We start from the raw sequence: 115343 nt of genomic DNA on the forward strand, positions 1-115343 counted from the left end.
TCCCCTGGCGGAGGAAACCGGGCTGATTGTGCCCCTGAGCTACCACTTAATGGAAACAGCCTGTCGGCAACTGCATCGCTGGCAGGAGGGCTATGCCCAGGCTCGCACCCTAACCATCAGCGTCAACCTAGCTGCCGTGCAGCTCCATAGCCCCGGTCTGCTCACTCACATCGATGACATTCTGGCCAGGACAGGACTCTTGCCCCAATCCCTGGTGCTAGAAATCACCGAAAGTATGCTGATCGACGATATCCAGGCTACCCTTACTGTCCTCCATGCCCTGCGCCAGCGCTCCATTGCCCTCAGCATTGACGACTTTGGGACGGGCTACTCTTCCCTCAGCTACCTGTACCAATTTCCCATTAACCATCTCAAAATTGACCGTTCCTTCGTTAGCCAAATGCAGACTAGCCCCCACCACGCCAAGCTGGTGGAAACCATCATCACCCTAGCCCACCAGCTCGGCTTTACCGCCATCGCCGAAGGCATCGAAACCAAAGCCGATGTGCAAACCCTGAAAAACCTCACCTGCGACCTCGGCCAAGGCTACTGGTTTGGCAAGCCCCAGCCCGCCACCGCCATCGACCAATGGCTAGCAGAATCGCTCAGTCAGCCCTGTCTAGGGGTAATCGGGGTAGGCTGAAGACCGAGGCCACAGGCGTTATCAGCGATGAACTTCATGGCCAAGCGTGACCCCCTTAGATCTGAGCATATAGGGGTTTTTGATTCGGATTTAGGATCAGTTAAGTCCCGAAACCGCGAAAGTGACCAGGCAGCAAATTAATCCCCAGAGCCGACTTCATTAGGTAGGCAAAGAGTAAAACAGCGGCACTAATAGCTAGGTTGAGGCCCAGCAGCAGCACTACCGCTGCCGCCCAGTTGGCCCAGCGCGTCATCCCTGAAACCTGGTGGGGCCGGGAGGATCGGCGTCGATCCTTACCCACCATGAGGACAATGTAGTAACGACTGATCAAGAGGTCTAGGTTGACGCGGAGGTCAATTAACTTGGGGGAAGGCTTGGGTACCGCCAACGCCACCACTCGGCCCACCTCCGCCCATTGCTCTGGCGTCAAACTATCCCGCACCGCTGGCTGAATTTGGCTCAGATAATGGTCAGGGTTGAGAAAAGCGGGCTTAGGCACTGGGTGTTGGCGGGATCGATACCCCTGAAACGTCGGCTGATGCTGGTCTGTCATTGCTACTACCTCTCACTCATGCTTCCACCGGATCATGTCCTTCCCGGGTGGTGCGTTGTCTTCATCCATGGCCCTCCTCTGGCTCCTCACCTCCAGCCCATTCCTAACTGGTAAAGCCCAACCCCAACCCCCATCGCCGCCAACCATCCCACCAAAAGCCCCCCTTGCCCCCATCGCCGCCGATGGGCAGGCCATTGCTGAAGATCATGGCCCTGCTTAGCAACGAGGTAGCAATAGCCCAGACCTGCCGCCCACAAAAACATCAGCGTAAAGGCCCAGTATTTGTAGTGCAAATCCTGGGGCCAAAAGCTAGGGAAAGCATCCACCGCCACCGATACAGCCACCCACAGCGACAGATAAGCACTGGCTGGGATTATGCCCCCTGTACCCACAGCCAATAGATAGATGATTAACGCGACAATGCTAAGAGCCATCCATCCAGAAACTGCCAAAGCCGCTAGCCACCATCCCCAAAACACCGTGCCCCCAAACAAAATGAGCAGCCCCCAAAAACGACTCAGGAACCGACGTATTGCCGTGGACATAGGCATAGCAGACCGCCCTAGCGCCAGAGAAGATTGTTCTTCTCACGTTCCTAGTTTAGCGCAGCCCAATCCGTGGCCCAGAAATTTCAATGTAAACATTAATACCCAAAAAATCAGTACACGTAGACCGTCTTGACGGCTGTTTATGCCCTGTCCAGTGCTGATTCATCATTTCTAGGGGTTAGCCACGATAGGTTTTACCAGTCGTTTAGGGGTTAGCACCATAGGGTATGCCCTCCTGGGCAGATTTCTACCAGGATTTCACCTCCTAGCAAGACAATGCAGCCCAGCAATCTGGAAAAAGCTGAAGGCCGTGTTTTCTAGCCCTACTTCCACATCACCATTCCCCCAGCGCCCTAGATTCGTCACATCTCGGCACAGCTCTTTTGGGTCATAGATCTCAGGAAAACGCATATTCTCCGAACTAGGGCTTAGCCTCTGCCCACAACCTGCGCTGGGCCTGAGCGTGGTTTAGGGCTATTGCAAACTCTCCACTAGCTGGACTTTAGCCGTATTCAAGGCTTCCACCAACTTGCCGGGATCGCGCCCGCCTGCCTGGGCCAGGTTAGGTCTTCCACCGCCGCCGCCGCCTGCAATTTTGGCGATGCCACCAATAAACTTACCCGCTTGCAGCTTTTTGTCGATCACTTCGGGACTGAAGGCCGCTACTAGACTCACTTTTTCTGCTTCGGGGACGGAACCCAGGACAACAGCTCCAGCTCCGAGTTTTTGGAGCAGGCGTTCGGCGGCGGTTTTTAGGGCTTCGGCGCTGACCCCTTCCAGTTCGGCGACGATCAGCTTCAGGTTGCCGATAGTTTCAGCCGTGGCGATCAACTGATCGGACTTCAGAATGGCCAGTTCTCCCTTGAGGGATTCCAGTTCTTTTTGAGCCGCTTTCAGGTCGGATTGCAAGGTGGTGATGCGGTCGGGCAGTTCTTCGGGCTTGGCCTTAAAGCGGTCGGACAAATCTCGCACCACGACATCGCGGACGTTGAGGTATTCCAGCACGGCGGGGCCAGCCACGGCCTCAATGCGGCGAATGCCGGAGGCGACCCCGGTTTCGGAAATCACTTTGAATAGGCCAATTTCGGCGGTATTGCTAACGTGGGTGCCGCCGCACAGTTCCATGGATACACCCGGAAAGTCGATGACGCGCACCTCAGCCCCGTACTTTTCGCCAAACATGGCGGTGGCTCCTTTGGCCTTGGCTGCGTCGATGGGCATCACGGCGACATCGGCAGCGTGACCTTCGGCGATCCAGGTGTTGACCTGCTCTTCCACCTGCTGCACTTCGTCGGGGGTGAGGGCGCGGGGGCAGTTGAAGTCGAACCGCAGACGGTCGAAAGCCACCAGGGAACCCGCCTGGGAAATGTCGGGATCCACCAGCTTTTTCAGGGCCGCTTGCAGCAGGTGGGTGGCGGTGTGGTTGGCCTGGGCACGGCGGCGGCAGGCGCGATCAATCTGGGCGGTGACGGCATCCCCCGTCTGCAAGGTGCCCCGCTCCACCCGACCGACATGGACAAAGAAATCGCTGTCTTTTTTCACGTCCACAATGCGGACGACGACGGTTTCGCCGGAGAGATAGCCCCGGTCGCCAATCTGCCCACCGGATTCCGCATAGAAGGGCGTTTGGTCGAGGATGAGTTGCACCTCTTGACCCGCTTCGGCCTGATCCACGGCGTTGCCCTGCACCAAAATGGCTTCTACGCGGCTGGTGCTGCTGGCTTCGGTGTAGCCCAAAAAGGTGGTGGAATGGATGTGTTCCGCCAGGGCATCTAGGCTACCCTGCACCGTCAGGTCAATGGTTTCGTGGGCATCCTTAGAGCGCTGGCGCTGTTCCTCCATCGCCGTTTCAAACCCAGCGGCATCCACGGTCAACCCCTGTTCTTCGGCAATTTCCTGGGTGAGTTCCAGGGGGAAGCCGTAGGTGTCGTAGAGGACAAAGGCATCCAGCCCAGAGATTTGCTTGGCCTGGGTGGCCGCCTCGCTCTTGAGGATTTCCGCCAGCAGCTTTTCGCCCCGTTCTAGGGTTTCCAGGAAGCGGGCTTCTTCTCGGTTCAGTTCGGCTTTGATGGTGGCTTCCCGTTCGCGGGTGTTGGGGAAGGGTTCCTCAGCCAGTTGGATCGCGCTTTCGGCCACCTGACTAATGAACGCCCCTTCGATACCAATCAACCGTCCGTGGCGCACTACCCGCCGAATCAGCCGTCGCAGCACGTAGCCCCGACCCACGTTAGAGGCGGTGATGCCGTCGGCAATCATGTGAACCACTGCCCGAACGTGGTCGCCGATGACCTTGAGGGACACCTTGGTTTTATCGTCCGCCTGGGTGTAGTCGATCTTGGCCAGCTTCGCCGCCGTTTCGATGATGGGCAGGATCAGGTCGGTTTCGTAGTTGTTGGGCACCTGCTGGAGAATCTGCGCCATCCGCTCTAGGCCCAGCCCGGTGTCGATGTTTTGGTTTTGCAGCGGCGTCAGGTTGCCCTCGGCATCCCGGTTGTACTGCATAAACACCAGGTTGTAGAACTCGATGAAGCGGCTGTCGTCTTCGAGATCGATATGGTCGTCCCCTAGCTCAGGATGGAAATCGTAGTAAATTTCTGAGCAGGGGCCGCAGGGGCCCGTGGGGCCGGAAGCCCAGAAGTTATCAGCCTCATCCATGCGCTGGATGCGGTGGGCGGGGATGCCGACTTGGTCGCGCCAGATGGCAAAGGCATCGTCGTCTTCGCGGAACACGCTCACCACCAGGCGATCCGCAGGGAGTTTGAAGACTTCCGTAGACAGTTCCCAAGCCCAGGCGATGGCCTGCTCTTTGAAATAATCCCCAAAGCTGAAGTTGCCCAGCATCTCAAAAAACGTGTGGTGCCGTGCGGTGCGGCCCACGTTTTCGATGTCGTTGGTGCGAATACACTTTTGGGAGGTCGTCGCCCGATCCACATCCGCCGCCCGCTGGCCCAGAAAAATCGGCTTGAAGGGCAGCATCCCGGCAATGGTGAGCAGTACCGTAGGATCCTCTGGTACCAGGGAAGCGCTGGGTTTGATGGCATGACCCCGCGCCGCATAGAAGTCCAAAAAGGTTTGGCGGATCTGTGCGCCAGTCATCACAGTTGCAGCGGAAGATTTGGACTTGGCCATGGGACGTCAGAGGGGTGGGGTGAGGAAATGTAAAGGGTTTTTATTCTAGATCCATCGTACCCTGTTCGTTTGATCCCTCGTAACATGGATTCCTGTCCTGAAGCTGTGACGCCTCCTTTTCCCGGCTCAAATTCCAGTTCAAACACCGCACAGTTATCGCTAAGGAGCATAGACCGCTTGGTAAACCGTTTCTAGATCGCCGCGACGGTAGAGGTAGCGGTTGCTGCGGCGAGAAGATCGGTATTCGCAGCCACGCTGTTCTAGGTGGTGCTGAATATCACGGGGAGGATGGCCAAACCCCTTTGCCGCTTCACTGAGGGGAATCCACTGCTGTTCAAGGATGTGGCGCAACTGCCGATCTGACATCCCTTGGAGCTGGGTCAGCAAGTGCCTAGCCAACAGCCAGCAGGCTTTAGCATCGGCTAGGGCGCGGTGGGATTGGCCCACCTTAAAGCCAAAGTGCTGCACCAACTGGGGTAGGCTGCGGGAAGGCAGATCCGCCAGCAGCAATCGCGATAAAATCACCGTGCAAAATTGCTGTGCATCGGGGCGGATGAAGGGCTGGTTCATGCGGTGATATTCCGACTGAAGAAAGCCGTAGTCAAACGCTAGGTTGTGCCCGGTCAAAACCCCGGCGCTGAGGGGTGAGATCAGGTTAGGCCAGAGGTCGCAGGAAAGAACACCTGTTTCTACCATGGCGGTGGTAATGCCCGTCAACTGCGTAATCTGGGCCGGAACTCGCACCTGCGGATTGACCAAAAAACTGTCTTCATAGGTGACGCCCCCAGTCAGGGAACCCTGAAGGATACCAATCTCAATTACCCGTGAGGTGGATGGCTTAGGGCCAGTGGTTTCTACGTCGATCACCGTTAGGGTGGCCTGGTCAAGCTGGCGATAGTAGGCAATTAGGCGATTCGTCCACAGCGATGACTGGGCCGATCCTCTAACGGAGACTGGAATCATGACCTTTGTTGCGTAGCGCTTTCTTCCAAAGTGCCACAAAAACTTAGGTTCATAACCCTACTGACCCGAGTTTTCTTGGGTCTGGTTTCGCCGAGCCAATCGCTCTTTAACGATTAGCCAGAGGAACGGAAGGTCATCCACCAAGTAGCGCTTCCACAACCGCTTTGGCTCCGATGCTAGTCGATAGAGCCACTCAAGCCCAAGTTTGCTGACCAGTTCTGGCGCGCGGGGTTTATTGCCCGCCTCAAAGTCGATGGATGCACCCACCGCCAAGAAAATATCAATGGAGGGTAGCTGGTCTTTATACTTAGCAATCCATTTTTCTTGCTTAGGTGCCCCCACACCCACAACCAAAACATTGGCCGGAGACTGGCGAATCATTTCTAGGATACGCTGACATTCGGCCTCGTTTTTCTCAAAGCCAAAGGAGGGAGAATGGGCCTGAACCACAATTTCTCGGCCAATTCGATCATTAATTCGCCGTTGGGCCTCGGCGGCCACCCCTTCGGCCCCACCCAGGATAAAAATTTTGATATTTTCGTTGTTGCGGTGATGTTCGCAAAACATTGGGAACAAATCTGACCCAGAGATTTTGGCCTTGATAGGACGTCCCAAAAACTTGGAGGCCATCAGCAACACCTGGCTATCACATACCCGGAAATCGGCCTGATTATAGGCTTCTACAAAGTCAGGATCCTTTTGCAGTTTCATCAGATGATCGACGTTGGGAGTGAACACCACGCCCCGCTGAAGCTGCTGCAAAAAGTCGCTGGCGGAAATATTGTCGATAGCTACATTGAGAATCTCGACCCGCTGACGCAGATAGCTGCTCTCCCGCTTTTGAATTTCGCGCGCGGTAGACTCTAGGGCAGCTCGGCGAAACTTGCGGTACAGTACCTGCACCTCCTCCGCAGAAACCTGCTGGGGTGCGGCTCCCTCCCCCTGGGAGAGGGGCTCAGGGGGCATCAAAATTTCTACGGGCTCCGCTGGGAGGTTGTCCAGCTCAACCTCAGACTCTGACAAGGGCTGAATCGGCGTTGGCTCCATGGCGAATCCCTGAATCTCAGTAACAGCGTGGACGGCTGAAAAGGCCATTCCGATGGGCCTAGTCAGCAGGAACCCAGGGGCCAGCCGAGGTTGGTAAACATCGTTGACTTACCGACCGTAGCTAGACTGGATGGCTATCATACTAACCTGACCATCTCGACCAGTCTACGTAACCCTGCTGGCTTATCCTAGGGGCAACCCCCAGCACGCCCCTAGAAAGTACGCAGACTTTATCAAAGCTGAATCGTCCTGTAAAGCTAATTTGAGATGTCTTCATTCCTTCATGAATGGCCCATGGCAGTGTTGTCTAAGCTATCGTCTATCCCCAGAAAACGCCTGGGGCCAAGGGCGTGCTGTTCTAAGGGAGGGTGCTAGGATGAGGGCGCTCACCTATGGCCCACTGCGTTCGTTTGGTATTCACTTTAATTAACATAGCCTGCCATGCTAATCCCTATTCTCACGGTTGTTCTAGGGCTAGGGGCTCTGGTTTTGCTGATTCCCTGCGCCACCCTAGGGTTAGAAGTGCTGGCGGCTTTCTCCGCCCGATCTAAGGATTTCATGCCCCAGGGTGGAGCGATTGGAGATCGAGAGGCGATTGGCCCGGTGGCGGTGCTGATTCCGGCCCACAACGAGTCGGTCGGCATTGAGCGCACCTTGGCCGGGTTGCAGCCTCAGTTGCGGCCTCAAGATCGCCTGGTGGTGATTGCAGATAATTGCAGCGACGACACGGCCCAGGTGGCCACCGCTGCGGGGGCTGAGGTGGTAGAACGTTTTAACACCAGCCTGCGGGGCAAGGGCTATGCCCTCGATTTTGGCCTGAATTACCTCAAAAGTGCGCCGCCCAGCGTAGTGATTTTGATGGATGCCGACTGCGACACGCCCCCCGGTAGCCTTGCCCAACTAGCCCACCACGCCCTCACCCAAGGACGGCCCGTGCAGGCCAACTACCTGATCGAGCAGCCCCCCAGCCAAAGCCTGAAGGGATTAATTTCGGCCTTTGCCATCAAGGTCAAAAACCTGGTGCGGCCCTTGGGGTTGCGGCGGTTGGGGGCTCCTTGTCTGCTCACCGGAACCGGAATTGCCCTGCCTTGGGAAGTGGCCATCGCGGTCAACGTGGCCAGCGGTCACATTGCTGAGGATATGAAGTGGGGGCTGGATCTGGCCTTAGCGGGCCACCCGCCGACCTTTTTGGCCTCGGCGAAAGTCACCAGTCGGCTACCCAGCGACGACCAAGCCGCCAAAACCCAGCGCACCCGTTGGGAACACGGCCACCTGCAAATTATGAAGGAGTACCTGCCCAAATTGTTTAGCCAAGGGCTGCGGCGGGGGCGGCTGGATCTGATGGCCCTGGGCCTAGAGTTGTCGATTTTGCCCCTCTCGCTGCTGGTGATGGTGTGGGCGGCGGGGACGGCCCTCACGCTGGTGTTTGCCCTCATCACCCAGGCTTGGCTGCCGCTGGCGGTGGCGAGCTTGGCGGGTTTGCTGCTGTTTTCAGCGGTTTTTCTGGCCTGGGCGCGGTTTGGCCGAGACGATATCAGCCTGCGTCAACTGGTGATGATTCCCCTCTACATCCTCTGGAAAATCCCCCTCTACATTGCCTTCCTGATTCGGCCCGAAAAACAGTGGATCCGCACCCAGCGGGATAAGTAAGCGGAACAAACAAAGCCTAGCCATAGCGTTTTTTCAATCGTTGCTGCGCCACGGTGAAGAATCGGGGAGCCCAGGGCACCTGTTAATCTAGAGTCAGCCCGCTGAGGATCGGTGGGGTTGTCTCCTCTGTACCCTGATCTCCTATGAATGCCCTAGCTCGCGATGTCCAAATCTATCCCATTGCAGCGGGGACTACGGTGCTGCGCTGCCGCAGTTGGAACCGTCTGCGCTTCGAGATTGAGTATGCCCTAGAGCGGGGCACCACGGCCAACAGCTACCTGATTCAGGGAGATCGCACGGCGCTGATTGACCCGCCGGGGGAATCCTTTAATGAGATGTTCCTCACGGCCCTAGAGCAGCACATCAACCTGTACCAGGTGAACTTCATTGTGCTGGGGCACATCAACCCCAACCGGGCCGAGACCCTGAAAATTCTGCTCCAGCGGCTGCCTGATGTCACCCTGGTGTGCTCCAACCCCGCCGCCCTCGCCCTCAAGGACTTGCTGCCCGAAGCCTCGCCCCGGGTGCGGGTGATCCGCAGCGGTGAGGATCAGTTGGATTTGGGCCAGGGGCACTGTCTTCAGTTTGTGCCCATCCCTACCCCCCGCTACCCCGGCGGCATGGCCACCTTCGATCCCTATTCCAACATTCTCTATACCGACAAATTTTTTGGGGCGCACCGCTGCGGCGAAAACGTCTTCGACCTCGGCTGGAGCGATCTGCTCGAAGATCGGCGCTACTACTTCGACTGTTTGTTTGCCTCCAGCGTGCGCCAGGTAACGGCAGCCCTAGACCGCATGGAGGCGTTTCCCTTTGGCGTTATGGCCCCAGGCCACGGCCCGGTGGTGCAGTACAGCGCCAAGGAACTGTTCCACAGCTACCGCCAATGGAGTCAGGCCCAGACCTCTCAGGATCTCTCGGTGGCGCTGATCTATGCCTCCGCCTACGGCAACACCGCCACCCTGGCCCAGGCCTTGGCGCGGGGCATCACCAAATCCGGTGTGGCCGTAGAAGCCATCAACGCCGAGCAGACCGATCCCGCCGACATCAAAGCCGCCGTGGAAAAATCAGCGGGCTTTTTGATGGGGTCGCCCACCTTGGGGGGCCACATGCCGACTCCCATGCAAACGGCCCTAGGCATTGTGCTGGCGTCGGCCTCTAAGACGCAGATCGCCGGGGTCTTTGGCTCCTTTGGCTGGAGCGGCGAGGCCATCGACATGCTGGAAGGCAAGCTGAAGGACGGCGGCTATTCCCTGGGGTTTGAGTCGATTCGGGTGAAGTTCAAGCCCACCGATGTCACCCTCAAGTTTTGCGAAGAGGTGGGCACCGACTTTGCCCAAGCCCTGAAAAAGGCCAAACGGGCCAAACAGCCCCGCACTCCGGCCTCTTCGGTGGAGCAAGCGGTGGGGCGGCTGGTGGGTTCTCTCTCCATCGTCACCGCCCGCCAAGGGGAGGTTTCCAGCGCCATGCTGGCTTCCTGGGTGTCCCAAGCTTCCTTCACGCCCCCCGGCTTCACGGTGGCGGTGGCCAAGGATCGGGCCATCGAAACCCTGATGTACCCCGGCAATCCCTTCGTGCTCAACATTCTGGCTGAAGGCAAACACCTGGGGCCGATGAAGCATTTCCTCAAGCCCTTTGCCCCCGGCGAAGACCGCTTTGCGGGCATTGACACCGATACCGCCGAAAACGGCGCTCCCATTCTAAAAGACGCCATCGCCTATTTGGAATGCACCGTGGCGGAACGGATGGAGTGCGGCGATCACTGGCTGGTCTATGCCACCGTGCAAGCCGGACAGGTGCTAGACGGCGAAGCCAAAACCGCCGTCCACTATCGCCAAACGGGGACTCATTACTAGCTATCTGTAACCCAAGGCTCTCTCTGTTTCAGGGAGCCATTGGGAATGGCGAAGTTAGGACGTTCTATTCCGAACTAACCCGTATGGCTCTGATTCCCCAGGGATGCATTGCGGCTCATCTGAATCAATAGGGATTTCAGACAAACCGTTTTGGAGCCGCGAATGCACCCTATATCCTGGGCAAGCAACAGCAAAAGTCACCCACTGTTAGGGGGACTCCCATTCATCCCAGAGACATTTTATATTCTGTACCGTGGCGAGTTAAGGCTATACCGTAGCCAGTTCAGGCACAGCGGCGGCGGTAGTGCTGGTCGGCTCAACGGCGCAGTAGACCTCGGCGGAGTTGTTGGGGCTTTCGATCAGCTTCACCTTGTGCAGGCTGGCCCCTAGGGCGGCGATGGGCGCTTGCAGCAGATCCCGGATGTGAACCGCAATGTTTTCGGCGGTGGGCACCACTTCGGCAAAGTAGGGAATGTCTTTATTCAAAAAGGTGTGGTCAAAGGGCTCGACCACGGTGTCATCAATGACGGTTTGCAACTGGGCCAAGTCCACCAGCATTCCGGTGCGAGGGTCAATCTGGCCCTTCACCGTGACTTCTAAATGATAGTTGTGGCCGTGGCCGTGGGGGCGGGCGCATTTGCCGTAGATTTCGCAGTTTTCTTCATAGCTCAGCTTCGGCGAAGCCAGCCGATGGGCGGCACTGAAATGGGTGCTGATGGTGAGGTAGGCGTCCATGGCATTTCCTTGATAATCGGCCCAGAGTTCGGGGTGTTCAAACAGTTGAATATTGACGATGGGCAGGTGCGGCATCAGCCGATCCCAAATCACCTTGGCCAGGTATTCCGTTGTCGGGAGGGTGTGCTGAAATTCGGGCCACACGTCGTTGAGGTAGGCAAAATCGAGCTGGCTGGTTACTTCCCGCTTGATGACATGCTTCACATCCGAGAGGTTGAGCACCATGCCATACTCGTCTAGATCGCCCTCCATGGCCACATAGAGCACGTAGTTATGACCGTGGCCCGGAGCCTTAGCGCAGGGGCCAAACTGCTCGGCATTGGCCACCTCCGAGAGTTCCGGTAGCCAATAGCGATGACTGGCCGAAAACTCCGCCCGACGGTTAATAATACATTTCATAGACTGTAACGCTACTTAAAGAAGCGTAAATTTGAGTAACAAATCCCCCTTCAGCATAGTCTAAAATCCCCACGCTTTGCCCGGTTTTAGAGCAACCCTCGCGCCCTGGGATCACGATATCCCTGGGATTTAGGATGAGACGCCTAGGGTGAGCGCTTTTGGGGTTTTGGCCGGGAAGTTGGGTCAATCCACCCAGGTACATAGTTGGAATCAGCTCACTTCAGATCATCAGCCCTGTCCTAGCGCTGGGCCGTACGGGGCAGGGCCAATTGGCCCGAGGGCGTTAACCCCGTAACGGTGAGGGTGTATTCAATAAAACTACCGCCACCACCGCTCCAGCCTAGGAGTTGGCCATCGGGGCTGAGTTCGGGGTAGTTGCCGTAGGTGGTAACGGCCACATAGTACAGGTCAGTGCCGGGTAAGGGCACATGGTCTAGGCGAGATTGCAGGCCGTTGAAGTCGTCGTTGCTGGCAATCAGGTAGCCCTGGCTGTCGAAGAGGTACAGTTGGGAGTCATCATCGGTGTAGCGCAGTCCGGGCAGGATGCGCGTCACCGTCACGTCTACCGTCACCTGATCCCCTTGTCCCCCCACAAAGGCAAACACCTCCACCCCAGCACTCACGGCTCCAGCGGTGACGGCGGTGCCGTTGGGTGTGCCGATTAACAAGGCTGGAGACAATGCAGGGATGTCGGTCAGGTCAGGTTCCAGCAGTCCGGCCCGTTGGGTAGCGTTGATCTGCCGGGTAAGGGGGTCGGGGGTGAGGTCGGGGATTCCAGCCTGCCGCTGAAGGGCGCGATCTAGCTGAAGGGGCGGGCTGGGGGTGGGCACCACTTCAAGGTACTGGGTGAGGTGTTCTTCGCAGCCGGGAAGACCCTGAATTTGGAGGTTTTCGGTCTGGTAGCGCTGCAACCTGTGGCGAAAGTCCACCAACTCCTGACGGCTTTGGGCCGAAATGTCGGGTAGGGCTATCATGGCGCTGGTATGGTCAATGGCAGTGGCCCAATCGTTGAGACACACCGCCGTTTGAAGCTGCCATGGCAGGGTTGTCCGGGGCAGCATGGCCACCGCCGGAGATACCCCCAGCCCCAGCCCAGCCAGGGCGAGAGTACCTAGGCCAAGCCAAACACGTCGAGTCATAGACTCCCCCTTATGCCAGTAGATTGCCGCCGCCGGGATATTACCCCAACTCGGACCGTGAACTACCTCTAGGGTACCCGCTTTGCCCAATCCCGCTTCACCCCCTTACCCAACCACCAATTCCCGCATGACCTCGGCAACAGGTACCAGTCGATCCCCTTGGCCGACGTGGCTACCAGAAAACACCAGGCCGTTTTCCACATCCCCCCGGCAGGCCCGATCTAGGGCGCGAAGGATACAGTAGGTTTCCCGTTTATCGCGGAATTTGCACACCTGAAGGCAGTTGGCAAAACACTGGCTTTTTTCCCCCGGCAGTTCCCCAGCCATCACCCGATCCACAAAGGGAGTGCGGAGGGCGCGTCCCGGCAGGCCCACGGGGCTAGGCACCAGCACCACGTCCGCCGGATCGGCGTTGAGGTGAAATTCTTTGTAGCGGGGGTCGGCGTCGCATTCCTCGGTGGCGATGAATCGGGTGCCAATTTGCACACCGCTAGCCCCTAGGGCGAGGGCCTTCACCAAGGTTTCGTGGCTATAGATGCCCCCGGCGGCAATCACAGGGATGGGGCTATCGTAGGTGTCGGCCAGATACTTGACCAGGGCGGGGATCACCGCTTCGGAACTAATGGCGGGATCGCCCAGTTCCTCGGCCTTGGCCCCCAGGTGGCCCCCGGCAGATTGGGGATTTTCCACCACAAAGGCATCGGGCAGACGGTTAAAGTTGCGCTGCCACTTTTTGCACACCACCTGAGCAGCCCGCACGCTGGAAATAATCGGCACCAGGGCCACCTCGGGCCGATGGGCGGTGAGACCGGGCAGACCCAGCGGCAATCCAGCCCCGGAGATAATCAGGTTGGCCCCATGATCGGCGGCGGTGGGGGCTAGGGTTTCATAGTCGCGTGCGGCCACCATAATGTTGACGCCGATGATCCCCTTGGGGCTGAGGGCACGGGCCTTTTGCAGCTCGTCGATGAGGGCGAGGCGATTGGCCTCAAAAAACTGTTCTTGGCGCTTCTTCGGGCTTTTCTCGTCAATGTCAAAGTAGGGGGAGTTCATCCCTAGGCCCACTGCCGAAATAATCCCAATTCCGCCAGCATTGGCCACCGCCGCCGCCAAATTAGCGCCGGAGATACGAATCCCCATGCCGCCTTGAATGATGGGATAGGGTACGGTGTGGATACCGAGGGTGAGCGGGGGTAGAGCAGTCATAGACAATGGAAACCTCACAAGACCGACAGGAACGCTGAAACGCCGCAGGGTAGAAAAAAGGGCACCGATGAGTGTGCCCTGCATAACCACGGAATGGGACTGACTGGAGGAGGGGGGTATGCGCATCCCCTATCGCAATCAACCATAGATAACTATTAAGCGATAAATTGATAAAAAGCAACCCCCTGATGGGACTGGGGAGTTACGATTTTAGTAACCGTCCCGAATTTGGGGAAAAATTTGCGTAGGTTAGGGGCATGAAGCAGGGAGACCCCGACCATGACATACCCACTCAGCCTTTGGTTAACCCTCGGAACCGTGACCGCAACGTTGGCCCTGTCGGCAGCGAGTCTGCAAGCCATTGAGCCAGGAGTGCCCCTGCCAGAAATGCCCCCGACGGAAGTCGCGCCTCCTTCCACGATGCCCATTCCACCTACCGATTCCCGCCCGCCCCATCTTCCCAGAGATCCCTACGGCCAAGTGATTGAGCGCACCAAGGCGATGGTGTCCGACCCCGTGGCCCAACGGCTGGCGGCGGCGCTGAATCTCAACATCCTCAACATCACCTGGGAGGATACGGGCCGCTTCTACGGATCGGCGGTTGGCCCCAACATCAGCGACATGACGATTCAGGTGCAGCACCGGGATCCGCGCACGGGGGACTATCAGCTTCACCTCATGCCCGTGATTCGCCACCCCAACTTTGCCGATGTCACCGCCGACATCCCCCTGGAAAATTTCTTTGTGCGGGTGGGCAACGAGGACGGCCAAAGCCTGCGGCGGGTGGCTCTTTCGGAGGTGTTGGGCAACCTGCGCAATTATCTCCATGATCCCGATTCCTGGGAAGGACGGCTGAATTCCCTGCTGGCCCAGCGGGATAGCCATGTGCTGGTCAGTGCCCAGGCGGCGTTTCTGCCCATTCCCCAGGAGGGCAGCGCCACCTTCAACCCGGTGTTGTTTAACTACCAGTCTCGCCCTGGTGATCCGGCGGTGCTGACGATTTTGGCGACGCGGGAAGGCACCAGCATCACCGTCATCGACAACCAGCGCGACACCGTAGAGGCAGGGCCAGTGTGGGGACAACGGCTGTTCTTTAACCGCAACGGCGAACGGGCCAGCTTTACCGGGCAACGGCTCACCGACTTTGCCGCCCAGGCCCAAGCCTCCGGCCAGCGGGATCCTGACCTCGCCGCCGGGGGCGAAGGCATGAACCTGGTGCTGCTCATTCAGGTGCCCCTCAAACAACGGGCACCCGTCAGGCCCATGGGCGGTATCGGTATGATGGACAACCTTTCTATGGCAGCGCCCCTCCCAGCCCCTAGTCTGGAATCCTCCCGTGGCCGCAGTGACGTGGAATCAGCGGTGATTGGCTCTGGCCCAGTGGAAGGCCCCTTCACCGAAATTGACGGCCTGCCCATCGAACGTGACCCGGATTACCCGATTCGGGTCACGGTGCAGTTCTACAAAGCCACCAGTAACGGCGTGGTGTCTGAGGCCGACCTAGCGGAAATTCGCCAGCAGATCGACCGCGTTTACGCCGAAGCCGATTACGTCGGTAGCCTAGTTGTCGATGGCCCCAGCGACCGCCCCACCGAACACGATGGCCCCCACCAAGAACCCGCCGACTGGTGGCAACGCTTCTGGGAACGCCAACGCCGCTGGTTTCCCCAAGGGGAAGAGCCCTAGGGCGTCGATTCTGCATTCACCAATCTGTAGCCACCAACAGGGCCTTCCCCGTGAGCCCTAACCCCTAGAGGCAGACCTGGCGGTTGATGTTGGTGAAGGTGGCAGGGGGGGGCGCGACTAGGTTGAGGTTGACGCTGGCCCCGTCGTTGTTGGCCGAGAGATTGGGCAAGTCGCCCACCTGGAACTCGCCCACCGTGTTGTTATTGAGTTGAATTGTGGGGCTCCCAGTGTTGGTGGCGGCAATAAAGCACACCCGCGCCGTATTGTCCGCCGTCACTTCGATATCGAGCCCGCCGTTGTCGTTGTTCTCGAACTGGTTTTGGGACAGTTCAATCAGCAGGGTTTCGGCGTTGGTGGTGGTAAAGCTGAGGCCGGGGCCACCGTTGCCGGAAATCAGGTTCTCGCCAATGCCCAGAGAACCTAGGTCGGTCTTGAGGACAAACTCCTGGAGCGCCAAATCATTGGCCACGCTGATCAAGCCTGCGCCGTCGTTGTTGGTGATCTGGTTGCGATCCAGGTTGAATTCCTGGGTGGCCGACTCGTTGGCCTGGATGCGGAGGCCGTTGCCTCGGTTGTTAGAAATGACGCCGTCCCGAATGTCCACCTCCTGGAAGCTGATCAGGCTCCCTCCCGGAGTGCCACCCAACACCGTTACACCATCGCCGCCATTGTTGCTGATGGTAGTCCCTTCCACAATCACTTCCTGGCCCCCCAAATCCGCCGCTACGATGCGCAGCCCCCCTTCTCGGTTGTTGCTGAGACTGTTGGTGATCGTGGTGCCGGGGCTGAGGCCGATGCTGGTGTTGTTGGGGTTGCTGGGGCCAACGATGATGATCTGGTTGGGGGCTTCCCTGGGCGTGAGGGATCCAATCGCCGCCAGTTCCATGCCGACCCGGTTGCGATTGGCCTGGAATCCAGCAATGGTGATGTTGGCGGCGTTCAAGGTGGTGGTGTTGCGAATTAGGATGCCCTGGCCCGAATCGGCGGCGGTGCCTCGCGCCCCATTGGCCACGTTGTCGAACAGAATGACGCTGCCGCCCACATCGTTAAGGAAAATCCCCCGCTGGCCGGGGTTGGTGATGGTGTTGTTCCGCAGTTCCACATTGCTGACGCCGTTGCCCACCACGGCATTGCCCGCCACGTCCTCGAACCGGAAGCCCGCCAGCACCGTGCGGTTGCCCAGGGTTGCGCCATCCATGCGGGGGAAGTTGCCGTCCCCAGAGAAGGGCAGTTCCACCACAATGCCATCGACATAGTTTACGGTGGCGGAAAAGGGCAGGCGGGTGGGGGTAATCTCAAAGCCGGAGAAGGGAAGGCCCGCAAGTTGCTGCCGTGGCCCCTGGGAGAGCAACTGCACCTGGTCGGGGATGGTGAGGGCAGGAATCAGCACGTCCGTGGCCCCGTCCACATAGACCACATCGTTGCCGTCGCTCACCGTGGCATCGAGGGCGTCTTGAACGGTGCCAAAGGGATTTTCAAAGGTGCCATCGCCACCGCTGCGGCCCAGCACCACATGCTGGAAACGGTAGTCTTCCTCCCGCTCTGGGTTTTGCAAGGCTTGGGACGCTCGTTCCACCAGTTCCTCGCGCTCGGAGGTGATTTGCACGGCAATTTCCGGCTGTCGGGCGGTGGGCTCTCCTAGGCGGGCGCGTACCTGGTCGGCGTCAGGGATTTCCCCAGCGGGGCGAATGCCGGGAAAGGTGGCCCCCACGGAAAAGACCAGCCGCGTGCCAAACAGGCCATCCCCCTGCAACGCCAGCCCACTGTTGAAGTTGGGGGTGATATCCGCCGCCAGCCGCAGCCGCCAACCCAGGTAACTGCCCAAACTCGGCGCACCCTGAAGGTAAACACCGCCAAACCCTTTCAAATCCCCCGTTTCCCAGCCCGCCAAACGGGTGCCTGCCTCGGCATCAAAGCCACCTAGGGCGCTTTCTTGATCCAATAACCGCAGGCGTTGGCGCTCGGTTTCGAGCAGCAGCAGGTTCCCCTGGAATCGGGTGGAGGCTTGGAAGCCGACATCAATGGTTTCATCGCGCAGGGTGCGCTCCCGGTCGCCCACGGGCAGGTAGCCATTGATCCGAAAATCCCAGTTTCGGCCCAGGCTTTCGTAGCCCGTGCCCAGTTGGGAAAAGGTGCCGCCGGAGGTGCCGCGCAGGTCAAACCCTAGGTAGCCACCCCGGATACGATCCGCCGTTGGGCTATAGCCGCGATAGCCGAGGGCCGCGCCCCCGGCCACGGTGTCGTCACTGTTGACGACAATCCGGCCCTCCAGAAAGCTCACGGCTTCCCCCACGGTTTGCCAGACCGGAACGAACGCCTCAAACCGCCCTAGGGAAGGATAGCCACCGCCGTCGGTGCTGTAGCCCGCCCCCACACGAGGCCGCACCCTTAAATCCACCGAGGACGCCCCTGGATCGCCGAAGGCTTCGGTTTCGCTAGCGGCAGGATTCCCTGGATCTTCAGTCCCGTTCGCGGCAGGGTCAGCCGCTGGATTCTCTGCCTGGGCCACCAGGAAGAAGAAGGTGCTTGGATCCGCAATTTGCGCCGGAACACCCGTGGTTTGAGCCATCGAGGTCGCTGTGAGTAGGAGATCGGGGGGTGGGGGCGTGGGGTTGGCAACCGCTGCCAGGGGCACCGCTACCAAGACAACCGGAAGCGCAGAGATCAGGGGCAACAAAGAGGGGCTAGCCATGGGTAGAGCAGGTACAGGTGAACGGTAGGGAAGGGGATCAAGGGGCTTAGACTTGGCCAGGGAGGATAACGTGCTGCGCCGTTAGGGTGTTGGCGTTGACATTCAGCAGGGTGGCCAAAGGTTGATTTTGTCCACCCATTGTCACCGAGAGCAGGGTATCTGATCCGCGCTGCTGGAAGCCGACATTGCCCCAGCGCAGTCCCGCAATCTGACTGAGATCAATGCGATCCTGCAAAATCTCGAAGTCGGTGATCGTATCTAGGCCCTCGCTGACGGCGTTGAATCGGAAGATGTCGCGTCCTTGGCCCCCGGTCAGCCGATCACTGCCGGGGCCGCCCACGAGGATGTCGTTACCGCTGCCGCCGTTGAGGATGTCATTCCCGGCACCGCCAATCAGGGTATCGTTACCGCTGCCGCCGTTGAGGATGTCATTCCCGGTGCCGCCGTTCAGGTAGTCGTCTCCGGTGCCGCCGTTGAGGATGTCGTCACCCGCTTCGCCATAGACCCGGTCATTGCCGCCGCCGCCGTTGAGAATGTCGTTGCCCGTGCCGCCGTAGATCAGATCGACATTGCTGCCGCCGTTCACGATGTCATCGCCGCCGCCCGCATAGAACACGTTGGTGCTGCTGAGGCCGCTAATGCTGCCGCTGCTGCCGTTGATGATGTCATTGCCATTGGTGCCATAAAATTCGTTCGACCAACGCACCACGGTGGTGGCCAGGTTACTGTTGGCCCTGCCGTCGTTAACCACCACTTGAATCGTGCGGTTTTGACGGCTGGGATAGAGGGCCGTATTTTGGTAAGTGATGGCGGCAATGGCGGCTTGGTAGGCTGCCAAGGTTGCTGATCCGGTGAGCACCAGTTGTCCGGTGGTGGGGTTGTAGGCGCGGGCCGTAATCCCTGGAGGAAGCAGCCCAGCCACCAACCGTTCCGCATTACCATTCAACCGATTGGTCAGGGTGATGGTAGCGGAGACCAGTCGAGGACTGTCGGCATCCGTAATCCGAACCGTGGTGGGCGCAATGGCCACCCGCCCCAGCGCAGCATTGTAGGTGGTGGTGTGTCCTGTCCCCGCTAGGCTGCCGTTGAGGTCAAGTAAGGGGGCATCGTTGGTGCCGTTGACGGCCACCGTGAGGTTAGCCCTCGCCGTGCCGCCATCGCGGTCGCGGATGGTGTAGGCAAAGACATCATTGACGGTTTGCCCCGCCCCCAGCCGCTGCACCGAGGCCAGGGCGTTGTTGAGGGTGTAGGTATAGGTGCCATTGGCTCCCCAAACCAGGGTGCCATAGGTGCCCACGACTCGCCCCGTCGTATTCCCGCGTACATTGATCACGGAAATCGGATCGCCATCGGGGTCGCGGTCATTGGCCATCAGGTTGCCCGTAGCCCGCAGCACCCGGTCTTCTGTCACGCTGGCCCGGTCGTTGACGGCGATGGGGAGGGGGTTGCTCACCTGCCAGGTAAAGGTTTGGCTGGTGGTGCCGCCCTTGCCGTCGTTGGCGGTGATGACGGTTGTATACAGCCCATTGCTTCCCCCCTGGGAGGCGCTGCGGTTAATCGTGCCACTAATGATGCCCGTTGCGGGATCCAGACGGAGGCCCGTGGGTAGCCCCCGCACACTGTAGGTCAGCCTGTCGCCATTGGGGTCACGGAAGAAGCTCCGAATGTCCAGCGGAGCAATCGTCGCACCATCGTTATTAGTCCGATTGGCGATGGTGCCCACGGTGACAGGCGGGACGTTGACCGGACTGCTGTCATTATCCAGATTCGTGGTGTTGGTCACAGGCACGCCGCCGCTGACCGTGCCAGGGTATTTCACCCCAGCCCCGTCATCGCGGATGGTGGCGGTACCCGTGCGGCCTGTGCCCCCGGTGTTGGTGGCGGTGAGCCGGAAGGTTTCGGCCCCTTCAAAGAGGGTGTCGTTGATGATGGTGGTGCGAACCAGCAGGGTGGTGCCGCCAGGGGGAATGGGGACAAAGCTGTTGGCGGTGTAGTTCACCCAACTAGTGCCGTTCCAGTATTGCAGGGCGGTGCCAAAGTCTGCGCCGGGGGTGGCGGTGCCGCCCGCCAAGGCCAGTTTCACCTGTTGCCCCGTGGCCCCAGTAACGGTAAACACCGCATAGGGCGAGGCTTCATTGACCGTAATGTTGTTGACACTCAGCAAGCGGTCGTCGTCCAGGTTAATAGTTGTGCGATTGGGAACACCCCCCGTAACGGTGCCGGGGTATCGGGAGCCTGTACCGTTGTCCACGATGGTGGCGGTAGCGGTACTGGTGGCTCCGGCTCCGGTGGCGATGCGGCCCGTGAGGGTAAAGGTTTCTGGCCCTTCAAAGGTGGTGTCGGCCTCGGAGGTGATATTTACCCGGACGAGAACGGTACCGCTGCTGGGGATGATGGGCGGCTTACTGTAAAGCTGCCAGGTGGCTCCGCCATCGGTGGAGTATTGCATCGTAAAGCCGCCGATGGTGGCGTCTTTGTCAGCGGTGGTGGCGGTGTTGCCCAGGGCCAGAGAAAGAGGTTGGCCTACGGTACCTGTCACGGTAAAGAAGGCATAGGGCGAAGCTTCGTTCACTGGGCCAATCGCCGCCACATTGACCCGCAGGTCGTTGTCAAGGTTGGTGGTATTGGTGACGGGGTTGCCACTGGGGTCGGGAGCCATGTCTGGGAACTTCACTCCCGTGCCGTCATCCACAACGGTGGCCGTCCCTGTTGCTACCGTGCCCACATCATTCGTCGCGGTTAGGCTAAAGGTCTCGGGGCCTTCAAAGATACTGTCGTTGAGGATCGCCGTGCGTACCAACAGCGTGCGGCTCAGGGGAAGGGTGATGACAGCACCCGCGCTGTAGTTTTCCCAACTGGTGCCGTTCCAGTATTCCAGCCCTGGGCCGTAGTCATCCGAGATCTTGGCCGCACCATCGACCAAAGCCAGGGTGATGCCCTTGCCCGCTTCCCCCGTAACGGTAAACACCGCGTAGGGCGATCCTTCATTAACGGTGATATTGTTAACGCCCAATTCCCGGTCGTCGTCGAGGTTGGTGGTGTCGGTGGTGGGAACGCCGCCCGTTACTGTGCCGGGATACTTCACCCCGGTGCCGTTATCCACGATGGTGGCGGTGCCTGTGTTGCCCGTCCCGCCCGTGTTGGTGGCGGTGAGGGTGAAGGTTTCGGGGCCTTCAAAGGTGGCATCATTGATAATCGGGTTCCGCACCAGCAGGGTCGTGCCCCCCGCCGGAATCGCCACAAAGCTGCCAGGGGCATAGCTCACCCAGGCGCTGCCGTTCCAGTATTCCAGGGCGGTGCCAAAGTCAGCGGGGCTGGTGGCCGTGCCATCGCTGAGGGCAAGCTGCACCTGTTGGCCTGCTCCCCCTGTGACGGTAAACACCGCAAAGGGCGAGGCTTCGTTGACGGTGATGCTGTTTACCGCCAATTCCCGGTCGTCGTCCAGATTGGTGGTGTCGGCAGTGGGCAGTCCACCCGTCACCGTGCCGGGATATTTCACCCCCGTGCCGTCATCTACGATGGTGGCGGTGCCTGTCACCACGGCCCCTAGGTCATTGGTGGCGGCGAGGGTAAAGGTTTCGGGGCCTTCAAAGGTGGTGTCGTTGACCAGAGGATTCCGCACCAGCAACGTGCGACTGGCGGAAATGGTGATCAACGTTCCAGCGGTGTAGTTCACCCAGGCCGTGCCGTTCCAGTATTCCAGAGCGGTACCAAAGTCGGCAGGACTGGTGGCGGTGCCATCGCTGAGGGCAAGCGTTACCTGCTTACCCGGTTCCGCCGTAATCGTAAAGACTGCGTAGGGCGAGGCTTCATTAACGACAATGCTGCTGACTCCAAACTCTCGGTCGTCGTCTAGGTTGGTGGTGTCGGTGGTGGGAACGCCGCCCGTGAGGGTGCCGGGATACTTCACCCCGGTGCCGTTATCCACGATGGTGGCGGTGCCTGTGTTGCCCGTCCCGCCCGTGTTGGTGGCGGTGAGGGTGAAGGTTTCGGGGCCTTCAAAGGTGGCGTCATTGATAATCGGGTTACGCACCAGTAGCGTAGTGCCCCCCGCCGGAATTGCCACAAAGCTGCCAGGGGTATAGCTCACCCAGGCGCTGCCGTTCCAGTATTCCAGCGCTGCACCAAAGTCAGCGGGGCTGGTGGCGGTGCCATCGCTGAGGGCAAGCTGCACCTGTTGACCCGCGACCCCCGTGACGGTGAATACCGCAAAGGGTGAGGCTTCGTTGACGGTGATGCTGTTTACCGCCAGGGCACGGTCGTCATCGAGGTTGGTGGTGTCGGTGGTGGGAACGCCGCCCGTCACCGTGCCGGGGAATTTCACCCCAGTGCCGTTATCCACGATGGTGGCGGTGCCGCTATTCCCCGTCCCGCCCGTGTTGGTGGCAGTGAGGGTGAAGGTTTCGGGGCCTTCAAAGGTGGCGTCATTGACAATCGGGTTACGCACCAGTAGCGTAGTGCCCCCCGCCGGAATTGCCACAAAGCTGCCAGGGGTATAGCTCACCCAAGCGCTGCCGTTCCAATATTCCAGGGCGGTGCCAAAGTCAGTGGGGCTGGTGGCGGTGCCGTTGGCCAGGGCAAGCTGCACCTGTTGACCCGCGACCCCCGTGACGGTGAATACCGCAAAGGGTGAGGCTTCGTTGACGGTGATGCTGTTTACCGCCAGGGCACGGTCGTCATCGAGGTTGGTGGTGTCGGTGGTGGGAACGCCGCCCGTCACCGTGCCGGGGAATTTCACCCCAGTGCCGTTATCCACGATGGTGGCGGTGCCGCTATTCCCCGTCCCGCCCGTGTTGGTGGCAGTGAGGGTGAAGGTTTCGGGGCCTTCAAAGGTGGCGTCATTGACAATCGGGTTACGCACCAGCAGGGTCGTGCCCCCCGCCGGAATCGCCACAAAGCTGCCAGGGGTATAGCTCACCCAAGCGCTGCCGTTCCAGTATTCCAGGGCGGTGCCAAAGTCAGCGGGGCTGGTGGCCGTACCGTTGGCCAGGGCAAGCTGCACCTGTTGACCCGCGACCCCCGTGACGGTGAATACCGCAAAGGGTGAGGCTTCGTTGACGGTGATGCTATTTACTGCCAGGGCACGGTCGTCGTCCAGATTGGTGGTGTCGGTGGTGGGAATGCTGCCTGTGAGGGTGCCGGGATATTTCACCCCCGTACCGTTATCGACGATGGTGGTCGTGGCGGTACTGGTGGCTCCGGCCCCGGTGGCGATGCTGCCCGTGAGGGTGAAGGTTTCGGGGCCTTCAAAGACTGTGTCGGATTCGGAGGCGATGTTGACCCGAACTAAAACGCTGCCACTCCCAGGAATTACCGGAACGGAGTAGTCGTCATCCCCGGTGCTGTAGGTGAGCCAGGTGGTGCCGCCGTCGATGGAGTATTCCACCGTGAAGCCGCTGATGGTGGCGTCTTGGTCGGTGGTGATAGCGGTGTTGCCGAGGGTGAGGAACAGGTTTTCGCCAGCGGTACCCGTCACCGTGAAGAAGGCATAGGGCGAGGCTTCGTTGACCGGGCCAGCGGCTACCACATCCACCCGCAGGTCGTTGTCTAGTCCCGTTGTCTCCTTGACCGGATTGCCATTACCATCCACATCGCCTGTAAATTTCTCCCCGGTGCCGTCATCGACGATGGTACCGATGCCCTGGGTAACGCCGCCCCCGGTATTGGTGGCGGTGAGGCCAAAGTTCTCGGCCCCTTCGTAGGTGCCATCATTGGTGATGGTGGTACGCACCAGCAGCGGGCCGCTATTGGGCAGTTGGATCAAGCTATTGGCGGTGTAATTCACCCAGGCGGTGCCGTTCCAGTATTGGAGGGTATCGCCAAAGTCGGTGCCGAGGGTGGCGCTGCCGCCGTTGAGAGCAAGCTGTACCCACTGGTTTGCGGCTCCGCCCACTTCAAAGATGATGAAGGGTGAGGCTTCGTTAACCGTGGGGCTACTGACCGTGAGGGGGCGGTCATCGTCTTTGGTAACGGAACCGTTAGCGCTGCCGTCGCTGACGCCGTTGTTATTGAAAATCAGGCCCGTGCCATCATCGCGGATGGTGCCCGTACCGTTGTACTGAGTGCCAGCGGTATTGGTAGCGGTGAGCCGGAAGGTTTCGGATCCTTCAAAGGCTTCATCATCCAGAATGGCGGTGCGAACAAAGAGTTGTCCACCACTGGCGGATCCCCCCGGATTGGTGCCGGGAATCTCTACAGGCACCCCAGTGTAGGCCGCCCATTTGGTGCCGTCCCAGTATTCCAGGTTGGGGGAGAAGTCTGCACCCAGGGTAGCGGTGAGGCCCGTGAGGGAGAGGCCCACCTTTTGCCCAACCACGCCATCGACGGTAAACACCGCATAGGGTGAGGCTTCATTGACGGTGGGGCTGCTGACGGTGAGGGCGCGATTATCGGGGGTGACGTTGAGGGCAATGGTGCTGGTATCGCTCAGGCCCAGCCCATCAGTAGAGACCACCGTGAGGCTATCGGATCCGCTGAAGTAGGCATCTCCCTGGTAGCTTAGGGTGGCGAGAGCGGCGTTAATTTGCTCCTGGGTGCCGGAGAGAGTGAGGGTGGCGGTACCGTTACCCCCGCTGCTAATGGTAGCCCCGTTCAGGTTGCCGATGGTCAGGGAACCATGGTTAACCGTCAACCGCACGGTTGCGAGTTCGCTGGTCAGGGTTTGGCTGGGGTTGTTGTCGGGGTCGCCCACGCTAATCCCCACAATTGACGTAGCAATGCCCTCGGCGGCAGTAATGGAGGCAGGCGTGGTGTTTATCGGAGCATCGTTGGCCCCATTGACGGTGATGGTGAGGGTGCTGGTGGATAGGGCTCCCGCCGTATCCTGCATCTGGTAGGTAAAGACATCGTTGACGCTTTGCCCAGCGGCGAGGGCATTGACGTTGGCGTCTCCATTTCTCAGGGTGTAGGTGTAGCTGCCATCGGCATTCAGTACCAGGTTGCCGTAGGTACCCGTGAGGGTAATGGTGCCCCCCGACAGGTTGGTGAGTGCGCCTGCCCCCACGCTCGCCGCTGATACCGTTTTGGTATCCCCCGCGTCCACATCGGTGTCGTTGGCCAACACATTGCCACTGGGGTTAAAGCCCGGTACGGTGTTGTCCGTGCCCCCGGCTTCGGTGGCCGTGGCCGTATCGGCGGTGGCAATGGGGGCATCGTTGCTGCCCTGAATCGTAATCGTCAGGGTGGTGACGTCGGTTTGGGTGCCGTTGGTCAACCGATAGAAGAAGGTTTCGGTAAGGGTATCGGTGGCGGTACGCAGCGCCTCAACCGCTGGCAGGGTGTTGTTCAGCGTATAGGTATACTCGCCAGTGCTGCTGATAGTCAGGGTGCCGTATTGGCCATTGATGACGGTGTTCGTGCCAACGTTTGTTTCGGTGGTGGTGGTAGACGCCCAGGCCCGCTGCACAGACAGGGTAGACCCCACATCCACGCCGCCGGGGCCTGTAATTACGTTACCCGACGGATTCGTTCCCGCAATCCCGTTACCAACTTCAATGGCCGTCGCGATATCAGGGTTGGCGGTGGGCGGGGCGGGCTGCACCTGAAGGTTGATGGTGAGGGTGGCCGAACTGGTGGCCCCCAATGCATCCTGCATGGTGTAGTTAAAGGTGTCGGCGTAGGTACCTGCGGCTAGGCCATTGTTGGGGGTATAGACATAGGCCCCGGCAACGCCCCCGTGGTTGAGGCTGAGGGTGCCAAATTGCCCAATGAGGGTGACGGGGCCACTGATGGTATTGGTAAAGCTCAGGGCCGGACTGGTTGTGCTAACGCTGAGGGCTGCTCCGTCGATGGTGATGGAGTTACTCGTTACCGCCGTCACGGTGCGGGTGAAGGCATTGCCCCCGGCATCGATGCCCGTGATGGTCATTCCGGCAACCACCGTGCCATCAATAGCACTTAGGTTAATGGTGTTGCTGGGAGCCGTGGCCGAGACAAAGGAGCTTACCGTGGTTGTAACCGGAGTGGTACCGTTTCCAGTGGGCACCGTGGCAAATAGTAGACTTAAGCCGTTACTGACAGCAGAAGTCGTGCCTCCGCCAGATAGAGTAACGGTATTGCCGTTAATGGCGGTGACAGTAATGTTATTGCCACCAGCATCCTTTAGTGTCGAACCATCGCTGCTGTAGCGGACAAACCGCCCCACCTCAATACCGAGCACGCTGGCCAGGGTAATTGTTGTGGTGACGGTTGCCCCAGGAGAGGTGCCATTGGCGCTGGCGCTTGTACCTGCTAGGGCTTTGGTATCCCCCGCATCCACATCGGTGTCGTTAGTGAGAACGTTGCCGCTAACAACCTCAGTGCCCATCGAGCCTGCGGTTCCGGTCGCAAAGTTGAAGTCGTCGTTGGCAACGGGGGCGTCGTTGGCCCCTTGAATGGTGACAGTGAGGGTGCTGGTGGAGGTGGCCCCAGCGGCATCGCGCACCGTATAGGTAAAGGTTTCGGTGAGGGTGTCGGTCTGCAAGCGCAGGGCTTGCACCGTGGGGTTGGCGTTGTCTACTTCGTAGATGTAGCTGCCGTCGGCCCCAAGGACTAAGTTGCCGTATGCGCCAGTGATGACGATGGCGCTTGAGGTTGAGGTACTGCCTGCGACTGGAGAGCCACCGTTACCCGTCACCGGGTTAAAGATACTAGCGACGGTTTTGGTGTCGCCCGCATCCACATCGGTGTCGTTATCCAGCACATTGCCGCTGGGGTTAATGCCGGGGGTGATGACCGTGCTGGTATTGGTATTGAACCCCTCTTCGCGGGCGATGGCGGTGTCTACATTGGCCACCGGGGCATCGTTCACCGGGGTCACGTCAAAGGTAATGGTGCTGGGGGCAGAGAGATCCGTGCCACCGTTGGCGGTGCCGCCGTTGTCTCGCACCTGGAAGGTAAAGCTGGCGTAGCCGTTGCCGTTTTCATCCTGCCCTGGGGTGTAGACCAGGTTAGCCAGGTTAGCTACGCTAATTTCTTGCCCTGCGATTACTGCAACACCGTTGAGGGTGAGGGTGCCAGCGGTGGGTAGGGTGGTAATGACGACGCTTTGGAAGCCGTTGGCGGGGGTATCGTTGGGGTCGGCAAAGCCAAAGTCATTGGCCGAAAAGGCATAGCCCGTGTCTTCGTTGATGGTGAGGGTACTGCTGGCAGCGGTGGGGGCATCGTTGACGGGGGTGATGCTAATGGCCAGGGTGGCGGTGCTAGACAACGCCCCATCGGACACGGTGTAAGTCACCAGGGGCACTGGCCCCGCATAGTTGGCAATGGGGGTAAAGCTGTAGCTGCCGTCTTGGCCAAGGGTGAAGGTGCCAACGCCTGCCAGGATAACCGTCTGGGAGGGGTTGCCCGCATTGAGGGTGTAGGTGGTGCCGTTGAGGACAAACTGGCTCACCCGCAGGGGGTCGTTGTTGGGGTCGCTGTCGTTGGCCAGCAGGTTGCCTGTGACAGGGCCACCGTCTTCTAATACCGTGGCCGCATCGTTGGCGGCAATGGGGGGCAGGGGCGGCTGATAGCCAAAAATATCCCGCCAAGTGCTGCTGGTGGTATAGGGGCCACCGCCAATATCACCGTTGATGGCGTTCAAACTATTAGAGGCCGTCAGACCCGCCGCATAGATCCGGGTCTGATCCGTCGGCCACTGGGGGATTTCCTTGTAAACCGAGTTGGCTGTGCCGCCGTTATAGGTATTGGCCACCAGGTTACGGAACGTATCCAACTGGGCCAAGCTGAAGCTAAAAACGTAGTAGTTTTCACGGCTACCGTCGCCGTCCACGTCGGAATTTAGGAACCCATCCGCCCCGGTGCCAAAGCCAAACACACGCACATTGTCGGGCTGAGTTTGGCTGCCGTCCTTGAGGTTGAAGTAGGTGCCAGAGTTGGCCGCCGGAATCACCGTGTTATTGGGTCGAGTGTTGGCCTCGGCGGTGATGCCCGTCAGAATGGGGATGAACTGGAGTTGGCCCACGGTATAGCCACCCGTGACGTTGACCACATCCAACTGAATGGTGAAGTCGGGGCTGCCGTCGCCATCCACGTCCACAAAAATCCCCATCAGCGCCTTGAAGTTGCCCGACTGGGGTTCCGCCAGCACCTTGAAGGCAATGTTGCCGTTGCCGTCGGCCTGGATTTGCAGGTAGGGGTTCGCGTCATTCCCCACCAAATCCGAGGCATTGGCCGTCCACACGCCATCGGTAGCCCCCTTATTGGTATCGCCCGTGCGCGGTAGATTTACCCATTCAGAAGAGGTAGGCGCAAACTCAATAGAACTCGTCATAGAAATATCACCAGGGAAATTGATGGAGGTAGAAACAAGCGAGTGTCGGCCAAATTTTGGAGGTGATGCTGGGGATAAATTCCCTTCGCGCCCAGACCACCATCCATCTAGAGAAATCCAAGGCACCCAGGCCCTCGAATATCAGCGGCATGGCAAAATGAGCCCGAAATCCTGGAAGTCAGCCGTAGCTTGGCAGCGAGTCTGCCGTGCAGGGGTGACAGGGTCGCCATAGCCAACGAATTTTGAGCCAATAATGAGCAGGTGAAAGGTGCCTTCCTTCGCAAGGGGAGCGATGCGTAGCGATGAAATTTAAGAGATCAGGTATTAAGACACAGGGACTAAGGCAGCGTCATAGAAGCAATGCTCAAGAGAATGTAGTTATTGATCATAATTTAGAGCTTACCCAAGCGCCTTATCAAATCAACACTCCTGCGCCAAAAAAATTACTCCCGCAATACTTTTTAATGTTGTATCCGTAATTCTACTTTAGCCCTTAATACCCACCCTAGAGAAAATACGGATTTATCGCAATCTCTGTTCTGAAAGGTGATGAGGTTCCCTTTCTTCGTAGTTAGATTGCGTCTAATTAAAGGTTAAAAAAACAAAGGTCAAAAAAGTCGTAAAAGTATCTGATTGAATCCCCAAAAACCAGGTGAAAGGGCGTCTGAATCTGAGGACAAAGCCAGGGTGAAGAAGGGGCAGTTCCGCGTTGCTTCCTTTCCTCCAGAAGGCCATGCGCAGAGCGTCTCCCCGGGCAAAACAGCCCACAAAAAACCCGGCGCTATGCTCCCTAGCTAGGGCCATGACAGGGCGCTAGGGTGAGAGGCCGGGTTCGTTGAGTGGGTTGGATTGAGTGGCTGTTTTAGACCGCTAGGTGGTTGGCCACAACGGTAGAAATGTGCTGCGTCCAGTAATCCACCAGGTCTTGCTGAATCGCTTCCACCATGACGCGGATCACGGGTTCGGTGCCGGAGGGGCGTACAAGGACACGGCCTTCGCTGCCCATGGCGGCTTCGGCTTCGGCAATGGCCCGCTGCACGGGGTCACAACCTTGCCAGTGCATCCGCCGCTCTCGGTCGGTAACACGGACATTTTGCAAGCGCTGGGGGTAGGTCTGGAAGCTTTGGTCAATCAAGGCCGAGAGGGAACCGCCAAGGCGCTGCACGAGGGAGGCCAGATGCAGGGCGGTGAGGATGCCGTCGCCCGTGAGGCTGTAGTGGTGGCAGAGGATGTGGCCAGACTGTTCACCGCCCAGCTTGGCTCCTCGGTTCACCATTTCGGCGTGGACGTACTGATCGCCCACCTTGGTACGTACCAGGGTGCCGCCCAGTTTTTCCCAGGCCCGCTCAAAGCCCAGGTTGGCCATCACCGTGGAAATGATAGTGTTGTCGGGCAGGCGATTTTGGGCTTGCAGGTGCTTGCCCCAGAGGTAGAGGATATAGTCGCCATCCACCACCCGGCCCTCGGCATCCACAGCCATCACCCGGTCGGCGTCGCCATCAAAGGCAAAACCGAGGTCGGCTCCGTGGGCTTTCACGGCGGCTTTGATCGGCTCCAGGTGGGTAGATCCGCAGTGGACGTTAATTTGGTTGCCGTCGGGACTGCCGTGGAGGATCACCACCTCGGCCCCGGTGGCTTGGAAGACCTGCTCGGCCAAGCGGGTAGCGGAACCCCAGGCCAGATCTAGCACCACCTTCATGCCGCGCAGGTCGAGGTTGGGCAGCAGCGGCTCTTGCAAAAAGCTAATGTAGCGGTTCACCAGTTCGGGCCGATAGTAGCACTGGCCCCAGCCGGGAGTAGGCTCTAGGTTCAGCCCTTCGGTGTGACCACGCAGGGCGGCTTCAATGGTGGCCTGGACAGTGCTGCTGAGCTTGGTGCCATCGCCGCCAAAGAACTTGATGCCGTTGTCCTCCGGGGGGTTGTGGCTGGCGGACACCATAATGCCGCCCATGGCGTCGCAGGATTCGGCCAGGTAAGCCACCGTGGGAGTAGGACAAAGCCCTAAATGCCACACATCCAGCCCCGCTGAAGTGAGCCCCGCCGAAAGGGCATTGGCCAGCATATGGCCAGAGTTGCGAGAATCTTGACCGACAATGATGGGGCCGTGGGCTTGGCCTTGGCTACGCAACACCTGCCCCGCCCAATAGCCCACCTCCATGGCGAGGGGAGCAGTCAGCAAATCCCCCGCCTTGCCGCGAATGCCGTCGGTGCCAAATAAAGGGGTGTTGGGCAGATGTAGCCCCGCCAGTGCCCCCGCAAAGTCTTGGGAACGATCCCGCTGCCCAACGGGAGCACTTCCCGTAGGCCGAACCGGAGAACTTACCATACTCGTTTCCTCATCACACACACTCAGAATGGAGAATATCACCTCTGCCTTAGGATGAAACTAGCGCCCTGTGCCAGTTCCCTTGTCTACGCCAGATTTCCCTCGTCACCCATGCCGGATTTCCCTCCTTTGGAAAACACCCCAGATTCCCCTCTAGAAAGTGCCCCTGAGAACGCCCCTGAGAGCGCCCCAGAGAACATCTCCAACACCAACCCTGAGATCTCCCTCACTGCCGGAATTACCCTGTTTAATCAGGGTGAATACTACGCTTGCCACGATGTGCTAGAAGCGCTGTGGATGGAAGCAGAATCCATGGAAAAACCGTTCTATCAGGGCATTTTGCAGATTGCCGTAGGGCTATATCACCTGGGCAACCACAACTGGCGCGGAGCCACCATTTTGATTGGCGAAGGCGTCAACCGTTTGCGTCCCTTTGAACCCAGCTATGGCGGCGTCGCCGTGGCCGATTTGGTGGATCTGGGTTGGGCGTGGCTGGTGGCGCTGCAACACACCGGAGTTGACCAAGTGGAAGCAATGGCCCAAGCCTTGACCCAAGCCCGGACTACCGCCGCCGATCAGGGCATTAGCCTAGGGGATCAGAGGTTCACGTTGCCCGTCCCTAGGATTGGGCTGACGACCTCCGCCACCCCAGAGAGCCGCCCAAGGGCTAGCGGAACCTGCTGATATCGCAGAGATGCCAAAGTATGTCTCCTGTCAGCGAGGATGGTGTGAGGAAGTACGAAAGTTTACATTGACCTACGAGGCCCATCGCGATAGTGACGAAGCCATGGCCTGGGAAGGCGCATCCCAGACTGGGCCGCATCGCGCCGAGAATCGGGCTGGGGAGGCGTGGCCTGCCCTAGCACCCTGCTAGGATAGGCGATGGGGATCATCCCCAAAGGCCAACGCGGGAGAGGATTGGGCGATGCAAATTTATCTGGACTATAGCGCCACCACGCCACCGCGCCCGGAGGTGATCGCCACCGTGCAATCGGTAATGGCGGATCAGTGGGGCAATCCCTCCAGCCTGCACCAGTGGGGCAACCGCGCCGCCACCGTGCTAGAGCAAGCTCGCTTCCAGGTGGCGGGGCTGATCCATGCCCCAGCGGAATCGGTCTTGTTTACCGCTGGCGGCACCGAGGCCGATAATCTCGCCCTGCTGGGCATTGCCCACACCTTCGAGCGGCCCCAGCACGTCATTATCTCGGCGGTGGAGCATTCCGCCATTAACCAACCCGCCCAATTCCTCGAAGCCCAGGGCTGGCAAGTCACCCGTTTGCCCGTGGATAGTCGGGGGCGGGTTCATCCTGAGGTGCTGCGTCGCGCCCTGCAAAGCAACACGGTGCTGGTGTCGATCATCTACGGCCAAAGCGAAGTGGGCACCCTGCAACCCATCGCCCAGTTGGGCCAAATCGCCCGCGACCACGGGGCCATCTTCCACACCGATGCCGTGCAGGTGGCCGGACGCCTGCCCATTGATGTTCAAACCTTGCCCGTTGATTTACTGTCTTTGTCAAGCCACAAAATCTACGGCCCCCAGGGAGTTGGTGCCCTATACGTGCGGCCTGGGGTGTCGTTGCGGCCCCTTTTGGGGGGCGGTGGTCAGGAGATGGGCCTGCGGTCGGGTACCCAAGCCTTGCCCAGCATTGCCGGATTTGGGGTGGCGGCGGCCTTGGCCCAGCAAGAAATGACCCAAGAAACCCAGCGGCTGACGGTCTTGCGGGATCGACTCTTTTCCCAACTGGCGGATGTGCCTGGACTGGTGCCCACCGGAGATTTAGACCACCGACTGCCCCACCACGCCAGTTTCTGCCTCACCAGCGGCGATGGCGAACGGGTGAGCGGCAAAACCCTGGTGCGGCAGATGAACCTAGCAGGCATCGGCATCAGTGCCGGAGCGGCCTGCAACAGCGGCACCCTTACCCCCAGCCCTATCCTCACCGCCATGGGCTATGGCGAACGTGCGGCCAAATGCGGCATTCGGCTGAGCCTGGGGCGGCACACCACCGCTGCGGATATAGACTGGACGGCCCTAGTGCTAAAGCAGGTGATCGACCGCTCCCTCAGCACTCTCCTCGCCCAGGTTTAACGACATGATTGCCCCATTGTCCTTAAAACCCAGGGCAGGGCGCATTCGCGGCTGCAACCCTATTGGCCCCCCTCTGATCGCTTTGGTTAGCCGCAATGCACCATAGGCGCATCCAGGGTAGCCAAGCAGGATTTAACCTTAGCCCCCAAAGGGCTGTTGTACCCGTTGCAGCAGGTCATAGAACGGTTGCCAGTTGTCTTCGACGGTGATCGGTTCCCAAATGGCCTCAATTTCGGGCCGCAGCAGCACGGTTTCGGGGTTCGTGGTTCGCAGGGTGTGCTGAATCTTCTCCAGGGCGGATTCTGGGAGAGATTGCAGCGCCTGATGGTACCACTGCCGCCAAAGCTGGAGTCGTTCCGCCGCTGCGGGGTCGGAGGCTTCTAGGGTGGTGGCCAAAATTGGATCTAGTTCCGCCCGCCACTGAGGGGAAAATTGCTGGGTTAGGCCCAGGAAAAAGTCGTGGTAGCCCACTTCCACAGCGGCCAGAAGTTCTTGGGTTTGGTTCACCAAGGTAGTGGCGAGGTCGTCCGTTAGCAGGGCGATTTGATCGGCCCCAAAGCCGAGTTTTCTCAGCATCAGCTGCTGGTAGTGGTGCTGATAGCGGTCTTTGTATTGGGCGAGGGCGGCATCCATTTCCGCTTCCGGCATCACCAGTTTCAGGGGCTTTTGCAGCGCCTTTAGGTTCATCTGGCAGATGATCGGCTGGTTGCCGTAGCTATAGCGGCCTGAGTAGTCGAAATAGGCGGCGGTGAAGCGACGGTCAAACTTGTCCATGAAGGCGTAGGGGCCGTAGTCAAAGCTTTCCCCGGTGATGGACATGTTGTCGGTGTTCAGCACCCCATGGCAAAAGCCCACGGCCATCCACTGGGCCACCAACTGCGCCACCCGCTCCACCAGTTCATCGTAGAAGCGCACAAACCGCTCCTGGGAATCGGTGAACAGGCGCACCGCTGGATAGTAAACGTCGATAACGTGCTCCAGCAGCTTGGCGATCAGGTCGGGCCGATTGTGGTATTCCAGCCGTTCAAAGGTGCCAAAGCGAAGGTGGGAACGGCTAAACCGCACCATCACCGACGACCGTGTGGGGGAAGGCTCATCGCCACGCCACAGGGCTTCCCCGGTTTCCACTAGGCTAAAGGTACGGGATGTGGTGACGCCCAGGGCATGGAGTGCTTCCGAGGCCAGCACCTCCCGCACGCCGCCCTTCAGGGTCAGCCGTCCATCGCCGCCCCGCGAGTAGGGCGTGGTACCCGATCCCTTGGTGCCAAAGTCGTAGAGTTCGCCATCGACACCCCGCACCTGGCCGTAGAGAAAGCCGCGCCCATCCCCCAAAAAGGGGTTGTATTCGCCAAACTGATAGCCGTGGTAGCGCAGGGCCAGCAGGGGTTCCCGGCCCTCAAACTTGCCAAAGGCTTGGATAACGTGCTCGTCGCTCACCGCCGCCGGATCTAGCCCCAGCCGCCGCACCAGGTCATCATTGCGAAACCGCAGTTGATGGGCCGGAAAATCCGCCGCTTCCACCACATCGTAATACTCATCCCCCAGGGCTTCTAGGGCAGGTATGTAATCTAACGTCAGCAAAGGATTGGTCGCTGTTGCGGAGGCCGAAACGGAAGAGGCAGGGGAAGACATGGGACGCAGGACTTTAGCAACATAAGTATTTCTAAAATCTTAGAGGGAATCCGCAAGTTTGTTCAAACCCTGCCCTGCCTTAAAAACTGAGCCAAGAGCCACCCCTTGACGGCCATCGCCTAACACAGTATCTACGGGTGATCTAGCTGCCGCCAATGCGGGCCACATCGCGGGCATTTTCTTCAAACGCTGCCGTCAGGGCATCGTCCCCCGTGAGGCCATCGGCGAGGGCTTTTTGGATGTGTTGCAGCACCCGTTTGTAGTCGCGGGGCATCACCTTGACGAACTTGGGCAACAGGTCGTCCCAGTTGTCGAGAATGCGCTGACCCAGTTTGCTGTTGGTGTAGCCCACATGGCGCTGGATCAGTTCCTGAAGGTCGCGGATTTCTTCGGGATCTTCGAGGGTTTCCAGGTCTACCATTTCGCGGTTGCAGCGGGTGGGGAAGTCGCCCGATTCATCCAGCACGTAGGCGATGCCGCCGCTCATGCCTGCCGCGAAGTTGCGCCCGGTGCGGCCTAGGACGATGGCTTTGCCCCCGGTCATGTATTCGCAGGCGTGGTCGCCTACCCCTTCCACCACAGCCGTTACGCCGGAATTTCGGACACAGAACCGCTCCCCGGCCAGCCCCCGGATGAAGGCTTCGCCGCTGGTGGCCCCATAGAAGGCGACGTTTCCGGTGATGATATTTTCGGCGGGGACGAAGGTAGACTGCTTCGGCGGGTAGAGGAGGATTTTGCCACCGCTGAGGCCCTTACCCAGGTAGTCGTTGGCCTCGCCCTCCAGTTCGAGGGTAACGCCCTTGGGTACGAAGGCCCCGAAGCTTTGGCCCGCACTGCCCTGGAAGTGGAGGTGAACGGTGTCCTCCGGTAGTCCCTCCCAGTGGCGTTTGGTGATCTCGTTGCCGAGGATGGTACCCACCACGCGGTGGGTATTTTGGATCGGCAGGGTGGCGCTGACCTTCTCGCCCCGTTCAATGGCGGGGGCACAGAGATCCAGCAGTTGGGTCATGTCGAGGGAAGTCTCTAGGCCGTGATCCTGGGCCATTTGGCAATAGCGACCGACTTCAGGGCTAACTTCCGGCTGGTGGAGGATGGGGGAGAGATCTAGCCCTTTGGCTTTCCAGTGGTCGATGGCGGCTTTGGGTTCTAGCACATCGGTGCGGCCCACCATTTCGTCGATGGTGCGGAAGCCGAGGGAGGCCATGATTTCCCGCATTTCCTGGGCGATGAACCGCATGAAGTTGACCACATGGTCGGGGTCGCCCATGAAGTGTTTGCGGAGGGCGGGATCCTGCGTCGCCACGCCCACGGGGCAGGTGTTGAGGTGGCAGACGCGCATCATGATGCAGCCGAGGGAGACTAGGGGGGCGGTGGAGAAGCCAAATTCTTCGGCCCCCAGCAGGGCACCGATCACCACGTCGCGTCCGGTCTTCATTTGGCCATCGGTTTCCACCACCACGCGGCTGCGGAGGTTGTTCAGCACCAGGGTTTGGTGGGTTTCGGCGAGGCCCAGTTCCCAGGGCAATCCGGCGTGTTTGATGGAGGTTTGGGGCGAGGCTCCGGTGCCGCCGTCGAATCCGGCGATCAGGATCACATCGGCGTGGGCCTTGGCCACCCCAGCGGCGATGGTGCCCACCCCGACTTCCGACACCAGCTTGACGTTGACGCGGGCTTCGCGGTTGGCGTTTTTGAGGTCGTGGATCAGTTCCGCCAGGTCTTCGATGGAATAGATATCGTGGTGGGGCGGCGGCGAAATCAGGCCCACACCGGGGGTGGAGTGGCGCACCTTGGCCACCCAGGGGTAGACCTTGCGACCGGGCAGTTGACCCCCTTCACCGGGTTTTGCGCCCTGGGCCATCTTGATTTGAATTTCCTTGGCCTGGGAGAGGTAGAGGCTCGTCACCCCAAACCGTCCCGACGCGACCTGCTTGATGGCGCTGTTTTTCGAGTCGCCCTGGTCGTTCGTCCAGGTGTAGCGTTCCGGGTCTTCGCCGCCCTCGCCCGTGTTGGATTTGCCGCCGATGCGGTTCATGGCAATGGCCAGGGCTTCGTGGGTTTCCTTGGAGATTGACCCGTAGCTCATGGCCCCGGTCTTGAAGCGGCGGGTGATCGCCTCAATGGGTTCCACCTCGTCAATGGAAATTGGCTCCCGCTGTTTGAACTGAAGCAAATCCCGCAGGCGGAAAAGCTGCTTGTCCTGCTGATTCACCAGCTTGGCGTACTGTTTGTAGGCTTCGTAATCCCCGGTGCGTACCGCCCGTTGCAGGGTGTGGATCACCTCCGGGCTGAGCAGGTGAGCCTCGCCCTCCTTGCGCCACTGGTAATCGCCGCCCACATCCAGGGTGACGGTTTCGCTGGGCCGATCCGGGAAGGCATGGCGGTGGCGCTTGAGGGCTTCTTCCGCCAGCACCTCCAGCCCCACGCCCTGAATGCGAGAGGCCGTCCAGGTGAAGTATTGGTCAATCACGCTTTGGTTCAGGCCCAGGGCTTCAAAAATCTGGGCACCGCGATAGCTCTGGATGGTGGAAATGCCAATCTTGGAGGCAATTTTGATCACGCCCTTGGTGACGGCCTTGATGAAGTTCTGACAGGCTTTGTCGAAATCCATCGGCGGCAAAAGCTGGTCGTCCATCATGCCCTGGATGGTATCGAACACCAGGTAGGGGTTGATCGCGCCGCAGCCGTAGCCGATTAGGGTGGCGAAATGGTGGACTTCGCGGGGTTCGCCGGATTCCAGCACCAGACCCACACGGGTACGGCTGCCATTGCGAATCAGGTGGTGGTGCAATCCAGCCACCGCCAGCAGGGCAGGGATGGGGGCATGGTCGGCGTCGATATCCCGGTCGGACAGGATGATCAGGCTCTTGCCTTCCGCGATAGCCGCATCCGCCGCCGCACAAATGGTATCCAGAGCCGCTTTCAGCCCCGCTTCGCCCTCAGATGCTTTGAACACCATCGGCAGCGTCACCGAGGGGAAACCGCTGTCCCCAGCCTTCTTCAGCTTGGCCAGTTCGGCATTGGTGATGATGGGCGTGTTGAGGCTAATCAGCCGACAGCTTTCGGGCTCTGGCTTCAGCAGGTTGCGCTCGCTGCCAATGGTGGTTTGGGCCGAGGTGATAATCGCCTCGCGGATGGAGTCGATGGGCGGGTTCGTCACCTGGGCAAAGAGCTGGTGGAAATAGTCGTACAGCAGGCGGGGCTTGTTCGACAATACGGGCAACGGCGTATCCGTCCCCATCGCACCCACGGCTTCCACGCCGTTTTCCGCCATCGGTTTCAGCAACAGCCGCAGTTCCTCAAAGCTATAGCCAAAGGCCGTTTGCAGAATCGGTAGGGGTGGGCGACTCTCCGCATCTCCCTGTCCCCGCATCTCCGCGTCCTCCGGCAGATCAGCCAGCTTCACCAAATGCTGATCCAGCCATTCCCGGTAGGGTTGCTCGGTGGCGATCTGCTGCTTGATTTCCTCGTCGGCCACAATGCGGCCCTCGTCCATATTCACCAGGAACATCCGCCCCGGCTCTAGGCGACCCTTGTAGGCCACATTCTCCGGCGCGATGGGCAGCACCCCGGCTTCTGAAGCCATGATCACCAGGTCGTCCTTCGTCACCGTGTAGCGGGAGGGACGCAGACCGTTACGATCTAGCACCGCGCCCATCATGGTGCCGTCGGTGAAGGCGATGGCAGCGGGGCCATCCCAGGGTTCCATCAGGCAGGCATGGTACTCGTAGAACGCCTTTTTCTCAGCACTCATGGACTCGTGGGCCGTCCAGGGTTCCGGCACCATCATCATCATGGCGTGGGGCAAGGATCGGCCCGAAAGCGCCATTAGCTCTAGGGTGTTGTCAAAAATGCCGGAGTCGCTGCCGTCCTTATTAATCACGGGCTGGGTGCGCCGCAGGTCGTCGCCAAACAGGTCGGTATCAAACATCGACTGACGGGCATACATCCAGTTGATGTTGCCGCGCAGGGTGTTGATTTCGCCGTTGTGGGCGATGTAGCGGTAGGGGTGGGAGCGCTCCCAACTGGGGAAGGTGTTGGTGCTAAAGCGGGAATGCACCAGGGCCAGGGCGCTTTCCATGTCCGGGTCGGCCAAATCCGGGAAATACAGCCCCACCTGCTCTGGGGTCAGCATCCCTTTGTAAACCAACGTGCGGCAGGACAGGCTGGTGGCATACCAGTAGGGATCGATGCCCGTGGGCCGCAGGGCGGAGTGGGAACGCTTGCGAATCACGTACAGCTTGCGCTCGAAGGCCAACTCATCGGCCACATCGCCAGAGCGCTCAATGAACACCTGCTCCATAAAGGGTTCGCTGGCCTTCGCAGTTTCGCCCAGGGAGGCATTGTCCGTGGGCACATCCCGCCAGCCCAGCACCCGCAGCCCCTCTTCTGCCACAATGCGCTCAAACAGCCGCCGACCCTTGGCCCGATCCGCTGGGTCAGGCGTGGCAAAAAACAGACCCACGCCGTAGTGCCCCGGTTCGGGCAGGGTAATGCCTTCCGCCGCCGCCACCTTGGCCATAAACTTATGGGGCATTTGCAGCAAAATCCCGGCCCCGTCACCCGTGTTGGCCTCGGCCCCCACCGCCCCTCGGTGGGACAGGTTCACCAAAATGGTTAGCCCCTGCTGCACAATACTGTGGGACTGCGCCCCCTTCATGTGGACGATAAAGCCCACACCACAGGCATCATGCTCGTATTGGGGATGGTACAGACCTTGGGCTTGGGGCGGTTGAATTCGGCTCATACGGGTCGGTGCGGAATAACGACGGCGGGAAAACGCTAGGACAGGGGAACCTTTCCCAGGTTTAATCCACCCGTATTCTCTGGGCAGATGATTGATTTGCCCCCATCTCTTAAGAAAATGATCAGTATCAATCTTGAGATTCTTTGCAGAATGTCACAGGATCAGCACAAAGATTCACTCCGAAGGAATTTCTGTTAGACCCAATACTTTTCATTGTTATCCGATGATTCTCTATGGCGGTTCTCTCTCCAGCGAGGTACACCTCATCTATCAGAAGACTTCTGAGAACAAGGGGCTTAAGCCCCTTGCCCATACCGTACTAGTCTGAGAACCGCTGTAGGTGGAACGACTAACGAAGCTGAGTATTCACTAATTCCAGAATCTCAAAGTTCAAGGTGTCGAGATCGCGAATCAGACTATCCACTTCCCACTGCATTTCTTGGGCTAGATTATCCTCATTTTCAACCCGATAATCACCACACCAAGGGATGTATTGAAAAAGAGCAATCTCTACAGATGACAGCAGTTCTATCATGGCCAGTAAAAAGGCGCGTCGGGTGACAAAAGCCTCCTCGTCTAGGTCGATGTTGAGAGTGGTTGACTGGGCTATATACAGCGCAGATGGGGATGATGGCAGGGCGACGGGTGTGACGGTCTGTTGGGGTATTTCTGTTAGCGAAAGGCTGGCATGGGTTTTGGTGGCCTCCAGCGTCGCTAGGGATCGCCGCACCTCCCGCAGCATGGTTAATAGCTCTTGAATTAGCCGATCTGATTCTGCTAAAAAACGCTCATGGCGCTCTAATCCCCCGGTGGGATCTTGCCAGGTCTGATGGAGGATTTCGATATAGCCTAGGAATTCAGATCGAGACAGGGGCGCATCATCCTGGGTTGGATCGAGGTAATCGTCCAGATTCAGGCTGAGAAAATGACTGAACAACGGCCTGTAGGTTTCGTAGAGGTGGGGGTCTTCTCCAGAACGAATTAGCTCTAGAATGGCTTCGGCTTCTGTGTAGTCCTCTGCACCGATGGCATCGGTCAGCCAATCGCTGGATTTAGCGCCTGAATCAACTGAACTTTGGGCGAATCCAGGCGTTAACCCTTTGGTTTGGAAGGGGGCCATTTGGCGATAGGCATCTTCAATTTGGCGGGGTACTCGGCCCCGCAAATACCGCATATCGCTACCCAGGGCGTCACAGGCGATTTGAATGCTGTCAGATCTCAGGGCGCGTTGATCATTGAGATCCCTCCACATCCTGGCCGTGATGCGGTTGTATTCGCCCACCCGTAACGGCTGTTGAAGGTCGCCATCAAGCAGATCGGCCCAGGGGAAGGGGCTGAAAAGATCATCCGGTGACGGTTGCTGAGAATTGGCCTCCAACGCCTCTTCCTCAGGGGCGGCGGGGCTATTGGCTACAACGCCTAGATTAGGAGACTGCCCCGTCAGGTTGGCTAGGGCACTCCCCTGGGACAACAGCCACAGGGCCAATCCACCGCCCGCCATGTAAGTCCAGTTCATGTCCTCTCCTCTCCAACAGATCGTTGTCCGCCTAGCTTGCCGTTAGGCTTTAGAGAGTTGTCTTCACCGGAGGCGAAAAGGTTTCAGGTTTGTTGACACTTTGTAATGTGCCTGCCACAAGGTGCCCCTCAGCAGGTACCCACTGCAAAGGGATTGCCGCTCTATGGGTGGCCTGATCTTGTCGGCGCTTGTGGCGCGGTATCTAGGGCCAGTGGCTTTGATGCCCTACAGTTCAGCGATTAAGCTGCGAACGGGAGGAGCGCTGAAAAACTGCTGGGTGGTGTTCATCAGCCGATTGCCCCATAGATTTTGTCGCAGGAAGGCTTCATCGGCGTAGCGGCTATCCTGTTCGAGGGCGGTCATGCCCATGGAGAGCGCACTTTGGCAAAGACTACTGCCCGCATTGGCCACGGCGCGACAGTTGCCCTGGGCATAGCGGACGACAGCGATGGCAAGTTTGGGTTCGGGCTCTTCTCCGCCTGCCATGGCAAGGGCTTCCTCCCACTTGGCGACGGCTTGGTTGGCATCGCCCTGTTCGTAGAGCACCAGCCCAATATTGTTGACCGAGGGCCAAAAGTCCTCCTGGGCCTGCACGGAAGCGGTAAAGCGGGCAATGGCTTGGTCGTACTGCTGGAGCAGCAGGTAGGCATTGCCGAGGTCAAAGAGGGCGTTGGCGTTGTTGGGTTCGCGGCGCAGCCCTCGTTCTAGGAAGGTGACGGCCTGACGATAGTCTTGCTGCTGCAAATGGGCCGACCCCAGGGCAAACAAGATTCGGGGCTCTTCGGGTGAGAGGGTGTTGGCCTGGGTAAGCAGGGCAAGGGCCTGCTCCGGCTCGCCCGCCTGAAGGTATAGTCCACCCAAGAGCGCTAGCACCTGGGCATCATTGGGAGCGAGTTGGGCCGCCAGTTGGGCGAGGGTGAGGGCGCGGTTAAACTGCCGATATTCCGCTAGTTGCTGGGCTTCGCTAGCCAGATAGCGCCCCTGTTCGTTCATCAACTCATAGTCTAGGGGCAGAATATAGGGGGTAAGGGCCTGGGCTTGGACGGGCTGGGGAGCCGTAGCAAAGCCGCCTAGGGCAAGGGCAGCTAGAAGAAAAATCCGTTTTAGCACAGCAGTTTTAACGCAGCGGTTGGAGTGGACAAGGCAAATCTACCGATTAGGGTAGCCGATCTCAGGGAAAACGGGGGCTAGCCACGGCCACCTGATCGACTGTCCCCCTCTAGCCACCCCCCACAATGGTGACGATTTCTAGACGGTCGTGGGGGCGAATTTGGGTGGTTTCCCAGAGCTGGCGGTGCAAAATTTCACCGTTGTATTCCACAGCTACCAGCCGAGGATTGAGCCCTAGGGAGACCAAAAATGCAGGTAGAGAGGTGTGGGGAGAGCAGGCTTTGGTTTCGCCATTCACCTGCACAGCAAAACTATCAACAGTCGGGTCAAGCATAGATAAAGCTAGAGGAATACAGCTAGAAGAGTCATGGCAATGGGATGGCGCTAGGAACAGCATAGCCCGTGGCTTGTCTCTGTGATACGCCATCATCCGCTCTATCCACAGCTTTCCATTGATTAACACCTGTCACTAGATCGAGACCAGGAGGGAACGCCTCCCCCACGGGGCTAGGTGGCCCAATTGGGGGAGCAGGGGTTTGCCCTGTTCAGGGCTCAGCAAGGGTTCGATTTTTCTGTTAAGCCTGCTATGATTAGAGACTGTGTCATTGTGCCGTTTGAACGTTGCCGGAGAATACCCATGGGCCGTAAGTGTCAGCTAACTGGAAAAAAGGCCAACAACGCCTTTGCCATTTCCCACTCCCACCGTCGTACTAAGCGCCTGCAAGAGGCCAACCTGCAAGAGAAGCGGGTGTGGTGGCCCCAGGGCAACCGCTGGGTGAAGCTGCGTCTTTCTACCAAAGCCATCAAGACTCTGGAAACCAAAGGCATTGACGCCATGGCCAAGGCCGCAGGCTTGAACCTAAACAAGTTCTAACGCCCCGCTTTTTGCTTTTGACCTGGGGTGCAGTCAACCGACCGACTCCACAGCCACCTTAATCTTAGATGACGTCTCATCGCCCTGGCTCCCATCGTGGTAGAGTCAGGGTTTTTCGGGTTTGTCCTTGAATAGTTGCTAGCCGGGGGCAGCAAAGCTATGGCAGCAACGAAGGTTTGCGGGACGGCACTGGAACCGCGTCCACCTGAGCTTGGGATACGCCAAACGTTGCCTCGGCCCACAGGGTAGGGCGGATGTCTTATCTGCCACGGAGGTGGCCCAGGCGGCTATTCTGCCCTGGGGGTTGAGGCTATCGGGGCTAGGCCAACCAGGAGAACCGCATGGGGAAAGCTAGGGGTAGACCCCGGTTGTTGATCCTGCAATTCAGAATAAAACCTGTATAAAACCTGTTGAAATTCTTCCGAGGCCACGGGAACAAGTCACCCTAGAGCAGAGGTCTACAGGAGGAGCGGCGCACTACCTCCAGACCTTCAGGGCAATGGTTGCTGGCCTTTAGCCAAGGTCAAACGTTAGCTCTGAAACTCTAGCCTTCGCGACTTGATCGGGCGATTCAACGAAATTTCCCGACCAAATTTTATTTTTTGTGTCAATTTATGGAGCAACGATTAGCCATGTTCTCAACCCTCACCCAAGCAGCCCAGCCCTTCACGCTAGGAGCCCTCGCTGGGGTCGCCCTCCTAGGTTTTTCAACGCCTGCCCAAGCCCAAACAGCCACCTTTACCGATGTTGGCGATAACTACTGGGCGCGGCCTTTCATCGAAAACTTAGCGGCTCAGGGCATCATTGCCGGATTTCCCGATGGCACCTTCAAGCCCGATCAGGCCGTCACCCGTGCCCAGTTTGCAGCCATTGTTCGCAATGCCTTTGACCAACCCCTCAACCGTTCATCCCCCCGATTTAGCGACGTCCCAGCCAACTATTGGGGAGCCAATGCCATTGCCAATGCCTACGGTCAGGGGTTCATGTCTGGCTATCCCGGCAATGTTTTTCAGCCGGAGCAACAAATTCCTCGGGTTCAAGCCCTAGTGGCCCTAGCCAACGGCCTTACTTTCAGCCCCAATGGCTCGGTGAATGAGGTGCTAGGGGTCTTTCGGGATGCCAACCAAATCCCAGACTATGGCCGTAGCCCCGTGGCCGCTGCCACTGAACGCCGGATGGTGGTGAACTATCCCAACGTGGACAGCCTGCGCCCTGTGGCCACAGCTACCCGCGCCGATATTGCCGCCTTTGTGTACCAAGCCATGGTGGCCCAGGGCCGGATGCCTGCCATCCAAGCGGGGATGAGCGCCAATAACTATATTGTGGGCAACGGCACCAGCAATCCAGGGACTCCGGTGGTGGTATCGGGGGTGGTGCCACGGGGTACCCGGCTGGCGGTGCGCTATCCCGGCAATAACGACATTGATATTGTGGTTGCCCCCGGCCAAACCGTTGCCACCAGTTTCCAGACTACCCAGCCTGTCCTCAATGCCCAGGGACAGACCTTAATTCCCGCTGGCAGCACGGTGCAGGGTCAAATTGTCCCCGTCAACATTGTGGGAGCCCAGGTGACGGCAGCCAAGTTTGTGGCCGATAGCATCATGGTGAACAACCGCAACTATGCCCTCAGCGCTGAATCGAGTGCCGTTGCTGCGACGAACAATGTCAGCAACAACGACCTCCAGGGAGCTGTCATTACCAGTGCCGCCCAGTCCATCCTCACCTCCATCACTGGAAACAATACCCTGGGCTCGATTGTGGGCAGCATCCTCACGGGCACGTCCGGTACCACCACCTCCAACAACACGGTGGTGGTGATCCGCCCCAGCGCCCTGGATATCACCACCCAAGCGGATCTGAGGGTCAACAACTAACGCCATTCCGTCCTCCATGGAGATAGCTCTGGGCTGAGCGATGTCTCCGCCTTACAGGGGCAAGGCCCTGCCTCCCGCGAATGGATGAAGCCCCCCGTCCCCACTAGGCTGCAAGGCTGACCTAGTGGGGATTTTGGTGTTTTGACCCAAGGACGGGTCTATGTAGAATTGTCAAAAAAATAAATCCCAATAAAACCGTAGCCTATGATACAGACATAGACAGAAATCGTTCATCCCTTCTGCCTGATGGTCAACACGCTAGGTCGGCCAGGGGCAGCACCAGAGGGACGGAAGTAGGGACATTCCCGAAGGAACGCGCCTCTAAAAACGCCACTCGCTTCCAGGAGGCGACATCATGAAATTGACCTATCGCGGCGTCAGCTACGACTATACGCCCAACCCAATGCCCAAAATGGGCGACACCTTCGAGACTGGACTGTATCGTGGGGCTCCTGTAGCCTTTCGTTCTGTGGCCGATCTACCAGCCCAACCCGCCGCTGATCTGACTTGGCGGGGCGTCCCCTACCGTACGGGTGTAGCGGCCCCTGTGGCGGCTCCCGTGGCAGCTCCCGTGGCCGTTCCCGTGGCCGTTCCCGTGGCTATGCCTGCGACTGAACCCGGTGTGAGCGGTATTCCCGAACTCGCTCGGAATTTGTTTATTCGCCGCCACCAACGTAGCCGTAAGCGCGAACAGGGCATGATGGTGCGCCTCGCTGCCGAAGTGGGCCTGCCCATAGAAGAAGCCATGCGCTACGAAAGCCATATCCAAGGCAAAGTGCCCCACGATTTTGCCGCCTACGACCGCAGCAGCACAGCCATGAGCTAGTCTGGCCCTGGCCTTGGTCTGCCTTTCCATGGTTTACCTCTGATAAAAACCTCGCGCCCATCGCCTCTCTGGGATGGGCGTTTTCCATTAACCCTTTAGCCCTGGCCCATAGCCGATTGTGCCGCGCAGTTCGTTCTCCGACCTCATAGCCCTAGGAGACTGGGGTTGGGGGTGTAAAGGGCTTTGGGCCACCGCTGACCGTTAAGGCCGGATTTTGACGCGGCCATTTTGAATAGCATCAAACAGGCGGTTGATTTGGCAACGCTCCGACTCATCCACGGTGCCGTCTGCTAGCACCATGGATGAGAGGGTTTGGTACTGGGCCTGGGTGATGTACCGCGATTCCAGAACTTGGTTCACGAGAGCGGCGACGGGGCCATCGGCAGGAGCGGATGGGGAAGACGGGGAAGACGGGAAAGACGGGGAGGAGGAAGAGCGCATAGGACAGTACAGGGGAACGACGGGCTTACCCCTACAGTGCCCAATAGGGGGCTGCTTTGGTACAAAAGGATACAAGCTGTTGCAACATGATACCAACCTGCAACATAGCCATCTTCACTATGGTCTGTGCCCATGGTATTTGGGCCTGCGCTGGCCTGCCACAGTCTGCGCTAGCGTCAGAGAGTCGGCATAACGGGTGCAACATAACCGAAAAAATTCGCTACCCTAGACGGTCGTGGGGATAGTCCAGGACATTATCTAGGGCGTTTGGCAGGAGAGGTAGCCGGATGATAGGGCTCCAGCAATTCCAAGACCGTGGGGCAAAACCCTTCAGACTTACAGATCGGCCTCAACGGCGATGGATATCCCACTGGCGGCAACTCGCCCTGGGCCTAGGCAGCCTGGGCCTGTGTTGGGGTCTGGGCGGTGCGATGGCCATGGCGTGGGCGCAGGCTGAGGGCACCTGGGCCACGGCCTCTGCCAAACTGACTGTTCCGGCTACCCCAGTCCTAGCGCCGTCGGAGGCAACGCCCATGGCGACCCCCGCAACCCAAACGAAACAGGCCGCCAGTACCTCTCCCTCTGCTCCCCAAACCCCAGCTCAACGCTACACAACGGCAATGTTGATTGGCTATGCCGCCGCCGAGCAGGGAGACTATCACACAGCCCTCATCAATTTTCGGCGGGCTCTGGCGGTGCGTCCAGGGGATCGCTATGCCACCGCTGCCATTCGCAACATGGAAACCTACATTGCTCGTCAGCGGGCCGAAGCAGCTAAACGGGCCGAAATCGCTCGTCTAGAAGTCACCGTAGCCGAGGCCGTAGCCGCCAGCGACTGGGCCTGCGCGGCAGCTTCGGTGGAGCGATTGGTAGAACTGGTGCCCCCCAACTCCCCCGACCGCTCTAGGCTAATTGCCTACCGGGGCGAACTAGCGGGGATGATTGCCTCGCGGGCTAACCTAGAAAGCTGGTCTACGGTGTGCCCTGGGGGGCAGGTGTAGGCCATGGCCATTGCTGAAACTCCGGGGGCATCGGCGTCGTTTCCCAATGCCGTTAGTGTAGATTGGCTAGCCAACCATCTCAACGATCCCCAGGTGGTGATCATTGACTGCCGCTTTTCCCTTGCCGATCCGCACCTAGGTCAGCGCCAGTACGCCGCAGGCCACATCCCCGGTGCCCACTACCTCGACCTCAACCGCGATCTCTCCAGTCCGGTGCAGACCCACGGTGGCCGTCATCCCCTACCCGACTGGGACGTCTTTGGCCAACGCCTAGAACAACTGGGGGTGTGCTCCGCAGGCCCCCACGGCCCTACCCAGGTGGTGGTGTACGACGACTCACGCTTTGCCTTTGCCGCCCGTCTGTGGTGGATGCTGAAATACTTGAGTCATGGGACGGTCGCTGTACTGGATGGTGGCTGGGGGGCATGGCAGCGGAGTGGCTACGCCGTGAGTACCGCAGTCCCCGATCCCACAATGGGCCGATTTATTCCCCAGCCCCAGCCCCACTGGGTGGTCAATATTGACGATGTGCGCCGCCGCCAGGACAAGCCCGGTGTACTCCTCATTGATTCCCGCGAACCCGCCCGCTACCGAGGTGAAGTTGAGCCTATCGATCCCGTGGCGGGACATATCCCCGGATCCGAGAACCTGTTCTGGCAGACCGCCTCCACCGATGGGGGCATTCTCAAACCCGCTGCGGCCCAAGCCCAGCGCTGGGACAGTTTCCCTGAAGCTGAGGAAGTCATCCTCTACTGTGGATCGGGAGTAACCGCCTGCGTCAATCTGCTTTCCCAAGCCCTTGCCGGACAACCCCTCGCCAAGCTCTATGTGGGCGGCTGGAGCGACTGGTGTTCCTACAACCATCGATCCTGCCCATAGATCCCGTTGAGACAGCCTGTAAAAGCGACAGACGGCCCTTCAGCCCCCTGCGGCCAGCATCGTTAGGATGATACCGCTGGGCTGAGGCGGCACGTTGAGGAGGCTGTTCTCTCCAGGAAATTACTGACTACTTTTTGAGAAGGCAGTCTTAAACTAACTAGGGATCAAGGAAAAACTGACTTCGATTAAGAATATCAACAACAACGAGACAGTTTCCTAAAACGATAAAGACAATAGAACTATGGTCGCAATTGGAACTTCCCATGGCCTCTCCCCTCCCCTCCCTTGCCTACTGTAACGAAAGTCAAGTCACCATCGTAGGGGCTGGCAATGTGGGCAGCGCCCTAGCCCAGCGCATCGCCGAGCGCGACCTCGCCAACGTGGTGTTGTTCGATATTATTCCCGACCGCCCCCAAGGACTGGCCCTTGATCTCACCCAAGCCCGCAGCCATGGCCGTTACAGCCACCGCATCCTCGGCACCAACGACTATGCCGACACCGCCCAGTCTGACCTGCTGGTGATTACCGCTGGGCTAGCCCGCCGTCCCGGCATGAGCCGTGAAGACTTGATGGCCACCAACGGCAAGATTGTGGCGGAAACGGTGCGTCAGGCGCTGGTTCATTCTCCCCATGCCAGCATCATTGTTGTCACCAACCCCCTCGATGTGATGACCTACCTGGCCTGGAAGGTCAGCGAACTGCCGCCCCAGCGGGTGATGGGCATGGCGGGGATGCTCGATTCTGCTCGGTTCCAAACGTTTTTGGCCCTAGAACTGGGGGTGCCCGCAGGGGATGTGGCGGCGCTGGTGGTGGGTAGCCACGATGACCGCATGGTGCCCCTGCCTCGCTATTCCACCGTCAGCGGTATTCCCGTTACCGAACTGCTCCCCCCCGACCGCATTCAGGCCGCCATCGACCGCACCCGCCAGGGCGGAGCAGAAATTGTTGCCTTGCTCAAGCAGGGTGGAGCTTTCTATGGGCCTGCTGCCGCTGCCTGCGCCATGGTGGAATCAATTGTGCTAGGGCAGTCCCGCATCTTGCCCGCTGCGGCCTACCTAGACGGCCAGTATGGCTTAGCAGATTTGTACCTCGGTACTCCCTGCCAGTTGGGTAAGGGCGGCGTCGAGCGGGTGATTGAACTGGCCCTCACGCCAGCCGAGCAGGCCGAGCTGGGGCGATCAGCGGTGGCGGTGAAGGACAACTTAAACCTAGCTCTGGCTACTCTGATGTCCTAGGGCCACAGTGCTAGGGAGATGCTTGGGGGGTGGCGGTGCTGGGGTAAGACCTGGGGGCAGCAACCCGCCGAGATACCTCTATAGCCAACGGGGAATCACAAGATTGAGGAGGCATAGGGATTCGCTAACCTAGCGTCGGCAATCTAGCGTCGGCTCCATGGCTAGTGGACTCTTTGAAGCCAGGGCAGATAGGGGCGGAATGGAACAAAGAGGGGGCGTTGTTCTGGAATCAGTCGTGGTTGTTCAAGGGAGAATCAGGGCGCTTAGGCTAGCCCCATCGCTGGGAACAGGCTAGGCAAGCAGAATAACAAGGAGTAGGAATCCGAAAACAGAAGCGCCGGATTGCCAGAAAATGTGAAACGTTGTGTTGCTAACCATAGGTATTTACCTCAGTAACTAACGATAGAAGCACCCTATTCCATTAGCATTCCCAAAAGTGAAGCGGAAGTTATTGTGTCGTTATATTTAAAATAACTCAATGTTAAGGGCAGCAAAGTGACTCGCTACGGCTTTTGAAGTGATCCCATCGTGGCAAGGTGTTGATCGCAATCACAGGCTAAAGTGATCGCGATCACTTGCCATCCCCATCGTCTGCTAATGACCAACGAAAACCCTTGCCCTGGGCTGATCATGACCCCAACGCCTGATTTTGCCACCGTCACAGATCGCTACTGGCTGACCCATATCCGTATTCCCCTGGGGTGTCTAGATCCTTCGATCTCGTGGACACTGCCCATACCCGACCTGGCTGCGCCCCCTTGGCGGGAGGAGTTAGTGGCAGCCCATCTGGCCATTGAGAAGGGCATGATTGTCGATCTGATTCCGGCCCATCACTCTCCACCGATGGACGCCCCTACTTGGGATTTACGCCAGGGCCTCGTGTGGCCCTGCTTTGTGGACAGCCATACCCACCTCGACAAAACCCATATCTGGCCCCGGCAGGCGAATCCTGACGGCACGTTTGCCTCGGCCCTGGCGATGGTGCGCCAAGACTATACCCACTGGACAGCGGCGGACTTGCGGCCACGCATGGACTTTGCCCTGCGCTGTAGCTATGCCCACGGCACCCAAGCTCTCCGCACCCACCTAGACAGCCTTGGCCCCCAGGGGCCAACAAGCTGGGCGGTCTGGAATGATCTGCGCCAGCTTTGGTCAGATCGTCTTACCCTTCAGGCGGTAGCCCTTGTCGGCATTGAGGTCTACGGAACTCCGGAAGCGGCAGATTTGGCCGATCTGGTGGCTCACTATGGGGGCATTCTTGGGGGGGCTATCCACAATCAGCCGCGCATGCAAGAGTGGATTGAGGCCGCCTTCCGCCTTGCCCAAGACCGAGGCCTGAATCTCGACTTCCATGTCGATGAAAGCCTCGATCCAGCGGAGGATGGGCTGCGCTGGGTCGCTGAGGCCAAGCTCAAGTACGATTTCCAAGGCCAAGTGACCTGTGGTCATGCCTGTAGTCTCTCTGTGCAGACGGAGGAACAGGTACAGACCACCCTAGATCTGGTGAAGCAGGCCGACATCGCTGTCGTTAGCCTGCCCATGTGCAACGCCTATTTACAGGATCGCCAGACCGGACGAATGCCCCGCTACCGAGGTGTGACCCTGCTGCCAGAACTGGCTCAGGCAGGGATTCCTGTAGCCCTAGCCAGCGATAATTGCCGCGATCCCTTCTTCCCCTACGGCGACCACGACATGCTAGAGGTGTTTAGCCAGGGGGTTCGCTTGGGCCAGTTGGATGCTCCCTTTGGCCAGTGGCCCCAGGCCGTTACCACCACGCCAGCCCGACTGCTGGGTTTGCCCCAGGGCGGGCACCTTGGGGTGGGTCAATCAGCGGACTTGGTTCTCTTCCAAGCCCGCACCCTGAATGAGCTTTTGGCTCGGCCCCAAGGCGACCGCATCGTGCTGCGTCAGGGAGCCGTTATTGATGGCACTTTGCCCGACTATCGCGACCTGGATGGAGTGGTATCCCAGCGTTAGACCGGGCCTTGAACTCCGATGCCGCTGCTCCCATGGGCCTTGAACTCGGAAGCCGTCATTCGGCTGCTGGGCAGCGCAGTTTAGCCGCGCCGCCCTGACACTGCGCCCTTGACCTAGAGAGAGCGCACACTTTCGGCAAGCTCATGGCGGTGGAGTTCCGGGTCTTGAAGGGGGCGCACGGTTAGCCGAGACACGACCACAAAGGCCACCAGGCCCAACACCGGGCTGATCATCGTGGGAAATCCATCAAAGGCGGCGGTGAGTAGGCCGTTGGGGATGTAGAGCAGGGTGTTATCGACTCCGAACATGGTGGGCATGAGGACAAACATCACCAGCCGTGAGAGGGAACCCACCAGAATGCAGGCCGTTGCGCCTTGGTGGGTGGCCTGGGGCCAAAACAACCCGCCCAGCAGGGGTACCACCAGTCCGGCAAAGCTCATGTCGAAGGCCAACAGCAGCAGCACCCCGGTTTGGGGCACCCGCAACCCCAGGACAACGCCGACCAAGGTAATGACCACCGCCATGATGCGGGTAATCAGCAGCAGACGGTCGCCCCCGGCCCCCTGGGCGGAGGCATGGCGAATGCCCAGAACGTTGTGGGCCAGCACCGAAGACGTCCCCAGAATGGCACCGTCCGCCGTGGAGAGGGACGCCGCCAAAATGGCCGCCAGCACCATGAGCCCCAGCAGGCCAGGAACCGCATGTTGCAGCAGGGCAAATAGCACAGGCCCGTCGGGGGTGATGCCAATTTGCTCAAAAATGCTGCCAGCGGTGAGGGCAATGAGGGAGAACGGCAGCCCGATAATCAAGGTGCCTGCCGAGGCGATGAAGCAGGCACGCTGGGCCGTTTGGGGGCTATCTGCTGCAAAAATGCGGGCCATGAAATCAATGGCGACCATGTTGCCAAACCCCAGGGCAATGAGGCTGGCCCAGTTGATCGGTGCCCCAGCGTCAATGCGGGTGAGCTGTTCTAGGGCCAGTGGCCCCATGCCCTCAGGAATGGTGAGGCCGTAGTGTACCAGCACATAGACCAGCAGGGCGGCAGAACCCGCAAAGGCGATAAAAATTTGGATGAAGTCGGTATAGGCTACGGCAAACAGCCCACCCGACACCGTGTAGGTCAACACCAGTGCCGCCAGTAGGGTGATCCCGCCCGCGTAGCTGGTGCCCAAAAAGGTTTGAAACATGAAGCCCCCGGCCACCAAGTTGCCCGCCAGCAAAAAGGAGAAGCTCAGGGTCATAATGCAAGCCGCCATCAGTTCGACCCGCCGCCCGTACTTCACCCGGTAGAAGTCTGGGATGGTGATCAAGCCCATGCGGTTCATGGGTTTGGCCAGCACCAGCCCGGTGAGGAACAGGCAAAGCGCCAGCCCCACGGGCAGAGCCGCCCCCGCCCAAAAACCAAACTCTGAGGAGAGATCGGTATTGCCCAGGGTGGCGTTTGCATCGACGGATTGGGCCATCAGCGTGGCGGCGGCGAGGGGCAGCGCTAATCCTCGTCCGGCCACCAAAAAATTAACGCTGTCTCCCCGCACCTGTTTGGAAGCCCAAACGCCAATGCCGAGGGTACCCAGCAGAAACAGAATGATTCCCCAGAAAAATAAACCGTGCTGAGTAGCTTGCAATTCCATAGCGGTATGACCAATAACAACAGGCACAGACTGTGGATAAGGTGTGACGATCAGGCGTTGTGATCCCAAGGATTGGGAACAAAAGACCGATACAATTCGCGTTGATCCCTTACTAAAAATGCCCAGAAGGGGGCTGTAGCTTGGCAACAACCGCATTCTCCCGGGCTTTTATCCCTCCGTGTGTCCTGCGGCCCTGAAGACATCATTTAAGACGTCGCTCAAGGCACTGCAGGATCGCCTCTCTTGGACCAGACATTCACAGCCATAGGCAGAATCGGAACCCTAGAAACGTTTTAGACTCTGTTTATTTGATTATCTAAAATTGCAGTTAGTTGCAAACCAATACGTTTCCTTGACTATGCGAAATCAAGCCCATAAACGATGAAAAATAGGCACAATAACGATGTTTCTATGGGCCTGACTTACCTGTCTATCTTGGAGAAACCCGGACTTCAAAAAAGTATTCGCCGATACGATGAGCCCATTTTGTTCGTGGCTTGACCAAATCCCCCGATTCCCCTTAGTATCTAGGGGCAATTGAATCCAGCGCCTCTAGGGTTCCGATTGGCTCAAAGGCTTTCCCAACTAGGCTTAGCCCGATTCGGTCAGGCAAGTTGATAGCAGTTTGGTGCGAGTGTCTGGTCCAAGAGAGGCGGGTTAGGTAGGCGTGGTTAGTCCTGGCAATCCCTAGGCCAATCTTACCTATCTAACTACACGGCGGGACAAAAGCCCGGGAGACGCAGAAACGCTGACGCTTCAGTTGTCTGTGCTCCTGGGTTTTTTAGTTGCCGTTTCCCATTTCCTACGAGGTTCAGCCATGACGACTCCTTCCTCCGATTCCCCGCTGTTTCAAACCCCCGACGGCAGCACCGAGGCCCAGCGGGCCTTGCAAGCCGAAGCGCGGTTGCCGCTGACGGGCTGGCAGCAGGAGGTGAACCAGGGGCTAGAATACGGCCTAGAGGCAGCAGATAGCATTCGAGATCGCACCATTCCCACCTTTTCTCGCGGTGAACTGCCCCACTATGCGGGCATCAACACCTTTATGAAAGCGCCCTACCTAGAGGATGTGCGAAAGGTGGGCAATTATGATGTAGCGATTGTCGGCGTGCCCCACGATTCTGGTACCACCTATCGCCCCGGCACCCGCTTTGGCCCCCAGGGCATCCGCCGCATTTCCGCCCTGTATACGCCCTACAACTTTGAGCTGGGCGTTGACCTGCGCGAGCAAATCACCCTCTGCGACGTGGGCGATATTTTCACCATCCCCGCCAACAACGAAAAATCCTTCGACCAAATCTCCAAGGGCGTGGCCCATGTGTTTGCCTCCGGGGCGTTTCCCATCATCCTCGGCGGCGACCACTCCATCGGCTTTCCTACGGTGCGGGGCATCTGTCGGCACCTGGGCGACAAAAAAGTCGGCATCATCCACTTTGACCGCCATGTGGACACCCAAGAAACCGACCTGGACGAACGGATGCACACCTGCCCCTGGTTCCACGCCACCAACATGGCCAACGCCCCCGCCAAAAACCTGGTGCAGCTCGGCATCGGCGGCTGGCAGGTGCCGCGCCAGGGGGTGAAGGTCTGCCGCGAACGGGCCACCAACATCCTCACCGTCACCGACATCACCGAAATGGGCCTGGATGCCGCCGCCGATTTTGCCATCCAACGCGCCACCGACGGCACCGACTGCGTTTGGATTAGCTTCGACATTGACTGCATCGATGCGGGCTTTGTCCCCGGTACAGGCTGGCCAGAACCGGGCGGTTTGCTGCCCCGTGAAGCCCTCTATTTGCTGGGCAAAATTATCCAAAACGTGCCCATGTGCGGCATGGAAGTGGTGGAAGTCTCGCCCCCCTACGATATCAGCGACATGACCTCATTGATGGCCACCCGCGTGATTTGCGATGCCATGGCCCACCTAGTGATTTCCGGCCAGTTACCCCGTCGCGAAAAGCCATCTTACATTCACGAAGAAGCCAATATGAACGTGGACACACCTTGGGAGTAGGGATGTGTTGAATTTTGCATTTTGAACTTTGAATTTTAAGTGTTGAGTTCAATCTTTATCGAGCGAACTCAACACTCAAACCTAAGAACTCATAAACTCTTCATCCCTACTCGCTGTTCTCGCGTCCCCAAAATGCACGAAACTGACATGACCAAAGCCCTCATCCTAACGGTGCGGGATTGGTGGGAAGCCCAGCCCGGACAGCCCGCCATCGAAAAAGTGCACCTGACGGTAGGGAAGTTTACCTGTGTGGAACCCGTGGGTCTGCAATTTGCCTTTGACGTACAAACCAAGGGCACCTTTTTGGATGGGGCCGAACTGGTGATTCGCGAAACACCGCTGATTGCCTTTTGTCACCCCTGCCAGCATGAATATCAGCCCGAAATTGGCTTGCAATACGCCTGCCCCACTTGCCATGCCCCGATGGAAGATATTCGCTCTGGCCGAGAACTCAAGATTGACCGGGTAGAATACGCCGACCAAGCCTTGACCCCCTAGACTTTGAGCCTAGCGGTGCCATTCGGTGATGCCGCCCGGTTTGTCAATCAGGGTGATGCCCTGGGCTTGCAGCAGGTCACGAATGCGGTCTCCCTCGGCAAAGTTTTTGGCGGCGCGGGCCTCTTTCCGTTGGGTCAGCAGGGCTTCAACCTCGTCGTCGGAAAGTCCGCCTGTAGACACTTTGGGAGTTTCAGGACTTGCTTCTAAGCCGAGGACGTGGGCGAGGTTGACTAGGGTTTGCCAGTGCTGAAGCAGGGTGGCGGCATCCGTATCGGCTTGGCCCGTGTGGGTGATTAGGTTGCCTGCCCGCCGCAGTTCCTTGGCCAGATCAAACAGCACCGCCAGTCCCCCAGCGGTGTTGAGGTCGTCATCCATGGCCGATTGGAAGGCTTGGACGGGGGCGGATTCTCGGTCAATCGTGCCGCCGGATTCTGAGGAAGATGCCGGGGATTCCGGGTCAATTTCCCAGCCCAGCTTTTCCCCGAATTGGAAGCCGAACCGCAGCCCCTCTTGCAGGGTGTGCCAGCTATTTTGGGCGGCGGCGATGGATTCGTCCGTGAAGTCCACGGGCTTGCGATAATTGCCCTGCAACAAAAACAGCCGCAGGGCCATGGGGTCGGGGGCGTTGGGAGAATCTAGCAATCCGCGAATGGTGGTGAAGTTGCCCAGGGACTTAGACATTTTCTCGCCGCCCACGTTCACCATGCCGTTGTGCATCCACACGCTGGATAGGGGATGCCCGGTGGCCGCTTCAGATTGGGCAATCTCGTTTTCGTGGTGGGGAAAAATCAGGTCGCTGCCGCCCATGTGGATGTCGATGCTGTCGCCAAAGCGGTCGCGAATCATGGCCGAGCATTCGATGTGCCAGCCCGGACGCCCCGGCCCCCAGGGGGATTCCCAAAAGGGTTCGCCTTCCTTCGCGCCTTTCCACAGGGCAAAGTCGAAGGGGTCTTGCTTGATGGTCTCCTCGGCGCTGACCCGACCGCTGGCCCCCGCCTGCATGTCCTCCAGCTTGCGGCCAGAGAGCTTGCCGTAGCCGTCAAATTTCCGCACGGCGTAGTACACATCGCCATTGGCCGGGTAGGCGTAGCCCTTTTGTTCCAGTTCGCTGATCAACCGCTGGATGCCGTCGAGGGTGCGGGTGGCGTAGGTGTAGTCGTCGGCTTCCAGGACGTTTAGCCGCGCCATGTCTTCAAAATAGGCCGCTGTGTAGCGCTCGGCCACGGTTTTCATATCCGATCCTTCATCCTTGGCCCGATTGAGGATTTTATCGTCAATATCGGTGAAATTTTGGACATAGTGAACCTCATAGCCCCGCCAGGTCAGGTAGCGGCGCAGGGTATCCCACACCACATAGCAGCGGGCATGACCGAGGTGGGAATAGTCGTAGACCGTGACCCCGCAGCAGTACATCTTCACTCGTCCCGGCTCTAGGGGGTGCAGGGGTTCCTTGCGGCGGGTCAGGGTGTTGTACAGAACAGGAGTCATGGGATGCGGGGATAGCAACTTGGGAGAGGGGCTGGGGGTGAGGGCAAAACAGCGACTTAGGGGGCATTCGCGAAACAATGCACCACCAATCCAAAGCCATGCACCGCTAATCCGCAACTATACCCCGTAGACAAACCCAACCCAGATCGATTCAACACTGAAAAGGGGCCAGGCGCAACGCGCCCCCATCATTCCCCCCACGATTCCCCGTGAGAATCAACAAGCCTGGGCCTCAACCCCGCAGCAGCCACAGCCCGGTATAGGTCATGCCCGAATCATCGGGACGCACCAGCAAGAAATGGAGCCCCTGACTGGCGGCTTTGCGCTGTTCAAACTGCTGACCCGCCTGGGCCATGTCGCTATCGGCAAAGGTGGTCATCACCCAGCGGTCGCACAGTCCAGCATCGAGGATCAGCCCGTCGGGGTCTCCGGCCATGTAGCGCAAGGTGGCCGGATTCACCGACTGCACCCACTGGGCCAAGGCCATCGCCTGCCGTCCGCCGTCAATCACAATTCCCGGTAGCGGCGTGGTGCTGGCCAATCCAAGGGAGGAAGGCAACCATTCTGGCGGCAACTGAGCGATGGGAATCGGTTCGTGGGGAAAGGTGCGCTCAAAATCCCCCGCCGCCAGGGTGACAAAGCCCCAGCGATCTCCCCACAAATTTTCCGCCAGAGGCAAGGGCGGCGGCGACTCAAGGTGCAGCGGGTCGTAGACTGTCCCAGTAAAGTTCCCCAGGGTGGGATAAATCTCGGCTTTTTGGCGCAACCACTGGTGCAGGGCTGGGGTGTAGCGAGTGGGGATTGTAGTCAACCCTAGATTTTTAGCGGCTAGGGTCAACAACGACAACGCCTGGGGCCGAAACACCTGAATCTTTTCTGGGACATGCCCCGCCTGATCGATGGCTGCCTGAAGTTGAGCCGTCACCCAATCGGCACTCACTTCGGCCTGGGTTGTTTGGGCCTCATGGCGAAAGCCCAGATCGGCATCGCAGGCCAACCATTCCCACAGCGGCTCATTCTGGGCATTGGTGAGGGGAGGACGGTGGAGATCCAACTGCCAAACGGTCATGGGGGTATGCAAAAAACAGCTAGGGGGCAGATTGTTCGGGAACACCAATCAGGTTGAAGTGATTCATCACCAATACCACTCCGGCGGCAGTGACGGCACCGATAATCAGGCCCGTGCCCAGCAAGATTAGGAAGGCTCGCCGAATATCGCGCTTCATGCCGGGACTGAGGGTGTCGGTGACGGGCATTGGGGCTGGAGACTGGGGATCTTGGGGCAGGCGATCCGCCAGGGGCAGCAAATCCGGGGGGGTAGATCCATTGGTGGATGGGCCGGACTCTGAGGCAAAGGGGGACTCACTCATGGGAAAGAGGGGGGCTAAGGGCAGGGAAAAGCGTTCTCGCGTGGCACTTTCGTGGCGCTATTCATGGCGCTGTTGGTGGGGGTGATCCCGTCCAGCAACCGACTCCATGGCGGCGAGGACAGCTTGTTGGGCGGCGAGAATGTCGCGTTCTTCGCCACCGAGGTAAAGGCGACCAAAGCTACCCACGGAGCTAATTTGCAGAATGTTGATCAGGGCGGCCTTCTCGGCTTCGTTGGCCGCTAGGGAGGCGTAGGCGGCGGGCTCTACCTCAAACACATAGAGGGTTTGGCCTGCCACAATCATGTTGCCTCGACGGTTGCGGTTGATGAGCTGCACATGGTGGGGATCGAGGTTACGAATCACCTGGCTAGAGATAATCCGAGGTTTCAGTCGTTCGCGGTAGCTCACCCCTAGGGCATCCAGCATGGCTTGGCCAGCGGCGTGAACTTCCCCCTGTTTGTTAGCGTGGATTTCTAGCAGCCCGTAGAGCCGTTCTACAATCAGCGTTCCAGGGCGCACCACCGCCGCCTTCAGGCCAATGTCGAGGATTCGGTTGATTTCAATGCCGGGGGAAATTTCAACCCAGAGGGAAGCATCCCCTGGTAGCGGCAAAAAACCCAGGGACACCGTGCCCATGTAGGCGGCGTGCTGGGGTTGAAGATTATCTATATATACGTAACTACGAAGATCGACGCCCAAAGGTCTAGAGTCCGACGTGCTGCACTGGGTATAGAGTATAAACCTTGCCTAGGGCCAGAACCGAAGTCGGATAGATAAAACCTGGGGTTAAAACTGGGTGCCAAAGCCGATGGAGGTGTCGCCCATGGTGCTGTATAGGGTGAGCCCTAGGGGCAGATTGAGGTTGCCGTCCTTATCTAGAAAATTTCCTAGAAGCGGAAGCTGCTGGAAGTCGATCACCATCGGCAAGGTGTCATCCGCCGTATTCATCTGGTGCTGGATATGGTCGGCAAGACGGTTGAGGTGGTGGGCATCCTGGGAGGCTGGCGGCAGCGTTTCCAGCATCGATACAGAGGTTTGCGCTTCTAGGGAATAACTGGCCCTGGCGGGGAGAGCACCGCTACTGAGGCCAACCATTGCCAGCGCCACGAGCCAAGGAGAAATAGCGTTCATCATCTAACCAGGGGGTAATCAGCGGGGACACAACGAACATCGACAACCGATGGATTTAGGAACGACCAAGGTAGGGGCAGGTTTGGGCTTGCCTTGGAATGGGTGTAGGCCACCACAAGCGTCACCACGGCACCCCTGCCAAACTGTACTTACCTATAACCCAGGAGTCCTGAGCGCTCAAACAAACGTTGTAAGTGTTTACGCATAGGGGCATTTTGAAACAATGGCTTCAGCTTCACATCCCCCATAGTGGTGAGGCGGTGGCATACCCTAGGGCAGAATGTGTCAATGCTCTAGAATTTGGGCATAACTATAGGCAGACTGCCACAGGTTTGCCGTCCGTAAGCGGTGACTCTGGATTAGCCACGTACCAAGGGTAGGGCGATGTTATGTACCTAAAAACCAAGCAAGAGACCTACTTCAAAAAACGTCTGGCTCCGGCGGATCAGTTGCCGGAAGCAGAGAAGGTGAGTGTTCCAGCGGGGCAAACCCTAGATATCCAGTACTACGTGGACTTGGGCGACCATTGGCAGGTGGTGTTGGCCCAGCCCAGCCTCGATGCCGACACGCTGATTTGGCTGGTCTACGAACCGGACGTGGAAATTCAGACCTCGGTGCAGCTCACGGTGATTAGCGACACCCTATTCAAGCAAGCGCCCACCCTCTCCAGTCAGCTTGCTGAGGCCCAAAAAGTCTTTGTAAAAACGGGCACCCAATACAATTTGCTGGGCTATCTGCCTGCCCTGGGGAATCATTTCAAAATCACCCTAGCAGGGGCTAACCTAGGGCCAGAGCAGCGCCATACCTGGTACGTCTATCAGCCCGACGTGAAAATCTCCGGCAGCCGCCAAGAACTGCGCGTCATCAGCGATACCCTGCTCAAGGCCCAGCCCCAGCTTTCCGCCGAACTCAGCGAGGCCGATCAGGTATTTACCAAAAAAGGCACCGTGTTCTGGCTCAATTCCTACGGCAGCGTAGAGCGCAACCACATCAAAGTGGCCCTGGAGGGGGCGGGGCTAGGGCCACAGCAGCGCAACACCTGGTACGCCTACGTCCCCGATGTGGAAATTAACGGCAACGAACCCAACAATCGGCCCCAGGATCACAGCCCGGTGAAGCAAGCGGCCACCCCCAAGGATCCCGGCATGGCCATGCGCTTCCCCGGATTTAGCGCCATCTACTACACCAACCACCCCATCCTCTGGAAGACCGCCAGCGGCAATCCCGGTAACTTTACCTGGGGCGAGGCCACCCACAACGGCACCCGCCTTCCCGAAAGCGCCCAGGTGGTCTACGGCATCGTTCGCATTGCCCAGGCTATGGAGGAGATTCGCGCCATCTACGGCAACCGCCCGATTACGGTGAACTCCTGGTATCGGCCCAGGGCTATCAATGCTGCCGTGGGTGGGGCCAGCCAGTCCCGCCACCTCCAGGGCGATGCGGTGGACTTCAACGTTTCCGGCATCCACCCCCACGATGTCTACAAACGCCTAGATGACTGGTGGGGCAACCGGGGAGGACTCGCCAGCGCCACCAGTTTCACCCACATCGATACCCGTGGCCATCGTGCCCGCTGGGCCTATGGTTTCTAGGAATGTAGGGTTGACCCATGGGCCTGTTTAGAACCGTCACCATCCGCACCCCAGAAAGCATTGAGCTGGAATTTGTGCTGGCGGGCATTGGCAGCCGCGCTGTGGCCCTCGTGGTGGACTATCTCTGCCTGGGGCTGGGGCTGTTTACCCTATCGGTGCTGTACAGCATTGTGCTGATCCAACTCCTCAGTTTAGAGCCCATCTTTAACACCGCCACCGCCACCATCCAGCTTTGGGTAACGGCCATTTTTCTGGTGCTGCTGTTTGCCCTGTATATCGGCTACTTTGTGCTGTTTGAAACCCTCTGGTTTGGCCAAAGTCCGGGCAAGCGCTACACCAAAATTCGCGTCATCCGCGACGACGGACAACCGGAACGCATCGCCCAAGCCACCCTGAGATCCCTCCTGCGTCCAGTGGACGACATCCTGTTTCTGGGCTTCTTCTGCATCCTCCTCACCCCCCAGGAAAAACGGATCGGCGACTGGCTGGCGGGCACCCTAGTCGTGCAGGTAGACCCCAACACCAGCGGCCAAATCACCATCCCCGAACGATCCCAGGCCATCGGGAAAGACCTGATCACCCTGGCGGATCTGGGCAAGCTCAGTCCCGATGATCTCGCTACGATTCGAGACTTTCTGCAACGTCGCACGACCCTCAGCCCCAAGGCCAAAAACCAGGTCAGCGACCAACTGGCCCGTCGCTATCGGGATCAGATTGGTCTAGAACGCTTGCCCACGGAGATGACGGCGAATACGTTTTTGGAGGCGCTGTATTGGGCGTATCAGGAGGGGAGTGGGGGGTAGGGAATGGAGAATGGGGAATGGGGAATGGGGAATGGGGGGACGGAATGGAGAGTAGGAAGTCGGAAGGGGGGTGTGGAGTCTTATGGGTTTCTGACTTTTGGCGAGTATTGTATTAAGCAGTCTTGACTATCCGCTTGTCTGAGGATAAGTTAAGCCCGAAGTTGATATAAATCAGCCCCCTTTTATTCAATTTGCCCCAACAAGGAGACAATCATGGGTTTTTTAGGTAAGCTTTTCGGCAAAAAAGAAGAGGAAAAAGCCGCTAAAGCTGGCAAGGTAAACGTGGCTGCTGCCGCTACCAGTGCTGGCATCCCCCCCGAAAAAGTGGGTCTCGATGGCCTGTTTGACGAAAGCGGGCTGGCCAAGCGTGTGGCTTTGGCATTGGATGAAGCCAACATCTCTGACAACGTGGGGCTGTGGGTGGCCCAAACGGGTTCCACCGTCGTCCTGAAGTACAACCCCGATGCGGCTGGCGTTCTGGAACAGGCTAAAAAAGTGGCCATGGGCGTCAGCGGGGCCACCGCCGTTACCGCTCAACCTAACAGCTAATTAGAGGACACAGCCTACCCTCGCTAGCCCCAAAGCTGATAGCCAAGCCCAGGAGCCCACCGCTCTTGGGCTTGGTTGTGTCTATCTGGGCCATGAATGCAGATAGGGAGCCCGTGCCATGCGCCAGAGGTGAACCTAACGCTGGAGGGGCTGTGCCAAGGCCGAAGATTGAGCCTGACAGCGGTGGCGCACCCAACTAAACCAGGCTTCTAGGCCCTCCCCAGTTTTGGCGGAAACCGGAAGGATGGCCGCATGGGGGTTCATCTGGCGGACGTTGGCCGTAATGCGCTCTAGGCTGATGTCTAGGTAGGGGGCCAAGTCCATTTTGGTCAGCAGCAGACAGTCGGCCTCCTGGAACATGATGGGGTATTTCAGGGGTTTGTCTTCCCCTTCGGTAATGCTGAGCAGGGCCACCTTGGCGTGTTCGCCCACCTCAAATTCGGCGGGGCAGACGAGGTTGCCCACGTTTTCCACCAGCACGAGGTCAAACTGGGTGGGGTCGTAGGTGTGGGAAAAGGTGTGGATCCCCCCGGCCACCATTTGGGCATCGAGATGGCAGGATCGCCCGGTGTTGATGGCGATCACGGGAATGCCATACTGACGCAGGCGGTCGGCATCGAGTTCGGTGGTCATGTCCCCTTCAATCACGGCCATTCTGAGGTCGTGGTGCAGTCCGGCGAGGGTGCGCTCCAGCAGGGCGGTTTTTCCGGCACCGGGGCTGCTCATTAGGTTGAAGCAGGTGATGCCCCACTCGTCAAAGTGGGCACGGTTGTGGTCGGCTCCGGTTTGGTTTGCGTGGAGTAGGTCAATCCCGAGGGCGGCGTCAAAGGTTTGGTGCATGGGCTGATGTGGCAATAAGGAAATTGCGATGAAGGGTTCGCGATGACCTCCTAGGCGGTGAAAAATCATCGCGATACAGCCCACTGTAGGGCAGGACGAGGGTTCTCGTCAGGCAGAAAAGACGGGGCTTGGTGTGGAGTGTCCTAACGTTTCTCCTCCCCGCCAAGCCCTGGCCAATGTCCTGGGCGAAGATAGCCAGGTCGTGGGACACCAGCTTTGGGGGACATCCGCTTTGCGGGACGTAAACTTTTTCGACGTTCTGCTCGATACCCTCGACCCTCTCTGTACCGAGAAAATATGATGGGGCTGGATGGACGTTTAGGTCGTTAAGGTCAGATCAGGCGCGACAGTCAATCAGGAGATCGAATCCATGGGCTTCATGATTATAGTGCTGGTGTTGCTGCTGGCGGGCGGGTTTATGATCGCCAACCTGTACAACCAGTTGGTAACGAAGCGCAACCGCTACAAAAATGCCTACGCCCAAATTGATGTGCAGCTCCAGCGCCGCTACGACCTCATCCCTAACCTGGTGGAGAGCGTTAAGGGCTATATGGCCCACGAACAGGGTACCCTCACAGCCGTGATCAATGCCCGGAACTCTGCTCTTACAGCCAGTCGGGCGGCGTCCCAAGCTCCGGGCGATCCCCAGGCGATGCAGCAGTTGGCGGCGGCGGAGGGAGCCCTCACCGGAAGCCTCGGTAAGCTGTTTGCCCTATCGGAAAGCTATCCCGACCTCAAGGCGAACCAAAACATGGGTCAACTGATGGAGGAACTGTCCTCCACAGAAAACCGCATTTCCTTTGCCCGTCAGGCGTTTAACGATGCCGTCACCTTCTACAACACCACCCGCGAAACCTTCCCCAGCAACCTGATCGCCAGTTCCTTTAACTTTGGCCCAGCGGAACTCCTGGAGGAAGTGGCCCCAGAGGTGCGCGAGGTGCCACGGGTGTCCTTCAGCTAGGGAAATTGGCCTCAGAATTGGGCTCAGCCCATGTCTGGAGCCCGGTTGTCATAGGGCATGGTTTCCTCGATGGTGGGCGGTTCCCATCCTACGGTTTCTACGGTTTCGGTAATGCAGATCTGGTGGGGAATGGCCTTCCCCATACTGTTGGGGCACCATGAATTTTTTTGAGCAGCAAGACCAAGCCCGTCGCAACACCACCTACCTTGTGTTCCTGTTTGGGTTGGCGGTGGTGCTGATGATTTTGGCGTTTTATGCCATAGCGGTGGTGACGCTGGTGGGAAATACCAACGGCACCCTGGCCTGGTGGCGGCCAGATTTGCTGGTGCTGATTGCCCTGGCCACCCTGCTGGTGATTGGGGCAGGCAGTGCCACAAAGATGGTGGCTCTCCGGGAGGGTGGGGCGGGCTTAGCCCGAAGTCTGGGCGGGCGGGAAGTAACCCCCCAAACCAATGATCCGGGCGAATTGCGGCTGCTGAACGTGGTGGCAGAAATGGCCCTGGCGTCGGGAACGCCCATCCCAGCGGTGTATCTGTTGGATCATGAATCCAGCATCAATGCCTTTGCCGCCGGATTTTCCCCCGAAACAGCGGTGATTGGCGTCACGAAGGGCTGTCTAGACCAACTCAGCCGCGACGAATTGCAGGGGGTGATCGGCCACGAATTTAGCCACATCGTCAACGGCGATATGGGCCTCAACCTTAAGCTGATTGGGCTGTTGCAGGGGCTCTTGTTAATCCACATCCTGGGCCGATTGATTTTGCGCTATGGCAACTTTGGCTCCGGTCGCCGCAGCGGCAATAGCGACAATAAGGGGATGGCCATCCTCTTTGTTGCCGCCCTGGCCATGGCCATCATTGGCAGCATTGGGCTGCTCTGTGGACGGTTGATTAAAAGTGCCGTGTCGCGCCAGCGGGAATTCTTGGCCGATGCCTCGGCGGTGCAGTTTACCCGCAACCCCGATGGCCTCGCGGGAGCCCTGACCAAGCTGGGGCAACTTTCCGGCGGCTCCAAAATTATGGCTCCCACCGCCGAGGAAGCCAGCCACCTGTTTTTTGGCGAAGCCCTGCCCGGTGTGGCCATGTTCGGCAGTTGGTTTGCCACCCATCCTCCCCTCCAAGACCGCATCCGTCGCCTGGGGAAGGTGCCCAATTTTGCCCAAAACTTTGCCCAAAGCGCAGTTTATAACCATCCCTCCACCCTGGCAGAGGGGTTAGTGGTGGGGTTGACCAACGAAGCCCCCGCTGCGGCCTCCTCCTACGCCCAGGGCCGATCATCTGTGCCACCCTCCCAGATTCCGACCTCCCAGATTCCGACCTCCCAGATTCCGACCTCCCAGATTCCGACCTCGCCCCAAGCCTTTATGGCCACCATTGGCACCATCGACAGTCGCCGTTTGGCCCAGGTGCAAGACTTTCTGAAAGATCTCGACCCCGCCCTCAAAGCGGCCCTACAACAGCCCGAAGGCGCTAGGGAAGTGGTATTCACCCTACTGTTGGATAGCCAAGCGACGGTGCAAACCCAGCAGACCCAGGTCATTGCCACCACCTATGGGGAAGACAGCGCCCAGCGGATGATGGATCATCGCCCAGCGGTGCAGGGCATGGACAGCCGCCAAACCCTGCCCCTGCTGGAGCTTACCGTACCCGCCCTGCGCCAACTGAGCACCGAGGATAAGAAAACCTTTTTCGGCACCCTGCAAGCGTTGATTAAGGCCGACGGTCGCCTATCGCTGTCGGAGTATGTACTTCAGCTCATTCTGCGGAAACGGCTAACCGAGGCCACCGCCAAGCCCGAAGTCACCAGCCTCGATGCCCTCTGGGCCGATGCCGTCACCCTGCTCAGCCTCCTGGCCAAACTGGGTCATCCCAAACCGGAAGACGCCTTTTATGCCCTCAAAACGGGCCTGTATCAACTCCCCGGTGCCAAAAAACAAACCCTTCCCACCGCGCTGCCCGCCGCCAAGATTACCGACCTCAATAAAAGCCTCGCCACCCTAGAACAGGCCACCCCCAAGCTGAAGCAAGCCATTGTGGATGCCTGCGCCCACACCGTCCTAGCCGACAGCACCGTTACTCCCCAGGAGGCAGAACTGCTGCGGGCCGTGGTGATGGTGTTGGATTGCCCTGCGCCCCCCTTCCTCACCTAGTCTGGTCGGTGGCCATCGAAAGGGGCAAGCGGTGGTGATTTTCTCCAGGGGCAAACGGCCCTAGAATTAAGTAGCGTCGGGTAACGTTTGAGCCGTTACCCTCGCCCATGAGCCTCACCCCTTGCCCTCCCGACCCCGTTCTCCTGAACCTATGGCCAGTTCTCCATCTCCCTCTGCTCCGTCCACGGTGGGGGCTATCCTGCGTCTGCTGCGGTGGGATAAGCCCACGGGTCGGCTGATTTTGATGATCCCAGCCCTGTGGTCGGTGTTTTTGGCGGCGGCGGGGCAACCGCCTTGGCCCTTGGTGGGGGTGATTGTGCTGGGCACCCTGGCCACCAGCGCGGCGGGGTGCGTGGTCAATGACCTCTGGGATCGCAATATCGATCCCCAGGTGCAGCGCACGAAAAAGCGGCCCCTAGCCTCCCGTGAGCTATCAGTAGCAGTGGCCGTCGTGGTGCTGGCGGTGTCGCTGCTCTGCGCCTATGGGCTGTCGCTGTACCTGAATTCCCTGAGCTTCTGGCTCTGTGTGCTGGCGGTGCCGTTTATTTTGCTCTACCCAGCGGCGAAGCGGGTGTTTCCGGTGCCGCAACTGGTGCTGTCTCTCGCCTGGGGCTTTGCGGTGCTGATTCCCTGGGCGGCGGTAACGGGTGCCCTGCAACTCCCGGCCTGGATTTTGTGGCTGGCGGTGGTGCTGTGGACGCTGGGCTTTGATACCGTCTACGCCATCCCCGACCGGGAGGATGATCGACGGATTGGCGTTAATTCGGCGGCACTGTTTTTTGGCGACTATACCCCTAAAGTGGTGAGCCTGTGCTTTTTTGGCACCTGGTTTCTGCTGGTGTGGTTGGGGGCCATTCTCTTCCTGGCTTGGCCCTACTGGGTGAGCTTAGCCATCGCCCTGCTGCTGTGGTCGCGCCAGTCCTACCTACTCAGCCGCTACAACCCTCCCCCCCGACTCTACGGCAAAATTTTTCGCCAGAATGTGCAGCTAGGCTTTATGGTGCTGTTGGGAATGATTTTTGGAAGTTTATAGGCCAGCCAGGGATAGCTCTCCATTAATCCGCTGTTTTTCTTTGTTCCTTCTCCTTCACTATGGCGATGTCACCTGAACCCCCTCCCTTCCAGGCCATGTCGGTGGAAACCCTGGCCCAGCGGCTGGCAGCGGGGGATGACCTGCAACTGATTGACGTGCGCGAACCCGACGAACTGGCCCTCGCCAGCCTGCCCAGATTTGTAAACCTGCCCCTCAGCCAGTTTGGGGTTTGGGGCGATACCATCCACAGCCAGCTCGAAGCTGATAAGGAAACCGCCGTCCTCTGCCACCACGGAATGCGATCCGCCCAGATGTGCGCGTGGCTAGCCCAGCAGGGGTTCACCAACCTCCACAACATCAGCGGCGGCATTGATGCCTACTCCACCGTGGTAGACCGATCCGTCCCTCGCTATTAACGCCTTGCATCCATGACCCCCACCCCCGACGACACCCCCACGCTGCCCCAAGGCCCCGGCTTTGGGCTTACCTTTCTCTACTACTTTGTGGGCACCGCCCTCGTCACCACGCTGATGGCCACCCAAACCCTGGGGATCGGCCTAGAAACGGGCCAGCCCAATCAGTTTGGGCTCCTGTTTGGGGTGATCGGTGGCCTCGTGGGGGCCAGCCTTAACCGCAGTAGCACCCTCGCCCTCACCTGCCCCAACCAAAAAACCTTCAGGAAACAGCTCACCAACATCCTGGCCGACATGGGCTACAGCGAAGTCTCGGATGCCCGCGACGACGGCATTCTGGTTTACCAACGCACGGGGCTATCGGGCCGTTTTTCCGGCAAAATCTACGTGCTGATCGAGGGAAAAACCGCAAACTTGAGCAGCCGCACCAGCCACCTCCGCCGCCTCCGCCAACAGCTTGAAAAAGCTGGGATTCGTTAGGGCTACAAATTTGTGGAAATAGCCTGCACCGGGCAGGTGGGGATGCACTGCTCACACACAATGCAGCGGCTGCGGTTGAACACCAGCTTAAAACTGGTGGGATCGAGGGTGAGGGCACGGGTGGGGCAAACCCCGGTACACAGACCGCAATGGACGCACAGATCCTCATTAATCACAATCTCGCCGCTGGCCACCGACACCTGAATATCCTGGGCCTCCAGCCAGTCGATGCCGTCGTTGAGTTGGTCGATATCCCCCGACAGTTCCACCACCAGCGTGCCCACCTGGTTGGGGGCCACCTGGGCGCGGATGATGTTGGCGGCAATATTGAAATCCTTGGCCAGCCGATAGGTGATCGGCATATGAATCGACCGCTTGGGGAAGGTGAGTTTAACCCGTTTTTTCATGGCTGGTAGACTAAATAAGGGCGCGGCCTTGCGGCTGCTACCGTCTTCACTGTACCGCTAGTTTCTCTCAGATTCCCATGGCCGCAAACGTTCCTTCCTCTGGCAATACCCTGCGTAACCTGGTCGTTGCCCTAGCGGCGATTCTGCTCACCGTTGCCGTTTTCTTTGGGCTGCGAACCCAGTCGGCTACCCCTTCCCTCGCCACCCTGGCCAAAACCGCCACCCCCTACGAACTAGCCCAAACCAACGGCAAGCCCACCCTGCTAGAGTTCTACGCCGATTGGTGTACCAGTTGTCAGGCCATGGCCCCAGAAATGGCCGACCTGCGCCAAACCTACGGCGACCGGGTGAATTTCGTCATGCTCAACATCGACAACGACAAATGGCTCCCAGAAATGCTGGAATACCGGGTCGATGGCATCCCCCACTTCGTCTACTTTGACCAAGGCAGCACCCCCATCGCCACCGCCATTGGCGAACAGCCCCGCTCCATCCTGGCCGATAACCTGGATGCCCTGATTGCCTCGGCCCCCTTGCCCCATGCCCAAACCCTAGGCCGCGCCTCGGAAATTGCCACCGATCCCCTCAATCGCCGTGCCGTTATTGATGATCCCCGCGCCCACGGTAGCCAAGTGGTGAACTAATCCGTAGCTCCCCTCTCCCTACTTGGGAGAGGGGTTGGGGGTGAGGGTCAAACCACCGCCCACCCCGATCAGCACCGGACTATCAAGTGATCCCCCTATCCTAACGGCCTCGAAATAGCCGATAGTAATAGGAAGGAGTTATGTGCTGGAGGTTACGAAATGGCGATTACCCCCGATTCTGTGCGTGAACTACTGCATTCCGAGGACTATGGGGATCGCCTGCGGGCGGTGAACCAACTGCGAGAACTCGACCTTGCCGCCGCCTTTGACCTGGCCCAACTCGCCGCCAACGATGGCAACGCCCGCGTCCGCTATGCCGCCATCAGCCAACTGGCCAGCCTGGGTCAACAAGACCTCGCTACGGTAGAACCCCTGCTGCTCCGCGCCCTGACTAATGATCCCGAACCCGACGTGCAGGCTGCCGCTGCCGACGCCATTGGTGGCCTACAACTCCGCAGCGCCTACGCCGACCTGGCAGCGGTGTACCACAGCACCGGAGAGTGGCTGGTGCAGTTCAGCATCATTGCCGCCCTGGGCGAACTGGGCGAACCCCAAGCCTTTGCCCTGCTGGAGGAAGCGGTGAAATCCGACAACGATCTTGTCGTCACCGCCGCCATTGGTGCCCTCGGCGAACTCCAAGACGAGCGGGCCATTCCCCTGCTGCTCTCCTTTACCAACCACCCCGATTGGCAGGTGCGCCATCGCCTAGTGCAAGCCCTGGCCCAATTTTCTCAGACTGAGGCCCAAACAGCCCTGCAAAGCCTTGCCCAAGACAGTTCGGCCATCGTTGCCGAAGCCGCCGCCCAGCACCGTAACGGGTAAGGCTTGGAGCAACGGGTACCAGGTGACGCCATCCCTATTGTAGGCAACGCTTTACAGACTACAAATTCAACCCCGAAATTTGCTATGGTAGAGGAGTTGCAGCAATCTAGTTTAGAAGGCGCTAGCGGAATCAGGAGTGGCTCACCTTGGGTAAGGCTTTTACTCACGTGAGGATGTTACCAAAAAATCAGGGTTAAAGACACAGATAACTTCCTCTTTTCCATTGCCATGCGGCTGACCTTGTCAAATATGTGTTAGAAGCTCTGCTTTTTGCATAGTTTTACAAGGGTTGACCGAACGACAATCTGGTAAAGGGGCTATCCAAAAAACATTCATTAGGGCTGGCTTTAACAGCCTCTAACCTATCAATAACTTGCGGTTTCAAGAATTCTTTGGGCTGGATTATTCATTTCTATCAGCATGTTTGTGAGGTGTTGAGTGGTTGCAACTTCTCCGCCCCTGAGTCAGCAGAAGTGGGGCACGCTGAGCTTTGTTTCTACCCTATATCTACACCCAGTGCTAGATATTTTGGTGGCCGAGGTTCCTAAACAATGGCAGGCCGAAATTCGCTTAGGGCTGCAAGAAGCCCTGGTTAATGCCGCGAAGCACGGTAATGGCCTTGATCCCAGCAAGCAGGTGTCCGTCAAATACACCGCGACGGGCTCTCACTTTTGGTGGGTCATTGCCGATCAAGGCCAAGGCTTTTCCCATCCCTGCCCTTGCACCGAGTTTACCTACGACGAATGCAAGTCTCACGTGAGCGATTGTGGTCGAGGACTCTACATTCTCCACCAAATCTTTGATCAAGTGAACTGGTGCAGCGGCGGTCGCGAACTTCACCTCAACAAGCGCATCGCGCCCGCCCGCCGTCTGCCCATTATTCTCTAATCGGCCACGCCTAAGCCTGCCACCCTAGGGTCTTTCCTGCCAGCGCAGCCGAGAAGGGATTAGCTTGCCGACGGTGAATCGGTGCCCTTGGGCTGGCCGTGGGTAGGACAAGGGGGAGCCGTTACGGTGCGATTTAGCCAGCCTAGGGCCTGTTCTACCCTGGGGATGGCTTCATCGGGTTGTTGGCTCAGGAGATAGACGAGGGCCGCTGCCAGTTGTTCTTGGGCGCGGACTTGGCGGTTGCGGTTCAGCCGATGCCAATCATTGGGCTGAATGGCCAAACGCTCGGCTAGCACCTGGGCCAGTTCTAAATCCGACAGGGACTCCAGGGATGAATGGGCCTTGGGAAAGCCGATGGAAGGCGAAAACGTCATAGTGTCGAACCAATGGGGTTAACTAGGGTAGACCTTTTTTCCTATTGTGCATGATCATTTGAAATGTAAAGCCGTCCTGAAAGGGCGGGGTCTCAGACCCAGGAGTTTTGATGAAGTTCGGTTATCGACAGCGGCGCGGCGCGGCTCTCTCAACCACCTCCCAGCGGGGAGCCCTAGGATCGCCGACCCCAGAGCCATCCACCACCCTAGACGATCTGAGCACCCAGGCCGATCAGTTGGCAGCCCGCCTCCAGCACCTAAAAACGGGGATCAACAATATTCGCCACCTGCAAAGCCTCATGGCCCCCATCCATTCTCCCGACTCCCAGCGGCCAACAACAGAGCGAGAAGAGGCCCAAGCTGAGCTAAATCAACTTCAACAGGCGGTGGAGGAGTTTGAGATCACCCTCGCCAGTCACCTCTTGAGTTGGCAGCAGCTACGGGAACCCTTTTGGCAGGCCATCCGATACGGTGGCCTGGGCCTTGTGGGGGGCTGGGTGCTGCACTGGCTGGTGCGTGGTTAGGGGGCGGGCGGTGCCGTCCGGGGTGAGAGGACGGCTCGATCTCGCGATTGAGGGGGCATTCGCTGCCATGACGGCAGATTTTGGATCCTAAAACCTCCAGGCAGAATAATAGGTGCAAAAAAATCCTAAAAAATTGCCCAAAAACAGGAAACCTGTTGTTCAGAATCCGTCACCTTCCATGTTAGGATTTATAACTGTGGAAAGGACGGGTCGGTGCCCGAGTGGTTAATGGGGGCGGACTGTAAATCCGCTGGCTACGCCTACGCTGGTTCGAATCCAGCCCGGCCCATCCACACTTGCCCTTATAGCTCAGCGGTAGAGCACTCCCTTGGTAAGGGAGAGGTCACGAGTTCAAGTCTCGTTAAGGGCTTTCGAGGACAGCCGTATTTTAGCCGACGGGTGAAATACGTTCTGCTGTCGCTGTTACTCGACAAGCGTTATGTCTAGGCTAGCCGTCGCGTTTTGACTTCTGTCATGGGTTTCTGTCCAAAGGTCTGTCCCTGTGGCAGCGGGCTTGACTGGCAAGGGTGTTGCGGCCCCTACCTCCTCGGTGAGCGCTACCCAACCACGGCAGAGGCCCTGATGCGGTCGCGATATACGGCCTTTACCCAGGGGCAGGTTGATTACCTCATCGCTACCCACCACCCTACCCAGCGAACGCCCAACCAGCGCCAGCAGTTGGTTCAGAGTATTCAAAACACCACCTGGTTAGGCTTGCGGGTGCTGCAAACCCAGCAGGGTCAGTCTGGGGATCGCCAGGGCCAGGTAGAATTTATCGCCTATTACCAAGATCCCCAACCGGGGCAAATCCACGAGCGATCCCGGTTTAGCAAGATGAGAGACCGCTGGTTTTACGTGGATGGGGATCAACTGCCGCCTGTGGTGCCCCGTCGGAACGATCCCTGCTGGTGTGGCAGCGGCAAACGCTACAAACACTGCCATGGCTAGGGCTTGACCGGGCTACCCATCAACCCAGGGCACCAGCCACGGGGCAGCATGGCCGAGTCTATTTGGTGGTCATGATGTGAACGCCGTCCCAGTCTTGGGGTGGGGGTTCCGCCAGGTAGAGGTGGGTGCGGTCGATGTGGACGGCCACCGCTTTATCGTCGGGACGCATGGTTCTGGCTTTTTCAAACAGGGCCATGGCGGCGGGGAAGTCCATGGTGATGTAGGCGTCGCGGGCTTGGGCGTAGAGGTCTAAGAAGTCTTCGGTGGTGGATTCTAGGGGGGTTTGGCGATCACCAATCAGTTCGTAGAGTTTGACGGGCTGAAGCTTGCCTTTCACGCGGATGCGGTCGAGCTCACGCACCCAAATTTTGTCCTGACAGAGGGTGTGGGTGTATTCGCTGATCACAATGTCGCAGCCGTATTCCTTGGTAACGCCCTCCAGCCGGGAACTGAGGTTGACCCCATCGCCGATGACGGTGTATTCCATTTTGCGCTGGGAGCCAATGTTGCCGGAGACTACTTCGCCGGAGCTAATGCCAATGCCAATGCGGATTTCGGGCTGTTTCAGGTGCCGCCGTTCGTGGTTGAACTGGGCGAGTCGGCGGCGCATATCCAGGGCGCTTTGCACCGCCGACCAGGCGTGGTTGCTGAGGGGCAGGGGCGCACCAAATACCGCCATCAGAGCATCGCCAATGAATTTATCGAGGGTGCCCTCAAAGTTAAACACCGCCTCCACCATGGTTTCAAAGTAGGCGTTGAGCATTTCTACTACTTTGTCAGCTTCCAGGTTTTCGGTCAGGGTGGTGTAGCCACGAATATCGGAGAACAGCACGGTGACGTCCTTGCGTTCGCCCTTCATCAGCACATCGTCGCCGAGGGCCATCACTCGCTCCGCCACGCCGGGGGTCATATAGCGGTAGAGGGTGCTCTTCATCCGCTTTTCTTGGCTGATGTCCTCCAGCACCAGCAGCCCGCCCAGCACCTTGCCTTCGGGGTTGGTGAGGGGGTTCACCGTCAAGTTGACGCTGCGTTCTAGGGTTTTCACCTGGTCGGCGGCAAGCAGCGGCCCATGGGGATCGCCCCAGGGGCGGTAGTGATCGGCCTGGGCCGGATCGGGCAAGGCCAGGTGAATCGGGCCTTCTCCGGTCTCGTCGTTCCCCAGTTGTAGGGTTACGCGCAGGGTCTGTTCGGGCACGTAATGTCTGGCCCCATGGCCCAAGCTATCCTGCACCCGGAAGCGCATACTTTCAATGGGCATCACCTCCCACACCAGACGGTTCAGCAGTCGGGCCTGCCACTGATCTCGCCGTTCCCGTAGGTGGTCGCCTTCGTTGGAGCAGCCCAACAACGCCACCGCCGCATCGTTGATGGTGACAATGCGGCCCTCCAAATCTGTGGAGATCACCGCATCGGACAGGCTTTGGAGGATATCCTTTTGATACTGCTTTTCGACTAAGACACTTTCAAACAGCTTGGCATTTTCTAAGGCAATCCCCGCCTGAATGTTGAAGGCCCGCATAAAGGCTTCATCGGAACTATTGAAGGTGCCCTGAACTTTGTTAATTAACTGCGTGACGGCAATCAGTTTTCCCGATGAATTAAAGACGGGCATACAGAGAATGTTACGGGTAACATAGCCCGTGCGTTTGTCGGGTTCGGGGTTAAAGCGGGGATCTTGGTAGGCATTGGGAATGTTGAGCGTCTCACCTGTGCTAGCCACATAGCCCACAATGCCGCTGCCGATAGGATTGTGTAAATCCAGCATGGTTTTACCATCGCCCATCTTCACCCGCGACCACAACTCCCCCTTTTCCTCATCCATAATCCACAGGGTACTGCGGTCAGCCTGCATCAGTTGACGGGCTTCCTCCATCACCGATTGCAGGGTTTTTTCTAGATCCAAGCTCTGTTCTAGGGAGGAAATGGCCTTGAGCAGGGCCGCAACGCCTTTTTGATTGCGGGCTGCAATGTAGAAGGAATTGCAGCTTTCTAGAATCACCCCTAGGGATTCGGCAAACTCCTTAAAGTGGCGTTCATCCTCTTCATCAAAGGGGGTTTTATCGAGCTTATTTAGCAGTTGTACCACTGCCACAATGTTGTTTGATTTTGTACTTAAAACGGGCATACACAGGATGCTGCGGGTGCGGTAGCCCGTTTTTTTGTCGTAGGATCGGTCGAAGCGGTCGTCGTCGTAGGCGTCTGGGATGTTGAGGGTTTTGACATGGGTGGCTACGTAGCCTGAAATTCCCTTATTCATGGGCACCCGTAGCTCTAGGGAACGCTCTTGGTCGCCCTGGGCAATTTTTGACCAAAGCTCCTGCTTTTCGTGGTCTACCATGAAAATGGTGGTGCGTTCGGCCTGCAAAATTTGACCAATTTTGAGGGTAAAGGCTTCGAGAATTTGCTCTAGCATGATCTCCAACGATTCGTTGTTGATCATGTCGATGGCGCGGAGGAAATGCTCGAACTCGTCGGTGATGCGATCCAGCAGTTCGATAAACTGGGGCGTGGGCAGGTTGCTCACCCGATGGGTGAGGGAGCCGCTTTGGCTGGCTATCGAGATTGTGGCCAACATACTGCGATCAGACTGAGTGACCATAGAACACCCGGTTTAGCGTAATTTTAGACCTACCCGACTCAAAGCTGACCCGACTCAGATCCTTTGGAGCAGGTCTAGTACCTACTACTCTAACCGTATCTATTCCGAATCATGCGGGAAGTTCCCTCTGAACCCAGCGGGCCGCAACCACTATCCCACAGGAATGGCCTATGGCTCCGATCACCCCATCCCTCAATTAATCAGTGTATTGCCATGGGACAGCTTCAACTTATCGTGCAGGTGAAGCCCAACGCCAAGCAGCAAAAACTCGTGCGCCGAGAGGATGGCACATGGCTGGTGCATCTCCAGGCTCCTCCCACCGATGGCAAGGCTAATCAGGAGCTTGTGACCTGTTTGGCCCAGCATTTTGGTATTACCAAGGCGCAAGTGTCGATTCGTTCTGGCCACACCGGGCGGATTAAGCGGGTTTGGATTAACGCTGATAGCGTCACGGTCGATGACTGAGCGCTCAATCTGTTAAAGATTTTTAAGGCGCTGCCTAGGTCGGGGAAGGGGCAGTTTATTGTGCAAGGTTTCGGATGAGGTCGCTATGTCGCGTCAACAATGGTCGTCGCAGACCGTGTTTATTCTTGCTGCGGTGGGTTCGGCGGTGGGGTTGGGGAATGTATGGCGCTTTCCCTACCTGGCCGGACGCTACGGCGGCGGGGCATTTTTGATTCCCTACCTGTTGGCCTTTGTGCTGTTAGCCACGCCGATGCTGATTTTGGAGTTGGCCATTGGTCAGCGGATGCAGCGGGGGCCGATTCAATCCCTACGACGGATGCATCCAGCCTTTGGCGGGGTAGGTCTAGTGGCGGTGACTTCGGCTTTTTTGGTCGTGGCCTACTATGCCGTGGTGATGGCCTGGTGTTTGCTGTACCTGGTGCGATCCTTGGGGGTGCCCTGGGCCGATGACCCAGAGGGCTATTTCTTTGGTCAGGTGTTGCAAATCAGCGACAGCATTGGCCAACTGGGCGGGTTCAACTGGCCAATTTTAATTGCCCTGGCGGTAATTTGGCTGTCGATCTATTTCTGTATTTGGCAAGGCCCCAAGAGCGTGGGCAAAGTTGTGCTGTACACGGTGCCAATTCCGGTGGTGGTGCTGGGGGTGCTGTTTGTGCGGTCGCTGTTTTTGCCGGGATTTTTCGATGGCTGGCGGGTGTACCTCACCCCCGTGTGGAGCGCCATGCTCGATCCGGCGGTGTGGACGGCGGCAGCGGCCCAGGCGTTTCTCACCCTGTCCGTGGCCTTTGCCATCATGCTCACCTACGCCAGCTACAAACAGCCCGATGAGGACATTGTGAAATCCTCCTGGCTCACCGCCATTGCCGACCTCGCCATTAGCCTGTTTGCCGGGTTTGTGGTGTTCGCCGTCCTGGGCTACATGGCCTGGAGTACAGGGGTAACGGTACAGGATGTGGCTGCCTCTGGGCCGGGGCTGGCCTTTGTGGTGTTCCCCAAGGCCTTGAGCCTGATGCCCTTGGCCGGACTGTTTAGCGCCCTGTTCTTCTTTATGCTGCTCACCCTCGGCATCGACAGCGCCTTTTCGTTGATTGAACCCACCGTGGCGGCGGTGCTGGACATTCAGCCCGGACGCAAAAGCACCCACATCGCCGGATGGGCCTGTTTGGCGGCGTTCCTAGTCGGCACTCTTTACACCACCAAGGCGGGGCTGTACTTCCTCGATATCGTCGATCACTTCGTCACCACCTACAACGCCATCCTCGTGGCCCTGGGCATGGCCCTGCTGGGGGGCTGGGTGTTTGGGGCCGAAGCCCTGCGCCGCTACGTCAACGACATCAGCGACTGGCAAATAGGCCGCTGGTGGAATGGGGCGATTAAATGGGTGGCCCCCGTAGTGCTGGTGATTCTGCTGGCGACCCAGCTCTCCACCGACCTCCGCACCCCCTACGAAGGCTACCCCGCCTGGGCCTTGGCCATCGGTTGGGGCACGGTAATTTTGCCCGTGGGGGCCGGAATCGCCCTCAGCTTTGGGCCAAAAGCCAAATTCGACGACGAATCCACCGACAGCGAACTCACTGATTAGGGCTCTGCCGACGGAGACTCTGCCGATGGGGAAACCTCTGCTAGCCACCTACCAACTGCCGCTAGCCCCGCCCCCAGAGGACGAACCGCCGCCGCCGCCACTGCCGCCACTGCTCCCGGAGGAGGAATCGCTATCCCGTTCTAGGCGGGGCAGGATGACAGTGGTTTCGTCAGCGTAGTGGCATTGGCGGCAGTGGCGTTCCGCTAGGGCTTCCCCAGAACTACTGTAGGTCGCCGCCCGCAGCGTGGTTTGCTTTACCACTTCTAGGGTTTTGTAGCGGCAACGGGGGCAAGGGTTGAACTTTTGAAAGGGCATATTGAACTTGCGGGTGGTGCGCTGGCGGCAACTAGGGCATTCCCATACGCTGTGGAGCACCGACTTTAGCTCTAGCTCTAGGCGCTGTCCGGCATCGAGGTAGAACCTAGCGCTAGCGTCGTCCAGCTTCTTCATGCGCCGCTGACAGCCCGGACAGGTGGGGGTGAGGACAAAGTTGGTTCCTTGCCAAAACAGCAGCAACAGACTTCCTAGCAAGCCACCCCCCACCAGCAGCGATCTCACCCCGGCAGGCACGGGCAAACTGTCCCAGGCGGCGGGAATGCGCTCTAGGGGGCCAGGGGGCGATCCGGTGAGCGGTTCTACCATGGCTTCTACGCCACGCACCAGGCCCAGGCTATAGTAGCCGCTGCGGAACTGGGGCACCATATACTCGTCAATCACGGTCTTCATGCGGGCATCGTAGGCGGAACTGTAGCCCCGCCCCAGTTCGATCCGTACCGTGCGATCTGCCACCGCCAGCAGCACCAGCACGCCGTCGTTGCGCTGGGCATCCCCAAGCCCCCAGGTGTTGAACAGTCGAGTGGCAAAGGCTTCCACGGTGGGATCGCCCGTGCCGTAGGTGCCGATGGAGGGCACTGTTACCACCACCGCTTCGAGGCCGTAGGCTGTACGCAGGTGATCCAGCACGAACCGGATTTGTGCGGCATCGTGGGGTTCGATAACATTGGCATAGTCGTTAATCTGCGAATCTTGGCGAGCCGGATAGGCGGCCTGGGCTAACAACAGCGCATCGGGTTGGGTGCCTAGCCGAGATAACGAGGCTGGGCCTGCGGGAGCCATTGCGAAGCCTGCCTTATGGTCTGGGGCCGCCGCCGTGACCGCTTCAATGGGCGCAAATCCCAATCCCAGGCTGAGGGCCAAGATCCCCACCCCGATGACAGCCCCCCAAGCTCGCCCCGGCCCAACCCAAGCTGAGGGTACCGCAGGGCGCGGCAGTCTATCTGGTTCTGACGGTCGGTTACGCATGGCTCGGTTCCCAGTGCGGCATCCCTCGCCAGCCCAGGGCAGACGGCTGAGGGCTGGTTTACCCTACAACAGTCCCTCTGGCGATTCCGTTGGTTTGCAACATAGCGTTACGGATCCATTCTGACCCCGTGTTGCCTCGCCCTACCCAGGGGCAGCGGCCTTAGCGTAGGATGGCGAGTAGCTACGGCAAGGATGCCCCCGCTTTCCCGGCAATCTGGTGTAGCTTGCTCCGGTGTATTGTGTCGCTTATGTTGTGTCGCTGCTCTATCCTCAGCCCGTGAACCACGCCCTTCATCACGCTCTCCACCACGCCCTTAAACTAGCGCGGGTCATGCTGTCGGTTTACTACGCCTATATGGTGGAATACCGGGCAGAACTCTTGTTTTGGGTGCTATCCGGTACACTGCCGCTAATTTTGATGGGGCTTTGGGCTGAAGCGGCCCAAAGCGGCCAGTTTGCCCTCAGCCCGACGGAATTTGTTCAGTATTTTCTGGCGGTGTTTCTGGTGCGCCAGTTCACGGTGGTTTGGGTGATTTGGGAATTTGAACGGGAGGTGGTCGAGGGCAAGCTTTCGCCCTACCTGTTGCAGCCCGTAGATCCGGTGTGGCGACATTTCTTCAGCCACATAGCCGAACGCTTTGCCCGTTTGCCCTTTGCCCTGGTGCTGGTGGGGTTATTTTTGGTGCTCTATCCCCAGGCCGCTTGGTGGCCGAGCCTGGGCAATGGCGTCCTGGCGCTGCTGGCGATTATCCTGGCCTTTGCCCTGCGGTTTTTAATGCAGTACACCTTTGCCCTCCTCGCGTTTTGGACAGAGCGGGTGGTGGCCCTAGAGCAGTTCTGGTTTCTGCTGTATATCTTTTTGTCGGGGATGGCAGCTCCCCTCACGCTGTTTCCTGATCTGGTGCGGGCGGTGGTGCAGTGGACGCCCTTTCCCTACCTGATTTACTTTCCGGCCAGTCTGCTCACCAACCAAGCCGACCACATCGTTCAGGGATTTGCAGCCATGGGGCTGTGGGGAATCGCCTTTTTGGCGCTGAACCGCTGGCTGTGGCGGCGGGGGCTGCGGCAATATTCGGGCATGGGGGCCTAGGTATGGAACGCTACGGACAAGTGTTGCGCCTATTTTGGAGCACCGCCATCGCCGCCGAGTTGGAGTATCGGATCAACTTTGTCATCGCCACCCTGACCAGCCTAGGCAACCTAGCAGGCAGTCTATTTGGCCTGTTTTTGTTCTACCAAACGGGCTATCAATTCCAGGGCTGGAGTTGGGATGAAGCCTTGCTGGTGCTGGGCATGTTCACCCTGCTCCAGGGCTTTTCTGCCACGGTACTCATCCCCAACCTCAACAAGATTGTGACCCAAGTCCAAGAGGGAACCCTCGATTTTGTCCTCCTCAAGCCCATCAGCTCACAGTTCTGGTTGTCTACCCGCATCTTCTCCCCCTGGGGTCTGCCCGACCTCGTTTTTGGCCTGCTGATCCTGGCCTATGCGGGGCGTCGCTTGGGGCTGGGCTGGGGAGACTATCTGTTGGCCGTGCCGCCCCTGCTCTGCGGTGCCCTGAGTTTGTATAGTTTGTGGTTTATGCTGGGGGCCACCAGCATTTGGTTTGTCAAGGTCTACAACGTCACCGAAGTCTTACGGGGGCTGCTAGAGGCCGGACGCTTCCCCATCGTGGGCTATCCCGCCGCCTACCGCGTTTTCTTTACCTTTGTGATTCCCGTTGCCTTTCTCACCACCGTCCCCGCCCAAGCCATGCTGAACCAAGGGGGACAGGGCTGGTTCCTAGCCTCGGCGGTGCTGGCAGGAATACTGCTATTTCTGGCCAACCGATTCTGGCGCTTTGCCCTCCGGTTTTACACTAGCGCCTCTAGCTAGCAGCTCAGGTTATTCGGTGTTTCAGTTGGTCGGTGTTTCAATGGGGGAAACGACCGAGATTCAGAATTAGACCAAATCCCTAGCACGACGGATTGTATAGGGCAAAACCCCCACCAGTAGAGCAAACGCCTCGTCTGGAATGTGCTCTACTGTATCGGGGGTGAAGTAGCTCTTGAACTGCTCTAGGATCATACGAGCCCGGTCAATGGCCACGGGTTTATCCGTAAAGTTTTGGGTGAGACGTACCCATTGCAGTCGAATTTTGAGGGCTTTCTGCTGCTCCTCTGCCGAGGTGGCCGACAACAGCGACAGGCTGCCAAGGGGGATCACACCACAGCAGTCTTGATCTAGACCACCGCCCACCGCTGCACCGGGGCCAGCAAATTCGGTATAGAACTGTTTGTGAAGAATCAGCCCATTGCGTCGCCGACTGTTGACAACCCACAGGTCTTGGCCGCGAATTTTGGCCAAAATGTCATCGGGTTCGGCGGTAGAGGCTCCCTGTCCTTCCGTCAACTTGGCTTGGTAGCGGGTGGCCATAAAGACATTGTGGGGGAAGGAAGATCGCATCGATCATACCTATTCTAAGACACACCTTTCCTCGGCGGTCACAGGATGAATCAAGTTCTACTTAAGGATGCCTGAGTTCTTTAAAGAATCCTGTAAATCTTCCATGAAGTTCTGAATGTCTCCGCCCACCATGATCTGAATAGGCAGAATCACCCCTGGGGCGACTGAGCAATCCGACTCATACCCAATCCGAACTACGCTGGCCCTCACCCTAAATCCCTCTCCCCCAGGGAGGGGGACTTTGAAACGCTAGATTCCCCTTTTTCCGTGGAAGCGGGATCTGGGGGTGTCGCTTGCTTCCCGCAGGGTGGGCTGACTAGGCATCAAGCCCCCGACCTGATCCCGAACTGAGGTTAGCTCAGGTTCACTGACGAACTCTGACAAATGCCGCCTTTGGTCGAGGATTTGGCGATTACAGATTACGCATCTGATCAAGGGTTTGACGATAGCCAGCGGCGTTGCCTTGCTGGAGGTAAAGGTTGGCGGCTTGTTCAAAGTCTCGTCGCGCCCCTAGGCTATCCCCCAGACGGGATCGCACCATGCCCCGGTTGAAAAACAGCTCTGGATTGTTTTGGCTGGGGCCTTGCAGAATGGCCTGGGTGAGATCCTCGTAGGCATTCTGAACTTGCCCCACCACCAGGTAGGCATTGCCCCGCGCCCCATGAACCTGGGGGTTATTGGGCTGTATGGCGAGGGCTTGACTGTAGTCATCAATGGCTCCTAACGGATCTCCTAGGGCCATCCGCGCTTCGCCCCGAGATAGGAAGGCTTCCACATAGCTTGGATTGATGAAGATAGCCTCGCTGTAGCTCTCCAGGGCGGCGGTGAAGTCCCCTCGCTGGCGCAGCACATCCCCCCGCAGTTTGTGGGCGACGGCAAAATCAGGATTGAGTTGCAGCACCCGCGCAAAGTCTTGTTCTGCGCCGCTCAAGTCTCCCTGGCTGGCCCGAATGGTGCCCCGGCTGAGGAAGGCTTCGGCCAGTTGAGGGTTGAGCTCTAGCGCCCGGTCAAGATCCTGGCGGGCACGGGTGGGGCGTCCTTGCCGGAAGTAGATGTGGCTGCGGTTGAGGAAGGCGTTGGCCAGTTGATTGTTGCGCCGAATAGCGTCATTCAAATCGCTGAGGGCGGCATCGTACAGCCCTAGACGATAGTAGGCCACCCCGCGCCCCATGTAGGCTCTGGGGAGGTCGCCCTCTAGCTCAATGGCGCGACTGAAGTCAGTAATCGCCTCCGCATAGTTCCCCAAAGACTCATGGGCAAAGCCCCGCAGCAGGAAGGCCGAGGCCTGGTTAGGATCAATGGCAATGGCGGTGGAGAAGTCCTCAAGGGCCAGGTCATAGCGCCCTCGCTCGGCGTCAATCAGCCCTCGATAGAGGTAGGCATTGACTAGGGTGTCATCGAGGGTCAACGCCGTTTCAAAATCGGCTAGGGCCTGACTGTTGTTGCCCTGACGATAGAACACCGTGCCCCGTGCCAGGTAGGCCGTGGCGTTGCTAGGGGAAACAGCAATGGCGCGATTGAAATCAGCCAGGGCCAGATCGTCCTGCCCCTGTTGCGCCAACGTCAGCCCGCGATAGAGGTAGGCGAGGGCATTATTGGGATCCAGCTCAATGGCCCGGTTGAAGAACTCCAGGGCCTCAGAGTAGTTCTGGCGATTGTAGCGTTCGATGCCCTGGTTCAGTGCCTCGGCTGCCATGGTGCGGGGGTCTACCGCATCCTCTGCCGTACCCTCTGCCGTGTCTCCAGGGGCTGGGACATCTAGGGGGATCTCCTCAATGGGCGGAGCTTCCCACAGACCTCCATCCAAGAGCCAGCTATCGCCCCCATTGTCGTCATCGCGGCCTGCTGAGGCAGGTTCGGCGGCTGGCGGTTTTTTGTCGTCGTCGCTCTCTAGGGAAGCCGGATCGATCAGCGGGGTCTCAGGGCCGTCAGTCGGGCCATCAGCCGTCGGGCCGTCCGTCTCTACAAGCCCTGGATCTGGCACGGGACTGGCGGGGACGGTATCTTCAGGGGCTATTGTTTCGGGGGCTGTGGTCTCAGCGGGTGCGGCTTCGGGCGGGGCTGTCTCCTGAGCCTGGGTGCCCGAAGATAGGCTCACCAAGGTTCCCAAAACCCCACCGATCAGCAGGTGATAACGTCGCTTCATAGTGTTTCCCTCCATCGCCGGGGTCTGGCCAACAATACTCAACCCTGGCGCTAATGATAGGTCAGCTTTTTCGGGATGGGCGATTAAGATTATTGGACTGAGGGCTAGCTTCTAGGACGGCCTTCAGCGCTAGTCGTTCCCGCACCTGGGGATGGAGGAAGCGATAGTGCCCTGCCAGGTGCTGCACCAGATGGGCAGCTTGAGCCGTTTCTAGGGCCTGGGCGAGATTCCACGGCATCACCCCAGATCGATGGAGAACAAGGCGCAGGGCCACATGTTGAACGCAGATCAGCACATTCTGAAAAATAGTGGCCCAGAGCACCAGGGCGAGAATCAGCGTTGCCAAGGCCATTGCTGGGAACCTGTGGGGAACAAGGCTGGGGGCAATCCAGGGCAACACTTCCTCCACCCCGGCCTTCAGCACAATCCATAACCACAGAAATAGGGCTGTCAATCCAAGGCTGTGTTCCAGCCGCACCCAAATGCCATGGTTCGGACGCTGGCGCAGGGCAACCTCATCCCCCAAGATTTGACTGAGGCCATAGATCAGCCCCCCCAACAGGCCGCTGGGCAGCAGAACCATCAGCCTCACGGCCAACCCCACCACGAGACCCATCAGCAGACCTACCCCAAATCCGATCCAGCTTTGGGAAGACAGCAGTACCCCAATCCCGGTGGCGGTGCTGATCAGCACAATAAAATTGATTTGCCGTACCGCAATAAACCGCAGAAAGGTTGGCAAATCTGGGTAGAGGTCGGCGTTGGTGTTGATGGCATCACGGCTCCGCACTAGCACAAACATCAGGGTGATGACGGCAAACGCCAGCAGCCCTGAGAACGGCCCAATCAACACACCAAAGAGGGATCCCCCAGCTAGCCCAAACAGCAGCCCGCCCCAGAGACGGTACTGCCACCGCTGGGATGATCCCTGGAGCAGATGGGGCTGCATGGCTTCTAACCACAGTTCATCGTAGGGGTGCTGCTGGGCCAGCCAGGGCAGCCATTGATGGGGCGGCTTCGCGGCGGCAAGACTAGGGAGCAAAGACCATCTCCCGGCGGGTTTGCGCCCTAAAGGTGGGGGCAAAGGGGCCTGGATGGCCGACATTTGGCGCAGTTGTTGGTCAATGAAGCAGTCGATGAGAGATTCTTCGGAGGTGGGCCAAGTGGGGGCAGTGGCGGGCATCTGCTCCTGAAGCAGCAGGGCCAACCCCAAGCAAAGGGGATTACGTACCAGGGCCAACCGCTCTGGCTGACAGCTAACGGCCCGCCACCAGTCTTCCTGGCCTAGGGATCCGAGGATAGCAGCCAGTTGATCCTCCGGGAGTGGGTGCAGGGTCAGAACCGTCCGAAAGCCTAGGTCATCGCCCTGGCCCGCCAGAACCAGAGGATAGCCCAGGGCCAGCCACGGCTGAAGCCAAGCGGCCCAAGCGGCCTGCACCGAGGGCGTAATTTCGTCCCAGCCGTCCAGCAGGGGCAGCACCTCACCGTTGACCAGCCAGCGCTCGGCCAGATTAGGATCAACGCCATACTTGTGCCACAGTGCCCCCACCAACCACGCTAGACCGCTGTCCTCAGCTTCAACCTTGGCCGACAAGTGCAGCAACACCGGAACCGGAGCTTGGTCATTCACCTCCGCCTGCTGCCCCAGATGATCCGCCAACTCAACTAAGATCGTGGTCTTACCTAGGCCCGCTGCCCCAGCAATTCTCAGTTGGCCCGCCGTTGTGGGATGGCTAAACCGATCCCTCAGCGCTACCCTGTCTATGGGTTCCCCCGTCGTCAGGCTGGGCGGATCTTCCGGCATGGCCCAACAGCCCCGCCCAAGGGGGACATCGGGCAGCATCATCGGCAGCCCTTGGGCCTGGGCAACGGCGACGGGCAAGGATTGTTGCTGGCGATCTTGGACTTCTGCCGCCACCGCTGCCATCAATCGCCTGCGGCTAGATGGGGGGAGATCCTCCGTGGGTAGTCGCACCATCCCGACCCGCGACGCCCAAGATTTCAGCGGTTCGCCCTGCCGACCGGACTCACGACGCCCCATAGGCCCTCCTTTCCCTCCTAGGGTTAACCGCATTTTAGGGCAGACCCCGGTGAAGGCTGATATTTTAAGGAACAACGGGTAGCGGCGTTAGCGACACTCAGCGAGTCAACGGGTAGCGGCGTTAGTGATACTCAGCGAGTCAACAGGTAACGAGTCAACGGGTGTGGATGATGAGAACGGTTGGGGTAGCGGATGAAAGAGGGCAGAACAGCGCGGGGGGTGATTGGCTGGCGCGAGTGGGTGGCGCTGCCCGCCTTGGGGGTGCCTGCCATCAAGGCCAAGGTGGACACGGGAGCCCGGTCTTCGGCCCTGCACGCCTTTGATTTAACCCACTTCGACCGCGACGGTACCGCCATGGTGCGGTTTCAGGCCCACCCGATTCAGCGCGATGATCGCTATATCATCACTGCCGAGGCCACCCTGCTGGAGGAGCGCTGGGTGCGCAATTCGGGAGGGCAGGAGGAACTGCGCCCGGTGATTGAAACCACGGTGCAGGTCGGCGAACAGATCTGGCCCATCGAACTCACCCTCACCAATCGCGATGTGATGGGCTTTCGGTTCTTGCTGGGGCGACAGGCGGTGCGGCAACGCTACCTCGTCGATCCAGGTCACTCTTTCCTGCAACCGTTGCCCTCCTGCCCAGATTTCTTCCACTCGAGACCTTAGACCCGCCATGAAGATTGTGATTCTCTCTAGGGATGCCACCCTCTACTCCACTCGGCGACTGAAGGAAGCCGGAGAAGCGCGGGGCCACGAAGTACAGGTCATCGACCACCTGCGCTGCTACATGAACATCACCTCCCACAAGCCCACGGTGCTTTATCAAGGCAAAACCCTAGAGAATGTCGATGCCGTCATTCCGCGCATTGGGGCCTCCAGCACCTTCTACGGCACAGCGGTGGTGCGCCAGTTTGAAATTATGGGCGTGTTTACCGCCAACACATCCATGGCCATTTCCCGGTCGCGGGATAAGTTGCGATCTTTGCAAATCATGGCCCGCCGAGGCATTGGCCTACCCGTCACCGGATTTGCCCACTCCACCAAAGACATTGATGGATTGGTGGACATTGTGGGCGGTGCGCCCCTGGTGATCAAACTCCTAGAGGGTACCCAGGGCATTGGCGTGGTGCTAGCAGAAACCCAGCAAGCCGCCAAATCGGTGATTGAAGCCTTCCGGGGGCTAGACGCCAACATTCTGGTGCAGGAATTTATTAAAGAAGCCGGGGGCATGGACATCCGCTGCTTTGTCATTGGCGATAAGGTGGTCGCCGCCATGAAGCGCCAGGGCGCACCGGGAGAATTTCGATCCAACCTTCACCGGGGCGGATCCGCCAGCCGCGTGCGCCTCACCCCCGAAGAACGCAGTACCGCCATTCGGGCCGCACGGGCCATGGGGTTGCGGGTGGCTGGGGTAGATATGCTGCGCTCTAACCACGGCCCTGTGGTCATGGAAGTCAATTCATCCCCCGGTCTAGAAGGCATTGAAACCGCCACAGATATTGACGTTGGCGGCAAAATTATTGATTTTGTGGTGAAACAAACTGCCCGCAAGAATGCCAAAAAATCTGCCAATGACCACACCAACTACTAAGGCTGGCTATTCTGTGGCCTAGACATCGGTTGGATTACAGACCTCCATCCGGGGGCCGACCGCAAACCCGACGCTAGGGTGTTGGCCCATCAGACGGCGGGTGGCCTCGGCTCAGATTGACTCCGTGATTTCACTGAGAATTACTATTGCTTTTAATAACGACTCATACCTAGGGGGATATCAGGAAATGGGGGACGCTTGGGCCAACCGTTGCCCTGCCGTCTTCAAAATTTGTCTCTGGGGAAGGGCGTTGCAGCGGCCTAGGAATAGCAAAGGCGCAGTCTGAGCTGCGCCTTTGAAAACCCGCCTAGAACGGCTAGGCGGCCATTAAGCGGCTTCCATCCAGTCATAGATTTGCTCAAGTTGCTCTAGGGTCACTAAACCGTACTGCCACAGGATCATCGGTAATGGCCCAGGATCCTGCTCGCTGTGCTTGAGGGCGACCTGCAACGAAGCCGCTGAAATAGCCAGCTCCTCTTGCAGGAATTGCAGCAAGTTTGGGGTTGCGTTAACCGTCATATATATCACCTCCTTAACTCAATCTCGATAGGGTGGAATGATGTTGCCCACGATTTTACACAAGGATGCCCACTTGGCAACATCAATTTTTGACCAGGGTAACGAAGGTTTGCGACCTTGCCCACATTTGGGCCAAGATTACGCCCTTAGACAGAGAAATGAGTCGTTAGTCCGTCTTCAAAGCCTCGGCATCCCAAGCTTCGCTTCACTGTAGATCACCTCGATCCCCGTTGTCCTGGTTAGTTTAACGGTTTAAACCGAATTTATTTGGGGGATTTCCCCCCTCTTTTTACCCTTTCTCCCAGGAGCCTCAGCATCCAAGGAAAGCATCATCGCTGATGGGTCGCCAAAAAACGGCATCAACAGAGACCTAGGGTGCCGTCCTCGGAAGGGCAAGGGGAGAATTAGTCTGCCTGGGCAGTGATCCAGTCTTCATCCCAGGGGCCACCGCCCGTTTCTAGGCTGGCCTGATTGCTTTGGGCCGCTAGCAGCAGGGTAAGGGTGTGGCCTTGCTTGCGCCATAGGGTGAGGCTGAGGTAGCCGTGGGCGGTTTCGCGGCAGCGGAAGGTAAGCCCCTGTTGGGTAGGGGCGCGGAGGAGGGTGCCAGGCTGATCGGTGTGGCCAGAGAGTTCTACGACATAATCCGGTCGCTCGGCCCGCAAGCGCCAGGATCCCCAGGGGGCAATGTGCCAGCGCACCGTGGCATTCCAGGGCACAAATTCGTAGAACTCGCCCCGGTGGTGGATGCCAATCATCGCCACTTCCTCCATCCAGGTAATCACCTGGCGGCGACCGCCTCCGGCGGTGAGGGCCACATCGGCCTGGTCGAAGGCGTTACATTGCAGCCAAAACCACTTTTGGGGAAAGGATCCGCCCCAGTTTTTTTCGCTGTAGGCGGGGGCTTGGGTAAAGCTGTACCGCTGGCCCTGCCACTCAATCCAGCCCGTGGCCAGCCCGTGGGCCATCAGCACCTGCCAGCCCGGTTCAAAAATTTGGAACTGGGACAGCCAGCCAGCGGTGGACTGTTGGGCTTGGTTGGGTCGGCCCCAGCCATAGACGGGTTCAGTGGAATATTGCCAGCGCACGGTGTCGTTGCGGCTGGGGTCGTAGAGTTTGCCCTGGTGCCAGGTGGCGGTGGCTTGGTAGCCCTCCTGAACCTGGTGATCAAAGTCTCCCGGCAGCAGAAATTGAGGCGAGGGGGGCAACGCATCAGCCTGACGGGTCGCCTCACCAGATAGGGAACGGGCCGGGGTTCGCCAGTGGCCCAGCCCCAGACTTTCTTTCCAGGCCCAGAACCGTTGAGGATTGGGAAAAGTGCGGCACAGGTAGGTATCCTGGGGGCCAAGGATTTGGGCCGCACCGCCGCTATGGGGCTGTCCACCACCGGGATCTTCGATGGAATACATGAAGGCGAAGGTTTGCCCCACCTCTGGCAGCGTCACCCGAAAATACCAGCCCTCAAAAAATCGACGATGGCTCCCCGTCCAGTGGTAGCCGCTGTGGGGCGTTTGGAGCGGCACCCGCCGCTGGCCCGATCCGTCCCAGGGCAGGCCATTGAAAGAGGGAAATTCCAGGGATCGTGGAATCCAGGACAGGGCCGTCCAGAAATTGCCCCCCAAGGGATTCGGGTCAGCACGACGCACACCAAAGGGAAAAGCAGGCATTAGGACTCCACCCAGCGGGGCACGTAGCGCCAGCCGTCCCGGATGTGGTCGCGGTGGCGTTGGTAGTCGGCTTGTTTTTCGCCCACCAGCCGCCAAAAGGCGTTGGAGTGGTTCATGTGGATGGTGTGGCAGAGTTCGTGAACGAAAACATAGTGCACCAGTTCCGGCGGCAAAAACAGCAGTTTATAGTTCAGGCTGATGTCTTTGTGGGTGGAGCAACTGGCCCAGCGCGTTTTTTGGCCGCGAATGGACACCTTATTAAACGGCAGACCCACATCAAAGCTGAGTTCCCGCAGCCAGGGGGCAAATTCGGCGCGGGCTTTGCGGGTTAGCCATTGGCGCAGGAGGTCGGTGCAGGCGGTGTCATCGTCCACATGGCCGCGCAGCATTAGGGTAAAGGGGCGGGGCTGGGTGAGGGTGAGCCGCTGACTGGGGCCAGCTTGGTAAAGAACATCCCAGGTTTGCTGGCGAGATCGGAGGTCAACCTGGTTGGGCTTGGGCTCAAAGTGTTCCTCATCAAGCTGGGCGGTTTTGTATTCCACCTGTCGCACGGTCTGCCACAGCCACTCCCGCCGTTTGTGCAAAATGTCGGGCACTTGGGCCACATCAAAGCCGGGGGGAATTACCACTTCAATATCGCCATTGAGATGCACCTTGATGGAGACATGGCGGGCACGGCGGCTCTCTCGCACCCGATAGGCGGGCAGCCCAGGGGGAGTTCGCTCTAACAATTCAAGCTGCTGGGAAGACTCGGTCATGGATAGCCCGATTACATCGCCTGTTCTATCCTACGGTGGTCTAGAAACGAGCGCAAAATTTCTTGGTGAGGCAACCCCAACGGACGCACATCCCCCGACCGTTCGGAATAGCGCTGCCCCTGGAGAATGTCGCCCACCGTCCACAGGGCCAAATCCCAGCCCTCCATCAGGGTGAGGGATTCCACCGCCACGGTCAACGGCCCATGGAAAACGTGGCGAATCACCTGCTCCGTTTCCATGCTCTGAAATAGCTGCAACTGCGGCGGCACGTAGCCAATTTCCTCTAAAAGCTCCCGCTCCATGGCGGTGGGTGGGTCTTCCCCCGGTTCTATGTGGCCCCCAAAAAAGCCCCAGTGGCCGGGGTAGAGAATGCCGGGGATGTCGTCCCGCAGTTGCAGCAAAAAGCGATCTCCTTGGTACAAGATGGCCACCGCCACCTCATGTTTTTGGGCTTGGTCTGCCGCCATTGCCATGGGTTCCACCCCTAGATGATCTCCACCATCCTAATCCACGCCCCTATCGCCCTGACCCACGCTCTTCCCAGCGGGATGCTGCGCCGACCGGGCAAGGACGGGGGAAAACGTTGGAGATCCCTTGAAATTCGGTAGATGGGCTCATTGGTAGGCTCCTAAATCTGCGTTGGATAGTAGAAGCTACAACGATGGAATTTAAGGTTTCGGATGGGGGGAGCCAGCCCATAAACTGTCTCGTTCCGTCCGAAAATGACTCAACCAGGTGATTCAGTCTCCGAAAATTACCAAATCCGAAAATTACCAAAATAAATGGTTCAGCCAATGACTCAGGAACTTGGGGCCGGGGGGCGCTTGGTAGTCTGTGGGCAGCAGGGCGGCAAAGGCTTGTTCTAGCTGGGCTAGGGCGTCGTCGATGGCTTGCCGTTTGGGGCGAGGCTGGTGGGGCACCTGCACCGGGGGGCCAAAGCGCAGGGTCAGCCGTTTGCGAAAGTAGAGATCCTGGGTGCCGATGATGGCGATGGGCGTAATCGGCACCCCCGACCGCATGGCATAGAGCACGGTGCCGCGCTTGAGGGGATGCATCTGGCCTTCCCGTTCTCCGAGGCGACCTTCGGGGAAAATCATCAGGCCATCGCCTCGGCTCAGCAGGGTTTGCACGGCCTGGTCGATCTGGCGCATTTGCTGAATGGAACTGCCGTTAGGCACATCGCGCTGGATGGTGTCGGCCAGGTCGGCTAGGTCGGGACGGTCGGCCTGGGCAGCAGCCATCACGGCGATTTCCTCCTTCCACCAGCGCTCTAGGGGAATCACGCCCCCCGCCCAACCCACCAGCCAGCGTTTCCAGCGTTTGTTGTAGAGGGTGCGGGCATCGCCCAGGATGTAGTAGTAGGGATGGGGCGGCACAAAGGCCAAAATCAAAAACGGATCTAGGTGGCTGAGGTGGTTGGCCGTCAGCACGTTGGGAGCGGTGGGGATGTATTGGGGGTTTTCAATCTGCACCCGAAAGCAGGTTTTGATAAACCGCCGCATCAGCCAACGGCGGAAGCGACCACTCACTCGGCTGTCTACCCGCCCGGTGGCCATGGCGCTGAGGGCGTCTAAATCTTGGGTGATGTGCTGCCGCACGATGGGGTTTTGGGCAATGGCTACACCCTCGCGCACGCGCTGGATGACGGCTGGGGTGAGCTCGATGGGGGTGGGAAGATCAGGGGGCGTCGGCATGGGGGAATCGGAAGTGGGGAGGGAGTGGCGCAGGGCTGTGTGAATGCACCACAAGCCTAAAGCCTACGCAAAACAATGGGCCGCTAGCTAATCCAGCGCTGATAGAAAATCCAGACTCGGTGGCGGTGCTGACGATAGAGGGCATAGGCATAGGCCCCCACAATAGCCAAAAAGCAGAGGTTGGCGATGGTGTTGTAGGTGCTGATGAGGGTGCCCGGTTCCCACTGGTGGCGGTCAACCAGGATGTTCATATCGCCATGTTCGGCATCGCCCCACATCATGCCAAAGGGAATGGAGGCCCGCCCCATGCGGATGGCTTTCCACAGCCAGAACTGCCCCCAAAACGTGAAGGCTGCCCCCAGTACCACGGGGTAGCGGTACAAATCCCAGCGCCAGTAGTCAGGCATGGGAAAGAAGAAACTCACCATCAGTAGGGCGCTGAGGTAAAGTTCGCCACCAATGCCGCCAAAGGCTAGCAGCATATCAAAGGTGTTGGCCGACATCAGCCAGGTCATGGCAAATTGCAGCAGGGCGAGGGCCACCGCCAGCACCATGGGCCAGCGTTTTTTCTCCCTCTGGCCCGACCAATACAGCAGCCCCAGCAAAATCAGCACCCCCAGGTAAACAAAGAACGACCGCTGGGGGTTCACATTCGTCCAGCCGATGGGGAGGGGGATAGCTTGTCGTCCGGCCAACCAGGCCACCACAGCATGGCCAAACTCGTGAATCCAAATTTTGATGCCGCGCAGCAGCAGGTTGGCGATGGGCATGGCGTTGAGAACCATGCCAATGACCAGCAGGGCCGGAAAAATAATGCCGTTGCTGTAGCGGTTGTTAAAGGAGGACAAATCCGTGTCTTCTTCTACCGTGGGCCGCTGGGGCAGGGTGAGGGTTTGCCGCCATACCGCTTGGTTGCGGCCATCCAGGGCGGTAATGACGAGGGTTGTGACATCTCCCAAACCCAGCGTCCTCAAGTCTTGTTGGGTTAACAGGGCATAGACCTGAATCGTGGCCTGCTTGGGGTTGACCACCCGCACCGCTGGCCAGCGAATATGCAGCTGATCCTCCTGCCGCGAGACCTGGGCCGGAAGCCCGCGCCCTTGCAGCAAGGTTTGGATCGCCAAGGCCGGATCCGTCTCCGGGGAGAGACTGGGCTCTGGGCGAGAGGAACCATGATAACCGTATGGCGAGGAGGCCAGGGCAGACAAATCTGGCGCAGGGGATTCAGTTCCCTCGACCTGACTGAACCCATTGGCCTGATCACCGGAGAAGCTCTCGATGATCAGGTCAGTGGGATCCGAGGGCGGATTTTCTAGGTAGTCTTTTAGGGTGCCAAAGGCCCATTTCAGGGGTTCTACCTCAGCTCGTCGCCCCTGCCGCAGGAGGGCAGACTTGGTTTTGAAATAGATGGATTCAATCTCCGTGAGGGATGCCCCTGGGCTAAGACGCAATTCCTGGTAAGCCCGCGCCACATGGGGCGGCAGAGAGTCTGTCTGGGCCGTGGGGATCAGATCGCGGGCTGCCTCTGGAGGGCCAACCGCTTCCTCGGTGGTGGGTAGGTCGCTGAGATCAAGGCTCCAGTCTGTTGTGACATCATGGGCAGCGTCATTCCTGGATGGTGGGCCGAGGGCTGGAGGCTGGGTAGCCTTGGGGTTAGCAGCCTGAGGAGAGGGCTGGGCCTCTATCGTTAGACTCAGCGTATCGGCCTGGGGGCAAGGGGCGCTGGCAAGGGGGGTGGGAACTTGCACCAGTCCGGCCAGCATGACCAGTTCCAGCGTCCAAGATTGGCTGGGGTGGGCCGTGGCTTCAGCGTCAATGCGAAGAATGCCAATACAGTCAAGCTGCCATCGCTCGATGGTGCGACGCAGATAGTCTATCAGTTGTGGTTGCGGCGGCAGGGTTGCGCCCGTCAGCCACAGGTTGAGGCAATACCCGTCTCGCTCCGCCCGTACCTCAATGCCCTGGGGCTTCAGCGATTGGTTGAGCAAAGCCGCCATCGCCGCTGCATCCCCATCCTTGGCCTGCTCTAGCCATCCAGAAAGCGTCATTGGTGCCCCCAACATTGCCCGCATGAGCTGGCCCCACCCGGTGACTCAACCCTGCCCTCCATACTAGCCAGAATGCGCCGCCATCGCCGCTCTTTCCTTAGGGCCAGAAGCCCCAGCATTGGCCTAGCTGGATATTAAGGCTGCCTCGATCTGGAGCATAGATCACAACTCAAGTTAAACCGTTCGACCGTCAGGGGCGCTAATCCAGGGCTCTAGTAGCGCAGGGTGAGCGCAATAGGTTGGCCATTGGGCAGAGAGCCATCATCCATCAGCATCACGTCGCCGCCCTTGGCCAGCACCACTTCGATGATTTCATCCACGGCGTCATCCATCACGTCGGTTCCTCCAACGTCAGAGACCGTGGCTAAGCCACCGTTTGCCGTTACCACAGCGGGAACATGGTAGCCCTTTTCTACTAGCAGCAGCTTACCTCGGCCATCGTTGGCCAGCCGCCAGACTTCCTCAATGGTGGAGACCACTTTGCCCTCGCCCATAGCAGCATCTAGGTCTTTGAGGGCGGTTTCCCGTTGCTGGTGCCGCACGCCTTCAATCATAGGCCCCACGTCGGGCACTAGGTCAGCCAGCTTGGCTTGATCGAAATTTCCGGTCAGGGTACCTGCCACCAGGTTGGTGTATTGAGACACCTCTTGGAAGAAGGAGATTTGCCGCACCACACCGCCGAGGATAATCGGCAGACTGTCGTCCTCCGCGTAGGCCGAGAACGCTTGATCGACCTGCTGAAAGAAGCGCCGATGGCGGTCATCCATGTAGGCTGAATCGGCACTGTCGGGCAGGGCGGTGGTCGCTCCAGGGCCTTCCATGGCGAGGGGGAACTGGCCATCGGTCACTTCCTCTAGGGTGTCGCCCGTGCCTGCCAGCAGACGGGTGGATCCCTGGCTCAGCAGAAACACCCAATAGCGCTGGGCACGGTGCAGCCCGTAGACGAGATCCCGCGTGGCAAAGGTTTGGTCAATCACTACCCGCTGGGGCACGGTGAAGGGAAGATAGAATTTCTTAGCCACATCATGACTGACAAACAGGGCCAAGCCATCCAGGGCGTAGGTATAGTCAATGGCGTTGACAAGGGCATCTAGATGGTTCAGTAGCGGATCTAGGTCACGGGCAGAAAACTCCTGAGACAGCCGATTTTTCGCTTCTGTGACCAAGTTTTTGACCAGAATCGGATCCTGCTTGTTGTCCGGTGAGGTGCGATGGGTCGGCAACAAAATTGATAGGGCCGGAACCTTCGTCAGGGCTTGCAGTTCCTTCAAATCGTGGCGGGTAATCATTCGCTCGTTCCTATGGATGAACCTAGGGCTCGTTAACGCCTGTGCAGATCCAGAGTTACCAGTCTCCACCCCACTACAACGCTGCCGTGCCCATCGCAGTTTACCCGTCAACCCTAGGAAAGTGATAGGACGTCATAACGCATTTTCCTAGCTCCCCCGATCAAATCCGCCCTCCACAGCCCTGATTTCAGAAGGGCCAACTGTGGAGGGCATTCGCAGCGATCTCAGCGCACCCTAGCTAGCGATGTAGCCGTGCATAGCCCCTTTACGGCGGCGCAGATGCTTGAGGGCTTGCTGCTCAAGCTGGCGTACCCGTTCCCGGCTGATGTTCATGCGATTGCCCACCTTGGCCAAAGAGAGTTCGTTGCCGTCCTCTAGGCCATAGCGCAGGGTGATCACTTCCTTTTGCTGCGGCGTCAGTTCCGACAGCAGGTTACGGATGTCCTGCTTGAGGGATTCCTGGGCGGTGAAGGTTTCGGGCGAAATGCCGTCGTCCTCCAGCAGTTCTTGCAGCTCGGTGTCTTGGTTGTCGCCAATCCGCACATCCAGGGAAATGGGCTGGCGAGACAGCACCAAAAATTCCCGAATTTGCTTGGGATCAAGCTCTAGGGCTTCACCAATTTCGGCGGCGTTGGGGGCGCGGCCCAGTTGTTGGGAGAGCTCCCGCTGCACCCGCTTGATTTTGTTCAGCTTTTCGGTGATGTGGATGGGCAGGCGAATGGTGCGGGCCTGCTGGGCAATGGCGCGGGTAATGGCTTGGCGAATCCACCAGTAGGCATAGGTGGAAAACTTATAACCCTTGGTAGGGTCAAATTTTTCTACGCCCCGTTCTAAACCAAGGGTACCTTCTTGGATCAAGTCCAAAAATTCCAGATTGCGCTTTTGATACTTCTTGGCAATAGCCACCACCAAGCGCAGGTTAGCCTCAATCATTTTGTGCTTGGCCCGTTCGCCTAGGCGCAGTTGCTTGGCCAGCACCTCCGGAGCAATCTGAGCTGCCTCCGCCCACTCGCTGCGGGTGGGTTCTCGGTCTAGGCTAGCAACAAGGGATTCCTTCAGCTCTAGCAACGCCATGTAGGCTTGCACCTGCTTGCCAAAGATAATTTCCTCTTCGTGGGTTAACAAAGGAACCCGACCAATCTCGTGGAGATAGGTTCGTACCGCATCGGCACTGTAGAGGGGTTTACTTTTTAAAGTACGGGTTTTAGTTGTCGTCATCGGTTGACCTCTCCTCCACTGACAATGCTGGTAACGCCCTGACTAAAGAAATAAACAAAGCTAGAATCCGGGGATCGCAACACCGGGTAAAAAGACGACATCCTGATAGGTATAGGGCTCAAATGTGGCGCTTGGTCTAGCACAGTGATGGGCTGACCAGTGAGGGCGATAACGAGGGCCTGAGTAAAAAAGCCCCTGACCAAAACTGCGGTCACAATCAGCGTTATCAGGATGGGTTCGGCGACAACCCCGTTCGTCTCGACGTCGCCTCTGAGGGAAAACTAGATATGGGGTGCGGAATGGGCTCCGCTGCCACGGGTGCCCTTACGATGGGCTCCCTTCCATATTGGCCTGGCTAGATGGCCGTGGCCATCGGCGTAAACTCGTAATCATTGTGAGTTTCTTCCTCCAGGATATAACAACCATTCTGTTGCGTAAAGAGTATGGAGTAATTCATAAAACTTCACGACGATGAGATCCAAGCATTTGTTTCCATCCCTCAAAAAGTTTTTTAAAGACTTAAGAATTAGCTGAAACTCGCTCCCCTCATCACTTTTGCGTCTTAGGATGTCAGCTCCGTTTCTGATATCTGAGTCCTCACCATTGTTTGTATTATCTAGGACTTAAACATCCCCTCCAAGGGGGATTTCCCCGTCGGAGAACCGTACTTTTTCCAGGCTAGTCTCCGAAAATAAGTGGCCTGTTCCTTATTCCATGCTGATCACCATGATTTTCTCCCTATTTAGGGCGTTGGCTAGGGTTATGGGCAGATTTAGACAAATACCCCGACGCTAAGATGATTTTCCGAGGGGTCATTGTGATCGCCCCTAGGTTTTGCCCCAGCAATTTAGGTAGGCTGCACCTAGGCACCGAGGATCTACCTTGGCCTTGGCGTTTACGATATCAACCCGGTGTTTCGGGGGAATGACGGTTTTGTGGCAATGCTATGGCGAAGAGCTGATCAGACTGGGGTAGGAGACGGCTGGAGGCCCTGTGGTTTTGCCTTTTCTGCCACCCTGGGCTAGCGTAGAAAGTCGTGCCGTAAAGGGAGGGTAGAAACCATGGGAACCGTGGCCGGAAAAGGAGACTTTAGCGCCAGTGGCTATGTGGGAGCCGCCATTGTGAACCATTGTGCTACGCTGTCGTTTCAAAACTTCAGCACCAGTGCCGGGGATCTGTCCCTAGAGGCGCTGTTGACCATTAACGGGAACCTGGCCAAGCGTCACATTCCCCTTGGCCCCATCCCCGCTGGCCAGCCTGCCTTTGACCTAGCGGTTCCCGAAGGCACCGACATCAGCTTGTTCAACACCGTGGTGATTCGCGCCGCCAACCCCGACCAGGCCGAGACCGTAGTGGGTACAGCCACCGTGCCCTAGCCCAGCGATCCCAGCCTGGGTTTCCAGACCGGGTTTTTCGCCTAGAGGAGGCATCCTCGGCGACAGTCACCGCAGAAACCGGGGTTTCGCCGTTAGGTATTGGCGGGTTGACCGAGGGTGGTGATGTAGATAACGGCTTCGTCGGCGGGGATACCCAGCACCTCATTCACTTGGTCGTCGTAGAAACCGCCGATGCCGCTGACGCCCAAGCCCAGGTAAATGGCCGCCAAGTTCAGGCGCTGCCCTAGGTGGCCTGCGTCTAGGTGCAGATAGCGGTAAACCCGATCCCCATAGGCAGCGGTGGCGGCCTTGAGGTCGGCGGTGTGGAACAGAACAGCAGCAGCATCGCGGCCTAGTTCTTGCCCTAGGCAGAGGTAGTGCAGTTCGGGCCGAAATTGCTTGAAGCGCACCTGGCGCAGTTCTTGGCTGCGGGGAGCGTAGTAATAGCAACCCGATTCTAGGCCCTCTACATTAGACACGGCCAAGAAGGTTTGCAGGAGGCCCAGGTCGCAGTAGTCGGGATCGCCATCCAGCCCTTGATCCCGGTAGTGCTGGGGCTGGTAGGTGAAGTCTAAGAGCTGCTTCAGCGCCTCGAAGGAGATCGACCCGCCGCTATACTGTCGCGTGGAACGACGGCGCAGGATGGTGGTTTCTAGGGGGCTGAGATCGTTTCCCCAAGGAATGGGGGCAGTTTGGGTGGGCACCCGCAGGCAAAAGGGAAAATTGTACTTGTCCTCTAGGGGGCTGTCGTCGTCGGTTTCGGGAGGGTGGCGAGAGGGCCAGTTGGGGGCGTTGGTGGTGGCGGGCAAGTTAGTGGTTTGGTGGAAATAGTGCAGCAGTTGGCCATCAGGCGCATCTTCGTAGGTGGTTTGGGCCGGGGTGGCAAAAATGGTTTGGGTGAGGGCTAGGTTTTGCTCTACCGCCAGTAAGTCGGCCAGGGGCAGCACCGCTAGCACGCCCTCCTCATCGGGACTGAGGTAGAGCAACTGGGCCATGGCCTCATCGGCAAAGCTGGCGATCAGGTGGGGGCGATAGTCCGTCAGGGCGCTGGCTAGTTCGATGTTGCCCAGCAGGTGCCCCGTATCCAGACAAATGCGGCGATAGGCCCGATCCCGATAGCGCCAAGCCGACCGATAGAACACCCCCGTGACCACGAGGGCCATGTGGGTGGCCTCTAGGGCCGGATGCCAGAAACAGGCGCGCTGGAGGTTGCCCCAGTTGTGATCGTCCCAATAGCGCCATAGGCTATGGGTGCGGGCCTGGTAGTTGTACAGTCCCGCAGGCAGTAGCTTCGTCCCCCGCGACACCAGATACACCTCCGCCGGATACAGCCCCCCCGCCGAGGGCGCTGATCGCAGATAAAACATTTCCCCGGACATGGTGGGGAACTTGGCCGTCAGCCCATAGGCGTTGATCAACAGCCGCGACAGCCGCATCCAGTCATGGGCCTCGGTGGGGGAAACCTCAGAAGCCACCGCCTGATCGCCATCGAGGTAAGGCTTCAGGTCGATCTCCACCCCCACTTGGTAAAACTTGAAGGGGACAGGCTGGCGGGTATAGTCGAGGGGTTGGGCTTGCTGGGCTAGGGTATCGGGATCGTATTTCGTCCGGTGATGATAGTGCTGGGCCAGCGAAAAGAAGGAGTCGGACATAGCCGGGGCATCGGGGCAGGTGCAGTATGTTCAATCTAACCTACTGCCCCCAAAATCTATCGTCTAAGGTGTCTCAGAGCTAGCCTACGGGGCGCTTGTTGCTGGCGTAGGCATTGTACTCTTCGTGGGAGATCACCCGCCAAGGCAGCAGTTGCCCATTGTGCTCTCGGCACAGCAGGCGATAGCGGTGGCCCACAGGGATCCGAATCACCGTGCGGTCAAAGATCATGCGTTTGCCCTTGAGGGTCTTAAAATGCTCCCCTTGCTGGAGATCCTGGAGGATAGACCGGGCTTTTTCAACCACGTGGCGCGGCAGTCCTCGCAGGTCAATCGGGTCGAGATCAAACTTAGCTTGCCAGGTTTGACGCTGCTGCTGACGATCTGCCGCCTGGTGTTGGGCCGCCTGCTTAGCCAGGGCTTCCTGCTGGCAGCGATGACAGATTTGCCCCCGGCCACGGTGGCCACAGGGAAACGTGTGCTGGCGTTTGGCTTTAGCCATGGCGATTGCTCAGGATTTCGGCACTGGGTATAGCGGCCTCAGGGCATCAGTCGGTTCACCCTCAGTTCGGTTCACCCTCAGTATTGAGTAGCAGTTGATTCGGGCACCGCTCAAGGAGAAGACTCTTCCCATTCTAGGGGCTGGGGCTGGGCTAGCCGCCCTCCGAGGGGAAGAAACTGACCGGAAACGCAGAATATTAAGAACCATTAAACCTGTCCGCAATACTACGGAAGGAAGGATGGGACGGTGCCCTAGGGCTGCTGATGTACAAAGGCAATGAATACGGGAGAATGGAAGAGCCTGATGTCTTAGCTTAGGATCCACATAGTCTGGATCGTTGTTCCTTTTCCCTGCTATTGGGGTAAAAGCTATGGCCGTTTCCCCACCCTCCACCGCCACTGCATCCCAGGGCGACCGCCTGCTGCGGGGTATTGCCCTGGCCACCAACCGCTTGCTAACCACGGCTAATCACTACCAGGGAGTGCAGGCAGCCCTCGATGCCCTAGGCGATGCCACAGATGTAGACCGTATCTATATTTTTCAGCAGCATCCCCACCCCGAAACGGGGGAGATTGTCGTGAGCCAACGGTGGGAATGGGTTGCCCCAGGGGTAACGCCCGAAATGGGTAATCCTGACTTAGTGAACTATCCCCACCAGACGATGCTGCCTCGCTGGTACAACACCCTGGCGCGAGGAGAGGCGATTCAAGGGTTAGTCAAGGATTTTCCCCCTGGGGAGCAGGCGCTTTTGGCACCCCAGGGCATTATTTCCATTTTGGTCGTGCCCATTCTGATTCGCGACCAGTGTTGGGGGTTTGCCGGGTTTGATGACTGTCGCCAAGAACGACAGTGGGATCACAACTCCCAGGCGGCTCTCCTTGCCATTGCGGGCAGCATTGGTGGGGCTATTTCCCGACACCAGGCCGAGATGGATCTCACCCGCCTCAATGCCACCCTAGAGCAACGGGTGCAGGATCGCACCGCCGAACTCCAACAGGCCAAGGATCTTGCAGAACGCGCCAGCCGTGCCAAAAGCGACTTTTTGGCTAACATGAGCCACGAGCTGCGGACTCCCCTCAACGCGATCCTTGGCTTTACCCAGGTGATGCGGCGCGATCTAGACCGCCTGCCTGGTATCCCCACCCATGTGGCCCAAGCCCAGCACGACACCCTGGCCATCATCCACCGCAGCGGCGAGCACCTGCTGGGGCTGATTAATGAAGTGCTAGACATGGCCAAAATTGAAGCGGGCTGCATTACCCTCAACCCCGCTCCCTTTGATCTGCGGCTGATGTTGGTCAGCGTGCTGGATATGTTCCAGCATCGGGCTCAGTCTAAGGGCATCGATCTCGTCTATGACTGTGACCCGGCGGTGCCCCAGGGCGTGGTGGGCGATGAGCGCAAGCTACGGCAAGTTTTGATCAATATTCTAGGCAATGCCCTGAAATTTACTGAGGCTGGCTCCGTAACACTACGGATATCGGCGACCCCATCCCCCCATTCCGGCCCCATTTCCCTGGCGTTTGAGGTCGTGGACACAGGCCCCGGCATTGCGGAGGATGAAATTCTGACCTTGTTTGCGCCCTTTGCCCAAACTGCCACCGGACGACAGGCCCAAGAAGGCACGGGGTTAGGGCTCGCCATTAGCCGTCAGTTTATCGAGCTGATGGAGGGCGAGATCACCGTGGAGAGTGTTGTGGGACAAGGGACAACCTTTCGGGTCAGGGTGGCCCTACCCGCAGCCGCTGAGGTTGCTGCGGCCCCGGTTTTGCCCCAATCGGTGCTTGGGTTAGCTCCCAATCAGCCCACCTACCGCATCTTGGTGGTGGATGACTACCGCGAAAATCGGCGCTTGCTGGTGCAGTTCCTCCAGCCCCTAGGCTTTGATCTCTATGAGGCGGAGGATGGCGAAACGGCGATTACCCAGTGGCGCACCCACCGCCCCCACCTGATCTGGATGGATATTCGGATGCCGGGAATGGGTGGGGAGGAAGCCACCCGCCGCATCAAGGCTGATCCAGCGGGCCAAGACACGGTGATCATTGCGCTCACGGCCAGCGTGTTTGAGGAAGAACGCGCCAATATCCTAGCCGCTGGCTGCTCAGACTTTGTCCGCAAGCCCATTACCGAGGCGGTGCTGCTAGAAAAAATCGCCCAACATCTGGGCGTGATCTACCGCTACGGGGAGTCCTCTTCTGAGGTGCCCCAGGCCCCGGTTCCTGCCCCGTCCGACAACTATGCTCTGATGCAGGCCCTAGCCCAGCAACCGAAGGCGTGGCTGCATCAGCTCTATCGAGCGGCGCGGGGAGCTGAGGAAGAGGAAATTACGGCCCTGGTGGATCAGCTCTCGATCCAGGACGCTGACCTAGCCGCAGCCCTTGGCCAGCGGGTGAAGGAATTTCGGCTAGATGAAATCGTCACCCTGACGGAAGGCTGTCAGGCCATGGGCAATCCCATCCTGAGCCTAGGGCAAACGAATCCCCCACCGCGTATTCTCATCGTTGATGATCGATCTGAAAATCGAGAACTTTTGCGCCGCTGGTTGCAGCCCATTGGCTTTGACCTCGCAGAGGCCACCGACGGCGTCACCGCCATTGCGGCTTGGCAAACCTTTCAGCCCCAAGTGATTTTGATGGATATCCGTATGCCGGGGATGGATGGTATCGCCGCCACTCGCCACATTCGCCAGGAAGCGAAGGGATCGCCACCGTGGATTATCGCCCTCACCGCCAGCGGTAGCCCCTGGGAGCAGGGAGAAATTCACGCCGCTGGGTGCGATACCCTCATGTTTAAGCCTCTGGTCGAGGCTGACCTGCTGAGCCTACTTGCTCAGTTGCTCAACCTGAACTACCGTTATCCCTCAGCCAAGGTCTCAGAATGAGTATCCAGGACAAATCCCATCGGGGCGATATTTTGGTGGTGGATGATCGGGCCGACAATCTGCGGTTGCTCGCCACCATGCTGTCGGAGCAGGGGTATAAAGTGCGCAAGGTAATCAAGGGGGAAATGGCCTTTGATGTGGCCCAGGTTAACCCACCTGACTTAATTCTGCTAGATATTTTTATGCCCACCATGTCCGGCTTTGAGGTTTGTCAGCAGCTCAAGGCCGATGTCCGCACCAGCCACATTCCGATTATTTTCCTCAGCGCCTCCGATGAGCCCCTAGATAAGGTGAAAGCCTTTGCAGTGGGCGGCCAAGACTACATCACCAAGCCCTTTGAGATCAACGAAGTGCTGGCCCGTATCGAGCACCAGCTGAGGATCCTGCGCCTACAGCAACAGATGCAGGCCCAAAATCAGCGGCTCCTCGCCGAAATTTCTGAACGCCTGAAGGCCGAAGCGGCCCTTCGTCAAATGAACGACGAACTGGACGAACGGGTTAGGGAACGCACCGCTGAACTCACCCACACCAACCAGCGACTGCAATGGATGGGGCAAAAACTCGAACAGTCGCTAGCCCAAGAGCAGGAGCTAAATCGACTGCGATCACGGGTTATCACCACCATTTCCCACGAATATCGCACCCCCATGGCGATTATCAGCAGTTCCACCGGAATTTTAGAGGACTACTTTGACCAACTCACCCCTGCCCTTCGCCGCAAACACCTAGGTCGCATCCAGGGAGCTATCCAGCGCATGTTAGCCCTCATTGATGATGTGGTGCTGTTTAACCGTCTAGAGTTTGAGCCTGTGGAGGTGAAGCTGGCTCCCACCTGTCTCGCATCAGTGATCGACAATGCCGTCACTGAAATTAATGGGGCAGCCTCGCCCCCCCATCCCATTGCCGTCACGCTCCAGGGAGACTACCTCCAGCCCGTCACCGATGCCAGCCTAGTCCGCACCGTGGTGGTGAATTTGCTCAGTAACGCCGTTAAGTTCTCGCCCGATCAGAACACCATGGAGAACACCATTAGGATGATCGTAGACTGTATAGTTGATTGACTTTAGACTGGGACGTTTTTAAGCTATTTATAAGCGGAGTGATGGTTGAACGAAGAAACGATGCCTTACAGTCTGGATTTAAGGAAGCGCGTGATCGACTTTGTAGAAGGAGGTGGCAGCATCTCGAAGGCGGCGAAAACCTATCAAGTCGGTCGTGCGACAATCTATCGCTGGTTAAATCGAGTCGACTTGGCCCCGACCAAGGTAACCCGACGCCAACGTAAACTCGATTGGGACGCTCTTCGCAAAGATGTGGAGCAGAATCCAGAAGCCACGTTGAAGGAACGGGCTCAGAAATTTGGGGTGAGCATTAGTGCGCTCTCTAAGGTCTTCAAGAAAATGAAAATCACCCGAAAAAAAAAGAACTAAGGTATCGAGAGCGAAATGCAGAAGAACGCATGAAATACTATCGAACCCTGAGAGCATTGATTCAGGTGTATGGCGTCAAAAGCCTGGTCTATATTGATGAGTGTGGGTTTGAGGAAGGCGTGGCTTGTCTGTACGCTTGGTCGAAACGGGGAAAGAAAATCTATGGAGAGCGCCAGGGCAAGCGAGGGAAGAAGGAGAATCTGATTGCGGCCCGGAGGAAAGGCAGAAAAGACTTGATTGCCCCAATGTTGTTTACCGGAAGCTTAGATGCTGAAGGATTTGAGGGATGGTTTAGTCTGTTTTTGTTGACGAACGTCACGACCCCCTCAGTTTTTATTCTAGATAATGCTCCCATCCATCGAAAGACGAAGATTAAAGAACTAGCAGAAGAGGCGGGGCATCAGATTTTATTTTTACCGAAGTACTCTCCCGACCTAAATGATATCGAGCATGACTTTAGTGCCTTAAAGAGAGCCAGAATGTATGCGAAACCCGGCACTTCTCTGGATGACATTATTCGAGACTATTGTGCTTCCTGATGTCTCATTACTAATTCCATCAACTATACCGCCGATCATTTCTCGATTACGGTGCAGGATAACGGCATTGGCATTCCTGCAACGGAGGTGGAAAAAGTTTTTGAGCCGTTCTTTCGCGCCAGCAATACCCTCAACATTCAGGGCGTGGGGATGGGGCTAGCCATTGTCCAAAAATGCCTTGACCTCCTGTCGGCAACCGTCACCCTCCAGAGTCAGCTTGACCAGGGCACAACCATCACCGTGACCTTCCCCAGTCCCCCTCCAGACGCCTAGGCACCATGCCCTGCCCTAGTGCCGATGCTGCACCCTAGGTCTACCCAGGGCGCGGGGGCAAGCCCCGTCGCGACACCACGATCTTAAATCCAGCGCGATCCCAGCTCGGCTACAACCAGCCAACGCTTGCAAACCCCGGACGGATTTCGTCGCCTATGTATTCTGCTCAAACAGCGCCCGAAGGAGGCTAGGAAGCCACTCTCAGGGCGCTGCTTGGGCGATGATCTAAGGGTAAACCCTAATAACCTACTGCCACTTGGCGGCCACCAGTTCGGCTAGGTCAACCACGCGCTGGCTGTAGCCCCACTCGTTGTCATACCAGGCCACGACCTTCACCATGTCGCCACCCATCACCATGGTGAGGCTGGAATCAACGATGGAGGACTCATCGGTCTTGCGGTAGTCGATGGAGACCAGAGGCAGGTCGCTGTAGGCCAGAATACCCTTCATATGGCCTTCGGCGGCTTCTTTCAGCACTTGGTTCACCTGCTCGGCAATGGCGGGTTTTTCCACCTGCACCACCAGGTCAACTACGGATACGTTAGGGGTAGGCACCCGCAGGGCAATACCGTTCAGCTTGCCCGCCATTTCGGGGATCACCAGGGCCACGGCCTTGGCGGCTCCGGTGGTGGTGGGCACAATATTCAGGGCAGCGGCACGGGCACGGCGCAGGTCGCGGTGGCTGGCATCCAGCAGGCGCTGATCCCCGGTGTAGCTGTGGGTGGTGGTCATGGTGCCTTTGATGATGCCAAAGTTTTCGTGCAGCACCTTCACCACGGGAGCCAAGCAGTTGGTGGTGCAGCTCGCGTTGCTGACCACGTTGTAGCCATCGTGGCTATAGTCTTGGTGGTTTACGCCCATGACGTAGGTACCAATGCCGCTGCCCTTGCCGGGAGCGGTGATCAGCACTTTCTTAGCCCCGGCTTCGATGTGGCGAGAGGCACCCTCTTCGCTGACAAACACCCCGGTGGATTCGATCACCAGGTCAATGTCCCAGGCTTTCCAGGGCAGGTTGTTGGGGTTACGATCTGAGTAGCATTTGATGGTTTTGCCGTTGACAATCAGGGTATCTTCCCCGGCCTGAATGTCAGCATCGAGACGACCCAGCATGGAGTCGTACTTCAACAGGTGAGAGTTGGTCTTTGGATCCGAAGTATCGTTAATGGCAACGACCTCCAGGCCGCTGTTTTCCCGCGTCAACCAACACCGCAAAAAATTCCGACCAATGCGGCCAAACCCGTTAATGGCTACTCTAATCACTGCGTTTAACCCTCTGTTGTACTCGGACTAGGTATCTATTCTTAGACGAGAATATGATATCGCAAAGGATGATCCACTTTATAGCCATCCTACGATTGAAGCGGGATCGAACAAATGAGTAGCCGGGATCGCAGCTCCAGAAACCTGTCTAGGCAGCACTTCCGCCTGGGATCGGTCGTGGGTGTATCTAAAATGACCGCCGGGGTAGGGCCATCAGCACTGCTCCCTTAGATCTGGGGTGATAAGGATTGCTGCTGTGGGCGTCCTCGGTCGATAGCGGATCTGTATCAAAGCGGCGATCTCAACCCTGGGATCTTCCACAGCCCACAAAACCCCGGAAAGGCTTTGAAGCCATTGTGTTGCCCCATCTACGGAGGGCAGAAAAGAAGGTGACTGATGTGAACTATATGACCTAGTTTTTTGACATCCTGCGGTACAATCATCGCTAATTTTTAGGAAGCCCTAAGCACAATTTTTAGGCCAATCTAGCAAACCTTGCTATGATGACGCCGGATACATGGTGTGGTGTGGTGTTGTGAAGGAGTGAACGATGCCGAATTCCGTAGATTTCAACGGCAGACCTTTTCATTTTATTGGTATCGGCGGCATCGGCATGTCCGCCCTCGCCTATATTTTAACGAAGCGAGGCATTCCTGTATCGGGTTCAGACCTGCGCCTCAGCCACATTACCCGCCGTCTGCAAGAGGCCGGAGCGCATATTTTTTGGCAGCAAGAGCCTGAAAATCTACAGTATTTTTTGAACTCCCTAGGACACCCAGAAACCGCTTCAGAGTCGTCACTCCTTCAGTCCAACATTTCCCAAGACGCCACACCCCAGGTCATTTGTTCCACCGCAATTAACGATCACAATCCTGAGTATCGGGCGGCCCTAGCGTTGGGTTGCCCGATTTATCATCGGTCGGACGTGCTAGCGGCCCTCATCAACGACCATCGCAGTGTGGCGGTGGCGGGCACCCACGGCAAAACTACCACCAGCAGCATGATCAGCCAAATGCTGCTTCAGGCCGGACTGGATCCCACCATTGTGGTCGGAGGCGAAGTGCCAAGCTGGGGCGGCAATGCCCGCCTTGGTCAGAGCGAGTATCTAGTCGCAGAGGCCGACGAGTCTGACGGCACCCTGGCCAAACTATCGGCAGCAATTGGGGTCGTCACCAACATCGAGCTGGATCACACCGATCACTACAGCGACCTTCAGGACGTGGTTAACATCTTCCAGCAGTTCCAGCGCCAGTGCGAGGTGCTGGTGGCCTGTGCAGACTGCGAAGTAGTGCGCTCCAGCCTTCAGCCCACCCTCACCTACAGCCTTGATCCCGCCACCGGGGCCACCTACGTTGCTACGGATATTCAGTTTGCCCCCAGCGGTACCAGCGCCACCATCTGGGAACGGGGTGTTCCCCTGGGGCAGCTTAGCCTGCGGCTGCTTGGGGAGCACAACCTCAGCAACGCCCTAGCTGCCGTGGCCGTGGGGCGTCATCTAGGGGTGTCTTTTGATACTATCGCGGCGAGCCTCAGCCAGTTCTGCGGTGCCCGGCGGCGGTTTGAGTTGCGCGGCAGCTACAGCGGTATTCAGTTCATCGACGACTACGCCCACCACCCCAGCGAAATTCGGGCCACCCTAGCAGCGGCGCGGCTCAGTATTGGTCAGTCCTCCAAGGTATCTAGCCTTGCCCACAGTTCCCGTAGCCTTGGCGAACGCCGGGTAGTGGCCGTGTTCCAGCCCCATCGGTTTAGCCGCACCGCTGCCCTGCTTGGGGATTTTGCCGATGCCTTCACCGATGCTGACCAAGTGATTATGGCAGACATCTACAGCGCTGGAGAAGCTAATACCTACGGCATTTCTGGGCAGCAGGTGGCGGAAGCTGTGGCCCACAATCACCCCGGTGTACGCTATGGCCATACCCTCGATGACATTCAAAGCGCCCTCACCAGCAGCCTGCGACCGGGCGACCTGGTATTGTTTATGGGGGCTGGCAATCTGAACCAAATTATTCCCCAGGTGATGGCCCACTATGCCGAGGCGGAAGCCCCCTCGCTCCAGGAAGCTTGTTAGGGGCTAGAAGGATGGGACGATTGACCGCCCAGGGATTGTTCGGGGCTGGTTTAGGTGAAATCCATGACCATAACCATTGACAGCATTCCCGCCGTGGCTGATCTGGCCCCCCAGATGTCGCTGCACAAGCTGAATACCTTTCGGGTGGGTGGTTCGGCGGAGTGGCTGGCGCTGCCCCGGCATCGCCAAGACTTTGACGCGCTCCTCCAATGGGCTAGCGCCCAGGAGTTGCCCATAACAGTGCTAGGAGCCGGGTCTAACCTCCTGGTGAGCGACCAGGGACTACCGGGGCTAGTCATCTGTACCCGTCGCTGGCGCAGTACCCAATTTGATGAGGCCCGTGGACGAGTCACCGTCGCCGCTGGAGAACCGCTTCCTACCCTAGCCTGGAAGGCCGCGAAACGGGGCTGGCGGGGGCTGGAATGGGCGGTGGGCATTCCGGGCACCGTCGGCGGGGCCGTGGTGATGAACGCCGGAGCCCACGGCGGCTGTGCGGCGGATTGCTTTGTCTCCGCTACAGTACTGGATCCAGTCCGAGGCGTGGTGGAGGTACGGCCCCAGGATTTGGCCTTTGCCTACCGCACCTCGGCCTTGCAGGGGGCGGGCGTGGTTGTGCTAGAAGCCACCTTCCAACTCGAACCGGGGCACGATCCGGCGGTGGTGAGTGCCGATACCCTAGACGGCCTCAATCGGCGACGTTCCACCCAACCCTACGACTGGCCCAACTGCGGCAGCGTCTTTCGCAATCCCCTACCCCGCACCGCTGGCGGGTTAATTGAGCAATCCGGCCTAAAGGGCTACCGCATTGGCAATGCCCAGGTGGCCGATCTCCATGCCAACTTTATTCTCAATCTAGGTCAGGCTAGGGCCGAAGATGTCTATCGGCTCATTCGCTACGTTCAGGAACAGGTCTACGACCGCTGGGAGGTGTGGCTGCACCCGGAAGTCAAATTTATCGGCAACTTTCCCGACCTCGGCCCCATTCCTGAAGCCGCAGCGGAAAACCAGGTTTCTGCTGCGCCTCCTTAGCCCGTTCCGCCTAATTTCCTCGTCTAAGGGGGCAAGGGTGTGAGAGGCTGAAGTATTGGCACCTTTGGATAAACTTCTGGATCAGCGCCCCATGCAGGTTGAATGGCACCCGGTTAAACCCTACGAAGACATCATCTACGAAAAGGCCGACGGCATCGCCAAAATCACCATCAATCGGCCCCACAAGCGCAACGCCTTTCGGCCCAAAACCGTCTCGGAACTCTACGACGCTTTTGTCAATGCGCGGGAGGATAGCCGCATTGGAGTGGTGCTGCTGACCGGGGCTGGCCCACACACCGACGGCAAATACGCCTTTTGCTCCGGCGGCGACCAAAGCGTGCGCGGTCAGGGTGGCTATGTGGATGAAGAGGGCGTGCCTCGGCTCAACGTGCTGGATTTGCAGCGGTTGATCCGCTCCATGCCCAAGGTGGTGATTGCCCTGGTGGCGGGCTATGCCATCGGCGGGGGCCATGTGCTCCATGTGGTGTGCGACCTCACCATTGCCGCCGATAACGCCATTTTTGGCCAAACCGGGCCTAAGGTGGGCAGTTTTGACGGTGGCTTTGGAGCCAGCTACCTGGCGCGGCTGGTGGGCCAGAAAAAAGCGCGGGAAATCTGGTACCTCTGCCGCCAATACAATGCCCAGGAAGCCCTCGACATGGGTCTGGTAAACTGCGTCGTGCCTGTGGATCACCTGGAGGCCGAGGGCGTTCAGTGGGCGCAGGAAATTCTACAAAAAAGCCCCCTGGCGATCCGCTGCCTCAAAGCTGCCTTTAACGCCGATTGTGATGGGCAAGCGGGCCTACAAGAACTGGCCGGAAATGCCACCCTGCTCTACTACATGACCGAAGAAGGGGCCGAAGGAAAACAGGCGTTTCTCGACAAGCGCCCCCCCGATTTCCGCCAATATCCTTGGTTGCCGTAGGGGCATACCACCCTCACGGTTCTCACCATTGCCGTTGCACTTCTGCGGTTCTATGACGCACAAAATGGCTAATTCCTTGCTTTTGCCGACCGACGGACTCACTCTCAGGAGCTCAGGGCCAATCACCCTCGCCGATCTGTCTAGCCCTAGAGCAGGCCGACAGCCAACGACGATTCCGCGTCATCACCGACGATGATGAGCTGCTGGAAATGCTGGCCGCTCCCCTGGATAAGTGGCGGGTCTTCCTCCATCCCAGCCAGCGGCGCTTGGTCAACCGCGAGAGGAATTTCGCGCCCTGATGAAGCAAAAGGGCCTGAAGGACCGCGAAGATGCCATGTACGATGCCTGTAGCCTGCTGAAGAACAAGCCGGAGGGTGATCATGCCGTCATTGTCGATGAAGCCCAGGATATGGGGCCTGCGGATTTTGCCCTGATCCGCGCCCTGGTACCGATCTCGGATCAGGGCAATGACATTTTCATCGTCGGCGACCCCCACCAGCGCATCTATGGCCGCCAAGTTCCCCTCAGCCACTGCGGCATCGAGGTGCGTGGGCGTTCCCGTAAGCTCCGTCTCAACTACCGCGCCACCGACGAAACCCACCAGTGGGCCACCGCTCTGCTAACGGGTTTGGCCATGGATGACCTCGACGGCGGCAGCGACGACCTCACGGACTACCGCTCCCTCATGCACGGCGATGCTCCCTGGGTGCAAGGCTTCGACACCTTCCCCCAGGAGGTATCGTTCATCCACAGCCAGATCCAACGGTTAGGCCAGGACGAGGTGCCACTCTCCACCGTCTGCATCGTGGTGCGCAGCAACGCCCTCGCCAAAAACTGCGAGTCTCAGCTCAAACACCTGGGGGACTCCAGACTCGCCCCATTCGCCGCAGCGAGGCCGATAACCCGGCCTTACCCGGTGTTCGCATCGCCACCATGCACCGGGTCAAGGGGCTCCAGTTCGAGCATGTCTTTCTGGCGGGCCTCACCCAAGATCAGGTGCCGCCCCAGCGGGCGATGTTGACGGCGGCGGAAAGGCGGCACAAACGGCCATCCTCAAAGCGGAGCGGTGCCTGCTGCATGTGTCGGCGACTCGGGCCAAGAAGGGGGTGTTTGTCACCTATCACGGGGAACCGAGCGAATTGCTGCCGCTGCACTAGGGTTGGGTCTTTAGTATGGCCGTTTTAGGGCCTTTAGGCCAAGATAGAGGAAATTTTGCGCTGCTGGCCCCTTGCCATGCCCACCCTCACCCTCCATCACCAGCAGACCACCGAGGCCGGATTTGTCGCTATCCTCAACATAGATGGCCAAAGCCAGTATTCCGTCACGGTTTCCGATCCCTTCACCGAGCAGCAGGAGCGGGAGCTAGAGTTTTACTTTGAGCAATGGATTCGCTGTCTCGGCACCTGGAGGACAAAAAGGGGCACTACCACATCGTCCATTTCGACGCCCACGGCGGGCTGATGACCTACGACCAGTTTGAGGGCGGGGTGACGAATGATCGCTACCTGTACCGTGCCCGCTATGGTCGGCCAGAGATGGAGCGCTACACGGGGCAAAGGGCGTTTTTGTTTTTTGAGGGCGATGTCAAGGGGCAGGCCGACCCAGTGGAGGCGGAGGAACTGGCGGCGCTGCTGACGGCCAAGGGTATCCCCATCTGCATTTTGAATGCCTGCCAGTCGGCGAAGCAGGTGAGGGGGGCCATCAAAATGCAAAATTCAGAATTCAAAGTTCAAAATTTGGAGGGGGACAGCGACCCAGACCCGGTGGGGACAGACCTGCTGCAAAATACCGAAACCAGTTTGGGTAGTCGGTTGATGGCGGCGGGGGTGCAGATGGTGGTGGCGATGGGCTATTCCGTGACGGTGACGGCGGCCCAGGTGATGATGGAAAAGCTCTATGGCGAACTGTTTGCTGATCGGGGCATTCCAGAGGCGATTCGGCTGAGCCGCAAGGAGCTGTATAACCGCAAAGAGCGGCGGGTGTACTTTAACCAACGGGTGCCCCTAGAGGACTGGCTGCTGCCCGTGGTCTATTGAAGTGGCCCTCGATATCTTTATCGAATTCAACGACCGCTACAACCAGGCCAGCACCTACCACCAGTTGGGCATCGTGGCGCAAGCACTGCGGGAGTATGAGCAGGCGCAGGCTCACTACAAGCAGTCGCTAGAGATTTATGTTGAGTATGGCGACGAACATAACGGAGCAATTGTGATGCGTAGCTTTGCCCGCCTGTACCAAACCACCCAAGATGACACCCTGCTCACCACCGTCGCCCAGTGCCTTGGCACCACCCCCGCCCAGGTGCAGCAACGCTTCGCCGCCGCCAGCGCCTAGCGTCCCAGATCCCAGCAACAACCCTTTTACCCGACGACAACACTGGCTTAGGAACGTGGAGGATGTGAAGGAATTTGTGGAGAAATTGGGTCGTTTTCGCGAATTTTTCCCACAATACGAGCAACACCAACTCTACGGAGCGGTAGCCAGCATTGGCATGGATCCGGGGGCAGATCGCTACGCCTATCGTCAGGGGTTGTTTGTGCTGGCCCAGTCGGGGGAAACCATGGCTATCCTCAACAACAGCCAGTTTCAGCCGCGCAACTGGTAGCCCCCGATGGCAGTGATGAACATGGGTATAGTGGCAGGGATCTGACCTAAGCGATAATAGAAGCATCGAAAATCAGGCAACTCAGGGTGACGGGCTAGGCCATCGGGGCACTAGCGCGTCATTGGAGATTTAGCTATCGGGGTTGCTGCTGTTGGGCGAGGTTTGCCATGGTCAGTTCGTTAAACCCGGTTTCTGCGCCGTCTTGGTATGGCCAGGAGGGGGAACGGGTGTTGGCCAGTTTCCACAGTTCTGCGGCGGGGCTGTCCACGGAAGCCGCTGAGGAAGCCTTGCAACGCCATGGCCCCAACCTTTTGCCGGAGGTGCCGCCCCGTTCCCAGTGGGCGATTTGGTTTGCCCAGTTTCGGTCTCTGCCCGTGGCCCTGCTGACGGTGGCGGCGGTGATTGCCTACTTTACGGGTGGCCCCACCGATGCCCTGGTGATTTTGGGGGTGGTGCTGATCAACGGCGTGATTGGTTATGCCACCGAAAGCCAGTCTGACCGCATCATTCGCTCTCTGGATCATCTGTCTTCGCCGACGGCTTGGGTGCGGCGCAATGGGGATTTGGCGGAACTGGAGGCCGCTGCGGTGGTGCCGGGGGATATTTTGGTGCTGCGGCCCGGTTCGCTGGTGGTGGCGGATGGGCGGCTGATTGAGGCCCAGTCCCTCAGTGTGGATGAATCGGCCCTGACCGGGGAAAGTTTGCCCGTGGGGAAGGCCATTGAACCGTTGCTCCAGCCAAATTTGCCCCTGGCGGATCGTGCCAACATGGTCTATCGCGGCACCTTGGTCACGGGGGGGCAGGGCTTGGCGGTGGTGGTGGCCACGGGGGCGACGACGGAAATGGGCCAAATTCAAACCCTGGTGGGGCAATCGAGCCATCCGCCCACCCCCATGGAGCAGCAGCTTGATCAGGCTGGTAGTCAGTTGGTGTGGATTTCCAGCGCCGTCTGTGCGGTGGTGTTTGGGCTGGGCCTGTGGCGCGGCTATGCCCCCTTGGAAATGCTGACGACGGCGGTGGCCCTGGCGGTGGCGGCGGTGCCAGAGGGCTTGCCAGCGGTGGCGACGACGACTTTGGCCCTGGGCATTTTAGCCATGCGACGCCAGCGGGTGCTGATTCGCCGTTTGGATGCGGTGGAAACCCTCGGCTCGCTGCAAACCCTGTGCCTCGACAAAACCGGAACCCTCACCGCCAACCGCATGGCCGTGGTGGAACTGCACACCGATCACACCCACCTCACCCTGGCCGATGGTGCGTCGCCCTTGCCGGAGGTGATCCCCCCTGGCCCGCTGCATACCCTGTTGCGGATGGTTGTTCTCTGCAACGAAAGCGAGGTGGTGGATGCCGATCTAGATACCGCCCCCCAGCCCACCTTCACCGGATCATCGACGGAAAATGCCCTTTTAGCCGTCGCCCATCAAGCCGGAATCGACATTTCTGCTCTGCGCCAAACCTATCCCCAAGGCGCAATTCGCCATCGGTCGGCCCAGCGCAATGTGATGGCAACGCTGCATTCTATCCCCACGGGCGGCTGGCTGGTAGCGGTGAAGGGCAGCCCCCTCGAACTGCTGGCTCGGTGTGAGGTGATGCTGGATCGTCCTTTAACTTGTCCGTTAGACCGTTCTGACATCCCCAATGTCCAGGCTTCCCAAGAGCTGGAAATCGCTGAGGATAACAGCCCAGAGGACGACTGGACGAGGGAAGTGACGACCCACTGGCTACCGGATATACAAGATCCCATTCCCCTTACCCCCGATCAACGGCAGGCGATTGTGGCCGAAAACGAGCGCATGGCCCAGGCAGGATTGCGGGTGTTGGGGGTGGCCTACGGCTATCCGTCGAAAAAGGACGACTGGGCCGAAACGCCCCTGGTATGGCTGGGCTTGGTGGCCATGGCCGATCCCCTGCGGGCGGGGGTGAAGGACACCATCGCCGCCTTCCATCGGGCCGGAATTGCCGCGGTGATGGTGACGGGGGATCAACGGGCCACCGCCGCCGCCCTGGGGCAAGCCCTCAACCTCGGCCAGGGCCAGGATCTCTCGGTGCTGGATGCGACGGAACTGGCCCACCGCTCGGCTACGGACGCCCCCATTCAAGACGTACAGGTGTTTGCCCGCATCAGTCCGGCGGATAAGCTTCAGGTGGTGCAGGCGCTTCAGCGGTCGGGCCAAGTGGTGGCGATGACCGGGGACGGCATCAACGATACCCCTGCCCTCAAGGTGGCGGAGGTGGGCATTGCCATGGGCCACAGCGGCACCGATGCGGCGCGGGAAGTAGCCGACGTGATTTTGCAGGACGACAATCTGGATACCCTGATCGCCGCCATTGCCCAAGGTCGCACTATTTACAGCAACATTCGCAAGGCGGTTCACTTCCTGCTGGCCACCAATCTCAGCGAAATTATTGTCATGTTTGCGGGCATTAGCCTGGGGCTGGGGGCACCGCTGAATGCCCTGCAACTGCTGTGGCTGAATTTGGTGACAGACATTTTCCCTGGCCTCGCCCTGGCCCTAGAACCTGCGGCGGCGGATGTGTTAGCCCAGCCCCCACGCCCCACCACCGAATCCCTGATCCAGCCCGCTGCTTTTCGGCGCATGGTGCTGGAGGCCACGGTGATCTCCGCCAGCGCCCTTGCGGCCTACGGTTACGCCATCCATGACCACGGCATCGGTGCCCAGGCTAGCACCGTGGGCTTCATGGCCCTCACGTTGGCCCAGTTGCTCCATGCGCTGGTGTGCCGTTCTCGCCAGCGGCACCTGTTTCGTCGCCCTGCCCTGGCCCCCAATCGCTATCTGGGCTTGGCGCTGATTCTGTCGATCAGCCTCCAATTTTTAGCCCTGTTTATCTTGCCCCTCGGCCAGTTA

91 protein-coding genes, 2 tRNA genes, 1 pseudogene and 3 riboswitches (2 of these 97 cut by a window edge) are annotated in these 115343 nt (G+C 58.6%); of the genes and pseudogenes, 52 read left to right on the forward strand and 42 right to left on the reverse strand.

From position 1 onward, the window contains the following. Positions 1–643: the final stretch of an EAL domain-containing protein gene (locus GFS31_RS11680; RefSeq protein WP_198804994.1), read on the forward strand. It extends 2402 nt beyond the left edge of the window; only the last 643 of its 3045 coding nucleotides appear in the window; its start codon lies beyond the left edge, outside the window; its stop codon occupies positions 641–643. A 100-nt stretch (positions 644–743) separates the two neighbouring features. Here the strand turns inward: GFS31_RS11680 and GFS31_RS11685 are convergent, their stop codons facing one another. The 5 genes from GFS31_RS11685 to GFS31_RS11705 form a co-directional block, all read right to left on the reverse strand. Beyond that, positions 744–1196: a hypothetical protein gene (locus GFS31_RS11685; RefSeq protein WP_198804995.1), complete on the reverse strand. Its 453-nt coding sequence runs from the start codon at positions 1194–1196 to the stop codon at positions 744–746. Between the two features lie 86 nt (positions 1197–1282). Continuing rightward, the gene (locus GFS31_RS11690) at positions 1283–1747 is read right to left on the reverse strand and encodes a hypothetical protein (protein ID WP_198804996.1); all 465 of its coding nucleotides are present in this window, start codon (positions 1745–1747) and stop codon (positions 1283–1285) included. A 471-nt stretch (positions 1748–2218) separates the two neighbouring features. Next, positions 2219–4873, reverse strand: a complete 2655-nt coding sequence (gene alaS / locus GFS31_RS11695; protein WP_198804997.1) for an alanine--tRNA ligase — start codon at positions 4871–4873, stop codon at positions 2219–2221. A 159-nt stretch (positions 4874–5032) separates the two neighbouring features. Continuing rightward, entirely contained in the window at positions 5033–5836 is an 804-nt protein-coding gene (locus GFS31_RS11700; RefSeq protein WP_198804998.1) for a PolC-type DNA polymerase III, read from the reverse strand. Between the two features lie 57 nt (positions 5837–5893). Next, the gene (locus GFS31_RS11705) at positions 5894–6931 is read right to left on the reverse strand and encodes a WecB/TagA/CpsF family glycosyltransferase (RefSeq protein ID WP_263974829.1); all 1038 of its coding nucleotides are present in this window, start codon (positions 6929–6931) and stop codon (positions 5894–5896) included. A 393-nt stretch (positions 6932–7324) separates the two neighbouring features. On the opposite strand from GFS31_RS11705, the gene GFS31_RS11710 reads away from it, so the two are divergent. Then, positions 7325–8533: a glycosyltransferase family 2 protein gene (locus GFS31_RS11710; protein ID WP_198804999.1), complete on the forward strand. Its 1209-nt coding sequence runs from the start codon at positions 7325–7327 to the stop codon at positions 8531–8533. Between the two features lie 143 nt (positions 8534–8676). Further along, entirely contained in the window at positions 8677–10389 is a 1713-nt protein-coding gene (locus GFS31_RS11715; protein WP_198805000.1) for a diflavin flavoprotein, read from the forward strand. Positions 10390–10656: 267 nt separating this feature from the next. Here the strand turns inward: GFS31_RS11715 and GFS31_RS11720 are convergent, their stop codons facing one another. The 3 genes from GFS31_RS11720 to GFS31_RS11730 form a co-directional block, all read right to left on the reverse strand. After that, the gene (locus GFS31_RS11720; protein WP_198805001.1) at positions 10657–11523 is read right to left on the reverse strand and encodes a 6-carboxytetrahydropterin synthase; all 867 of its coding nucleotides are present in this window, start codon (positions 11521–11523) and stop codon (positions 10657–10659) included. 239 nt (positions 11524–11762) lie between these two features. After that, entirely contained in the window at positions 11763–12662 is a 900-nt protein-coding gene (locus tag GFS31_RS11725) for a hypothetical protein (RefSeq protein ID WP_198805002.1), read from the reverse strand. A gap of 105 nt (positions 12663–12767) precedes the next feature. Next, positions 12768–13868, reverse strand: coding sequence for an NAD(P)H-dependent flavin oxidoreductase (locus GFS31_RS11730; RefSeq protein ID WP_198805003.1), 1101 nt, complete (start codon positions 13866–13868; stop codon positions 12768–12770). Positions 13869–14147: 279 nt separating this feature from the next. Here GFS31_RS11730 and GFS31_RS11735 point away from each other — a divergent pair, with 279 nt between their 5' ends. Further along, positions 14148–15554 (forward strand): hypothetical protein, encoded by a 1407-nt coding sequence (locus tag GFS31_RS11735; protein ID WP_198805004.1) that lies wholly within the window; start codon positions 14148–14150, stop codon positions 15552–15554. Between the two features lie 64 nt (positions 15555–15618). Here the strand turns inward: GFS31_RS11735 and GFS31_RS11740 are convergent, their stop codons facing one another. From GFS31_RS11740 to glmM, 3 genes are all read right to left on the reverse strand, one after another. After that, a complete protein-coding gene (locus tag GFS31_RS11740; protein ID WP_198805005.1) occupies positions 15619–18246 on the reverse strand; it encodes a right-handed parallel beta-helix repeat-containing protein in 2628 nt (875 codons plus the stop codon). A gap of 46 nt (positions 18247–18292) precedes the next feature. Beyond that, positions 18293–28498, reverse strand: coding sequence for a VCBS domain-containing protein (locus tag GFS31_RS11745; RefSeq protein ID WP_198805006.1), 10206 nt, complete (start codon positions 28496–28498; stop codon positions 18293–18295). An 862-nt stretch (positions 28499–29360) separates the two neighbouring features. Beyond that, a complete protein-coding gene (glmM, locus tag GFS31_RS11750) occupies positions 29361–30824 on the reverse strand; it encodes a phosphoglucosamine mutase (protein ID WP_198805007.1) in 1464 nt (487 codons plus the stop codon). A 111-nt stretch (positions 30825–30935) separates the two neighbouring features. On the opposite strand from glmM, the gene GFS31_RS11755 reads away from it, so the two are divergent. The 3 genes from GFS31_RS11755 to GFS31_RS11765 are packed head-to-tail and all read left to right on the forward strand — an operon-like array spanning position 30936 to position 32913. Beyond that, a complete protein-coding gene (locus GFS31_RS11755) occupies positions 30936–31508 on the forward strand; it encodes a DUF309 domain-containing protein (RefSeq protein WP_198805008.1) in 573 nt (190 codons plus the stop codon). 10 nt (positions 31509–31518) lie between these two features. Continuing rightward, entirely contained in the window at positions 31519–31698 is a 180-nt protein-coding gene (locus tag GFS31_RS11760) for a hypothetical protein (protein WP_198805009.1), read from the forward strand. 51 nt (positions 31699–31749) lie between these two features. Beyond that, on the forward strand, positions 31750–32913 hold the full coding sequence (locus GFS31_RS11765) for a cysteine desulfurase family protein (RefSeq protein WP_198805010.1): 1164 nt from the start codon (positions 31750–31752) through the stop codon (positions 32911–32913). Positions 32914–33051: 138 nt separating this feature from the next. Here GFS31_RS11765 and GFS31_RS11770 read toward each other — a convergent pair whose 3' ends face one another. The 5 genes from GFS31_RS11770 to thiS all read right to left on the reverse strand — a co-directional run bounded on the left by GFS31_RS11770 (position 33052) and on the right by thiS (position 42249). After that, positions 33052–34545: a protein adenylyltransferase SelO gene (locus tag GFS31_RS11770; protein ID WP_198805011.1), complete on the reverse strand. Its 1494-nt coding sequence runs from the start codon at positions 34543–34545 to the stop codon at positions 33052–33054. A gap of 142 nt (positions 34546–34687) precedes the next feature. Further along, entirely contained in the window at positions 34688–39289 is a 4602-nt protein-coding gene (gene gltB, locus GFS31_RS11775) for a glutamate synthase large subunit (protein ID WP_198805012.1), read from the reverse strand. Positions 39290–39638: 349 nt separating this feature from the next. After that, entirely contained in the window at positions 39639–40805 is a 1167-nt protein-coding gene (locus GFS31_RS11780; protein WP_198805013.1) for a hypothetical protein, read from the reverse strand. 225 nt (positions 40806–41030) lie between these two features. Next, on the reverse strand, positions 41031–41915 hold the full coding sequence (locus GFS31_RS11785) for a tetratricopeptide repeat protein (protein WP_225907395.1): 885 nt from the start codon (positions 41913–41915) through the stop codon (positions 41031–41033). A gap of 109 nt (positions 41916–42024) precedes the next feature. After that, positions 42025–42249 (reverse strand): sulfur carrier protein ThiS, encoded by a 225-nt coding sequence (gene thiS / locus GFS31_RS11790; RefSeq protein ID WP_198805014.1) that lies wholly within the window; start codon positions 42247–42249, stop codon positions 42025–42027. 303 nt (positions 42250–42552) lie between these two features. Here thiS and rpmB point away from each other — a divergent pair, with 303 nt between their 5' ends. From rpmB to GFS31_RS11805, 3 genes are all read left to right on the forward strand, one after another. Further along, positions 42553–42789 carry a 50S ribosomal protein L28 gene (gene rpmB / locus GFS31_RS11795; protein ID WP_198805015.1) on the forward strand — a complete coding sequence of 79 codons (237 nt, stop codon included), beginning with the start codon at positions 42553–42555 and terminating at the stop codon, positions 42787–42789. 614 nt (positions 42790–43403) lie between these two features. Continuing rightward, the gene (locus GFS31_RS11800) at positions 43404–44663 is read left to right on the forward strand and encodes an S-layer homology domain-containing protein (RefSeq protein ID WP_225907396.1); all 1260 of its coding nucleotides are present in this window, start codon (positions 43404–43406) and stop codon (positions 44661–44663) included. A gap of 225 nt (positions 44664–44888) precedes the next feature. Further along, a riboswitch (Glutamine riboswitch) is annotated at positions 44889–44983 on the forward strand. A 35-nt stretch (positions 44984–45018) separates the two neighbouring features. After that, positions 45019–45489: a DUF4278 domain-containing protein gene (locus tag GFS31_RS11805; protein WP_198805016.1), complete on the forward strand. Its 471-nt coding sequence runs from the start codon at positions 45019–45021 to the stop codon at positions 45487–45489. A gap of 201 nt (positions 45490–45690) precedes the next feature. On the opposite strand, the gene GFS31_RS11810 is transcribed toward GFS31_RS11805, so the two are convergent. Beyond that, positions 45691–45930 carry a hypothetical protein gene (locus GFS31_RS11810; RefSeq protein WP_198805017.1) on the reverse strand — a complete coding sequence of 80 codons (240 nt, stop codon included), beginning with the start codon at positions 45928–45930 and terminating at the stop codon, positions 45691–45693. Positions 45931–46217: 287 nt separating this feature from the next. Between GFS31_RS11810 and GFS31_RS11815 the strand changes: the two genes are divergently transcribed. The 4 genes from GFS31_RS11815 to GFS31_RS11830 all read left to right on the forward strand — a co-directional run bounded on the left by GFS31_RS11815 (position 46218) and on the right by GFS31_RS11830 (position 51022). Next, on the forward strand, positions 46218–46931 hold the full coding sequence (locus GFS31_RS11815; RefSeq protein WP_198805018.1) for a hypothetical protein: 714 nt from the start codon (positions 46218–46220) through the stop codon (positions 46929–46931). A gap of 3 nt (positions 46932–46934) precedes the next feature. Next, complete coding sequence (locus tag GFS31_RS11820; protein ID WP_198805019.1) at positions 46935–47810, forward strand: sulfurtransferase; 876 nt, start codon at positions 46935–46937, stop codon at positions 47808–47810. 263 nt (positions 47811–48073) lie between these two features. Then, positions 48074–49045 carry a malate dehydrogenase gene (mdh, locus tag GFS31_RS11825; RefSeq protein WP_198805020.1) on the forward strand — a complete coding sequence of 324 codons (972 nt, stop codon included), beginning with the start codon at positions 48074–48076 and terminating at the stop codon, positions 49043–49045. A 630-nt stretch (positions 49046–49675) separates the two neighbouring features. After that, complete coding sequence (locus tag GFS31_RS11830; protein WP_198805021.1) at positions 49676–51022, forward strand: cytosine deaminase; 1347 nt, start codon at positions 49676–49678, stop codon at positions 51020–51022. Between the two features lie 113 nt (positions 51023–51135). Here GFS31_RS11830 and GFS31_RS11835 read toward each other — a convergent pair whose 3' ends face one another. Next, entirely contained in the window at positions 51136–52653 is a 1518-nt protein-coding gene (locus tag GFS31_RS11835; RefSeq protein WP_198805022.1) for a sodium:solute symporter family protein, read from the reverse strand. Positions 52654–52808: 155 nt separating this feature from the next. Continuing rightward, positions 52809–52950: riboswitch (guanidine-I (ykkC/yxkD leader) on the reverse strand. Positions 52951–53194: 244 nt separating this feature from the next. After that, a riboswitch (guanidine-I (ykkC/yxkD leader) is annotated at positions 53195–53392 on the forward strand. Between the two features lie 78 nt (positions 53393–53470). On the opposite strand from GFS31_RS11835, the gene GFS31_RS11840 reads away from it, so the two are divergent. Continuing rightward, positions 53471–54664 carry an agmatinase family protein gene (locus GFS31_RS11840; RefSeq protein WP_198805023.1) on the forward strand — a complete coding sequence of 398 codons (1194 nt, stop codon included), beginning with the start codon at positions 53471–53473 and terminating at the stop codon, positions 54662–54664. Between the two features lie 132 nt (positions 54665–54796). Next, positions 54797–55162 carry a hydrogenase maturation nickel metallochaperone HypA gene (hypA, locus tag GFS31_RS11845; RefSeq protein WP_198805024.1) on the forward strand — a complete coding sequence of 122 codons (366 nt, stop codon included), beginning with the start codon at positions 54797–54799 and terminating at the stop codon, positions 55160–55162. A 9-nt stretch (positions 55163–55171) separates the two neighbouring features. Here hypA and cysS read toward each other — a convergent pair whose 3' ends face one another. The 5 genes from cysS to GFS31_RS11870 form a co-directional block, all read right to left on the reverse strand. Continuing rightward, positions 55172–56650: a cysteine--tRNA ligase gene (gene cysS / locus GFS31_RS11850; protein WP_198805025.1), complete on the reverse strand. Its 1479-nt coding sequence runs from the start codon at positions 56648–56650 to the stop codon at positions 55172–55174. Between the two features lie 232 nt (positions 56651–56882). Beyond that, entirely contained in the window at positions 56883–57719 is an 837-nt protein-coding gene (locus GFS31_RS11855; RefSeq protein ID WP_198805026.1) for a Tab2/Atab2 family RNA-binding protein, read from the reverse strand. 19 nt (positions 57720–57738) lie between these two features. Next, positions 57739–58020 (reverse strand): hypothetical protein, encoded by a 282-nt coding sequence (locus tag GFS31_RS11860; RefSeq protein ID WP_198805027.1) that lies wholly within the window; start codon positions 58018–58020, stop codon positions 57739–57741. Between the two features lie 57 nt (positions 58021–58077). Further along, entirely contained in the window at positions 58078–58719 is a 642-nt protein-coding gene (locus GFS31_RS11865) for a hypothetical protein (RefSeq protein WP_198805028.1), read from the reverse strand. An 87-nt stretch (positions 58720–58806) separates the two neighbouring features. Next, positions 58807–59154: a hypothetical protein gene (locus GFS31_RS11870; protein WP_198805029.1), complete on the reverse strand. Its 348-nt coding sequence runs from the start codon at positions 59152–59154 to the stop codon at positions 58807–58809. A 386-nt stretch (positions 59155–59540) separates the two neighbouring features. Here GFS31_RS11870 and GFS31_RS11875 point away from each other — a divergent pair, with 386 nt between their 5' ends. The 3 genes from GFS31_RS11875 to GFS31_RS11885 all read left to right on the forward strand — a co-directional run bounded on the left by GFS31_RS11875 (position 59541) and on the right by GFS31_RS11885 (position 62095). Continuing rightward, positions 59541–60743, forward strand: coding sequence for a D-Ala-D-Ala carboxypeptidase family metallohydrolase (locus tag GFS31_RS11875; protein WP_198805030.1), 1203 nt, complete (start codon positions 59541–59543; stop codon positions 60741–60743). 17 nt (positions 60744–60760) lie between these two features. Next, on the forward strand, positions 60761–61546 hold the full coding sequence (locus tag GFS31_RS11880; RefSeq protein ID WP_198805031.1) for an RDD family protein: 786 nt from the start codon (positions 60761–60763) through the stop codon (positions 61544–61546). A 213-nt stretch (positions 61547–61759) separates the two neighbouring features. Beyond that, positions 61760–62095, forward strand: coding sequence for a hypothetical protein (locus tag GFS31_RS11885; protein WP_198805032.1), 336 nt, complete (start codon positions 61760–61762; stop codon positions 62093–62095). 135 nt (positions 62096–62230) lie between these two features. Here the strand turns inward: GFS31_RS11885 and hypB are convergent, their stop codons facing one another. After that, positions 62231–62935 (reverse strand): hydrogenase nickel incorporation protein HypB, encoded by a 705-nt coding sequence (gene hypB / locus GFS31_RS11890; RefSeq protein WP_198805033.1) that lies wholly within the window; start codon positions 62933–62935, stop codon positions 62231–62233. A 370-nt stretch (positions 62936–63305) separates the two neighbouring features. On the opposite strand from hypB, the gene GFS31_RS11895 reads away from it, so the two are divergent. The 5 genes from GFS31_RS11895 to GFS31_RS11915 all read left to right on the forward strand — a co-directional run bounded on the left by GFS31_RS11895 (position 63306) and on the right by GFS31_RS11915 (position 67971). Beyond that, the gene (locus GFS31_RS11895) at positions 63306–63896 is read left to right on the forward strand and encodes a LemA family protein (protein WP_198805034.1); all 591 of its coding nucleotides are present in this window, start codon (positions 63306–63308) and stop codon (positions 63894–63896) included. Between the two features lie 157 nt (positions 63897–64053). Further along, positions 64054–66045: a M48 family metallopeptidase gene (locus tag GFS31_RS11900; RefSeq protein WP_198805035.1), complete on the forward strand. Its 1992-nt coding sequence runs from the start codon at positions 64054–64056 to the stop codon at positions 66043–66045. A 151-nt stretch (positions 66046–66196) separates the two neighbouring features. Then, positions 66197–67078: a 4-hydroxybenzoate solanesyltransferase gene (locus tag GFS31_RS11905; RefSeq protein ID WP_198805036.1), complete on the forward strand. Its 882-nt coding sequence runs from the start codon at positions 66197–66199 to the stop codon at positions 67076–67078. 59 nt (positions 67079–67137) lie between these two features. Beyond that, positions 67138–67494, forward strand: coding sequence for a rhodanese-like domain-containing protein (locus tag GFS31_RS11910; RefSeq protein WP_198805037.1), 357 nt, complete (start codon positions 67138–67140; stop codon positions 67492–67494). Positions 67495–67506: 12 nt separating this feature from the next. Next, positions 67507–67971 (forward strand): hypothetical protein, encoded by a 465-nt coding sequence (locus tag GFS31_RS11915; protein ID WP_198805038.1) that lies wholly within the window; start codon positions 67507–67509, stop codon positions 67969–67971. 2 nt (positions 67972–67973) lie between these two features. Here GFS31_RS11915 and GFS31_RS11920 read toward each other — a convergent pair whose 3' ends face one another. Next, positions 67974–68378 (reverse strand): NIL domain-containing protein, encoded by a 405-nt coding sequence (locus GFS31_RS11920; protein WP_198805039.1) that lies wholly within the window; start codon positions 68376–68378, stop codon positions 67974–67976. Positions 68379–68455: 77 nt separating this feature from the next. Here GFS31_RS11920 and GFS31_RS11925 point away from each other — a divergent pair, with 77 nt between their 5' ends. The 3 genes from GFS31_RS11925 (at position 68456) to GFS31_RS11935 (ending at position 70732) form a co-directional block, all read left to right on the forward strand. Continuing rightward, on the forward strand, positions 68456–69022 hold the full coding sequence (locus GFS31_RS11925) for a thioredoxin family protein (RefSeq protein ID WP_198805040.1): 567 nt from the start codon (positions 68456–68458) through the stop codon (positions 69020–69022). A gap of 159 nt (positions 69023–69181) precedes the next feature. Next, entirely contained in the window at positions 69182–69844 is a 663-nt protein-coding gene (gene nblB / locus GFS31_RS11930; protein WP_198805041.1) for a phycobilisome degradation protein NblB, read from the forward strand. 438 nt (positions 69845–70282) lie between these two features. Further along, positions 70283–70732 (forward strand): ATP-binding protein, encoded by a 450-nt coding sequence (locus GFS31_RS11935; RefSeq protein WP_198805042.1) that lies wholly within the window; start codon positions 70283–70285, stop codon positions 70730–70732. Positions 70733–70791: 59 nt separating this feature from the next. Here the strand turns inward: GFS31_RS11935 and GFS31_RS11940 are convergent, their stop codons facing one another. After that, positions 70792–71106 carry a DUF6439 family protein gene (locus GFS31_RS11940; protein ID WP_198805043.1) on the reverse strand — a complete coding sequence of 105 codons (315 nt, stop codon included), beginning with the start codon at positions 71104–71106 and terminating at the stop codon, positions 70792–70794. A 110-nt stretch (positions 71107–71216) separates the two neighbouring features. Between GFS31_RS11940 and GFS31_RS11945 the strand changes: the two genes are divergently transcribed. The 4 genes from GFS31_RS11945 (at position 71217) to GFS31_RS11960 (ending at position 72578) form a co-directional block, all read left to right on the forward strand. Next, positions 71217–71630: a hypothetical protein gene (locus tag GFS31_RS11945; protein ID WP_198805044.1), complete on the forward strand. Its 414-nt coding sequence runs from the start codon at positions 71217–71219 to the stop codon at positions 71628–71630. 207 nt (positions 71631–71837) lie between these two features. Continuing rightward, a tRNA-Tyr gene (locus GFS31_RS11950) sits at positions 71838–71919 on the forward strand. A gap of 9 nt (positions 71920–71928) precedes the next feature. Then, positions 71929–72000: transfer RNA gene (locus GFS31_RS11955), tRNA-Thr, on the forward strand. 104 nt (positions 72001–72104) lie between these two features. Further along, positions 72105–72578: a YchJ family protein gene (locus tag GFS31_RS11960; RefSeq protein ID WP_198805045.1), complete on the forward strand. Its 474-nt coding sequence runs from the start codon at positions 72105–72107 to the stop codon at positions 72576–72578. A 58-nt stretch (positions 72579–72636) separates the two neighbouring features. On the opposite strand, the gene GFS31_RS11965 is transcribed toward GFS31_RS11960, so the two are convergent. Continuing rightward, positions 72637–75177, reverse strand: a complete 2541-nt coding sequence (locus GFS31_RS11965) for an adenylate/guanylate cyclase domain-containing protein (protein WP_198805046.1) — start codon at positions 75175–75177, stop codon at positions 72637–72639. 213 nt (positions 75178–75390) lie between these two features. Between GFS31_RS11965 and GFS31_RS11970 the strand changes: the two genes are divergently transcribed. Then, entirely contained in the window at positions 75391–75642 is a 252-nt protein-coding gene (locus tag GFS31_RS11970) for a DUF167 domain-containing protein (RefSeq protein ID WP_198805047.1), read from the forward strand. A gap of 85 nt (positions 75643–75727) precedes the next feature. Next, positions 75728–77224, forward strand: coding sequence for a sodium-dependent transporter (locus tag GFS31_RS11975; protein WP_198805048.1), 1497 nt, complete (start codon positions 75728–75730; stop codon positions 77222–77224). Between the two features lie 48 nt (positions 77225–77272). On the opposite strand, the gene GFS31_RS11980 is transcribed toward GFS31_RS11975, so the two are convergent. Next, positions 77273–78526, reverse strand: a complete 1254-nt coding sequence (locus tag GFS31_RS11980) for a TPM domain-containing protein (protein WP_198805049.1) — start codon at positions 78524–78526, stop codon at positions 77273–77275. Positions 78527–78779: 253 nt separating this feature from the next. On the opposite strand from GFS31_RS11980, the gene GFS31_RS11985 reads away from it, so the two are divergent. Beyond that, positions 78780–79616 carry an ABC transporter permease gene (locus tag GFS31_RS11985; RefSeq protein ID WP_317135029.1) on the forward strand — a complete coding sequence of 279 codons (837 nt, stop codon included), beginning with the start codon at positions 78780–78782 and terminating at the stop codon, positions 79614–79616. 2 nt (positions 79617–79618) lie between these two features. Continuing rightward, on the forward strand, positions 79619–80401 hold the full coding sequence (locus GFS31_RS11990; RefSeq protein ID WP_198805050.1) for an ABC transporter permease: 783 nt from the start codon (positions 79619–79621) through the stop codon (positions 80399–80401). A gap of 66 nt (positions 80402–80467) precedes the next feature. Here the strand turns inward: GFS31_RS11990 and GFS31_RS11995 are convergent, their stop codons facing one another. The 3 genes from GFS31_RS11995 to GFS31_RS12005 all read right to left on the reverse strand — a co-directional run bounded on the left by GFS31_RS11995 (position 80468) and on the right by GFS31_RS12005 (position 85158). Next, entirely contained in the window at positions 80468–80971 is a 504-nt protein-coding gene (locus tag GFS31_RS11995) for a hypothetical protein (RefSeq protein ID WP_225907397.1), read from the reverse strand. Between the two features lie 412 nt (positions 80972–81383). Then, positions 81384–83117 (reverse strand): tetratricopeptide repeat protein, encoded by a 1734-nt coding sequence (locus GFS31_RS12000; RefSeq protein WP_198805051.1) that lies wholly within the window; start codon positions 83115–83117, stop codon positions 81384–81386. A gap of 61 nt (positions 83118–83178) precedes the next feature. Next, the gene (locus tag GFS31_RS12005; protein ID WP_198805052.1) at positions 83179–85158 is read right to left on the reverse strand and encodes an NACHT domain-containing protein; all 1980 of its coding nucleotides are present in this window, start codon (positions 85156–85158) and stop codon (positions 83179–83181) included. A 192-nt stretch (positions 85159–85350) separates the two neighbouring features. Here GFS31_RS12005 and GFS31_RS12010 point away from each other — a divergent pair, with 192 nt between their 5' ends. Both GFS31_RS12010 and rimK read left to right on the forward strand, forming a co-directional pair. Then, a complete protein-coding gene (locus tag GFS31_RS12010; RefSeq protein WP_198805053.1) occupies positions 85351–85824 on the forward strand; it encodes an ATP-dependent zinc protease in 474 nt (157 codons plus the stop codon). 7 nt (positions 85825–85831) lie between these two features. After that, positions 85832–86749 (forward strand): 30S ribosomal protein S6--L-glutamate ligase, encoded by a 918-nt coding sequence (rimK, locus tag GFS31_RS12015; protein ID WP_198805054.1) that lies wholly within the window; start codon positions 85832–85834, stop codon positions 86747–86749. Positions 86750–87076: 327 nt separating this feature from the next. On the opposite strand, the gene GFS31_RS12020 is transcribed toward rimK, so the two are convergent. From GFS31_RS12020 to GFS31_RS12055, 8 genes are all read right to left on the reverse strand, one after another. Further along, entirely contained in the window at positions 87077–87268 is a 192-nt protein-coding gene (locus GFS31_RS12020; protein WP_198805055.1) for a DUF2949 domain-containing protein, read from the reverse strand. 404 nt (positions 87269–87672) lie between these two features. Then, positions 87673–88932, reverse strand: coding sequence for a tocopherol cyclase family protein (locus tag GFS31_RS12025; RefSeq protein WP_198805056.1), 1260 nt, complete (start codon positions 88930–88932; stop codon positions 87673–87675). Then, entirely contained in the window at positions 88932–89690 is a 759-nt protein-coding gene (locus GFS31_RS12030) for a M48 family metallopeptidase (RefSeq protein ID WP_198805057.1), read from the reverse strand. The genes GFS31_RS12025 and GFS31_RS12030 overlap by 1 nt, the downstream gene beginning before the upstream one ends. An 11-nt stretch (positions 89691–89701) precedes the next feature. Beyond that, positions 89702–90163: an NUDIX hydrolase gene (locus GFS31_RS12035; RefSeq protein ID WP_225907398.1), complete on the reverse strand. Its 462-nt coding sequence runs from the start codon at positions 90161–90163 to the stop codon at positions 89702–89704. A gap of 297 nt (positions 90164–90460) precedes the next feature. Further along, positions 90461–91384 carry a lysophospholipid acyltransferase family protein gene (locus tag GFS31_RS12040; RefSeq protein WP_198805058.1) on the reverse strand — a complete coding sequence of 308 codons (924 nt, stop codon included), beginning with the start codon at positions 91382–91384 and terminating at the stop codon, positions 90461–90463. 83 nt (positions 91385–91467) lie between these two features. Then, the gene (locus GFS31_RS12045; RefSeq protein WP_198805059.1) at positions 91468–93432 is read right to left on the reverse strand and encodes a hypothetical protein; all 1965 of its coding nucleotides are present in this window, start codon (positions 93430–93432) and stop codon (positions 91468–91470) included. A gap of 212 nt (positions 93433–93644) precedes the next feature. Beyond that, positions 93645–94721, reverse strand: a complete 1077-nt coding sequence (locus GFS31_RS12050) for a hypothetical protein (RefSeq protein ID WP_198805060.1) — start codon at positions 94719–94721, stop codon at positions 93645–93647. A 234-nt stretch (positions 94722–94955) separates the two neighbouring features. Next, entirely contained in the window at positions 94956–95939 is a 984-nt protein-coding gene (locus GFS31_RS12055) for an RNA polymerase sigma factor, RpoD/SigA family (protein WP_198805061.1), read from the reverse strand. A 1061-nt stretch (positions 95940–97000) separates the two neighbouring features. On the opposite strand from GFS31_RS12055, the gene GFS31_RS12060 reads away from it, so the two are divergent. Beyond that, positions 97001–97315, forward strand: a complete 315-nt coding sequence (locus tag GFS31_RS12060; RefSeq protein WP_198805062.1) for a hypothetical protein — start codon at positions 97001–97003, stop codon at positions 97313–97315. Between the two features lie 92 nt (positions 97316–97407). Here the strand turns inward: GFS31_RS12060 and GFS31_RS12065 are convergent, their stop codons facing one another. Both GFS31_RS12065 and GFS31_RS12070 read right to left on the reverse strand, forming a co-directional pair. Beyond that, positions 97408–98967 carry a SagB/ThcOx family dehydrogenase gene (locus GFS31_RS12065; protein ID WP_198805063.1) on the reverse strand — a complete coding sequence of 520 codons (1560 nt, stop codon included), beginning with the start codon at positions 98965–98967 and terminating at the stop codon, positions 97408–97410. Positions 98968–99046: 79 nt separating this feature from the next. Then, complete coding sequence (locus tag GFS31_RS12070) at positions 99047–99466, reverse strand: hypothetical protein (RefSeq protein ID WP_198805064.1); 420 nt, start codon at positions 99464–99466, stop codon at positions 99047–99049. Between the two features lie 370 nt (positions 99467–99836). Between GFS31_RS12070 and GFS31_RS12075 the strand changes: the two genes are divergently transcribed. From GFS31_RS12075 to GFS31_RS12090, 4 genes and pseudogenes are all read left to right on the forward strand, one after another. Continuing rightward, on the forward strand, positions 99837–102347 hold the full coding sequence (locus GFS31_RS12075) for a response regulator (RefSeq protein WP_198805065.1): 2511 nt from the start codon (positions 99837–99839) through the stop codon (positions 102345–102347). Further along, positions 102344–103408: a hybrid sensor histidine kinase/response regulator gene (locus GFS31_RS12080; RefSeq protein WP_198805066.1), complete on the forward strand. Its 1065-nt coding sequence runs from the start codon at positions 102344–102346 to the stop codon at positions 103406–103408. Before GFS31_RS12075 ends, GFS31_RS12080 begins: the two co-directional genes overlap by 4 nt. Before the next feature lie 60 nt (positions 103409–103468). Further along, a pseudogene (locus GFS31_RS12085) lies at positions 103469–104316 on the forward strand (IS630 family transposase). A gap of 18 nt (positions 104317–104334) precedes the next feature. Further along, complete coding sequence (locus tag GFS31_RS12090; RefSeq protein ID WP_263974934.1) at positions 104335–104589, forward strand: sensor histidine kinase; 255 nt, start codon at positions 104335–104337, stop codon at positions 104587–104589. A 246-nt stretch (positions 104590–104835) separates the two neighbouring features. Here GFS31_RS12090 and GFS31_RS12095 read toward each other — a convergent pair whose 3' ends face one another. Next, entirely contained in the window at positions 104836–105849 is a 1014-nt protein-coding gene (locus GFS31_RS12095; protein ID WP_198805068.1) for a type I glyceraldehyde-3-phosphate dehydrogenase, read from the reverse strand. Positions 105850–106399: 550 nt separating this feature from the next. On the opposite strand from GFS31_RS12095, the gene murC reads away from it, so the two are divergent. The 10 genes from murC to GFS31_RS12145 form a co-directional block, all read left to right on the forward strand. Then, positions 106400–107920, forward strand: a complete 1521-nt coding sequence (murC, locus tag GFS31_RS12100; RefSeq protein ID WP_198805069.1) for a UDP-N-acetylmuramate--L-alanine ligase — start codon at positions 106400–106402, stop codon at positions 107918–107920. 63 nt (positions 107921–107983) lie between these two features. Further along, positions 107984–108949: a UDP-N-acetylmuramate dehydrogenase gene (gene murB / locus GFS31_RS12105; RefSeq protein ID WP_198805070.1), complete on the forward strand. Its 966-nt coding sequence runs from the start codon at positions 107984–107986 to the stop codon at positions 108947–108949. 91 nt (positions 108950–109040) lie between these two features. Continuing rightward, positions 109041–109874, forward strand: coding sequence for a 1,4-dihydroxy-2-naphthoyl-CoA synthase (gene menB, locus GFS31_RS12110; protein ID WP_198808184.1), 834 nt, complete (start codon positions 109041–109043; stop codon positions 109872–109874). A gap of 232 nt (positions 109875–110106) precedes the next feature. Then, positions 110107–110895, forward strand: a complete 789-nt coding sequence (locus GFS31_RS12115; RefSeq protein WP_198805071.1) for a UvrD-helicase domain-containing protein — start codon at positions 110107–110109, stop codon at positions 110893–110895. Continuing rightward, entirely contained in the window at positions 110808–111059 is a 252-nt protein-coding gene (locus GFS31_RS21680) for a hypothetical protein (RefSeq protein WP_198805072.1), read from the forward strand. Before GFS31_RS12115 ends, GFS31_RS21680 begins: the two co-directional genes overlap by 88 nt. Before the next feature lie 48 nt (positions 111060–111107). After that, positions 111108–111335, forward strand: coding sequence for a hypothetical protein (locus tag GFS31_RS12125; RefSeq protein ID WP_198805073.1), 228 nt, complete (start codon positions 111108–111110; stop codon positions 111333–111335). Beyond that, on the forward strand, positions 111257–111910 hold the full coding sequence (locus tag GFS31_RS12130) for a CHAT domain-containing protein (RefSeq protein ID WP_198805074.1): 654 nt from the start codon (positions 111257–111259) through the stop codon (positions 111908–111910). Before GFS31_RS12125 ends, GFS31_RS12130 begins: the two co-directional genes overlap by 79 nt. A 1-nt stretch (position 111911) precedes the next feature. Continuing rightward, entirely contained in the window at positions 111912–112208 is a 297-nt protein-coding gene (locus GFS31_RS12135) for a tetratricopeptide repeat protein (RefSeq protein ID WP_198805075.1), read from the forward strand. Positions 112209–112263: 55 nt separating this feature from the next. Continuing rightward, a complete protein-coding gene (locus tag GFS31_RS12140) occupies positions 112264–112479 on the forward strand; it encodes a hypothetical protein (protein WP_198805076.1) in 216 nt (71 codons plus the stop codon). A gap of 167 nt (positions 112480–112646) precedes the next feature. Further along, positions 112647–115343: the 5' portion of a cation-translocating P-type ATPase gene (locus tag GFS31_RS12145; RefSeq protein ID WP_198805077.1), read on the forward strand. Its footprint extends 108 nt past the window's final position; the window shows 2697 of its 2805 coding nt (coding positions 1–2697); it begins with the start codon at positions 112647–112649; its stop codon lies off the right edge, out of view.

Source organism: Leptolyngbya sp. BL0902 (assembly GCF_016403105.1).
Classification (GTDB): domain Bacteria; phylum Cyanobacteriota; class Cyanobacteriia; order Phormidesmidales; family Phormidesmidaceae; genus Nodosilinea.

Excerpts from the sequence above, each read along its gene's own strand:
- GFS31_RS12030 (WP_198805057.1), bottom strand. The coding sequence starts at position 89,690 with ATGACCGAGTCTTCCCAGCAGCTTGAATTGTTAGAGCGAACTCCCCCT.
- GFS31_RS12065 (WP_198805063.1), bottom strand. The coding sequence starts at position 98,967 with ATGTCCGACTCCTTCTTTTCGCTGGCCCAGCACTATCATCACCGGACG.
- GFS31_RS11800 (WP_225907396.1), top strand. The coding sequence starts at position 43,404 with ATGGAGCAACGATTAGCCATGTTCTCAACCCTCACCCAAGCAGCCCAG.
- GFS31_RS11875 (WP_198805030.1), top strand. The coding sequence starts at position 59,541 with ATGTACCTAAAAACCAAGCAAGAGACCTACTTCAAAAAACGTCTGGCT.
- GFS31_RS12005 (WP_198805052.1), bottom strand. The coding sequence starts at position 85,158 with ATGGGGCGTCGTGAGTCCGGTCGGCAGGGCGAACCGCTGAAATCTTGG.
- GFS31_RS12070 (WP_198805064.1), bottom strand. The coding sequence starts at position 99,466 with ATGGCTAAAGCCAAACGCCAGCACACGTTTCCCTGTGGCCACCGTGGC.
- GFS31_RS12035 (WP_225907398.1), bottom strand. The coding sequence starts at position 90,163 with ATGGCAATGGCGGCAGACCAAGCCCAAAAACATGAGGTGGCGGTGGCC.
- GFS31_RS11965 (WP_198805046.1), bottom strand. The coding sequence starts at position 75,177 with ATGGTCACTCAGTCTGATCGCAGTATGTTGGCCACAATCTCGATAGCC.
- GFS31_RS11770 (WP_198805011.1), bottom strand. The coding sequence starts at position 34,545 with ATGTCTTCCCCTGCCTCTTCCGTTTCGGCCTCCGCAACAGCGACCAAT.
- GFS31_RS12060 (WP_198805062.1), top strand. The coding sequence starts at position 97,001 with ATGGGAACCGTGGCCGGAAAAGGAGACTTTAGCGCCAGTGGCTATGTG.
- GFS31_RS11995 (WP_225907397.1), bottom strand. The coding sequence starts at position 80,971 with ATGCGATCTTCCTTCCCCCACAATGTCTTTATGGCCACCCGCTACCAA.
- GFS31_RS11975 (WP_198805048.1), top strand. The coding sequence starts at position 75,728 with ATGTCGCGTCAACAATGGTCGTCGCAGACCGTGTTTATTCTTGCTGCG.
- GFS31_RS11840 (WP_198805023.1), top strand. The coding sequence starts at position 53,471 with ATGACGACTCCTTCCTCCGATTCCCCGCTGTTTCAAACCCCCGACGGC.
- GFS31_RS11910 (WP_198805037.1), top strand. The coding sequence starts at position 67,138 with ATGGCGATGTCACCTGAACCCCCTCCCTTCCAGGCCATGTCGGTGGAA.
- GFS31_RS12050 (WP_198805060.1), bottom strand. The coding sequence starts at position 94,721 with ATGATTACCCGCCACGATTTGAAGGAACTGCAAGCCCTGACGAAGGTT.
- murB (WP_198805070.1), top strand. The coding sequence starts at position 107,984 with ATGACCATAACCATTGACAGCATTCCCGCCGTGGCTGATCTGGCCCCC.
- GFS31_RS11960 (WP_198805045.1), top strand. The coding sequence starts at position 72,105 with ATGGGTTTCTGTCCAAAGGTCTGTCCCTGTGGCAGCGGGCTTGACTGG.
- GFS31_RS12010 (WP_198805053.1), top strand. The coding sequence starts at position 85,351 with ATGAAAGAGGGCAGAACAGCGCGGGGGGTGATTGGCTGGCGCGAGTGG.
- GFS31_RS12075 (WP_198805065.1), top strand. The coding sequence starts at position 99,837 with ATGGCCGTTTCCCCACCCTCCACCGCCACTGCATCCCAGGGCGACCGC.
- GFS31_RS12130 (WP_198805074.1), top strand. The coding sequence starts at position 111,257 with ATGGATTCGCTGTCTCGGCACCTGGAGGACAAAAAGGGGCACTACCAC.
- GFS31_RS12055 (WP_198805061.1), bottom strand. The coding sequence starts at position 95,939 with ATGACGACAACTAAAACCCGTACTTTAAAAAGTAAACCCCTCTACAGT.
- GFS31_RS12080 (WP_198805066.1), top strand. The coding sequence starts at position 102,344 with ATGAGTATCCAGGACAAATCCCATCGGGGCGATATTTTGGTGGTGGAT.
- GFS31_RS11710 (WP_198804999.1), top strand. The coding sequence starts at position 7,325 with ATGCTAATCCCTATTCTCACGGTTGTTCTAGGGCTAGGGGCTCTGGTT.
- GFS31_RS11820 (WP_198805019.1), top strand. The coding sequence starts at position 46,935 with ATGGCCATTGCTGAAACTCCGGGGGCATCGGCGTCGTTTCCCAATGCC.
- GFS31_RS11720 (WP_198805001.1), bottom strand. The coding sequence starts at position 11,523 with ATGAAATGTATTATTAACCGTCGGGCGGAGTTTTCGGCCAGTCATCGC.
- glmM (WP_198805007.1), bottom strand. The coding sequence starts at position 30,824 with ATGGTAAGTTCTCCGGTTCGGCCTACGGGAAGTGCTCCCGTTGGGCAG.
- GFS31_RS11880 (WP_198805031.1), top strand. The coding sequence starts at position 60,761 with ATGGGCCTGTTTAGAACCGTCACCATCCGCACCCCAGAAAGCATTGAG.
- GFS31_RS12040 (WP_198805058.1), bottom strand. The coding sequence starts at position 91,384 with ATGCCGACGCCCCCTGATCTTCCCACCCCCATCGAGCTCACCCCAGCC.
- GFS31_RS11745 (WP_198805006.1), bottom strand. The coding sequence starts at position 28,498 with ATGACGAGTTCTATTGAGTTTGCGCCTACCTCTTCTGAATGGGTAAAT.
- GFS31_RS11895 (WP_198805034.1), top strand. The coding sequence starts at position 63,306 with ATGGGCTTCATGATTATAGTGCTGGTGTTGCTGCTGGCGGGCGGGTTT.
- rpmB (WP_198805015.1), top strand. The coding sequence starts at position 42,553 with ATGGGCCGTAAGTGTCAGCTAACTGGAAAAAAGGCCAACAACGCCTTT.
- GFS31_RS12025 (WP_198805056.1), bottom strand. The coding sequence starts at position 88,932 with ATGCCTGCTTTTCCCTTTGGTGTGCGTCGTGCTGACCCGAATCCCTTG.
- GFS31_RS11725 (WP_198805002.1), bottom strand. The coding sequence starts at position 12,662 with ATGACTCGACGTGTTTGGCTTGGCCTAGGTACTCTCGCCCTGGCTGGG.
- GFS31_RS11780 (WP_198805013.1), bottom strand. The coding sequence starts at position 40,805 with ATGAACTGGACTTACATGGCGGGCGGTGGATTGGCCCTGTGGCTGTTG.
- murC (WP_198805069.1), top strand. The coding sequence starts at position 106,400 with ATGCCGAATTCCGTAGATTTCAACGGCAGACCTTTTCATTTTATTGGT.
- GFS31_RS11885 (WP_198805032.1), top strand. The coding sequence starts at position 61,760 with ATGGGTTTTTTAGGTAAGCTTTTCGGCAAAAAAGAAGAGGAAAAAGCC.
- GFS31_RS11765 (WP_198805010.1), top strand. The coding sequence starts at position 31,750 with ATGCAAATTTATCTGGACTATAGCGCCACCACGCCACCGCGCCCGGAG.
- alaS (WP_198804997.1), bottom strand. The coding sequence starts at position 4,873 with ATGGCCAAGTCCAAATCTTCCGCTGCAACTGTGATGACTGGCGCACAG.
- thiS (WP_198805014.1), bottom strand. The coding sequence starts at position 42,249 with ATGCTTGACCCGACTGTTGATAGTTTTGCTGTGCAGGTGAATGGCGAA.
- GFS31_RS11760 (WP_198805009.1), top strand. The coding sequence starts at position 31,519 with ATGCCAAAGTATGTCTCCTGTCAGCGAGGATGGTGTGAGGAAGTACGA.
- GFS31_RS11700 (WP_198804998.1), bottom strand. The coding sequence starts at position 5,836 with ATGATTCCAGTCTCCGTTAGAGGATCGGCCCAGTCATCGCTGTGGACG.
- GFS31_RS11940 (WP_198805043.1), bottom strand. The coding sequence starts at position 71,106 with ATGACGTTTTCGCCTTCCATCGGCTTTCCCAAGGCCCATTCATCCCTG.
- rimK (WP_198805054.1), top strand. The coding sequence starts at position 85,832 with ATGAAGATTGTGATTCTCTCTAGGGATGCCACCCTCTACTCCACTCGG.
- GFS31_RS11755 (WP_198805008.1), top strand. The coding sequence starts at position 30,936 with ATGCCGGATTTCCCTCCTTTGGAAAACACCCCAGATTCCCCTCTAGAA.
- GFS31_RS11900 (WP_198805035.1), top strand. The coding sequence starts at position 64,054 with ATGAATTTTTTTGAGCAGCAAGACCAAGCCCGTCGCAACACCACCTAC.
- GFS31_RS11870 (WP_198805029.1), bottom strand. The coding sequence starts at position 59,154 with ATGATGAACGCTATTTCTCCTTGGCTCGTGGCGCTGGCAATGGTTGGC.
- GFS31_RS12125 (WP_198805073.1), top strand. The coding sequence starts at position 111,108 with ATGCCCACCCTCACCCTCCATCACCAGCAGACCACCGAGGCCGGATTT.
- GFS31_RS11830 (WP_198805021.1), top strand. The coding sequence starts at position 49,676 with ATGACCCCAACGCCTGATTTTGCCACCGTCACAGATCGCTACTGGCTG.
- menB (WP_198808184.1), top strand. The coding sequence starts at position 109,041 with ATGCAGGTTGAATGGCACCCGGTTAAACCCTACGAAGACATCATCTAC.
- GFS31_RS11730 (WP_198805003.1), bottom strand. The coding sequence starts at position 13,868 with ATGACTGCTCTACCCCCGCTCACCCTCGGTATCCACACCGTACCCTAT.
- GFS31_RS11920 (WP_198805039.1), bottom strand. The coding sequence starts at position 68,378 with ATGAAAAAACGGGTTAAACTCACCTTCCCCAAGCGGTCGATTCATATG.
- nblB (WP_198805041.1), top strand. The coding sequence starts at position 69,182 with ATGGCGATTACCCCCGATTCTGTGCGTGAACTACTGCATTCCGAGGAC.
- hypB (WP_198805033.1), bottom strand. The coding sequence starts at position 62,935 with ATGCACCAAACCTTTGACGCCGCCCTCGGGATTGACCTACTCCACGCA.
- GFS31_RS11945 (WP_198805044.1), top strand. The coding sequence starts at position 71,217 with ATGAAGTTCGGTTATCGACAGCGGCGCGGCGCGGCTCTCTCAACCACC.
- hypA (WP_198805024.1), top strand. The coding sequence starts at position 54,797 with ATGCACGAAACTGACATGACCAAAGCCCTCATCCTAACGGTGCGGGAT.
- GFS31_RS11915 (WP_198805038.1), top strand. The coding sequence starts at position 67,507 with ATGACCCCCACCCCCGACGACACCCCCACGCTGCCCCAAGGCCCCGGC.
- GFS31_RS11925 (WP_198805040.1), top strand. The coding sequence starts at position 68,456 with ATGGCCGCAAACGTTCCTTCCTCTGGCAATACCCTGCGTAACCTGGTC.
- cysS (WP_198805025.1), bottom strand. The coding sequence starts at position 56,650 with ATGACTCCTGTTCTGTACAACACCCTGACCCGCCGCAAGGAACCCCTG.
- mdh (WP_198805020.1), top strand. The coding sequence starts at position 48,074 with ATGGCCTCTCCCCTCCCCTCCCTTGCCTACTGTAACGAAAGTCAAGTC.
- GFS31_RS11835 (WP_198805022.1), bottom strand. The coding sequence starts at position 52,653 with ATGGAATTGCAAGCTACTCAGCACGGTTTATTTTTCTGGGGAATCATT.
- GFS31_RS11990 (WP_198805050.1), top strand. The coding sequence starts at position 79,619 with ATGGAACGCTACGGACAAGTGTTGCGCCTATTTTGGAGCACCGCCATC.
- GFS31_RS11860 (WP_198805027.1), bottom strand. The coding sequence starts at position 58,020 with ATGAGTGAGTCCCCCTTTGCCTCAGAGTCCGGCCCATCCACCAATGGA.
- GFS31_RS11980 (WP_198805049.1), bottom strand. The coding sequence starts at position 78,526 with ATGCGTAACCGACCGTCAGAACCAGATAGACTGCCGCGCCCTGCGGTA.
- GFS31_RS11690 (WP_198804996.1), bottom strand. The coding sequence starts at position 1,747 with ATGCCTATGTCCACGGCAATACGTCGGTTCCTGAGTCGTTTTTGGGGG.
- GFS31_RS11735 (WP_198805004.1), top strand. The coding sequence starts at position 14,148 with ATGACATACCCACTCAGCCTTTGGTTAACCCTCGGAACCGTGACCGCA.
- GFS31_RS11805 (WP_198805016.1), top strand. The coding sequence starts at position 45,019 with ATGAAATTGACCTATCGCGGCGTCAGCTACGACTATACGCCCAACCCA.
- gltB (WP_198805012.1), bottom strand. The coding sequence starts at position 39,289 with ATGAGCCGAATTCAACCGCCCCAAGCCCAAGGTCTGTACCATCCCCAA.
- GFS31_RS12000 (WP_198805051.1), bottom strand. The coding sequence starts at position 83,117 with ATGAAGCGACGTTATCACCTGCTGATCGGTGGGGTTTTGGGAACCTTG.
- GFS31_RS11970 (WP_198805047.1), top strand. The coding sequence starts at position 75,391 with ATGGGACAGCTTCAACTTATCGTGCAGGTGAAGCCCAACGCCAAGCAG.
- GFS31_RS11855 (WP_198805026.1), bottom strand. The coding sequence starts at position 57,719 with ATGACCGTTTGGCAGTTGGATCTCCACCGTCCTCCCCTCACCAATGCC.
- GFS31_RS11685 (WP_198804995.1), bottom strand. The coding sequence starts at position 1,196 with ATGACAGACCAGCATCAGCCGACGTTTCAGGGGTATCGATCCCGCCAA.
- GFS31_RS11740 (WP_198805005.1), bottom strand. The coding sequence starts at position 18,246 with ATGGCTAGCCCCTCTTTGTTGCCCCTGATCTCTGCGCTTCCGGTTGTC.
- GFS31_RS11715 (WP_198805000.1), top strand. The coding sequence starts at position 8,677 with ATGAATGCCCTAGCTCGCGATGTCCAAATCTATCCCATTGCAGCGGGG.
- GFS31_RS21680 (WP_198805072.1), top strand. The coding sequence starts at position 110,808 with ATGCACCGGGTCAAGGGGCTCCAGTTCGAGCATGTCTTTCTGGCGGGC.
- GFS31_RS11815 (WP_198805018.1), top strand. The coding sequence starts at position 46,218 with ATGATAGGGCTCCAGCAATTCCAAGACCGTGGGGCAAAACCCTTCAGA.
- GFS31_RS12045 (WP_198805059.1), bottom strand. The coding sequence starts at position 93,432 with ATGACGCTTTCTGGATGGCTAGAGCAGGCCAAGGATGGGGATGCAGCG.
- GFS31_RS11705 (WP_263974829.1), bottom strand. The coding sequence starts at position 6,931 with ATGGCCTTTTCAGCCGTCCACGCTGTTACTGAGATTCAGGGATTCGCC.
- GFS31_RS12020 (WP_198805055.1), bottom strand. The coding sequence starts at position 87,268 with ATGACGGTTAACGCAACCCCAAACTTGCTGCAATTCCTGCAAGAGGAG.
- GFS31_RS11905 (WP_198805036.1), top strand. The coding sequence starts at position 66,197 with ATGGCCAGTTCTCCATCTCCCTCTGCTCCGTCCACGGTGGGGGCTATC.
- GFS31_RS11810 (WP_198805017.1), bottom strand. The coding sequence starts at position 45,930 with ATGCGCTCTTCCTCCTCCCCGTCTTTCCCGTCTTCCCCGTCTTCCCCA.